Source organism: Acinetobacter sp. WC-743 (assembly GCF_000335555.1).
Lineage (GTDB): Bacteria > Pseudomonadota > Gammaproteobacteria > Pseudomonadales > Moraxellaceae > Acinetobacter > Acinetobacter bereziniae.
Genome location: NZ_AMFQ01000101.1, coordinates 1 through 115343, shown reverse-complemented (window position 1 = coordinate 115343; position 115343 = coordinate 1). Strand labels below are relative to the sequence as shown.

Here is a 115343-nt window from a genome sequence, read left to right as displayed (position 1 = left end):
TAACAAATATAGCCGATTCAATCATCATCAAATTTCACAAATTGATATGTATTGATATGGCTATATTGGTCTCTCATTTTGAGCTGTTGCTTATCCAGTGAAATGATTTCTAAATCTTCATTTTTTGACTTGCCTGAACCATCATCCCATAGAATGCTCATTTGTATGCCATCTTGAGTTGAGTTCAAAGCTTCGATAAATCCTGTTTGGTCTTGAGTGATGAGTAAATAATAAGACGAAGCTTGAGAAAAACTGATTTCGGTTAAATCTTTGCGTGAACAAGGTTGCTGGCAATGATAAATACGGCGATTGAGACGTTCCCAAATCTCGCTGGATTGTAAATCATTTAAATTCTGTTTGTTCTCTTGCCGTCGTTCAACCTCTTGAGACTTTTGAACCTCAACACTCGACTTTTCACAGCCTGTTAAAATTAAATTTAAGCAAAATAGTAGAATTATTTTTTTCATTTGATTGTGGATCATCATTCAAGTCAGCGTATTTAAAAAATTGAAAATCAATACATATAATTTTTAGGTTGAAGTCATCAACCTTTCCATATTCTAAAGCGAGCCATTGCCCAAATCACATAAGGCCAAAAAATCATATTAACGATGCTATGAATACTGCTCCAAATTCGCCAATATCCCTTACCAAAAATATCTGCTCGCGCATTAAAAATCTCAATACTAAAAGCCAAGACAACCGTGAGAATCATAGCAATATTGGATTTCAATTGGCGTTTATGAATTGCAGCGACAATAAAGTAGAAGATTAAACCTACATAGACAAACAAAGCATCACTACTTAAACCTGTAAAATGTTTAATGCTCAGTGCAAATTCTTGGATTTTTGATAGCAACATAAGGACTCAATTTTTATTTTCGATCTTGTCTATCACAAATTATATACTATAAATAAAGCATAACCCGAGTTCTGCGTCCTGCAAAACTCGGGTTTATGAGGTTGTGCTTTCAAATCTTATTGTTATTTTACTGTGGTTATCCATTCCAACATCAAATCCTTGATGATTGCTCCATCGACTTCGTCTTCCTTAGTGAGATTTTCCGTTCTCGTTCCATGTGTCGATGAGTAAAGATTAAAACGAATCGTGTTCAGATACTACCCGCTTAGAGACTAAATCAACGTAAGAAATTGCTTACAAAAAATCGCCTTTTTCAAGATTTCTTGTTAGACAATGGCATGTCCATTTTATAGTCTTGAGCCAATTCATCGGTCACGATCTTCTCTTCTTTTTCTGCTTTTTCAATACCTTCCTGAATAGCTTCTTGAGCTTCTTGCTCATCAGAGTCAGTTTGTTCCAACTCCTCTTGACTTTGTTCAAAAATACGACTTGATTGTAACACCACATAGATTGGGAAATGATCTGAACCAATATGAGGCAACCGCTCCATATGAACTAAAGCAAAATCTGTACTGTGAAATAAGTGATCCAATGACCACCTTAAAAACTTATAGTCGGCATGAAAAGTGTTGATATATCTACGCCCCACACGAGGATCAAGCAACCCACTGATACGTTGAAACAATCGTGTTGTTCGAGACCAAGCCACATCATTTAAATCTCCCATCACGATACAGCTTTCATCTAAATCCTTGATTTGATCACCCACAATCAATAATTCAGCATCACGTAAAGTTGAATCTTTGGCTTCTGTCGGGCTGGGTGGTTTTGGATGCAGGCAATACAATTGTACAGTCTGTCCAGAAGGCAAAATCACTGTGGTATGGATTGAAGGAATTTCATTGCTGAGAATAAATTTAACCTCGCTGTCGACCAGCTTTAACTTGCTATAGAGATGCATGCCATACAAATTATCTAAAGGAACAGGCACACGATAAGGATAGTCTTTTTCGATCTTCGCCAACTCATTTTGCCATGTTTGATCCGTCTCAAGTGTAAGCACGAGATCAGGCTGATGTTTTTCGATTTGCTCAATCAGTAAATCATATTGCTGATTTGGCGTTAGTACGTTCGATACAATGACTGAAATCTGTTGATCTGGATTCAATTGATCTTGTTGCACATGTTGAACTTGCTTTTTCCAGATAAAGGTATAAGGCAAAACCATTTTTAACTGAAAAGCCAAAGCAGCAATCAATAAAAATAAAATAATCTCACGCGCCAAGTCCCAAGGTGCATCCCAAAATAGCAATAACACCAAAGCGGTCAAACCCACACATAAAATCTGTAGTCGTGGAAAATCTGCCCCCCTAAACCACCATTCATCTCGTGGAATCAGTGACCAGAAGCTGAGCCAAATCACGATCACAGCAAGGATTTCTATCCAAATCATATTTTGTCACTCTTATATTCTTAATTTTTGCATGATTCATAAATTAATATCAATTTTGCATGTATCATAAACAAGATATATTGCACAATATAGTTGTGTTTTCATTGTGTACGCTATTGCAGTTACACGTCCTTTTGATACACTCAAACCCCTTTTAATTTTTTAACGCACCGAGGCAAAGTGACATGAAAGTAGGTCTGGTCGGTTGGCGCGGGATGGTTGGTTCCGTCCTTATGCAACGTATGGTTGAAGAGAATGATTTTGCTCATTTTGAGCCATTCTATTTCTCTACCAGTAATGCAGGTGGTGAAGCCCCTGCTTTTGGTGGTAAAACTGCTCCAGCACTTATGGAAGCGACGGACATTACCAGTCTGAAGCAAATGGATGTCATTATTACCTGTCAAGGTGGTGATTATACCTCTGAAGTTTTCCCAAAGCTTAAAGCAGAAGGTTGGTCAGGCTACTGGATTGATGCAGCGTCTACTCTACGTATGGATGACGAGGCAATCATTGTCCTTGATCCTGTAAACCTAAATGTCATCAAAGATGGTTTGGTCAATGGGATCAAAACCTTTGTCGGTGGTAACTGTACAGTTTCATTGATGTTAATGGGTATGGGTTCACTATTCCAACACAACTTGGTGGAATGGATGACTGCGATGACCTATCAAGCAGCTTCTGGAGCTGGCGCACAAAACATGCGTGAATTGATTACAGGCATGGGCTATTTATATAACAATACTCAAGACTTGTTAGATGATCCTCGCTCTGCGATTTTAGATATTGATAGTAAGATTGCCGAATTACAACGTGGTGAAGGTTTCCCGAAAGCAAACTTTGGCGTACCTTTAGCTGGCTCTTTAATTCCTTATATTGACAAGCAACTTGAAAGTGGTCAGTCAAAAGAAGAATGGAAAGGTCAAGTTGAAACCAACAAAATCTTAGGCAATGCTCAAATTGTTCCGATTGATGGTCACTGCGTACGTATTGGTGCAATGCGTTGCCACTCTCAAGCATTGACTTTGAAATTGAAGAAAGATGTGCCGCTTGATGAAATCGAAGATATGATTCGTCAGTCTAACCAATGGGCAAAAGTTGTACCCAATACACGTGAAGCATCAATGAATGATCTTACTCCTGTAGCGGTTACAGGAACGCTCTCTGTGCCTGTAGGTCGTCTGCGCAAATTAAATATGGGGAAAGAATATTTAGGCGCATTTACTGTGGGTGACCAATTACTTTGGGGTGCTGCTGAACCTTTACGTCGGATGTTACGTATCTTAATTGACTATAAAAATGCTTAAAGTCACAAAAAAGCCTTAAACATTGAAAAAGCCGATCTATCTTGATCGGCTTTTTTATGTAACTATATTTGTGTAACTCTAATGTTAATAATTTACATATAGACTACAGCGAAATATTGTATCATTGGGATGCCTTGAAATTTGTCAGAGCAATGGATAGAGATGACTGTATATAACAAATTAAAAATTGCCATTTTAGCCATCATGACGTCGCAAACAATCAGTGCGATTACGATAGATCCGATTCAAGTTCAATCAGGGTCTGGGGATCTTCTGTACGCAGAAATGAAATTTAGCAATGCCAATCCAAATGAAAAAATAGAAGTGGGTTTGGCAGATGCTGACGATATACAACATATTGGAATTACCGCGCAGGCACCTGGGCATTTAAATTTTTATACGCGTCGTTCTGGCGATGGGACTGGGGTTATCGTCATTACTTCTTCTCGCCCCATTGTTGAGTCTGAACTCAATATCTTACTCAAGGTTAAAGAAGGCAGTGCTACACATATTCAACAAGTAAGAACACCTTTAACACGTGGACGCAATAACATTCCTGCACCTATGGTAAATGCCAATGCTAAAGAACAGCCACTTAAACCTCAAATTATTGTGAGTGAAAAAGACATTGCATTGAATTTGCCAACCAGCACTCAATACCAAGTTACAACACCACAAACGGTAACATCACCAACAATCAAAAAATCTAATGTAGTGCCGGATACTCAACAATCATTGGCAATCAGTGTTATTGCGCCTCCCCCACTAAAAACTGAGCAAAAAACTGCGGTGACCAATAGCGTAAGTTCGCAAAACACCACCTCTGTAGCGGTCAATAAAGACGACACTCATTCTACTGTTGTTGCAAATCCGCAAGTGGTGATCCAACCCAAACCTATTGCACAACCTGAAAAATCATCCCAACAGACTCAAACAGCACACACCCCAGCACCAAAAACTGAACCACAAAAAATAGAAAAAACTGCTGTTGAACATAAATCTGAAAAAGCCAATACGATCAAGCCTAAAACTGACACTCAAAAAGCGTCCCAACAAAATAAACCGACCGCCAATAATAGTTTAGACAAAGCACCAAGACATGTTGTTCGTGCCAACGAATCACTTTGGAAAATTGCATCTCGTATCGCAGCAGAAACACATCAAAGTGTTCCTGAAGTCATGCGTCAAATCAAAGAGAATAATGCAGATGCCTTTATTCAAGGGGACATCAATCGTATCCGTCGAGGTGTTGCATTAAATTTAGCTGCAAGTTATCAACAAGTTCCACAACCGAAATCTAAAGTTCCACCTAAGGCACCTCAGATTGCCAAAAAGCAATCTGGTTCTGCCAAATACCGTTTAGATCAGGCAGAGATGAGTTTGGTTGCAGATAACGAGCAATCTTCTGCACAAGGTTCTGCAAAACAAAATACACAGGTGAATCAGACAACTGCTGAATTATCTACAAAAGTTATGACATCTCGTGAAAAAACAGTTAAATTACAGAAGAATGTGACCCAACTTGCATCGGCTTTACAAGAAAAGAATCAGCGAATTCAATTATTAAATGCTCGGCTTGCTCAATTGCAACAGCAATTACAACAGCAAAATGTAAAGAAGCCAAATAGTTAGGATATATTAAGGAAATTGATTCATTGTGCTCAATGAAGGGGAAATAAAATGTTGTTGTATGTGATTCCATTTGTTTTACTGTTGGTGGTTGCCATCGTTTTAAAGAAACGTGAAGATGCCAATAAAGAAAATACCAATACGACGAGTAAAAAGACCAACAATAAAAAATCGTCAAAAAAGAATGTAGCACGTACTGCACGTACCTCGCAAAAACAACAACGCACAGCTGTTGTTGAAAACGAAGTTGTGGTGCAACAAGCAACAAAACCATTAAGCCCTGAATTAAAAAGTAGTATCGAAAAACTGATTGCTGCAAAAAACTATTTTTCAGCTGAAGCAAAAATCAATCAAGCACTCAATCAAGATAATGCTCAACATGAGCTCTATCTTTACCTCTTGGATGTGCATTTAGCACAAAAAGATGAATTTGCAGTGAATCAATTGATTAACCATATTCGCTCATTGGGTCTTGATGATATTGTTGCTCAGGCTGAAGAAAAGAAAAAAGCCTCTCAAACTGAAAGCCCGATTGAGTCGATTGCTTTTGTTCCAACTACACCAGAGCCTGCTGTTCCAGAAGTCAAGAATACTGCTGCATTCGATGCTTTGATTGGCAATATAGAAGCAACCCCAACACCATCTACTGCAACTTTAGAAACACCTACTCGCAATGACGTTGAGACACTTGACTTCACCCCATCAGTTGCTCAAGAAAAATCAGAAGAAAAGCCACAAGCACTCGAATTTAATTTAGATTCATCCCCACAGACACAGACACAGACACAGACACAGACAGAGCCTACTGTAGAGTTTTCTTTCGAAACAGTTAAACCAACAACTGAGACTGCAAAAGAAACCATAACGCCTTTAGAATTTAGTTTTACACCTAATGAGCCTATCGTTGCGCCAGTTGAAAAGCCTGTCGAAATTGAAATTGCGCCTGAATTTAAACTGGATTTTGCTGAGCCTGTTGCAACTCCAGAAAAAGAACAGACGGCAGCGCCTCAAGCATTCGAATTTAAATTAACACCAACAGAAGCTGAAACACCTGTTGAAACACAGCCTACTTTTGTTTTTGATCAAGAAACAAAATCAGAAAGTGTTGAACCTGAATCGGTAGCTTCTCAGTTGAATTTAGAAGTACCTAGCCAAGTTGAAGCAGTTACGCCTGTTGAAACAACTGATCCATTGCTAACTTCATTTCCTGAGCTTGCTCAAGTCAATGAAATTCAGCTTAATTTAGATCTTGCCCAGCAATATATTCATCTAGGTGCTTATGCTTCAGCACGTGCATTATTGTCACAGGATGAGTCTGTATATACGGCTGAGCAACGCCAACAATCACAAAATTTACTGAACCAAATCGCTTGATGAGGTTATTGTCTGTTGCAATTTGATAATACGAATTGTCAGACATCACTAAGCGATTTAAGATAAAGCAGTCATTCATGGCTGCTTTTTATTATGAACAAAAAAATTGCTTTAATTTACATGGGTGGAACTTTTGGGTGTATTGGTGAGCCTTTAGCTCCCATGCCTGAAGATGAATTCATTCCACAGCTCAAACGGATTCTCCCACCTCAACTGAAAATTGAATGCTTTAAAGCGCCCAGTATTAAAGACAGTAGTGCATGTACTGCAATTGATTGGTTAATGCTGATTCAACAAATTCAAAGCTTACAACTACAAAATTTTGAACATTTTGTTGTGATTCATGGGACTGATACCCTCAGCTATGCTGCTGCAACTTTATCTCGTTTCCTCGCTGAATCATGCCATGTCATTCTTACAGGAAGCCAATATCCTTTACTCAATCTTCAAGGCGATGACACACGTGATTTTACCGATGCGATTGATAATTTAAATACAGCACTCGATGCCATCACCAAGTTACCTGTAGGTGTTTATCTCACATTCTTCCATCAAGTGATGCATGCTCGTACTGCGTTAAAAACCCATAGTACTGCTTTGGACGCATTCAGAGGCTTAAAAGCGGAAGAACCTATTGATCATGATTCAACTGTTATTCAAATCCAGCTATCCCATATTGAAAAAGCCAAATCATTAAATATCGTGAATTGGATGATGGTACCCACTGAATTATTACAGTTTGAAAATAATCTCAACAGCCTCATTCAACAGCCTCCAGAATTCTTAGTGATTCAGGCTTATGGTGTTGGAAATTTAGCGGTTAATGAAATGATTATCCAAAGTTTTAAAAACTTACAAGCCAAAGGTTGCCAAATTATTTTATCAACTCAAGTCCCTCTAGGCGGTATGGATCAACGTTATGCGATTAGCAAATGGATTCAGGACTCAAAAATTTTAGTCAGTGATGCACTCAGTCAAGCAGATCTTTATGCCAAAATTCTAAAAATTTATTTACAATACCCAACTTCGCAACAATGGCATGACCATTGGTATGATCATCCTGAATAGAGGTATTTATGCAACGCTTTGCAATTGGTATTGAGTTTTGTGGCATTCGATATAAAGGTTGGCAAACTCAACAGCCTGGCGTACGTAGTATTCAGGAGACAATGGAAAAAGTACTAAGCACCATCGCGGATGAACCCATTATCTTACACGGTGCGGGTCGTACCGATGCAGGTGTCCATGCCACCAATATGGTTGCTCACTTTGATACCAATGCGATTCGTCCCATGCGTGGCTGGTTAATGGGATCTAATAGCCAATTACCCAAAGATATTTCTATCCAGTGGATCAAAGAGATGGATCGTGATTTCCATGCTCGTTTTAAGGCACAAGCACGTCGTTATCGCTATGTTGTCTATCAATCAGCGAATCGCCCTGCTTTATTACACAAGCAAGTTACCCATGCTTATTATCCACTTGATGTCGATAAGATGATTGCAGCCGCGCAAAAATTTGAAGGAACACATAATTTCGAAAGTTTCCGTGCTGCGGCATGTCAATCCAATCAACCTGTACGCCATGTTAAACACTGTCGTTTAATTCGTCATGGCAATTATTTGGTTCTGGATATTCAGGCTGATGGCTTCTTGCATCACATGGTTCGCAACATTATGGGCTGTCTACTTGAAATTGGTCAGGGCTTGTATGAAATTGATCACATTGACGAAATTTTTGCCGCACAAGACCGTAAAGCCGCTGGGATTACAGCCCCTCCTGACGGTCTATATTTCATTCATGCAGATTATCCAGAACAGTTTGAATTACCGCGACCACCTCTAGGACCACATTGGCTAAATATGCCCGAATAACTCTTTTCCAAATGAGATAAAAAATCCTTCACAATTGAAGGATTTTTTATCCAGAAAGCAGTTTAAAATTTCTCAATAATTAAAACGTTGCACTTAACGCTGTTTACGTTTTCTATATTCAACAGGTGTTTCATTGGTCCAACGTTTAAAGGCACGATAGAACGTACTTGGCTCAGAAAAACCTGTGAGATATACAATACGCTCAACACTTTCATTGGTATTCGCCAATAATTTTTTGGCTAAACGGCAACGGTAATCTGAAAGGATTTGCTGAAAACTGGTATTGGCTTCTGACAATTGGGTGCGTAACCGACGAGGGGTGATGCTCAGTTGAGCCGCCACTGTTTCCAAGGTTGTTTCACCGCTCTCCAAAGTTGAACCAATTGCTCGGCGAACTTCGCCAACCAAATCATAACGTGCCAATTCTTGAAGTTTTTCAATTGCCAACTGCTCATGTAGCTGTAACAGCTCTGGTTCAGCTTGCCACAATGGATAGTCTAAAATTGAAGGATCAAAATACAACCGTGTTTCTTTTTGCCCCAAACTTACAGGACAGCCATACACACGATAATACTCACCATCTGAAGCACCTTGAGAAAAGTTAAAATCAATGTAGATCGGTTCAAAGCGTCCTTCAGTAATGAATTTAAAGAAGCGTAAAATCCCCGAAATGGCACACTCAGAAAAATGACGGTTGACAATATTTTCGCCCCAGGGTTGTTCACCATTGGTTAAATAACAACGTCCATTGTCATCAACCACCAACTTCGCATGGAAAGCGTCACTGATCAGACGTTGATACGCAAGTGCTCGTTTGAGCCCTTCACCAAAGTTTTCACTTGAAATGAATAAATGCTCAATCACCTGCCCACGATAAAGGGGTAAATGTTCTCCGAGATGTAAACCAATATCTGGATCGTTACTGACTTCCTCGGCAGCCACCCAAAATGCAAATTGTGCATTTAATGGCGTTCGTGCATTTTGATCAACCTGACCCAATGCCACGCCTGCCTTTGATAATATTTCTTCTGTCGGCAATCCTGCACGACGGATCGCTTGATAGCCTAATCGTAAAACAACCGAAGCATCAGTTAGCTGGCTCACGCAGTGCCCTTCCTTGTATGTTATTCATTTATACTTAAAACCTTTGATTTAGATTACCGTCGATTGACCGAACTGACAATATTTATCCGCTTTTTTTTGTAGAAATTGTTTAACAATATGTTCGCCTATTTTCAAGTCATCTGCCACCTTCCCATGCCGAATAATCTTGTTTTTCTATAAAAAATTGCCTATAATTTGCGCCTTTCCAATTTGATCATCAGGTAGGCTATGGCCAATAAAGAGGAACTTATCGAGTTCGAAGGCGTTGTCACCGAAACGCTTCCTAATACTATGTTCCGTGTACGTTTAGAAAACGGTCACGAAGTGATTGCTCACATTTCTGGTAAAATGCGTAAACACTATATTCGTATTTTAACTGGCGATAATGTAAAAGTAGAAATGACACCTTATGACTTAACTAAGGGTCGTATTACTTATCGTGCACGCTAAGTTTTAGTGTAAGCAAAAGCCACTATTAGGTGGCTTTTTCAATATCTATACAATATACCATCTGGCTTACGATACATTGTTATTGTCTAGTTATTACGTTCCTGACGCTAAAATCTATTGTTAAATCTGTTTATTGATTGCCATACGTCGCATGTCATCAATTTATAATTATCCGTAAAATTCTCATTTTTACACTGCCTCTAATTATTTGTGGTGTATTTTCAACATCTTCGTCACTTTTCCCTTAATCGCATTTCAAATTTAAGCTTAGGGGTTCAATCCAACTTCGCAATCTGTCTACAGACACTTGCTTGTAGATTGATTAAACTCATTGCATAGAGCGTTTCAAATCAAACTCTCACTTGATTGGGTGAAGCTGATGAAAAAATATTTATACACCTCTACATTTGTTTCGATCGCTTTCAGTATTGCAGGCTGTCAGAGTGTTGATACCCGACCTGCAAATTTAGATCAATATTTACAACAGTTTATTGGTAAATCCAGCGCTGAAATACAAGCCGGACTAAACTTTAAAGCTTTAGGTTATCAAGTCAGTGATCATATCCAAACCACCAATGACACATTAACATATACCATCCTTCGCCCTATCAATATCCCGATGACAGGAAGCAATGCAACGATCGGCTCAAATGCAATGGGAATGCCTGTCATTCGCTATGACACGGCAAGCACACCGAGTTACGATGTTAACTTTAATTGCAAAGTCAGCTTTAAATTAAACAATGATATTGCCGAGTCCGTTGAATATATGGGGAGAGCCTGTTAAATGTATTTGATCACAAAGCAATAAAAAACACAGCCTAGGCTGTGTTTTTGAAAGTGATCTAAAATCTAGACTTAAGCAATCGCTGTAACCACAGCTGTGCCCATCTCAGCAGTACCTACTTTGGTCATCCCTTCCGACATAATATCGCCTGTACGTAAACCTTGGTCCAACACTTGCCCTACAGCATCTTCAATTGCTTTTGCAGCCATTTCTTCACGGAAGGTATAGCGAAGCATCATTGCGACAGAAAGAATTGTTGCCAGCGGATTCGCCACGTTTTGACCAGCAATATCAGGTGCAGAACCATGACATGGTTCGTACATCCCTTTGCCATTTTCATCTAAAGATGCAGATGGAAGCATACCAATCGAACCTGTGAGCATCGCAGCTTCGTCTGAAAGAATATCACCAAACAAATTACCTGTAACAATCACATCAAATTGCTTTGGTGCACGTACCAATTGCATTGCTGCATTATCTACATACATGTGTGAAAGATTGATATTTGGATAGTGCTGTTCTTTCAATGCAGTGACGGTTTGTTTCCAAAGCTCAGTCACTTCAAGAACGTTGGCTTTATCCACCGAGCAGACTTTACCGCCGCGTAAATTCGCCATTTCAAAAGCAACTTTCGCAATACGCTTAATTTCAGACTCTGCATAGACGTCGGTGTTATAACCCTGCTTCTCACCATTTTCGAGCTCACGAATACCGCGCGGCTGACCAAAATAGATACCACCTGTGAGTTCACGAACGATCAGAATATCTAAGCCTGCGACAATTTCAGGCTTAAGGCTTGAAGCATCTGCCAACTGTGGATAAAGAATTGCCGGACGTAAGTTTGCGAATAGGTTTAATTCACTACGAATTTTTAATAAACCACGTTCAGGGCGGATCGAGCGCTCAATCGTGTCCCATTTTGGACCACCGACTGCACCGAGTAAAATTGCATCTGCTTTTTTTGCTTGTTCTGCTGTGACTGCTGGATAAGGTTCACCGTGAGCATCAATTGCAGCACCACCCAATAAACCATGTTCCCATGTTAAACCTAAATTAAATTTTTCATTGACACGTGTAAGTACTTTTTCAGCAGCGGCAACGATCTCTGGACCGATACCATCACCTGCCAAAATCAAAATTTGTTTAGACATTTGCAGTTCCATTTTTATTCAGCATCTATACTGATTTGAGATTAAATTTTTTGCTCAACAAATTCGCTCACCCCTGTCACTGCATTATGAGGACGACAGAAACGGCGAATTGTTCGAGTTTCTTGAAGCATATCGACACAGAGTGGTGTTGGTGAGGAAACATTCAATAAGCTTCCTGCACCCTGTGATCTTTGGCGATACATTTTAAATGTATATTTTTGATTTGCTTTAAAATCATGAATCACATGAAAAACTTCAGCATGATCTTTGGTAATTGGATAGAACCGAACCACCATTTCATATTGCTGCGGTGGAATCGTTAAATACACACCAATTTGATCTAAAGGCTTACCTGTGAGCTTTAGATAACCTTTATCAATGGCTTTACGATTCGCACGCTGTGTATTTTCCTGCATGATAATCAAATCATTTAATCGCGCAAATTCACAATGCTCTGCACCTGAGCAATAAACTGAAACTGTATTTTGGCTCATCTGATTTTTTTCAGCTTGTTTAATACGAACCAAATCAACCATTTGTGCTGATTGGCATGCACTCAAGATTAAACCTGTCAAACTGATTAAAACACCACGAACTAAAAACTTAGTCATCGCTCAACCCCAACCCTTGCATTACCGAGCCAACATTCATTTTGTTATGCTTTGCATGTTAGCAAGAGTTAGGCATTCACGCTACGAGTAAAATGTTCACTGAAAATCAACCTTGAATTTCAGCAAATACCCAAGGACGTGATTGCTTGGTTTTTTCTTCATAAGCACGAATTTCATCTGCTGCCTGTAAAGTCAAACCAATATCATCCAAACCATTCAATAAGCAGTGCTTGCGGAATGGATCTACTTCGAATTTGAATGCCTCACCACTTGGTGTACGGACTTCCTGTGCTTCTAAATCTATCGTGAGCTGATAGCCTTCAGTAGCAGCACATTCTTTAAATAATTGATCAACAATTTCTTCAGACAAAATTACTGGCAACATGCCATTTTTAAAACTGTTGTTGAAAAAGATATCTGCATAACTTGGTGCAATCACTGTACGGAAACCGAACTCTTCCAATGCCCAAGGCGCGTGCTCACGACTTGAACCACAGCCAAAGTTTGCACGAGATATTAAAACAGATGCACCTTGATAACGCGGCTGGTTTAAAACAAAATCTGGATTCTTAGGACGCTTAGCATTATCCTGCCCAGGATAACCCTCATCCAAATAACGCAATTCATCAAATAAATTGTCACCGAAACCCGTACGTTTAATCGATTTTAAAAACTGTTTTGGAATAATTAAATCTGTATCAACATTGGCACGGTCTAATGGTGCAACAATACCTTGTTCAACGGTATAAGTTTTCATAGTTTGCTCCTTAACCCAGCTTAGAATGAACGAACATCGACAAAATGACCTGCAATCGCCGCAGCTGCTGCCATTGCTGGACTCACCAGATGAGTACGACCACCATTCCCTTGACGACCTTCAAAGTTACGGTTTGAAGTTGATGCACAGTGTTCGCCAGGCTGTAACTTATCCGCATTCATCGCTAAACACATCGAGCAACCCGGCTCACGCCATTCAAATCCAGCTTCGATCAAGATTTTATCTAAACCTTCAGCTTCTGCTTGTTGTTTCACTAAACCAGAACCCGGTACAACCATCGCTTGCTTGATACTTGAAGCCACTTTTTTACCTTTGGCTACAGCAGCAGCTGCACGAATATCCTCTATACGAGAGTTGGTACAAGAACCAATGAAAACACGGTCCAATTGAATATCTGCCAACGCCTGACCAGCATTTAAACCCATATATTGATAAGCACGAGTCCAGTCATTACGTTGCACGTCATCTTTGGCTTGTTCTAAAGTTGGAACCGCTTGAGAGACTGGAATGACCATTTCTGGAGAGGTTCCCCAAGACACTTGTGGTTCAATTTCTTCACCATTTAAAACCACAACTGTATCAAAGTGTGCGTCATCATCAGAATGCAAAGTATTCCAATAAGCTACAGCAGCATCCCATTGCTCACCTTGTGGTGCATAAGGACGACCCTTTACATACTCAATCGTTTTTTCATCAACAGCTACCATACCGACACGCGCACCGCCTTCGATAGCCATATTGCACACCGTCATACGACCTTCAATCGACATATCACGGAAGACTTGACCACCAAATTCAATCGCATGACCTGTACCGCCAGCAGTCCCAATTTTACCAATAATGGCTAACACCACATCTTTAGGCGTCACACCTTGACCCAATGTACCATCGACACGAACCAGCATATTCTTCATTTTCTTTTGAACTAAGCATTGTGTTGCCAATACATGTTCTACTTCTGAAGTTCCGATTCCATGTGCCAAACAACCAAATGCACCATGTGTGGCTGTGTGTGAATCACCACATACCACCGTCATTCCTGGTAAAGTCAAACCTTGCTCTGGACCAACCACATGTGCAATCCCTTGACGAATATCATTAATGTCAAATTGCACCACATTAAATGTTTTACAGTTATCATCTAAAGTTTGAACTTGGATACGTGAAGTGTCATCTTCAATTCCAGCAATTCCTTCAGAACGTTCTTTGGTTGAAGTGGGTACGTTATGGTCAGGAGTCGCGACATTGGCACTCAAACGCCATGGTTTACGCCCAGCAAGCTGCAAACCTTCAAACGCCTGAGGAGAGGTTACTTCATGCAATAGATGACGATCGATATAAAGTAATGCAGAGCCATCATCTCGTTGTTTTACTAAATGGTCATCCCATAATTTATCATATAAGGTTTTTGCTTTTTGGTTTTCGCCTGCCATGTCGATGTGCTCCACTGGACTGGGTAATTCTTTCATTAATGTCGATTATAACCACGTTTTTACATAAATCTAATTTATCATTTTTATCAGTTTAAAAACTTTTTGGAATCCATTAAAACTATTTCCATATCATTCTTTGCCAGATAAATGACTTGAAATCATGCTCTATTTTTTAGCTCAAAAAATCATATTTTCAAATAATAGGCATGATCAAAATTCAAAGATTCATTGTAGATAAGCATAAATGAAGTTAAAAGTTTAATCCTCATCCCCCCTAGCTCTCCAATGAAATCAGTTTGCTAGATCACCGATTACACCATGATCTAACTTTCACTTTTCCCAGAACTTTTAAATAGAATGATAAAAGTGAGCATCGATTTATTTCACCTTAATCTAGGCGGTTAACAACCTCTTTTCAATTATTCTTTATTGTTTATTTAGAAATCCAATCAGCATGAGTCAAAAAAACCTTTTTACGTTACAATTGATAATGATTATTATTTAAATAATGAATCAATAAGTGGTGAACCTCGTGGCAAATATCCAAAACTTCTTACAAAACAATCAACGCGTTTTCAAGAAAACATTAAGCTACTACATCATGCACATTACTGTCGCAATGTTGGTTGCTTATGTGGTGACAGGTAACTTTTGGATGGCTGTGACATTAAGTCTACTCGAACCTACAGTTCAAGCTTTTGCATTCTTTTTCCATGAAAAAGTCTGGAATAAAAGAGATCAAAAAATTGCTCAAAGAACAGAAGTGAAAGTTTAGATAAATTGACTGTAGCGGGAGGTGTTAATCACCACCACCTCCACAGCTACTACAACTACTACAAGAAGATGAAGAGTCTGAACTATGAGAGTGTCCAGAATCATGTGAAGAACTCGAACCAGAACAGGAACTTGAAGAACATGACGAGGTTGAAGATGAACAAGAGGATGTCGTGGCTGTAGAAGAAGCGTCTGATGTGGAGCTCATCATTTGACTATACATTCCAAGCATGAACGGCAAACTAAAAATCAGTCCTTTTTCCCAACGAATATGACCATCGACTTGAAACAATCTCGGTAAAACTTGAGTATTTTCTGGATTTAAACCATGTAAATGGCATGTACTTTGCCATGTATTGAGCAATTGTTTTTTTTGAGAGGCTCTTTGTGCTTCTGTCGGTAGTGGATCATGGGGTTGATGAATTAATTCATAACCTAAGAAGTTTAGGCACATCGTTCGATAAAATGTATCAAACTCTTCAATTAATACATGCCATAAGGCATCTACAGAATGAGAAGGCATAGCATACGCATCTTTACGCAAAAGATGAATCGCTAAATAATCTTTAAAACCCTCTTCAATATAAGGATATGATGATGTCGCAATATTGGGATGTCGCTGTTTAAATACCCGCCAAACTTCAGCAGGAATTTTAAAATCATTCCATGCGCGGATTTTTCGTAGTCTGTGTATGCGTGCTCTCAACCAAAATATACCGATGATGCCGACAAGAATGGCAAGAAAATAAATTTGGAAGAAATATAACAATACTAAACTGATTCCCCCGAGAATCAGCATAATCACAAGAAATCTTCCCCAAGATATTGGCAATGTGTCACGAGCGCGTTGTTGAAAGTCATCAATGGTGCTTCGAGTAGGTTGAGTCAAATAATATTTCCTCGATTATTTTTATTGTCACACTATAAATCAGTCAACTTAGCTGTGTACAGTTTAAACCTGTATGAAAGTTTTATCATTGTAACCAAGCACAGATCACAATAGCCAAAATCGAAAAAAAAGTGAAAATTACTTTGATTAATTCTTAAAACTTCTCAATAATGAAATAAGCATAAAAATTCTTTATGGATGGAAAGATCATGAATCTCGCTGCTTTTGAAGCTTTTGTCAAAGTTATGGAAACTGGTTCTATTTCGATGGCAGCAGAACATCTATTTATTACCCAGCCTGCTGTGACCAAACGGATACACAGTCTAGAAGAATATTTTGGTGTCAAACTATTTGAATCCGCAGGACGTGGTGTTCAAGCAACACATGCAGCACATTCACTACTGCCCAAAGTAAAAAATTGGCTCAATGAATTAGGGGATATTCACCATACCCTCAGCCATGAGCAAGGTGAAGTAAGAGGAAAACTCAAAATTGGAACCAGTCATCATATTGGTTTACATCATTTACCACAGCACTTAAAAAAATATGTACAACTCTTTCCAGAAGTTAAACTGGATGTACATTTTGTCGACTCTGAACAAGCGCATGAACAAGTGCTGGCAGGCGACTTGGAACTTGCTTTTTTAACCCTGCCTCCTCAGGGAGATGAACGTTTAAGTTACATCACCATCTGGAATGATCCTTTGGTTTTTGTTGTGGCTCCTTTTCATCCTTTGGCGCAAAAAAGAAATCTTAAACTTGAAGATTTAATTGAGTATCCAAGTTTATTGCCAGCTGCACAGACGTATACCAGTCAGATCACCTTAGCTGAGTTTGAAAAGAAAGGCTTAAAACCTAAAACCACCATGAGTAACAACCCTTTAGAATCTATTCGCATGCTGGTTTCAATCGGTTTAGGTTGGTCTGTTTTACCCAAAACCTTGCTCAATCAAGATTTACAACAGTTGGATCTTCATTTCGAGATGAACCGTCAATTGGGAATGGTTTGGCATCCTGCACGTACTCAATCCAGAGCTGTTCAGGAATTAATTGAAATGATGAAATAAGAAAAAATAAAGCGCTGATTATTTGAATAATGAGCGCTTTATTTAGATTGAGAATATCCCCAGCCTTATTTGACTGAATCTTCATGCAAAGACTCATTTAATTGGTCAACAATGGTTGTCCACTCCCCATCAGAACTCAATTTTTCATCTAAAAACTGACGTTGTGCATCGGTCCAAAACTCAGCTTTAGTCAAAAATGTGTCGGCATCTAACTGATGATTTTCAATAAAATTTTGAATTGCTTCTTCGCTAGAGTCTAAACCAAGTTGTTCAAATAAATTGGTCATTCTTGGACGTGTCTGGCTCATTATATAATCTCCATCAGTTTTAAAAGTTCTCAGCTCAACATAGCATTTTTACACTGAAAATGAAGCACAAAATATTCATTTATAAAAATATTTACAATTGATGAACAGATCAAATTTAGCAACCCATTCAGCATTTTCTATTCAGTGATTTGAACAGGATTGGACCGAATACATTGCTTGAATAACGCTGCAAATCAATCATAAATCTAGCTCAAAAGTTACCTTTTTATTATAAATCATGCTGTATTTTTTTACTGTTGCTGGGTTTTAAATGACAGACTCTGCTGCTGTATTTTTACTAAATTTTTATAAAAAAACAGCACCGAAGTGCTGCTGATAACGAACAAGCTGGATTAGATCGACCAATCCTGAATATCCCAACCTTGTGCTTTGGCTAACACTTCTAAACGATCATCGGGGTTTACCGCAATCGCATGATCTGCATACTCCAATAAAAAGCGATCATTGATCGAATCTGAATATGCCCAGGATTCAGTCACATCACGTCCCTCAAGCCATTGATCCAAACGTGCTAATTTGCCCTTTTGATAACATGGGATATTGGTGACTTTGCCCGTGTATTGTCCATTTTTAACTTCTGCATTGGTTGCGATAATTTCAGTAATTCCAAATTCACGAAAAATAGGCGCAGTGATAAAATCAGAAGTTGCTGTAATCCCTACTAAAGCATGCCCTAAATCTTTGTGTTTTTGAATCGCAGCAAAGCCTTTCGGGCGCATTTGTGCGCGAATGACTTTTTTCATAAACAACTGATGTAATTCAGTTAAATAGTCATTATCATGTTGAGTCAAAAACTCAAAAACAAACTCATTATAAGCAATCGGGTCAAGTTGCCCTGCTTTATAATCTTCATAAAACTGATCATTCATCGCACGATGGCGAACTGGATCGACCAAGCCTTCATTGACCAAAAACTCTCCCCAAGAATGGTCCGAATCTGTATTTAATAAGGTGTGATCTAAGTCAAACAGCGCCAATTTCATGAAAATACTCGTTTAAACTGAAATTTAAGAAAAAAATTGTAAATCTATCACCGCTAGTCGATAGAAATTCGTTAAGATCATAGCAATTTTACAACATTATTACTTTGACTTTATCGAGTTGGACAAAAGAGTGTCAGTCCCCATATATAAAGTCAGATGAAATTAACAAATTTTAGGTAGCCAAATGATCGACTCAGAAGGTTTCCGACCCAACGTCGGGATCATTTTGGCAAATGATATTGGACAAGTTTTATGGGCAAAGCGCATTGGGCACAATGCATGGCAATTTCCTCAAGGAGGTATCCAATTTGGAGAAACTCCTGAGCAAGCTCTTTTTAGAGAACTACGTGAAGAAGTTGGGCTCTTACCCGAGCACGTCCAAATAATTGCCCAGACAGATGACTGGTTGCATTATCGTTTGCCACTTCGATACATTCGTTCGGACTCCGATCCGATTTGTATTGGACAAAAGCAAAAATGGTTTTTACTCAAACTCACAGCTTCAACGAAACATATTCAGTTGAATCTCTCTGATCCGCCCGAGTTTGATCAATGGCAATGGGTCAGTTATTGGTATCCACTCGGTCAAGTGGTTAATTTTAAACGAGATGTTTATCGTAAAGCGATGATGGAGTTATGTATGCAAATGCCACACTACACCCCTGAAATTTCTTCAAAAATATGAATGATTTTTCAAAGTAGTGCTGTTATAAATAATACTGATGAAAACGCTTTAAAACATAGCTTAGATTAGGAGCATACACCTATGTCGAACATGCAACTGGACACCTTAAGACGCATTGTACAAGAGATCAATGCATCGGTCAGTTTGCATGAATCTTTAGAAATCATGGTCAATCAAGTTTCTGAAGCAATGCATGTAGATGTATGCTCGATTTATCTGTTAGATGAACGTAATCAACGCTATGTACTCATGGCAACCAAAGGTTTAAATCAGGAGTCTGTTGGCAATGTTTCCCTACAATTAGGTGAAGGTCTCGTTGGCTTAGTCGGTCAACGTGAAGAAATTGTCAATTTAGACAATGCATTTAAGCATGAACGGTTCGCCTATTTCCCTGAAACGGGAGAAGAAATTTATAATTCGTTCCTTGGCGTACCTGTCATGTATCGCCGCAAAGTAATGGGCGTAATGGTGGTTCAAAATACTGAACCTCAAGACTTTAGTGAAGCAGCGGAATCTTTTTTAGTGACTTTGTGTGCACAGCTATCAGGCGTTATTGCACATGCTCATGCTGTTGGAAATATTGACGTATTCCGCAAGCCAAGTAACTCCTCTAATTATAAAACGTTCCAAGGTTCATCGGGTGCAGGAGGAATTGCTCTAGGTCGTGCCATTATTCTTTATCCTCCCGCGGACCTTGCGGCTGTTCCAGATCGTGATGCCGATGACATTAGTGAAGAACTCAAGCTTTTAGATCATGCGATTGCTTCTGTACGTGAAGAAATTCAATCACTTGATGACAAAATGCAAGACTCACTTATGGCTGAAGAACGAGCGTTGTTTAGTGTGTTTTTACGCATGCTGGATGAAAATGCTTTGCCTACTGAAATCAAAGAAATTATTCGAGATGGCAGTTGGGCACAAGGCGCTGTAAAGCATGTGATTGACCGCCACGTTGCTCTCTTTGCTCAAATGGAAGATGATTATTTACGAGAACGTGTCTCTGATCTCAAAGATTTAGGACGGCGAATTTTAGCAGCCTTACAAGAAGGTGATACCAGTCATAAGGAAATCACCTCTGAAAGCATTCTGATCGGAGATGAGATTAGCACTGCTGCATTAGTTGAGCTTCCTGTCGATAAGATTGCAGCAATCGTCACCTCTGAAGGTGCAGCTAACTCACATATGGTGATTGTCGCCCGTGCACTCGGTATTCCTACTGTAGTGGGTGTCACTGAATTGCCCGTCAATACCCTTGATGATGTTGAAATGATCGTGGATGCATATCAAGGACGTGTTTTTGTTAACCCACCACGCCGTCTACGTACACGATATAAAGAAATTCAAAAAGAAGAAGAGCAAATTGCCAAAGATTTAAAGCAATACGAAACCAAAGATGCCATCACGCCTGATGGCGTTGCTGTAAAGCTTTATGTCAACACAGGCTTGATGATTGATGTAGTTCGTGGTGTTCAACGTGGTGCCAAAGGTGTAGGGCTCTATCGTTCTGAAATTCCGTTTATGTTACGCGAGCGCTTTCCTGGCGAAGAAGAACAACGTGCTATTTATCGTCAACAGTTGAGCCATTTTGCCAATAAACCTGTGGTGATGCGCACCTTGGATATTGGCGCTGACAAAGACTTACCTTACTTCCAAATTGAAGAAGAAAACTCAGCTTTGGGTTGGCGAGGCATTCGTTTTACCCTTGACCACCCTGAAATTTTTTCTTCGCAAATTCGTGCCATGCTTAAAGCCAGCATTGGCTTGAATAATCTTCATATTTTACTGCCAATGGTAACCAGTGTCAGTGAGGTTGAAGAAGCGCTTTATTTACTTGAGCGTGATTGGATTGCCGTTCAAGAAGAAGAACAGGTTAAAATTACCAAGCCTAAAATTGGCATCATGGTTGAAGTGCCGAGTGTACTTTTACAAATTGGCGAGTTTGCTGAATTAGTCGATTTCTTCTCAGTGGGTTCAAATGACTTAATTCAATATCTGCTGGCTGTTGATCGTAATAATCCACGTGTTTCAAGTGTTTACTCACACTTTCACCCGTCCATCTTGCGTGCTTTAACACGTTTGGTTCAAGAGTGTCATAAATACGATAAACCAATCAGTATCTGTGGAGAAATGGCGGGAGATCCATTGTCTGCAATTCTGCTGATGGCAATGGGTTTCAATACTTTATCGATGAGTTCAAGCAATATCTTACGTGTACGTAAGGCGATTTGTCACGTTTCAATGAGTGATGCAGAAAAGCTACTTGAAGAAGTTGTGGCAATGAATAACCCATTGATGGTGAAAAGCTGGATGGAGTATTATTTTAAACATCATGGTCTAGCTGACATGGTAAAATCAAATCGTTTAGTGAATATTTAATTCTTATTTTTCTTAAGATTAAGCAAAAATCGTAGTCCACAAAAAAGGTCGATAATCATCAGAATATCGACCTTTTTTGTGTTTATCATAACCGCGTTTTGCATTCTTTTTACGATCTACAAACACTTGGCTCTTGTTGACTTCGTGCATGTGTTTTGCCACAAAGTTGTGAATCACAACCTCAGGCATGACTTTTTTCTTTGCCATTTTATTTACCTATTTTATGATTTACCACCTCATGAGTGGGACTGTGATATTACGCTTTTTTGTGCAGAATACAAGTATTTAAATTAATCAGCTTTGTCACTATTTAATGCCTAATCCTTGTATATATTATATTGAGACAATCTTTTAGATTGATCTTAAATTGATTATATTCACCAGCCGATATCTTTTGAATTCAATTAAAGTTTTACAAATCAAATTAAAAATCACGTATAAATTTTAAACACCGTTCTCTATAGTATGCACATAAATTTGAATATAAACATGCTCAATACAACATAGGTTCATAAGTTAAAATTGGAGAATAATGTGCTCAATCAAAAAAAATTATCAAGTGTTCTACTCTTGTTGGTGCTTCCAACCTTCGGCTTAATGGGATGTAGTAAACCTGAGAAAGCTGAAGTCATAACAACCGAATCAAGTGCAAGTTCTGTTGCCTCAGAAACAGTAAAAACCGAATCTATTCAGAACACTTTTGATCTTTCACAGATTCCAATTTCAAATATTACGCTCGGTCAATTCCCTTATATTTCCTTGCCGAATGGCTATCAGTTTCATGACGCAACCAAAGTAAATTTTGAGAAAATACCGTTTTGGACAGGTCAACATATTCAAAACATTGAAGGGCAATTGTATAGCGCAGCTATTCAACAAAATGAGGATTACAAAGAAGGTAGCTTCTTAGAGTTACAACGTAATTTGGAAAATGTAATTCAACAATTGGGGGGCAAGCAAATTACAATGAGTAAAATTCCTCAACAAGCGTTAGACAAGCTTCCACAAAAGTTCCAAGTAGATTATGTTGCTGGTTTAGGAGATGTTTTTAATAACCCAACCCAGACCTTTGTAGTTCGTCAAGCGAATAAGAATATCTGGTTTCAACTTACTCAAACAGGAAATGGAAATGCAGGCTTATTGGTTGCTGAAACAAAACCTGTTGAAATTACAGCAAAAGTATTAAATTCTGATCAATTAAAAACTGCTTTAGACAAACAAAATAAGGTCAATATCGAGGTCAACTTCGCCACAGATCAAGCCAATATTTTGCCTGAATCTCAGACTCAAATAGAACAAGTCATTCAATTGTTAAAAAATAATCCTGAACTCAAATTAACTATTAATGGTCATACCGATGGTTCAGGTGATGCAAAACACAATCAAGCCCTTTCAGAACAGCGTGCAAATGCTGTTGTTAAAGCACTCACCGATAATACTGGGATTCAACAAAATCGATTAACTGCAAAAGGTTTTGGTGATACTCAACCAGTTGCAGAAAACTCAACAGAAAATGGTAAAGCTTTAAATCGCCGAGTTGAGCTGATTAAGTCTCATTAATTTTTCTGATGAAATATTGAATTTCTCAAATTAACAAAACCCATTTTAAATCAATGGGTTTTGTTTAAGATCTATTTCTTGCATATGCAACACACTTAGCAAAACGCTACCTAAAATAACCAAGTAAATGGTCAAATGATGTTCTAAAACGATAAATCATCTACTTATAACCTGCGATTGATTTGCTATTTTACAAATCTTTTTTGATTCAAAAATAAAAGGTTTAGTAACAATCACTTATCAATACAAAAGAAAGATGAATTACAAAAAAAATCAATAAAACACAAAATGTTAAATATTTTCAATAATATAAATTTGCTGAATTTAAAAAATGCATATATATTGTATATACATTTTTGATTATCACCTTTGGGGATATACGTCATGGCTGAATTACCCAAAAAGACAAAGGTGAATAAAAAAGATGGGCAACTCTTAATTCGCATTAACAGTGCTGAGCGTGATCAGTTTTTACAACTCTGTGAAACGATGGACACCAGCGCAGCACGTGAGTTAAGAAAATTTATCCGTAGTTTTATCAAAAAATATCAGCCAACGGATACTCAAACTAAGGAGTAACATGATGTCTAAGCAAGTTAAATCTTTAAAGCAGAAAATCAAAGCACGTTTGGAAAAAATCTCCAAACACGAAGGTAAATTAAAAAAGCTCAAGAAAAAGCTTAAAAAACAGAAGTAATTCCGATAACCTATTTTAAGTTTGAACTTTGATAAAAGTCGCTTAAAAAGAAGGGCATTATGTAAATAATGCCCTTTTTACACGGCTAAAGAAATTAGGCAAAAGCTCTGCCTAATAATCTTTCTACATCTACCGATTTGGCATCCAGCATTCCAACCACCCTTCCATAAAACGCACTATAACGTGTTGCAATAAAAGCATCTGCAACAAAATCGGGTGCATGTTGTTTCAGCAAAATAGCCTGTGCCAAAATAACTAATCGGCTGACTAAGCTACGTGCCATAAATTGCAATTCATCTGCTTGTAAGCCATTAAATAATTTAAATAAAGCTTGTAATTCATTTTGTAGAATTGAATCTTGAGATGCGACTTGTGCCAATGATTTAAATAAGACTTCAATTGAATCGCGGTCACGTTGAATGGCACGTAATACATCCAAGCACATCACATTACCAGAGCCTTCCCAAATCGTGTTCACTGGCGCTTCTTTAAAAATACGCGCCATAATTCCTGTATCAACATAACCATTGCCACCAAAAACTTCCATCATTTCGCCAGTCAATTCAACAGTACGTTTACATATCCAGAACTTTGCGGCTGGGGTCATGATCCGTTTCCACGCCAGTGATACTTCATCTGTATTTTCATAGCAATGCGCTAAATGAAAGCTCAGTTGCATGGCTGCTTCCGTTTCCAAGGCTAAATCGGCTAACACCGCTTGCATCAAAGGTTGTTCTGCCAAATGTTTACCAAAAGCTTTCCGTTGGCGCGTATAGGCAATGCACTGCACCAATGCTTGTCTTAACATCGCACTTGAGCCTACAGAACAAGTCAAGCGCGTATAATTTGCCATTTCAATAATGGTTGGAATGCCCCGTCCCGCTTCTCCGATCATGATGCCCCAAGCATTTTTAAATTCGACTTCTGAACTTGAGTTACTACGATTACCCACTTTATCTTTTAAACGTTGCACATGGATATTGTTTTTCGTGCCATCTTCCAACCAACGAGGAACAAAGAAACACGCCAAACCATCTTGTTCAGTTTTCGCAACAACTAAATGTGCATCACACATGGGAGCTGAGAAAAACCATTTGTGTCCTGTCAGTAGATAAGCCTGTCCACGACCTGATTCAGCAACAGGTACTGCGATGGTTTGATTGGCTCGAACATCTGAACCACCTTGCTTCTCCGTCATCCCCATACCTAACCAAATTGACTTTTTTTGAGCAATTGGCAAATCTCGTTCATCATATTCAGTAGATAATAGTTTTTCACCCACTTTTGCCCATAATTCAGGTTCATTTTGAATGAGTGGAATACTGCCTAAAGTCATCGAATTTGGACATAAATTGCCACACTCAACTTGTCCACTCAGAAAGAAACGTGCTGCCCAATCCACCCATTTGGTACTCGATTGTGGATGATTAAATGGATAAGCATGGGTATTAAATTGACGATTGAGCTTCATCCATTGGTGCCATGCTGGATGAAATTCTAAGAAATCTTTACGACGACCACGAGCATCAAAAGCATGTAATTCAGGGGTATGGCGATTGGCTAAATCGGCATATTGATAATATTCTGTGGAACCCACAATCTGCGCGAGTTGACTGAGGTTTTGCTGATCTGTGCTGCCATAACGTTGCAATATTTCCTGCAACGCCTGATCTGTTTCAAATAGATTGTAAGCTTGTAACTCGTCAAACTGGTTACTGATTTCATGGGTTTGCCAATTTTGTAGAGTGTTCATCCTGAAAATCCTATCTTGTTGTTTTAACCAATTACATTCAGTATAGAAGAAAATACCTTCAAGGATGTTCGGATTATTTTTATGGCTTTACCTGCAATCAATGTACGTCGTAAACCTCGCCAATCAAGGGCTCGTATCACGCAAGAAGCGTTGATTGAAAGCTTTGTTCGGCTTTTACATGAACATCCTGCTCATAAAATTACCATTCGAGAAATTACCGATATTGCTGGTGTTGGTTTAGGTACCTTTTATGAGTATTTTTCTAAAAAGGAAGATTTGATAGCGTTAACCATCTATCAACATGTTAAAAACAATGCTGAAACTCTTAAAAGTTATGCACAAAGCAGATATGACTTATCCACAGATTTGAGTTTTACTGACTATTTAGCGCAAATTATTCATTTTCAGATTGAGCAAATCCAATCTCAACAGTTTTTATGGGCGCAGTCTTTTCTCTTAGAACGGCAGATTTCAAGTATAGAAACTTATCAAAAAAGTTATGCCATGATGGTACAGATGTGGCAAAACATACTTAAACCTTTTATTCAGGATAATGAACAACTCCAACAGATCAGTCTAAACGTACAACGGATTTGCTATGGTTTTGTCTCTCAGACATTGTTGATTGAACCTGAGTTTAAAGATTGGAAAGTTTTAGAAAATGAAATCCTTCAGCAACTCAGCGTAATTTCAGATAAGGGAGGATCGCTGAGTTAAAAAGAAGAGGATAGTCGCATGACTCTTCATTTTTACCATTCACTTTTCTTAGGCGAAATATCTTATGTTTTATAGGAAATTCTACAGGATTATCTTAACTTTCAGATTTAAAGAAGAGACCACTATCCCAACTGAAGCTGTATTTTGATTTCAATATTGCAAAAATTTATTGATTCATTCTTCCTAGCTTGTAAATGGGTATGCACAACCATTTAATCGCAAAAACAAATCAAATATAATATTTTTATCAATTTTACAAATATCAAAGTTCAACTTAAAGTGTAATTGTCTCTTTTAAAAAAGCACACAACGCTTCGTATAGAAGCTGTGTATTTAAAGCAGATATCTAGTACTGCCCTGTGTCTTAAATTAAAAGATTAATCATTTAATTTAAGGACAAATAGATTTAACAATTGTTCACTATATTGGTTTTTGAAATACAGTTAATGTCATGTAATAGCGAATATTCTTTATCTATTCCATCTATTCAAAAATGAATACATGATTAATTAAAAATGGAGAAATAGAATGAGCCAAGACTCAAAAAAATGCCCTGTCACCCACCTAACAACTGCTTTTGGCGCACCTGTTGTAGACAACCAAAATAGTTTAACGGCAGGCGCACGAGGTCCTCTGCTTGCACAAGATTTATGGTTAAATGAAAAGCTCGCTAACTTTGTACGTGAGGTAATTCCAGAGCGTCGCATGCATGCCAAGGGTTCTGGTGCTTTTGGTACATTTACTGTCACTCATGACATCACACAGTACACACGCGCTAAAATCTTTTCACACATTGGTAAGAAAACAGAAATGTTCGCTCGCTTCACAACAGTCGCAGGTGAACGTGGTGCAGCAGATGCAGAACGAGATATTCGTGGTTTCGCATTAAAATTCTATACGGAAGAAGGTAACTGGGACCTTGTCGGAAACAATACCCCTGTATTTTTCATGCGTGACCCACGTAAATTCCCTGACTTAAATAAAGCCGTAAAACGTGATCCTAAAACCAATCTACGTAGTGCAACCAATAACTGGGATTTCTGGACATTATTACCAGAAGCGTTGCATCAAGTTACGATTGTAATGTCTGATCGCGGTATCCCGAAAAGCTTCCGTCATATGCATGGTTTCGGTAGTCATACTTATAGCTTCATCAATGCAAACAACGAACGTTTTTGGGTGAAATTTCATTTCCGTACACAACAAGGTATTGAAAATTTAACTGATGCCGAAGCTGAAGCAGTCGTAGCAAAAGACCGCGAAAGTAACCAGCGTGATCTATTCGATTCAATTGAAAATGGCAACTTTCCAAAGTGGAAACTTCAAGTTCAAATCATGCCAGAAACTGATGCAGAAAAAGTTCCTTATCATCCATTTGACCTCACCAAAGTTTGGCCACATGCAGATTATCCATTGATTGATGTTGGGGAATTTGAGCTGAATAAAAATCCTGAAAACTTCTTTTTAGATGTTGAACAGTCAGCATTTGCACCAAGTAATTTAGTGCCAGGAATCAGCGTCTCACCTGACCGCATGTTACAAGCACGACTTTTTAACTATGCAGATGCGCAACGTTACCGTCTTGGTGTGAACTATCAACAGATCCCAGTCAATGCTGCACGTTGCCCTGTCCACTCCAATCATCGCGATGGTCAAGGTCGTGTAGATGCCAACTATGGTGGCTTACCGCACTATGAACCGAATAGTTTTGGTCAATGGCAAGAACAGGCTGAGTTTAAAGAACCTCCATTAAAAATCAGTGGTGATGCCGATTATTGGGATTTCCGTCAGGATGATGCAGACTATTTTAGCCAACCGCGTGCCTTGTTCAACTTAATGAATGATACACAGAAACAAGCTTTGTTTGACAATACGGCGGGTGCAATGGGCGATGCCTTAGACTTCATCAAGTATCGTCATATTCGTAACTGCTATGCATGTGATCCTGCATATGGCGAAGGTGTTGCAAAAGCATTAGGGCTCAGCGTTGCCGATGCGCAAGCTGCTCGAGACAGTGATCCTGCAAAAGGTCATCCTGGTTTTCTATAATTGATAGAAACATGAAAAACCACCTTCGGGTGGTTTTTTATTGTCCATAAATCAACTATATTGAAAAAAAGCTCCCATCTAGAGTGAAAACATGCAACAGAAAATTGAAGAGATCATTCAACAATATGACATTATCTTATTCGATGAAATTTGTGTGTTGTGCAATGCTTGGGCAAAGTTTTTAATCCAGCATGATACTCAAGCAAGATTTAAGTTGGCTTCCGTTCAATCTCCACTGGGTCAAGCCATTTTAAACTACTATCAAATGCCCACTGAACACTTTGACACCATGTTGGTGATTAAAAATGGACAAGCAAGCCTTGAATCTACAGCATTTTTAAAAGTCATTGAAGAACTAGGCTTTCCTTTTTCTGCTTTAAAAATTGGTTATTTAATTCCAAAGTTTATCCGAAACTTTGTGTATCGCCGAATCGCTTTAAATCGCTATCGCCTATTTGGTACCACAGATCAATGCCTATTCATTTCTTCACATCATCAACACCATTTTTTGGAACATGTTGTTTATGAATCCACTTCAAGCAATTAGCCATGCCTTATTGAGTATTCAAATCACTTTAGCTGTATTATGGATTTATCAAGGCTTGGTGCCTAAAGTGATATATAAGGTCATTGAAGAACAGCAGTTTTGGGAATTTACAGGGATTCAATTCCTGAGCATTCCAAGCTTAATCCAACTCTCTGGCGTTGGAGAAATCATATTTGGCATATTGTTTTTAATTTTTAGACAATCAAAGGTACTACATTATTTAAATATCATGGCAATGCTGTTCTTTATCGTCGTGGTTGCCGTTGTTTATCCACACTATTTTGTTCAGGGTTTTAATCCCTTTATCATGAATACAGCTATGGCTGCACTGTCGATTGTTGCATTACAGCTTTTGGACACTGCTAAACATTCGTAAATTTACATACGGGCATTGTTGCCAAACTGTTCTTTCCATCCCTGAGTTTCACGAGCAATTTGTTTCGCCAATCTGGTTTTTACTTCTTTAATTAGCAAAGCCCGTTCCTGTCCATGAACAAAACGCCCTTTATATTGGGTTTGCATAGTTTGAACATAATCATTCAATATACGTTGCTGTTGCTTGGTTTTTGGTGGGTGATGTAGAAATTGCAGATAGCCTTCGTCAGGATTTATCTTTAATGGATCATCCATGACATCTTCAATGTAAAGTAACGCACTTACTAATTTAACATTTCCCTTTGCATCTACAGTATAAGTTTGTTTACGGACGCCATAGGGATAACTCCATATCCCCTGTCGATCCGCGGCAGCCCAGTAACTATAAAAAATAATCTGATTATCTTTGACTGCATAATCACCTACTTCGATTTGAGTGATACTACAGTCGCCAGATGTTGCATATAAGGTATGCGTTAAAAGTTTTTTGCCATGCCGATAAAGTTCAATGTCATTACGGATAAGGTCAACATCATCTTGATTCGAGGCACTTTTTAACTCAAAAACAGTTTGATTAATCTTTATATTTTGATTCTCTGCAAAAGCAGTGCTAGATAATGCTAGTGATAGCAGGAAACATTGAATTGTATTCATTGTTCAGCTCCCTCTTTTTTTAATCAGGCATAAATATTATGTTCTAATTAAGTTCATCCATTTTAATTTATAAACATAACTTTTCTAAAACTGGAAGCAATTCACCTGCCTGATCAAAAGGTTGTGTTTGACGATAATGCTCTACTCTTTTGACCCGTTTATAATCCTGATCATCTCGACTCTTAAATTGTTCCAGTCGAGTAAATGTCCGATCTTTACATAATAGTTGATAATAATTAATTGTATATTGTTTTTTCGGATTCACACTTTTCACCCAAGCTTGGATAAGTTGATTACCATCAGATATGGTGGTGATACTTTCAAAAAATTGGGTATCTGCATGCTGATGAATTAATTTCCATTCATCCCCTGTGTCTAAATCGTATTTTTCATGAAGAGGCTTAATCCGTTCAGAATCATCAGATGATGAACTCTCAGATGTTGCCATCGTCAACTGTTCTGCAACAGCACACAGCTCATCTGAAACACAATCTGTTGCATCAGTTGCTGCAACTGTTACAGGTTTTGCCACAACCGAAGTGAATGTCAAACTCAACAACAGTGTACTTAAAGCTATTTTTATCATTTTTATCTCAACCATTGATATAAGTTAGACCACCAATTTACGTCCTTCACGAATGCAATAGAATGGATTCACCATTTTCGATGAATTCTTCATGGCCTTTTGTAAATCAAGTTCAGGCTGATCACGATTTTCATCAGTCAATTGGAAAGTACGGTAATGTATCGCCAAAGAGCGTTTAGCTTGTAAATCTAAATGTGCCTGAAATGCATCTTGTGGATTCATGTGCATATATTTCATCAACGCGCGCGGTTCATATGCACCAATAGGCAATAGTGCAATACGTGGTGCACCTAAACGCTTTTGAATTTCTTTAAAATGTGGTCCATAGCCTGTATCGCCTGAAAAAAAGAAATGACCATGCTCAGACACGACCGAGAATCCACCCCACAAGGCAATATTTTGATCACGTAAACCACGACCAGAACCATGTTGTGCTGGCGTATAAACGATTTTTAAGTTTTTAAAAAGTGCAGATTGCCACCAATCCATTTCAATCACATGAAATTCTTTAGGTAAATAACTGGCATTGCCTAAACCCGTGTAGATCGGCATCGCAAATTTGTTATGCAACCATCTCAATGTTGCTAAGTCCATATGGTCATAGTGATTATGACTCAATAAAACAGCATGAATTTCTGGAAGTTGTTCTAAAGCAATTCCTGCAGGAATAACGCGTTTTGGACCACGACCATGTTTTGGACTGACATAATCTGCCCAAACAGGATCAGTTAAGAAATTATAAGGACCTATTTGTACCAACACTGTGGCATGACTTACAAACCAGACTTGCCAATCGTGATCATCGACTTCTTGGCGATTTTGCGGAAGTAGCCGCTTAGTTGCATAAAACTCTGCTGCTTCTTTTTGAGTGTCTACATTCCAAGTATAGGATTTACGTGTTCCCAGCCACTTCATAAGATCCCAACGGCTACGACCTTGTGGTTTACGTACTTCATTAAAGAAACGTTCGCCATTGTGTTGCTTAGAACCAATTACACTAAATACAGGTTTATACCAGGTGTGTGACAAACAATTTTCAGTATCAATTCGATAATGCAATTGCTGTATATGCTCAGATTGAATTGTCTTTTCTTGCATTGTATGGTCTTGTACCGTTTTATCATCCAAACGGACGATTGGCTCTTGTTTCGACATGATTACTCTAAACGCCCTTTCATTCTTTCAAGCCAAACTTGCTGTGTTTGTGGCTTGACAAATAATGCCACGATTTCGGGATGAATACTTTTAATCTTTACTTCAATTCGGTTGACACAGGCTTCAATCTCATCAGAAGTTAAACCATCTTTAAACTCTAAGCTTAATGATGCAATCACCTGATGAGCACCCATTTGTTCAGTCAATACACCATTTGCTGAATATACGGCAGGATCTTCCTGAGCAACTTCTAATACATTATGACGCAGTTTTGGATCAGCAGTTTCACCCATCAGTAGTCCTTTCGTCTCTCTGGCTAAAAGTAAAGCAGAGATTGCAAGAACCACACCGATCAATATTGAAGCAATACCATCCAGTATAGGTAAATCAAACTGTTGTGCGCAGAATATACCAACAAAGGCAATGATCAAGCCGATCAATGCTGCAGAATCCTCAAAAAGCACTGTAAATGTCGTAGGATCTTTACTGCGGCGGAAACTTTCAAAATAGCCCATTTTCCCTTTCATTTTCTTAAAGCTTTTTAAGGCAATAAACCACGAAGTTCCTTCACACAGCATTGCAAATCCAAGTACAACATAATTCACCAAAGGTGATTCTATAACTTCTGGATGACGAATATGTTGAATACCCTGATAAATTGAAACCATTGCACCCAATGCAAAAACCAACAATGCAACAATAAATGCCCAAAAATACAACTCTCGACCATAGCCAAAAGGATGTTGATAATTTGCAGGTTGCTGAGATTTCTTTAAGCCATACAATAATAAAATTTCATTGAGTGTATCGACTACAGAATGAACAGCCTCACTCAACATAGCAGAACTATTGGTGATATAAGCGGCGATGAACTTTACCAAAGCAATTGCTAAATTGCCCAAAAGTGCTGCATATACAACAATTTTGTTGGAATCTGACATTTATTGTCCTGCTTTTTATCATCAAATACATCAATTTGATTTTTATACCTATCCTGCCTCATATTAACCAAACAACTTGTGATTTATTTTTATTTTTTGTTGCTTTTCACAATTGAGTGAATCTTTTTATGCAATCTGATTTAACCCCTATTCTAATGACTCATTCAAAGCACCACCCACAATTATTAGAAATTTGGGAGGCATCTGTACGTGCAACACATGATTTTTTAAATGAACAACATATTCTGCAAATTAAAGAATTAATCATTCAGCACCATTACTTTGACCATGTAAAATTGTTTCATGTGGAACGCGAACAGCAAATTGCAGGTTTTATGGGGCTAGCTTATAAAAAAATTGAAATGCTATTTGTAAACCCTATTTTTTTTGATCAAGGTATTGGCTCACTGTTGATTCAAAAAGCTTTTGAATTAGGTGCGGATGAAGTGGATGTCAATGAACAAAATACTCGCGCTTTAGAGTTTTATCTTAAACATAATTTTCAACAAATGGCGCGCTCTGAACTTGATGCGGAAGGTAATCCCTTTCCAATTTTGCATTTGAAACTGAAAAAGTAATCAAGACGATAAAGCCTGGATACCGTATGAGATAAATCTAGATCATCTCATACGGTATTAAGCTCAAAAAAGCTGTAGTTAAAAGAATAATAATTAAATATTGAATTGCTGTTCATTAATATATTTTAAGAATTATTTAAAAGAGGATTTTCTATATTGAAATATCTATGGGTTTTAATAATCCATTTATTTTCTAAATACTATAACCATCTTCACCTGATCATTGTTTATCGATTATACTCTTGCAAAATCTTAATAAGACTTTTTTTGGATTATTCTTTGGACGAGTTATATGGAATTACGACACCTAAGATACTTCATTACTGTGGCTGAAGAGCTGAACTTCAGTAAAGCAGCATTGAGGCTTTATACTGCACAGCCCTCACTCAGCCAACAAATCAAAGATCTTGAAGAAGATGTCGGTGTCAAACTATTGCATCGAACCAAACGGAAAGTCGAACTGACAGAAGAAGGTGCTGTTTTTCTTGAGCAAGCACGTCTCACCTTGGCACAAGCAGATAAGGCTGTTGCCATGGCCCGACAAGTTTCTAAGGCAAAACAACAATTACTACGCATAGGTTTTGTACCTGTTGCTGAAATGAAAGTCTTCCCTTATGTGTTGCCCAATCTCAGAGTTCAAAACCCTGATTTAAAGATTGAGCTACTCAGCTTAGACAATCACGAACAAATACGTGCCATCAAAAAAGGTGATTTGGATATCAGCTTTACTCGGCATAATTTTCATAATGATACAATCGAAAGTAAATTTGTATTGCGTGAACCACTCATTTTTATTTTGCCTAAAGACCATCCACTGGCACAATACGAGCGTATTCCAGTAAAAGCACTCAATGGCGTTGATTTTGTGATTCCTGCGGAAGAGCCATCAGGTACATTACACAATTCTATTTTAGACTTTGCGAAGCAGCATCATATTGAATTTAATGTTGTGCAAAAAGTAGACAATATTTTATCTCATATCAATTCTGTGGGTATGGGGCTCGGTTGTAGTATTGTGCCTGGCTATATCGCTCCATTGGCAATGAGTAATACCGTCATTCGTCCATTAGATGTTGAACTTCCTTATTTAGACTTATATGTCAGCTATAAGAAACTTACCCACGCTGTTGCAGTACAAAAATTTATGGCGTTACTGACAAAAACGTTCCATCTTGATATCAACCGTATAGACAATTAAATGTTGCTATGGAATAAATTCATGCTGTATTTACATGATTCATCACATAGAGTGCTTAAGACATTCTCTTGCTTACAAACAGCGAAACTTATTCATCGTTGAAAGCAACAAATACACTTGAATAAGTTACTTTCAATCGCATATATTTCTCATTTTAGAGAAAAATATCCTCCAAAGTGTTAGAAGCTTTTCACTTTCTTTAATCAAGAACGACAACATAAGTCTCATCATCTGATGCTATTTCAGTTAAGATATTTCTGAATAATCATAACAATGATAGTAAAGGCTGAATGATTGTGGCGATATCGACATTTCATCATATTCGTACAGGGATTCAATCTCGTCCCTATTTTTTTATTACTTTTCTTATCACTTTTGTGGTTTATGCTGTATTGGGGCTAAGTACAGATTGGGCATGGTCAACCAAATTGTTATTCGGTTGGAATATCGCAATCATGATCTATCTAGTACTGACCATGAAGACTTTATGGGCAACCCATCAAACCCACATTCTCAAGCGAGCCCAACAACAGGATGCCAGTAAGTGGATTATTTTACTTTTGGTCATCTTTGCTTTAGTGATGTGCTTCATTGCAATTGTGGTTGAACTCTCACATATGCCCAGTAATACAATGTTTAAATTTGGGCATTTGAGCTTGGCGATATTGACCATTATTTTCGCATGGTTATTTATGCATACTGTGTTTGCCATTCATTATGCACATGATTTTTATTTGGCTGTGGCAAAGCATCAAGATGGCGGATTGGATTTTCCCAAAACACCTGAACCAACCTATCCTGAATTTCTATATTTTAGTTATGTGATCGGTACTTCTGCACAAACCGCTGATGTATCCATTACTTCTCGCTCAATGCGTGTCTTAAATATTTTACATATCCTTTTAGCCTATGGCTTTAACACTACAATTTTGGCGATCTGTATTAACGTTGCCGCAGGTTTTATCTAAATACTGAATAGCGACATGAATTCGAATCAATGTTATCGTAAAACTATTGAAAACTCATACCCTAAAATATAATTTCTCATTTGTCGGCGACGCCTCAACTTTCCGAGACGATGATGCAAAACCAGTCTAATTCCTGATTTTGCATCATCTTGAAAGTTAATCTGCAAAAAGTGTTTGAGGATTTTTTAAGTTTTTGCGACTTTTGACTGCATCAAGATATTTTTCAATTGCTGGATGACTTTCAATCTCTGCCATCTTTAATTGCCAAAATAGCATCGAGCCCACAAAAACATCCGCTGCGGTAAATTGCTCACCACAAAGATAGGGTTGAGCTTGTTCCAAGCCCTGAATTAAAGCCGTATAGGTATCCTGAAAGTTACCATAGCCAATATGCTTTTTTTGTTCATCAGCAATTTCAACCTTTAAGGCGCGATCCGAATTGGCTGCATCCCACGGCCCAGCAGCAAAGAGTAACCAACGGTAATATAAACCACGTTTTGGATCATCTAGCGCAGGTGCAAGACCCTGATCAAAAAATTTATCTGCCAAATAAGCACAAATTGCCGCCATTTCATAAATCACAATATCGCCATCAACCAAAGTTGGCACTTTCCCAAATGGATTAATTTTTAGATAAGATTCTGATTTCATCTCAGTATAAAAAGCCAACTCAATTTTTTCAAATTCAGCACCAAGTTCAATCAATAGCCACTCAATCACAAGACCTCTAGATTGTGCGTTGGTATATAGTTTTAAGCCCATTTTTTCCATTCCTTTATTGTGGTCCTTTAACTATAGTCATGGGCTGTGTCAGTTTTTGTCAGGAGCGTTTGTGTTTGATTTCCTTTCTTGCTCTTTTTGCCACCATGCCTGAAAAAGATGACGTTTAAATTCAGGATAGACTGTTTCTGACACATGCATTTTTTGAATGCGATCTAAACGAAAATTTCGAAAGTCTTCGCGCAATTCACACCACGCAGCCAAAAGCATTTTGTCGTTAAAATAGCCCAACACAAATGGCCAAAGTACTCGTGTAGAAATATTCTGTTTTTCATCTAAATAATCGACTTCAATTTTGACTTGATAGCGGATTGCCAAACGCACCTGTTCTACAGTTTTTTCATCAACAGCCAGCCAGTGATTGATAGAACGAAGCATGGTTTCATTAATTAATTCCTGTTTATTTTTTGGAAGTACTGCATTGAGCTTCGTTAAGACGGAATGTGAGGCACTTTTCAATGCGGGATCTGGCACAGATTTTAACCAATGCAATGCCAAAAACACGGCTTCAACTTCTGTTTCATCCAGACTCATCGGGGGAAGCAAAAAGTTTTCTTTGAGCTGAAAACCTAAACCTGCACTGCCTTCGATATGAACACCTTGATCTCGTAAACTTTCAATATCCCGATAAACGCTCCTAACACTGATTTCTAAATGCTCAGCTAAATGGCGTGCAGTAATCGGATAACGTTGTTCCCGTAAATGTTGTAGTAAAGTGAGTAATCGTATTGAGCGGCTCATAAAAAATTTTCTTGTAATGTTTTTTGCTTTTGAGTAAAGAACGTTGTTTGCCATATACAAACAACGTAAAGAGACAGTTAGGCGACTTCAGAAGTATTGATTTGCGTCTTTAAAAATTGATGTAAAACAGTCACATTATTGGCAATCATCAAGGGATTAAATGTTTTCAGTACCTCAATACTATGTACACCATAACTCACACCCACACGCGGCATTGCAATTTTTTGCGCCATTTCCAAATCATATGAGGTATCCCCCACCATAATCGCCTGTGTAGCATCCATCCCCGTGTAATTTAAAATTTCAGTCAACATCAAAGGATCTGGCTTAGATTTAGTCTCATTGGCTGCGCGCGTGACTTCAAATAATTCAAGACTTTGTGTTTGAGCTAAAACTCGATCTAGACCACGACGGCTTTTCCCTGTTGCAACAGCCAATTTAATATTCTGATTTTTTAAATCGTACAACATCTCAGAAACGCCAGCGAACCACTGATCATCTTTAGAGTGTTCAACATAATGATCGCCATAACACTTCAAAATATCCGCATGCAATGCAGGAACTTGAGGAAATAGCACTTGTGCCACTTCAGGCAACCCTAAACCAATAATGCTTTTAGCTGCTTCAGGTGTTAAGGGTTGATCATAGACTTTTGCAGCAAATAATAAACTTTCAACAATTTGCCCAACTGAATCAAATAATGTTCCATCCCAGTCAAAGACAATCAGTTCTACAGACTTTTGCATGAATTACTTCCAATATGTGTTCCGTTGATTGGGTCTTTACATTCCCGATAAAGGTTACCGTATCACAGACCAAGAGAGGTGATATTGATTTATTTTCATCCTTGACAGGTTAAAGGCATCACTTATTTTAAACATGTGGAAATTTTGATCATCAAATTTCCACATGTTATAAAGCAAAAGAATAGGATCGTTTGATCCAATTAATCTTTCTTTTGTGCTCTTAGCTGTGCAACCAAACTCTGCATATCTTCGGGTAAAGGCGCTTCAATCACAGGATAACCCGGAATTTCCAAGCGCATCGCATGCAAACATAAGCGACGTGGATTTGGTCCGCGATATTCTGTCTCATGACCATATTTTTCATCACCAACCAGAGGATGACCAATACTTAATCCATGCACACGAATTTGATGGGTACGCCCTGAAAGAGGTGACGCATAGACCAAAGTGGCATGCATAAAACGTTCAGCAACATTCCACTGCGTCTTAGATTCTTTACCATCTTTTGACACACGTACACGACGTTCGCCATTAGATAACTCATAACGCAATAATGGTTGGTCAATAAGTTGACGATCCAGACTGACCTGTCCTTTCACGATTGCGGCATAAGTTTTTTGAATCTTATGCTCCCGGAGCAAGTCTTGTAGTGTTTTTAATGTACTGCGTTTTTTACTGACCATGACCAAACCAGAAGTATCACGGTCGATACGGTGAATCAGCTCTAAATATTTTTTGCCTGTTGCCGCACGCAAGCCTTCAATCAAACCATACGCTACGCCACTCCCCCCATGTACAGCAATTCCAGAAGGTTTATTGACCACCATCAACCCTTCATCTTCATAAATTACACGGCTGAGTAAACTCTGTGCGACTTTATCAGACACAGGAGCATCCATTTCATCTTTCTGTTCAAATCGAATGGGAGCAACACGGATTTGATCACCAATTGCCAATTTAGTTTCAGCCTTGATACGCTTTTTATTGACGCGTACTTGCCCTTCACGAATTAAGCGATAGATCCGACTTTTTGGCACACCTTTAAGACGCGTAAACAAGAAATTATCTATGCGTTGACCTTCTTGATGCTCGTCCACTTCAAACCAAGTGACACTTTGCCATTGTTGCGTAGAATTCATACAGTTACGTGATCCAATAAAAAACTAAAATTTGATTAAAAACTGATCATTTAGACTATACTTTTCATACAAAATAAGTGTATAGCCCATAGGCAGATGATTCAAGGTTTGCTATAGTCAGCGCACGGATACCACCGTAAGTGAAGTTTATTATGTTCCTTTCACCCATTGAAAATGGAATATAAAAGGTAAACCTCACGACAGATGCGGAAAGGTCCCAAAAGAATATGCCGACGCCGAAGGCTTTATTATATCGGCAAAAAGACAAACTGTTGCGTTTAATTGTACTTAAAGTACAGAAATCGGTTTGTTTAAAAATATATGTCGCCAACCCAGACGTTGGTTTTTAAACATAAACTGATACACATCAGACAAGTCGCTTTAGAGTGTTTTTCAGGACATAAGTGTTTGAGGCATTGGAACTGCACAATTGTAAAGATACGATGATCATTCCGTATCAAGACGCTCTCACCAAAGTTGAGAGACTCTTCGAGCAATGTGATAGTGAAAGACGAACAAATTAGTCATCCAATGCACCACTTTGAGTACCAGTGAAAGCCTCAAAACTTTAATTGTGCAAAGATTAAAGAAGTATTGCAGCATCAATACAGGTATCAAAAGCCCAAGCTTGCTCAAAACAAGTGGGTTCATTACTGAAATCATATAGATGTACTGATGGTTTGAGTTTTGATCCAATATTCAGATGTTCGCTTCACTTAAACAGATAGCGAGTTGTTGGTGTGAATCACTATTAGGTGTTACACCCATGAAACGTATGTTGATTAATGCAACACATGCAGAAGAAGTTCGCGTTGCACTCATCACTGGTCACCGTCTTTATGATTTCGACTTAGAAAATCGTACCCGTGAGCAAAAGAAAGCCAATATTTATAAAGGGCATGTCACTCGCGTAGAACCCTCTTTAGAAGCTGTATTTGTAGAATATGGTGCAGGTCGTCAAGGTTTCTTGTCGATGCGCGAAATAGCCAATACATACTACAAAGCAGACCCTCGTCAAACTTCAAATATTCGTGAGTTGATCACAGAAGGTACTGAACTTTTAGTTCAAGTTGAAAAAGAAGAACGTGGCAATAAAGGTGCTGCGCTTTCGACGTATATTTCACTTGCTGGTCGCTATTTGGTGCTTATGCCAAATAATCCAAAAGGTGGCGGTATCAGTCGTCAAATTTCTGGATCAGTTCGTGAAGAATTGAAAGAAATGTTGGCATCATTGAACACTCCACGTGGTATGAGTGTCATTGTACGTACTGCGGGGATTGGTCGTTCACAAGAAGAACTACAACTCGACTTACAACATTTATTGGACCTTTGGGCGCAAATTCAAAACTCAGCGAACTCTGGTCCATCACCAATGTTGGTTCACCAAGAAGCAGGTGTGGTAACACGTGCAATTCGTGATTACTTACGTGATGACGTAGCAGAAATTTTAATTGATTCAGAGCAAGCATATAACGAAGCCTATAACTTTGTTAAAGCAGTAATGCCAAATCAATTGGATAAACTCAAAACCTATACCTTGAATGAACCATTGTTTGCTCACTTTGGTATTGAAAGCCAAATTCAAACGGCTTATGAACGTGAAGTCAAACTTCCTTCAGGTGGTTCGATTGTCATTGACCAAACTGAAGCATTGGTTTCAATTGATATCAACTCAGCAAAATCAACACGTGGTCACGACGTAGAAGAAACTGCGTTAAGCACCAACTTAGAAGCTGCGGAAGAAATTGCGCGCCAATTACGTTTACGTGATATCGGTGGTTTGGTTGTAATCGACTTTATTGATATGACCAAAGAACGTAACCAACGTATGGTTGAAGCCAAACTTCGTGAAGCAACACAAAGTGATCGTGCACGTATCCAGTTCGGTCAATTGTCACGTTTTGGTTTGATGGAAATGAGCCGTCAACGTTTACGTCCTTCATTGGAAGAAGCAACAGGTTATGTCTGCCCACGCTGTCACGGTACAGGTATGGTACGTGACTTACGCTCACTGTCTCTTTCAATCATGCGTAAGGTTGAAGAAATCGCGCTTCGTGAACGTCATGGTGAAGTTCAAGTTGAAGTGCCTGTTGAAATTGCGGCATTCTTATTAAATGAGAAACGTCACAGCCTAGTTTACTTAGAGCAAACCTCAAATGTACGCGTGACTGTACTCCCTCACCCGCATTTAGAAACACCGCATTACGAAATTTCGTATAACCCAGAAGGCTTTGCGCCGACAAGCTATGAGCGTACAGAAGCAACACGTTCAAGTGAAAAAGAATTGGGTTACCAATCTTCTGAATGGCATTTGGAAGAAGAACAGACTCAGCAAAATACAGCACCTGTTCAAGCTCAAAACAATAAGCAAAATAGAAAGCAACAACCTGCTCAAGCTCAAAAAGCAGTACCAGCACAAATTGCTCAAACATCATCAAGCCCATGCGCTTGGTTAGAAAACTTGTTTGTACAAAAACAAGCTGCAACCATTGATCAATCACGCACTGCAAATAATGCAGCAGCAGCAATTGAGCAAATGATTAATGGTGGAGCTGTCAGCCGTGGTCAGTTTGGTCAAATCAATCAGCATGCTTCAACAGCGATTGAAGCTCAGATTGTTCCTGAAACAAATGCTTATCTTTCACATACACCTGTTCAAAAGTCAGAACCGCGTGAATATGAAAAGCATGTTGAGAAAGAAGAAAAATCTCAACGCAACAATAAAAACAAAAATCGCAATAAGCATAAAGAGTCTCGTGAACAAGCGAATGATCAGCATCAAGTGATCGAAGAAGTTGTTCAAGTGACTCGTCAAGAGCAACGCCAAGAACAGCGTCAAGAGCAACGTGATCAACGTCGCCAACAAAAGCAACAGCGTTCACAACACGATCAACAGGCTGATAGCAACAATGAGCAAGCTGTTCCACGTCGTGATCGCAATCATCAACAACGCCCAAATCGCCCAAATCGCCATCGCGACAGCAGCGTATTTAATGATGAGCAACAATCAGCGCCTCACAACGCGCCTGTAGAGTTAGCTCAAACTCAAGAGAAACAACCAAAAGTTGAAATTATTGATGCACCACAACATGCGTCAATGACAACTGCATTGGTGGTCAATCTTGATCAGGCGCAAAGTGAAATTGTTGCATTGACACCACAACAAGCCACAGCACCTGCAAAAGCGAAGAAACATGATCGTCATGAAAAAGGCGAAACTGTCGCAAAAGCACCTCGCCCTGCTGAAACTCAACCTGTGGCTAAGCCTGTTGAAGAAAATCAGCATGCACAGGCTGAACCAGAACTCAGTATTGAAAAAGCTGAAGTACAGCAACCTGTTCAACGTGCGAGCAATGATCCTCGTCAAAAACGTCGTCAACAGCGTGAAGCAGCACAAGCAAAAGCAGCAACACCAAAGATCAGACCTTCACAAGTACCAACATTAAACCAGTACTCAGTTGGTTCTTTGATTCGCCATGTCTATGGTGATGATTGTGCGGTATTGATTGAACAATTTGGTCTAATTCCAACATTCAATCGTGCATTGCTTAAGTTCACAGAAGAGTATTCTGCAACCTTAACGGTTCAAGAAACTGCTGAACCTGCGAAGCAACCTGTGACACGTGATGTTGCTGTTACAAAAGCAGCACCAGAAGCACAACCTGCTGAAGTGTTAGACTTAACTCCACCAAAACCTGAAAATGACCGTCGTGTAGCCAATGACCCTCGCGAACGTCGTCGTTTAGCAAAACAGGCTGCGGTACAAGCAAAGCAAGAGCATCAGGCTGAACTTGAGCAAAATCAAGAACAAGCACAACCTGTAACGCCAGCTGAAGCTAAAGCAGAAGACACAGCAACTGTAGATGTTTCTGCACCGAAAGCTGTTGAAGAAAAAGCACCAACAGAAAATACTGTAGAAATTCCAGTAGCGCCTGTTGCAGCTAAAACAGCTACAGCAACTGAAACAGTAGCAGCAAAACCGTCTAAAAGCGCAACAGCTGCGACAGAGAAAGCACAAAAAGCACAGCAAGCTTTGGCTTTAGATACAACAGCAACTTCTGATGAGGCAGAAACATCTAAGACAGATGTTGCGGCAACAGAAGAAAAGCCTGCTCGCCCTCGTCGCCCTCGTGGACGTCCACCGAAAAAAGCGACACCCCCTGCTGCGGAGTAATTCAGCAAATTTGCTTAAAATATAGCGATTAAAGAAAACCTAGTCATTTCGATGGCTAGGTTTTTTTGCTATTTTGAATAGATTTTAAAGACATTTGTCAGATTAGGTTGATTGCACTAGTCTTAAACGATTAAAAAGACAAATGTCTAAACGATAAGGTGGTTTTTATTTCCAATTTGATTCTCGAATCTGGAACTAAGAATAATATCTACAGATCATGTATACATGTTTACTCAAATGCAGACATGACATGAAAGTTGATGTGTACCTTATGCAGATCAATGACACACTAAGAAATTGTATCGGATTACGAAAAAAAAATAGGATTGATATGAGTCAAACAACACAGACCGATCTCATCGGATTTGCTGATGTAGCCGAGCGCTTACCACAGCTCATCAATAAGCTTCCAAATATCCTGACTGGACTTAAACAAGCTTATATTAGAACGCCCAACACACCTGCTGGGCTAGGTCTAGCTTTTGAGCGTGCGGTCAAACGTAATCCATATGGAGATGCGTTATTATTTGAAAACCAACGCTACAGTTATAAAGAACTGAATGCTTGGGCAAATCAAATTGCACATTTCTATCTTTCTCTTGGTATAAAAAAAGGCGATGTGATCACTGTGATGATCGAGAATCGTCCAGAGTTGATTGCAACAGTGATCGCTTTAGCAAAAATTGGCGTAACCTCTGCACTTGTGAACACTTCACAAACAGGCAAAGTACTCACACACAGTGTCAACCTCGTTAATCCTGTGGCAATTGTTGTGGGAGAGGAATGTCGTGCTGCTGTGGATGAAGTTCGTCAAGATTTAAACATCGCTTCAGATCGCCTACACTGGTTTGCAGATCAAGACACCCTAAAAGAACCAGGTAGTGCACCACAAGGCTATGTCAATCTTGCACAGCAAATTGATGCATTCCCTAAATTTAATCCTGCAACAACTCACAATGTTAAAGGTAAAGATGGATTATTTTATATCTATACCTCTGGAACAACCGGATTACCTAAAGCGGTTATATTCACCAACAGTCGTTGGACACTTGCTTATGGAACCTATGGTCACATCCTAAATTTAGGTGAAGATGACGTAATGTACTGTACTTTACCGCTCTACCATGCAACAGGCATGGTGGTATGTTGGTGCGGTGTCATTGCAGGTGGTTCGGCTTTGGCAATTCGACGTAAATTTTCAACCTCTGCATTTTGGTCAGATGTGAAAAAATTTAACGCATCTGCAATTGGGTATGTAGGAGAACTTTGTCGCTATCTTATGGATGCAGTCCCATCCGAACTTGATCATTCACACCGCGTTACCAAAATGATCGGTAATGGCATGCGTCCAAATATCTGGAACAAGTTTAAACAGCGTTTTGGCGTAGAAGAAATTCTTGAACTGTACGCTTCAAGTGAAGGCAATGTGGGGTTCAGCAATATCTTCAATTTTGATAATACTGTTGGGTTTTCACCTACTCCTTATGCCATTGTACAGTTTGATAAAGAAAGTAACGAAGCAGTACGTGATGCAGATGGCTACTGTCAAAAAGTCAAAAAAGGTGAAGTGGGCTTACTGATTGGTAAAATTACCAAACGTTCTCCTTTTGATGGCTATACAGACCCCGAAAAAAACAAATCCGTGATCATGAAAGATGTCTTTAAAAAGGGCGATGCTTATTTCATTACAGGTGATTTGGTTCGTGATATCGGTTTCCGTCATGCTCAATTTGTTGATCGTCTGGGAGATACCTTCCGTTGGAAAGGCGAAAATGTATCTACCACTGAAGTTGAAAATATCTGTAGCGACTATCCCAAGATTACAGAAGCAGTGGTTTACGGCGTTGAGATTCCAAATACCAATGGTCGTGCAGGTATGGCAGCAATTACCTTACATGAAGGCGAACAGCTGACAGAACAAGATTTAAGCCAGATGGTTACAGATTTTAAAAAGAACTTACCTGCTTATGCAGTTCCAGTTTTTTTACGTATTCAACAGATTGTAGAAACGACTGGAACATTTAAATATCAGAAGAATAAATTGAAGGAACAGGCTTTTAATCCTGAAAAAACTTCTGATCGTTTACTGGTTTTATTGCCAAGTGCGACAGCATATTGTGATGTCACAGCAGAGGTTTATGCCAATATCGAAGCTTATAAATACCGTTTCTAGAAATAAAAGCCCTGTTTTCAGGGCTTTTTTAATTGATTTTGTGTTATTTATAACCGAACGTTGCAAAGTTTCTTAATTTTTACTTGCGCTCTATCAATATCTTGCTAAAATACGCTCCATCAAAACAAAAGGGTCGTTAGCTCAGCTGGTAGAGCAGCGGACTTTTAATCCGTTGGTCCCGCGTTCGAATCGCGGACGACCCACCACTTATTGTTTTGACCTGTATGGATATCGAATGAAAATTACTGATTTTCATGTCGCTTTAAGTAAAGTTTTACTTTACATCCTAACTCAGGGTCGTTAGCTCAGCTGGTAGAGCAGCGGACTTTTAATCCGTTGGTCCCGCGTTCGAATCGCGGACGACCCACCATCTATATGTTTCAATCTGAACATGGATACCGAGTGAAAATCTAGATTTTCATTGATTCGGATAAAGTGATACTTTATACATCCTGACTCAGGGTCGTTAGCTCAGCTGGTAGAGCAGCGGACTTTTAATCCGTTGGTCCCGCGTTCGAATCGCGGACGACCCACCATTCTTTCTTCGGGCTTCTTTCTGTACTGTTTAAGTACTATACTAGAAACGAAACCTGCAAATATTCCGACCTAGACAAAACATCATCTTTTTTGATGCTTCGCCGTTCTCGAAATTTTGCTTGATCTTTTACTTTTGTTTAAACACTTTTAGACAAGTATTGGGTTGTTAGCTCAGTTGGTAGAGCAGTAGACTCTTAATCTATTGGTCGTGGGTTCGACCCCCACACAACCCACCAAATTTAAAAACGATCTATCTGTTTTAATTCTCAAATCGCTTTAAGACATACGCTTTCATTGGCGCTGTATGGTGTTGAGCAAAATACAAACGGTTCTCTTCAGTTCCATTAAGAATTTTATCAATGTCCATCACCAAATTATTTTTCTCATCCACTTTATAAAAAAATTGAATTCCTTCAATTCGATTTACAATGATTTCATGCTGCACGTCATCATATATCCATGTATTTTTTTGATAGCTTCGATTTGATTTTACATCACTATTTTCATTGCTTATTTTGCCCATATATACAAATGTACGGTGCGCTGTTCCATCTGCGAGTAAGTTGATAATAAACTCTGCACTACCCTGTTCACACTTGGCAAATGGATCATCACAGCTGATTTGCACATGATAGCGTCCAACAAACTCTTCAGCTTTGGATGGTAAGATTTCACGCTGCGGTGCAAAATCTTTAATCTCTGCCATTGCAGGTAAGGTCGCCTGCCCCGCAACTTCACTCAACTTCTTGCCATCGCTGGCAGGTACAGCTTGTGTTGCTTCTTGCAAAGCAATCTCACTAGATGAATTCTGTGAATCAGAAGCCCCCTGCTGCTTATTGTTCGATTTTGAAGAATCACAAGCACTCAATAGGCTACAGATGCCTATACCTAAAATTCCAAGGAAGCTTGTTTTATGAACCATCAAATGCATAAATCCCAATAACCCAAATATACTGAGTAAAAAACATGTCAAACATTCATCTACATGCGCATATAGTATTGCGTTGTACCACTTCTCGAAATCTTCACGGTATTTTTTTTACAAAAGTATAAAAAACACTTTTTTTTCAACTCGTCAGCACTTGCTTTACGTCCGCTTTTTTACAGTATTTTGAATAATTTAAGAAACATTGTTACACAGTATTAACAATTTTTATCGGCACTTTACTTGAAGAATTGTGTCAGGACTCCATTATTAAAAGTACAGAGATTGTTCTTATAGTGCTAAAGCATGATCTGTGACAGATAACTTTCTAAGGAGATTTAAATGACCAATTCTGGTTTATATCGTTCAAGCCGACATAATATGATCGCCGGTGTTATGGGCGGTATTGCTGAACGTTTTGGTTGGAATGTGACTTTGTTGCGCATCATTTTCGTGATTGTTTCATGTATGAGTGCTGCATTCCCAGGTATTCTGGTCTATCTGATTCTTTGGTTACTGATGCCTAAACAGAATTTACGTTTGAATGATCATCAAGGTTATCAGCGTCCCGTACGTACCATTTATGAAGAGAAAACCCATTAATTAACATTCTTTTAAACACTTTTCCCTTTTCTGCTACAACAGTTCCCCCAAACTGTTGTAGCTTTTTTTATTCAACATCACTTTATTTTTGATGATTTAACTGTTGTTGCAATGCGGCGATCATATCTGCGCGACTGATAATTCCAACCAATTTCTGATTTTCAATCACAGGAATGTAGTTAAAAGACCGTTCCACAAAATATGGCACAAGATCTTGAATCGGCTGTGTTGGTTGTACAGTTACGACCTGTCGATTCATAATTTGTTTGACAAAGTGCTCCCATGAGGCTCGTGGATCAGCCGCTCGTTTAAACCATTCCACAATTTCATACAGCGCCAATGTACCCACCAATTCATGTGCGGCATTGACCACAGGTAAACTCATTAAATTTACCCGTTTGAATTTGTCTAAAGCTAGGTGAATATCATCCTGTTCATATAAACAAATCACATCTTTACTCATAATATCCTGACAAAGAAACTCATGAACTGCGCGTGCATTGGCTTTCTCTTGTGCTTCTAAAATGATTTTTTGTAAATCATATTCACTAATATCTAAAAGCTGAGTTTGATGCTCTAAGACCTCTTGAATATCTTGGGGTTGGATGGTGACCTTCTGTGTTGGAGTTGGATCTTTAGATCGAACATTGAGCTGTGCACTTTGGGGATATTGTTTGCCTAGCATTCTGTTAAAAATAATTGCGATAGCCAACAAAAATACAGAGTTGATCAACACGGGATAGAAAATAAAATGATAGCCCAGTTGGTGTACCGAATCACCACCCAATACAGCAGTAATTGCCACAGCTCCACTTGGCGGATGCAATGAATCGGTGCTCATCATTAAGAAGATCGACAATGCAACGGCTATACTAAATGCTTCCGTTGGATTGGAAATCAATAGTGCACATGTCACACCAATCAGACCAGCAATGGTATTTCCAACCACCATATTCCATGGTTGTGCCAGAGGACTTGCAGGCACTGCAAATAGCAATACAGAAGATGCCCCCATCGGTGCGATATACCATGCATTAAAACCACCTAATACATACCAACAAATCAGTGAAGATATCGCCAAGCCCAAAAGTGCGCCTAAGCCACAAATTAAACGATCTTTTAGGGGTAACACTTTAAAATTGGGTTTTAAGGTATTTAACCATTCAAGTTGCGTATGAAACACGACGATCCTGCACTTTTGCACTGTTGAAGTGCGAATTATACGTTGTTGTGATTATAAGATGTATTTATTATCCATCTTAATCGTATAAATATTTCTACTATATTTCTCACAAAATGATTTTTTATCGTGCATATTCAGTTAACTGCTCTAATCTTTTACCATATTCTTGCATAGGGCAAAATTCATACATCGGTGAACCAATATAACGCCCTGCGTTTTGACACTCCTGATCAACATAGGCTTTCCATAAGCGTTGAGATTTCATCAGGTCCGTATAACGTTCTTGTTGATTGTCTTTTTGACTTTGTTTTTTAATCGGATCCAACACTTTAACAATTTCTTTTTCATAGAATGCTTTGCCTTGATGACTACATATTTCTACAACAGTATTATTAATATTGCCCAATCCAAGTTCTTCTATGGTTTGATCAACACATTTATTGTATACATCTATCTGTACATCTTGATTTTCCGCATACAGTAAAGTGGAAAAAATCACAGTAGAAAAAATAATCAATTTTAGGCATGCTTTCATTATTTAATCTCTTTTGTTGTTTTGATCATGGTTCAATATAGCAATAAATCTATTTTAAAAGCTTTATTTTTAGCACCGAGTATTAGCTTAATCCTATTAATCACTTTTTTTCTTTTCATGAATCATCAATATGATGTGCAATCAATACTCACAGTATTTGGCATCAGCTTAATGATTTATTTGATTTACTGTGTGATCGTCATTCCAATTGCATATGTACTTTCATTATGGCTTGCACACAAATATTGGCTCAATTTTTTCAGTATTTTTGCGGGTTCATTATTGATGTGGCTAATTGTTACCATGATTGGCTATTTGGTTTTTACAGGTGCTTTCCCAAACCCCATCTGGAAATTATTCAGTGATTGGTTTTTCTATGCAATTGCGATATTTTCAGGTTGCTGTTATTGGGCATTTTTACAAGTATTTTCCTCTCAACCACACTCTGTTAGCGATAATGTAGATAGAACTGATTACTAAAAAGCTCATCAGGATCATATTTTTTCTTCAAACTGAAAAATGCATCTGCCTGTGGATATGCCCGTCGCATCTGGTCAGGACGAATATGTAAACGATAAGGTAAATAATATGTGCCATGATTTTTCAGAACAATATCGACCAATTGCTGTGTCAGTTGTTGCATATCCTGTTCCTGCTGTGGTGTTTTCTTCTGGTTGAATAAAAAAACCAAACCAAAAACGTCCTCTCTTGCATAATTCATAAAAGCATCAGGATCATATTCGACTTCTCGAATAGTAATATTGAGTAGGTCGACTTTTTTATGTTTTAAAACAGGCTTTAAATCTTGAATAAACTGTGCCAAGTAACGCTTTGGAATAAAGTATTCATGCAATAAATCTGTTGAGTTCAGATCTTTATTTTCAATCAATGAAGCATCTTCACTTAGAATTTCATTGCGGCTGAATGTTGTATAAGGCGATATTGAATTAAGACTACTTTCAAGATCCCAACGGAGACGCTTACCATACTCGCTATCTACAGAACCACGAAAAACAATACGTTTAGTTTCGGCATTTTTACTTTGTTGTTGAGATAAGGCTAATGGCTTTTTATCTATTTTTTCAAAATAATTTAAAGTGGCTTGTTCTAAAAAGTGTTTATCTGAGATACGTAACCGTCCATATGCAAACTGCACGTTTGTCTCTTCACTCACAATCCGTTGATATTGTTCTAAATAATCCTTTGGTGAAACAGCAATAGAGTGAAATACCAAAGCAACATTATCTACCACTTTTAATTTTACATCGAGAATTATGCCAAATAATCCATAACCACCGATCACCAATTTGAACAGTTCAGGGTTTTCTCTACGACTACATTCTAATATCTCCCCCTGCGCATTCATCAGTGTAAATGACTCAATGCTAGACGAAATTGGAGGCGAATTTTTTTGCCAACCATGACCATTTACACTTATTGAACCACCAATAGAAAAATTACTAAAAGATTGCATGACCGCAATTGATTTACCATAACTGTCTAAATAACGGAGTGCCTCTTCCCAAGTTGCGCCAGAGCCGATGGTTAAAATATTATTCTTTTCATCAAGACTCATATGGCGATAAGGCAACATATTCAATGCAATACCATCAGGATAGATGGTATGTCCTCCCATACTGTGTTTTGCACCGGCAATTGAGATTTTTAAATGTCTTTCATTGGCATACTGAAGCAATGTTTTTAATTGACTCTGAATTGCCTGTGGTGAGGTTTCAACGTCCACTACACCATGTACTTTGGTCAGATTCAGATGACTAGCATCATCTCGATAGCCTGTTGGAATGTGTTCCATTGCTTGATCTTCATTCATTTTAGTCTTAATTAGATGAATGGATGGGATTGAAATGACAGCAATTAAAATAAGTAAAAGGCTTATCCAAAGTTTGTTTCGATATTGTTTTTGCATCTTGATCAATTCTATTAAAAATTATTGTGATTGAAGTTCTGAATTAAAATTTTAGCCTTAAATATAAAACGAAGGTTCAAAAATGTCATGGTAAATATCTTAAAATAATTCATTTATTTAACATGAAATAAAGCCTCATCGTATCCCCCTGATCCATGCTTAATATCTAATACTCAAAAGAAAGTTAACAATCCACAAGTTAATAAATTGATTTTTTTTGTGTTAATATCAAATATATAATTTAACTTTTTAATTATGAATGATGAACAAAACACCCCTTATAACCACTTTAACTTCTTGTCTTTTTCTTAGCGCCTGCCTTTCATCGAATGAACCTATTATTTTAGAAACTCAGCAGATTGAAATTGCAAACAACCCTTTAAGCGTACTTGAACTGACACTGATCAAAAAGGGTAAAATCTGTCTATTAAAAACAAAAACAAGTGTAAAGAATACCCCGCCCATTGAAAAAGACTGGGCTTTTTTTAGAGATGGTCTCATTTTAATTTCTGAGAATTCTACCTCAGAACCCAGCATCGATACAGACTCCCCAGATGCAGAAATCGAGGCACATATTCAGGAAATGAAAATAAGAAAAGAGGCCAATCAAATGAAAAATTTAATCTCAAAAGAAAATCTTAAAAAATGTACCTGAACTGATCTGCGATGAGCGTCAATATTTGTAGACTAACCTTTGCCACACCTCCGCAAAATCCTTATACTTAGAACCAATTTTTTCTAATACTTATAGTGGATGCTGCATGAGTCGCGCCATATCGCATATTGATACATTCCAAGGCTTAATTCTTGCCTTACAAAACTACTGGGCTGAACAAGGTTGTGTGGTGTTACAGCCTTACGATATGGAAATGGGTGCAGGGACATTCCACACTGCAACATTCTTACGCGCGCTTGGTCCTGAAACATGGAACGCAGCCTATGTTCAACCATCACGTCGTCCAAAAGACGGGCGTTACGGCGAAAACCCAAACCGTTTACAGCACTATTATCAGTTCCAAGTTGTACTTAAACCGAACCCTGACAATATCCAACAGCTTTACTTAGACTCGTTAAAAGCAATCGGTATTGATACTTTAACCCATGACATTCGTTTTGTAGAAGACAACTGGGAATCTCCAACACTGGGTGCTTGGGGCTTAGGTTGGGAAGTGTGGTTAAACGGGATGGAAGTCACTCAATTTACCTACTTCCAACAAGTAGGTGGTGTTGAATGTTATCCAGTGACTGGTGAAATTACCTATGGACTTGAACGTTTGGCTATGTACCTACAAGGCGTAGATTCTGTTTACGATTTGGTATGGACCAAAGGTCAGTTCGGTACAGTGACGTATGGTGATGTTTTCCATCAAAACGAAGTTGAACAATCGACCTATAACTTTGAATATGCCAACGTTGAAAAAATGTTTGAGCTGTTCGACTTTTATGAAGCTGAAGCAACGCGTTTAATGGAAGCTGAGCTTCCGCTTCCTGCATATGAACAAGTCATCAAAGCATCACACAGTTTTAACTTGCTTGATGCTCGTGGTGCTATTTCAGTCACTGAGCGTCAACGTTATATCTTACGTGTCCGTACTTTGGCTCGCTCTATTGCACAAAGCTATGTGGCTGCCCGTGCAAAATTAGGATTCCCAATGGCGGAACCACATTTACGTGATGAAGTATTGGCACAGTTAAAAGCGCAAGTTGAAGCAGAAGCAAAAGCTGAGGAGAATAAATAATGTCTAAACATACTGTTTTATTCGAACTTGGCTGTGAAGAGTTACCACCTAAAAGCTTAAAAACGTTACGTGATGCCTTAAAAGCAGAAACAGAAAAAGGGCTAAATGAAGCGGGTTTGGCATTTGAAGCTATTGAAGCTTATGCTGCACCACGTCGTTTGGCCTTGAAGATCGTCAATGTGGATGCTGCTCAAGCAGACACCCAAAAGCGTTTTGATGGTCCTGCTGTTCAAGCGGCTTATGATGCTGAAGGCAAACCAACCAAAGCTTTGGAAGGCTTTATGCGTGGTCAAGGCATTACAGCGGATCAAGTATCAACTTTCCAAGCTGGTAAAGTTGAAAAAGTTTGCTTCCTTAAAGATGTAAAAGGTCAAAGCCTTGACGTTTTACTTCCACAAATTTTACAAACAGCATTGGATAACCTGCCAATTGCTAAACGCATGCGTTCTGCTGCAAGCCGTACCGAATTTGTCCGCCCTGTGAAATGGGTAGTATTGCTGAAAGACGATGCTGTGATTGATGCATCGATTCAAGATCACAAAACCGGCAATGTGACTTATGGTCATCGTTTTCATGCGCCAGAAGCTATTGTATTGGCAAACCCAGATGCGTACTTAGATGTTCTGCGTCAGGCTTATGTTGTTGCTGACTTTGCTGAGCGCCAAGCGATCATTGATCAACAAGTCAAGGCTTTGGCAGATGAAGTGAATGCGACTGCGATTGTACCGGCAGATCTTCGTGATGAAGTGACAGCATTGGTGGAATGGCCTGTTGCGCTTCGTGCAAGTTTTGAAGAACGTTTCCTTGCTGTTCCTCAAGAAGCTTTGATCACGACCATGCAAGACAACCAAAAATATTTCTGTTTGGTCAACGCTGACAATAAATTACAACCTTATTTCATTACTGTTTCAAATATTGAGTCTAAAGATCCAACTCAAATTATTGAAGGGAATGAAAAAGTTGTACGTCCACGTTTGTCAGATGCTGAATTCTTCTTCTTACAAGATCAAAAGCAGCCACTTGCATCACGTAAAGATAAATTAGCCAATATGGTGTTCCAAGCACAGTTAGGAACACTTTGGAATAAGTCTGAGCGTATTGCTAAATTGGCTGTCGCATTATCTGCAATCACAGGTGCAAACCCTGCGGATGCTGAAAAAGCCGCACTACTTGCTAAATGTGACTTAACGTCTGAATTAGTCGGTGAATTCCCTGAACTGCAAGGGATTGCAGGTACTTACTATGCACGCATTGAAGGCGAGAATGATGAAGTTGCTGAAGCTTTAGGCGAGCAATATCTGCCTAAATTTGCAGGCGATGTTCTACCAAAAACCAAAACAGGTACAACGCTTGCGCTTGCTGACCGTTTAGATACCCTCACAGGTATTTTTGGTATTGGTCAAGCACCAACAGGCTCGAAAGATCCATTTGCTTTACGTCGTTCTGCGATTGGTATCTTGCGTTTAGTGACTGAAAATAATCTTGATGTTTCGATTGAAGAACTCATCAAGTTAGCTTTGGCTGCTTATGGCGATGTATTGAAAGATCATGCGAAGACTTTAGCCGATGCTGTGGCATTCCTTGAAGGTCGTTATCGTGCTAAATACGAAGACCAAGGTGTTGCCGTTGATGTGATTCAGGCTGTTCAAGCACTTTCACCAAAATCACCTTTAGATTTTGATAAGCGTGTTACCGCAGTGAATCATTTCCGTGATTTGCCAGAAGCTGCTGCTCTTGCTGCTGCAAATAAACGTGTTGCAAATATCTTGGCTAAAGAAGCTGCACCTACTGGTGAGATTATTGAAGCTAAACTGGTAGAAGATGCAGAGAAAACGCTTTATAGCGAGATTCAAAATATTCTTCCTGTTGTTCAGCCGCTTTTAGATGCAAAAGACTACACCACTGCGCTTTCCAAGCTGGCAGCATTGCGCGCACCAATTGATGCTTTCTTTGAAGGTGTTATGGTCATGGCGGATGATGCAGAGTTAAAAGCAAACCGCTTACGTTTACTTGCACAATTACGTGATTTATTTACAAGCGTTGCGGATATTTCAGTGTTACAGCATTAAGAAATTAAATAACTGAAAAAATAAGACCTGCCTTTTTGGACTGAACCCCAAATCTTGGACAGTTTAGTTAACGCTGGATTGAGTTCTGAATTGAACAGGGCTCAATCCTTTTAGTTTAATTTGTATTCTCTCATGATTATAGTAATGGATGTAGTCATGAATTTGTTGCTCTAAGACTTCAATGCTTTCTGGTTTCTCTAGATAAATCGTCTCTGATTTTAATGTACTAAAGAAACTCTCCATCAAAGCATTGTCCCAACAATTCCCTTTTCTACTCATACTTTGCTTAATCTTATTCGCTTTAAGCGTACTCCTAAATTGGCTCATTTGATAATGCCAGCCTTGATCTGAATGAAGCATAAGCTTGTGTTTTCGTGAGTTTGGTAAATGACTTATGGCTTGATCAAGCATATCTTTAACAAGTTGAAATACTGGGCGTCTTGAAAGTGTATAGCTCACAATCTCATTGTTATAGCAGTCTAAAATCGGAGATAAATATAACTTCGTATCAGCAACTTTAAATTCGGTTATATCTGTCAGCCAACGCTTATTGGGTCGCTTCGCTTCAAAGTTACGTTTGAGTTTATTTTTGACTATTTTATTGGATGTACCTTTGTAGGCATTGTACTTTTTACGCCGAATCAATGAAATTAAACCAAAGCCTCTCATCAACCTAGCAATCAATTTATGGTTATAATGAAGACCTTGTTGCTTCAAGGCTAAAGTGATTCGTCTATAACCATATCTACCTTTATGCTGATCATAAATTTGGCAAATTCGTTGCTTGAGCTCTGCATATTTATCTACGGCATTTAGCTTGGCTTTATGATAGTAGAAACTACTCCTCGATAACTCAGCAATATCTAAAAGCAATGGCAAAGCAAACTCAGTACTCATCTGATCAATCAACCTTGCTTGTTGTCCTTTTTGGGTGGATTCAGCAAGGCATCGAGCTTTTTTAAGTAAGCATTCTCAGCACGTAAATAGAGTAGTTCACGCTGAAGCTCAGCAGTTGTTTTTTCATGATCAGGTTTATCAACAATATATTTATGTTTATTTTTAGACATGGGTACTCTTCCTTTAGACTTTGGTTCTAGTCCAAGCATTTGGCAGGTTTTATTTTTCGAGCACAAAACAAAATTAATAAAGAGAAAAGTGTCTTCCTCTTTTCCCATCGAAATGATGCTTTTTAAATGAATAAAATAAAAACAAAATATGTAAATTTTCAAAATAGTCTTTAACAATCAAAAACTAAATAAAGCTTAATCTATCCAATGATTTGTATACACTGAATATCAACCTTTCAATCTGAGCGCAACAGTAATGACTAAAAAAATCATATTCCCCGCAATACTCATGACACTCGCCCTCAGCGCCTGCTCAACAACACCCAGCAATCCAAACGCACCGACTGTTTTAGAACAACACAAAAATATCTCAGCAGCGCCCAACACCAAACACAATCTTGCTCGACTCATTCGCCAAACAGATAACTGTGTGATTGAATTTACAGGGAACTTTGAAACAGGAAAAGCAACTGAACATTGGATTTTTAAAGGAGAGCAATTGATTTCAGCATTTTCAAATGTCGATGCGGATATTGAACAGAAGCAGACAGTTTTTGATCCTAAAGATGCTGAAAAGCTAAAAAACTTCAATTCACTCAAAAACAACTTTAAAGTATCAAATCTGGAAAAATGTAATTAATCTCAGCACTTGACTTACGCTGTCCGTAGAGCTAAATACACAACCATTTAGCTCTTTTTAACAACATAAATCACGGGATAGAGCCAAAAAATCACACCACTGAGTCCAATCGCAATAAAAATTAAGCTATTCGGAAGGTAATCCGCAAACCAATAATAAATTGGATTTAAACCCAATTTAAAAGAATTCAACAAAGCGTAAAGCATGCCTAACATCAATATATGAGGCAAAACGAGGTGTAGGATAGATAGCTGATATTTCTTAAAATATTTTACAAAATAAAAACTAGGAATCAAATAAATGAGAAATATGATTGCCGTTGTAACCCAGCCAATCATTTGATGACTGAAAGGGACTTCTTCCCCACAAGCACAGGCAAAACTCGGTCTAAAACTGAAAAATATACCCAACAACACTAAGATCTTTATATTGTTCATTATAGGAATAAGATATAGATTGATTCCAAAGCTTATGTGTTTTTTGTTTCAATGACAAGATGACGATGCGAATAACACAACGTTTAGAGTCGTGAGTTTTCATTTATAAGTATCAGAATTTTAAAATAAAAAATAAAAATTTTTTCATAGAAACTCGATCTTAATCTTTATTCACAATTTTTACATTATTGTTAAAACTGTGTAGATAAGCTGTTGCTATTTTATCTCTAAGACTATTTTCACTCAAATTTCACATTATGATAGGCAACACTCAAACTTGAACTCATTCAGGTATAGGATAAAACTAATTATGAAAATGCTTAAAACAACAGTGATCGCTACAGCCCTTTTAGCTAGCTCTCCTCTTATTTTCGCCAATACAAATGTCAGCGCCAATGCATCTGCTGAAGTCAATGCAAATGGTGGAGGTCTACTTAGCAATATTGGTCAAGGAATCCATAATACAGCAGACAAAGTTGGTAATGGTATTGAAAAAGGTGTCGATAAGACTCGCGAAGTCTCTAAAGATGCTTGGGATGGTACAAAAAATACTGCCGTAAAAGTCGGTGATGGTATCGAAAAAGGTGTCGATAAGACCCGTGATGTGTCAAAAGATGCTTGGGATGGTACCAAGAATGTAGCAGGTAAAGTCGGTACTGGTGTAGAAAAAGGTGTCGACAAAACTCGTGAAGTCTCTAAAGATGCTTGGGATGGCACTAAAAATACTGCTGATAAAGTCGGTACAAGTGTTGAAACTGGAATCGATAAAGGTAAAGTAGCCAGCAAAGGTGCTTGGGAAAATACCAAAAAGCTAAGTTCAGAAGCAGGTCATAACACCAAAGAAGCTGCGATAAAAGCGAAAGATAAAACCAAATCTGCAACCAGTAAAACTTGGCAAAAAACCAAAGACTTGGTTAAGCCGAAATCAACCAACACAGGTGCTAAAGTAAATTCACAAACACATGTGAAAACACCAGTAGGTAGTGCAAACGTCGGCGTATCAACAGAAGCCAAAGTTGCAGCTAAATAATTGCAATTGATGTTCTCTAAACCACAATATTAAGATGAAAAGCTCACATCCGTGGGCTTTTCTTTCAAATACTCAGTAATATTACGAACCATATATTGTTATATTTTGCTGTCGTTGATTTATTACTGTTTAAGCGGGTGATTGAATAAAACAGTACCATTGCTCAATATGATTCACAGCGTTAATGACATCATCATAAAGGAATGAAAACATGGTGAAGATGAAAAGTTTATGTATGATCACTGCAATATGTGCAACATCATCACTTTATGCTCAAACAGACACTCACACACAACCTTATGGTGATAACCCCAATATATTTAGAGTCCTAGCCCATAAGACAGGTGAAGCAGTACAAAATACGGCTGAAAAAGTAGGAGATGCAACCGAAAAAGGCATTCAAAAAATCAAACCTTCATTTGATGAAACCATTGAAAATACGAAAAAATATACCAGTGAACAAGCAACGATTGCCCGAGACAATACACGACAAGGCATAGATACCGCTGTCAAAAAGGTTGAACAGACCAAAGACCGTGTGCTGGGTAAAAACAGCTATAACGTGCCAATAGAACAAGGCAGCTTGAGTCAATCATCAACTACTGCAAACTCAGCGAATCCCTCAGTTACAGCCACTGTCCCAAACATTTCTAATCAAAACATCTCAGATCAGTCGACGGTATCTGCACAACCACCACTTCAAACACAAGCTTCGCAAAATGTTCAGTCCGAACAACCTGAGCTTGAAATCAAAAAACAAAGTTTGCCTATAGAGAACCAGACCAACACACCGAGTCCATCATCAACAGACTCCAAGCCAAATCAAAATACCAATACCAGCATTTCAACAGATGATGATGCAGGTGTACCAAGATAAATGATCTTAAAATCAGTTCATTAAGGCTTAGTTGATTAAAGCTAAAATCGGAGAAAATCGTAATTTAAAGCGAGAGGTTGTAGTGGTAAGTTTGTCCATAGCATTATAACGACATTCTAAAGCCTCAGTGATTCACCCGACGGATCACCTTGCCCTGTTGAAATGCCTCAAAATTTTCCAACATTTGATTTACGATGCGCTGTCGAGCATCAACACTTCCCCAAGCACTGTGCGGGGTAATGATCAAATTTGGAATGTCCTCTGCAAGCAACACATTTCCTTGTTGCGGAGGTTCAACAGAGAGTACATCTATCGCAGCTCCTGCAATCTTGCCTTGTCTTAATGCATCTGCCAAAGCCTGCTCATTCACAATGCCTCCACGGGCACAATTGATTAAGAATGCTGATTTCTTCATCGAGTCCAATGCTTGTGCATCAATCAAGTCACGTGTTTCATCAGTTAAAGGACAATGTAAAGAAAGAAAATCGACTTGTGGAAGTAGCTCAGCAAAAGCAATTCTTTCTTCATGCTGTGGACGGCTTGGTAATGCCCCGACAACAACCTTCATCGCAAAAGCTTCAGCTAATTTGGCAACCGCTTGCCCCAACTCTCCATAACCAATGATCCCTAAAGTTTTTCCTGACAACTCTACAATAGGAAAATCCAATAAACAGAAAATTGGAGATTTATTCCATTCCCCATTCTTTACAGCACCATCATATTTGAGCAAAGAGGTTGCTAAAGCCAACATCAATGTCAGCGTATGCTGTGCAACTGCTGATGTGCCGTAGCCCTGACAGTTGCACACCACGATGCCTTTAGACTTGGCTGCATCTAAATCGACATTATTGGTTCCTGTTGCCGAAATTAAAATGAGCTTTAGATGCTTCGATTGCGCAATTGTTTCAGCATTGATCAATACTTTATTGCTGATGACCACATCGGCATGCGCTACACGTGCTAATACCTGCTCAGTCGTGGTCGAGGGATAAAGCACAAGTTCATCAAAAGCTGCGTTTAACTGACTAAAATCCAAATCATTTTTGTCTAGAGATTCATAATCTAAAAATACAGCCTTCATTGCCTTTACCTTGTGGTTTCAATCATTTGCACAATCTTGTTTATAACATGAAAATTTCACTGATTTTCATACAGCTCTTTAGAATATTTTGAAATGTAAACCGTCATTATTCAGCTTTAGAAACAACCCTTTCCAATCCAATAATTTTAAGATTGTGTTGATACTTGAGGAAAACCAAAGGTGTTATTTTTGAGTGCCAATAAATACGCATTGGTCATACGGTAGGCTTCTTGAATAATGGCTTCAGAAATATAACTTTCATTGTAATAACCATGCTTCATACAGGTAAAAACCAATTCCATCAAAATGGTTAAAGTATCGGGTTGTTGAGGGACATAATTATCCACCTGAATCATTTCCAATGCTTTACGTACGCCATCACTGACTTTTTTCAACTCGATTTGATACTCAAGATAAGCTTGCCGTGTAAAAGGACCACTGAGAATCAGTAAGCTGGCAATTTCTGATTCATTGAAAAATTTAGCCGTGGTCCGAATCATACTTTCTGAAAGCAGTTGTCCGTACACTTCGATGCTTGCTTTGGGATTATCCGTCAAAACGCGAACAGCAGCCTTCCCCAGTTGTTTCACCAAATCATTTAAGTGTGCGAGTGCAATATGACGCAGAATATCGTATTTCGTCGGAAAAAATTGATAAATGCTGGTACGGGGAACGCCAGAAGCATTGGCAATTTCAGGAATAGAAATCTTTTCAATTCCAATGGATAACAACAATTCTTGCGTAGTCGCCAACATCTTTTCCATTCTTTTTTGTGAGCGTTCTTGTTTTGGTTGACTCACTTTTTTGGTCATTTTCTTTAAAACTGACGTTGACGTTATTTTGATCATCAGATAATCTCTCAAAAAATCCAACAAATGTTGGTTTTTAAAACTTCCTTGTTCTCAAACAAAAATATAGAGGAAAACGGAAATGAATTTACCCCTTTCCGATGCACATATATCCAAGCTAAACAAAGCCAAAAACTTTGCTGACCCTGAAGATGAGCAACGCAGTCATCGAATTCGTAAAGCGATTTTGGAAGCTGGGAATCAGTTACGAAAACGCCATCCTTGGCTGGTTCAATATCAAGATCAAATCGGTTTAAGTATTCTGGGCACTGCTATTACAGGGATTATTTTCAATATAACACAATACGCTCGCGGGAAAATGGCTTGGTATGTGGCAATTCCACTTTCTGCATTTTGGATGTCAATTTTGCATGAACTGGAACACGATTTGATTCATCAAATGTATTATCGTAAGAATAAAAAAATAAATGATGCCATGCTTGCAGCCGTGTATGCCTTTCGTCCAAGTACAGTCAATCCGTGGATACGTCGTGAAGTCCACCTACATCACCATAAATCCTCAGGTACAAAAACAGATTTAGAAGAACGAGGTATTAACAATGGTGACAAATGGGGTTTAAAACGCTTGATCATGACAGGTGACAATATGTTGGCTGTCTATTTACGCCCCATCACCATGATGAAAACCACCAACCGCTATATTCATGCGCAGAAGAATTTATCGAAAACTGAAAAGCTCAAATTAAAGGCAAAGCTATCTGCAAGTTATGCACCATTTGGGCATATTCATTATGCACTTTGGCATAGCTTTCTATTGATCAGTGCTGCCAAATTAGCAATGAAAGCTTTTGGCATCGCACAACCTAAAAATAGCTTATGGAAGTTTGTTGACCGCAGCACAAAATTTTATGCGGTAAGTATTGCTGCGCCTAACTTTCTCCGTACCTTGAGTTTACACTTCACCAGTTCCAATATGCATTATTACGGCGATGTTGAGGATGGAAATGTTGTACAGCAATGTCAGATTTGGACGGATTGGCGCATGAAACCTTTGCAGGCATTTTGTTTTAACTTTGCAGGTACTCATGCAATACATCACTTTGTTGTTCGTGATCCATTTTATATCCGCCAAGCGATTGCTGAAGACTGCTATCCAATCATGAAAGAAAATGGTGTGCGATTTAATGACTTTGGAACCTTTAAACGCGCAAATCGTAGATTCTAAACTTTATGTTTTTCAGGTTGAATTTCAGTTTATGGGGATCTCCGGCATGGGGTCCTCTTTTTTTTATATTCAAACATGCACTTAGACGATATAGTCAATCAAATGAAATTTAAAAAGCTATTAGAATGAAACAATCAAAATCCAGCTCAATGATACTATTGATGAGTTATTTTATCTTATCTGCATATTCAGCACATGCAAAAGATCTCGTTTTACAGTCGATTCAAAATTTAGATGAGGCAGAATTTAGAAGTTCAGAAGGAAATTATTTTAGATTAATTCAATTGAATCGAGGTTGTCGTATAGAGGCTCGGTATTATTTAGAAATGGAAAATCTATTATTTAGTTATCAATTTATTGATCAAAAACTTCTACATGCCTCACGAAAAACCTTTCGTTATCATTACAAAGAAGGTCAAGAAGGCTCACTCATGGCGGTAACAGGTGTTTATCAACATTCTAGCGAAACTTATAAACTCGATGACTTAAAAGTTCAAAGTGAATTTAAGAAATATCAAGCATTGTTCCCAACACGCTATTTAAAGCAATGTATTTAAATGAAGGTGCTTTTAAAGCACTTCCATACATTCGAAAGCATGATAAGTAATCAATCATATTGCTCTTGATCACGCCTTCTCTTTTTGAGAGACGGCGAGAAAAAAGGCTATATTATTGAATGATGCTGTTAAAAAAGGCTTTAGCCAAAGCCGATTTAATCATACGATGAATTGCCTGAGCTTAAGCGATCTTAAAATGACAAAACTCATTTAAACTTTCATCGTCAAAACTGACTTGACCTTGAATATCACAGCTCATATAGAAGTTTTTATAACTCAACACATAAAAGTCAGGGGTTTTCTTGATCACAATTGGATTCATATCCAATGACAACGCTTCATCATGTTTAAAGAGTTTTGTCACACGACGATCATTCATGCAAATCAAATAGGTCTGTTTCTTAATCTCGACTTGCGCTAGACCATTGCTTTCAACATTTAATGGAATAATATATTTACCATTAACATCAATCACCTGTTGATCATAGCTTTCCAGTTTCTGGGTAATGACATTAAATACCAAGATATTACCAAAGTTGTCTTGTAGCTGGGTTTTGTCCTCAAATGCAAAATTGACCTGAATCCCCAGCTTTTGCAGATCTTGCTCATCCACACGTTTATTGGTTAATAAAATACGGGTAATGGTCTGCTTTAAACTGGCATCAAAGAAAGTACTGTCCAGTTGAATATCAGTTCCTTTGAGAATTTTACCCAATGCTTCATTGTGTGTTCCCAACAAACGAGCAATCACACTGCGATAGTAAAACTTACTGTTCTTCTTGACCTCACGAATCTGCTTATAGAAATAAGTTTGATCATAGGGGCGTTCAATAAAATCATGTAATAAGGCAGAGTTCGCCAAAACAGCAATTGCATCATGCCCTGTATAGGGTAAATGAAGAGTATGTAGTTGAGGAATTAACGGCTTAATTTTTAAATAATGTTCTTTATCATTTTCAAAATACGGATCATAAACAATGATGTATTCACAATCTTCAACAATATCCTGTGCCTGAATACGCATATTTGCGTTTAAATCAGCGTCATAGAAATCCGTATAACGTTTATCTTCAACTTCTGAAGGATCTATTGAATATTGCGGAACCATAGCAACTACACGATTCATGTTTAAATCTTTGGCATATTTGATCGCTGCATAGCCCCCCATCGATCCACCATAACCGACAATATTCTTGAATTGACTTAAGATGGGTTGCAGATGCTGTAAAAGAGCAGCCATACTTGATGCAGGAAACCAAGACTTTTGCTTAGGCATAATACCGACAACAGCATAGTTATATTTCATCAAAGACTTTTCAGCATTAATTGAAAGCCCTTTGGCGCGAGTGATCAAGTCCCCAAATGACAGGACTAAAGTGTCAGATTCACCTGTTAAATAGATTGCTCTGATATGATCATCTTCAAAAATTATTTGTTTATCCATTCGCACACCGAGCATCCGCTCTTTCATTGGCTGAAATTAAATCAATCGGCTCTTGCCTATTGATTGCTTCAAGTGTCATATTTTATAGAGTCTAGTCAGATAAAAAAGCGCAAAATATGACACATTCCTTACATCCTGCTGCTCAAAAAGGTTTCAGTACGGCTGCTGAACTCTATCAACAAGCCAGACCCAATTATCCACAGGCTGTGGTTCAATGGCTCATCGAAGATTTAGCACTCAGCCCAGATTCAAAGGTGGTTGACTTGGGTGCAGGTACTGGAAAATTTCTACCTTATCTGAAACAAGCGACGCCCAATATCATTGCAATTGAACCTGTTTCTGAAATGCTGGAGCAGTTGAAAATAGTACATCCTGATGTACAAACGCTTCAAGCGAAGAGTGATCAAATTCCGTTAGAATCTGAAAGTATTGATGCTGTTTTGTGCGCTCAGTCCTTTCATTGGTTTGCCAATATCGAAACATTGAACGAAATCCACCATGTTTTAAAGCCCGAAGGTCATTTAGGTTTGGTTTGGAATCAACGAGACGAGAATATAGACTGGGTGAAAGCATTGGCAGATTTGCTCGCAACCCTTGAAGGAGATACCCCACGTTATCACAGCGGGCAATGGAAGCAGGTATTTGAAAATCAATTTTTGTTCCAACTTGAAACCGCTAAAGTATTTTCACAGCTACACACAGGTACGGTAGAAAATGTGGTGAGTAAACGGTTGCTCTCAACCAGCTTTATTGCAGCGATGCCAGAACAAGAACAACTCAAATTGAAACACAAATTCGAACAGATTGTATCGGAATATACGGGCAAACAAGCTCAAGATGAAATAGACTTCCCTTATGTCACCTATGTTTATAACTTTAGGAAACTGCGCTAATTGATACGCTTTAATGAGGAATGTTTATCATGAATTTAATACTTCGCCCTTTGCTTCTTTCAAGTTTACTCACATCTATCGTTTTCATGGCTGCATGTTCCCCTAAAGATGGTCAACAAAACAATTCATCTGAGCCGAAAGATGCATCTCAAGAAGTTATGGACCAACTGAAAACCAAACCGATTAAAGCCTTTCCGAGTACGCCAAATGATGCACACGATATTGCCTTGCTCGACGAATATGATCAAAAATTTACTGAAAATAATAATGCTTTAGAAGCTGATCTTAAAAAACGTGCTGCTGATGGCAGTCTAACCGAAGACATTGATCGCCAACTCAAGCGAGATAATATTGAATCGGCACTCAATATGTTGAAAGACTTGGATCTTAAAACAGAACAAGGGCGCTATATTCAAGGTTTACGTTATCAATATTGGGAAAACCAAGCCAAAGTCTATGATGAGAAAAAGCAATCTGCTGATGGTGAGCTTAAAAATCCAAGTGATGCAGTCAAAGGCATGGGAGAAATGTTCACTGCCGATGAACAGCTTGATCACTGGAAGCAAACCACTGAAAGTAAATAATGCTTTAATCAGACTAGGGTCTGTGGACAATTCGTCTATGTTTGCGACTAGGTGTGTTTTTTAGGCGATTCTAGGCGCGAAATACGAAATTTAGTCATTCTAAATGATGAGAAACACTGTTTCGCAAGGGAACGAAGAAGCGACAAAAAACACGCTAGTCCCGAAGGGTTGTAGTTAAAATTATCTCAGGCTACGTTATGAAATTTAAAAATAGTCTCGCTATTCTCTTCATTTCCTTGCGGAGTATACTCCTCATACCTGCTCAATTTTAACCTACAACGCAAGCCATTTATGAAATGTCCACAGCCCCTATTATGTTCATCAAAATGAGCATTCAATTTTTGGATGCTCTTAAAGTTGAGCACTCTCAAAGATTGATAAAACACCCATAGGATTTCTACCGTAAAGCGACATGGAAGTCGCTACTCCATTGTAAGCCTGTATAGGAAGGCTTCTCTGCAATAAAAAGTCTTAAAGGTCTAGAAAAAGCTAATATAACAATTAGCGTGATTTGAGCTTAAGAAACCCGAATGCGGCAACGCCATTGTTGATCTGGTTGTTTAGAAGACTCCCAAGCTCTGATATGCACCAATTCAATATAATCTTGTCCCGGTTTCTCTGCTGTAAAACGGAAAGTTTTGGTTCCACCCACACCTACAGCACCTTCTTCACTGTCATTTTGTAAATAGGTTTCTTCAGTTTTAAATATTTTAAGTGGCTGTAATAATTGCCATTGATAACCCGTGCTTGGATTTTCAGGAGCATTGAACAACAACACCTCTCCCACTTTCATATCCATGAGCGTTGGGCACTTTTGTTTGAGGGTGTATTCATGTGTTTTACCTACGCTAGGATTTGGACTTTGACAAGCAACCAGACCCAAACTGCAAACCAACAAAGTAAAACACGCCAAACCTTTCATTTATCACACTCTTTATTATTCAATTGACCTAAAATTATACATCTCACCTTAGCATCTTCTCGGATTTGGCTCAATTGAATTTAGATATTTTGCTTTTCTAACCATTGAATCGAATTGACTCGAATCAGTTTACAAGCACCATCTCCCACCCCATTCCAATCTAAAGCCGACTTCCAAACCAAATCTTTATCATTCACCTGAACCAAATCGCCCGTTAAACGAACCAAGTCTCCACGTTTGACTTGTTTGATTTTTTTGGCAATTTCAGGATTGGCAGGAATGATGTGCATATTACTAACCAATTGAGTTGCCAGTTGTGCAGGAATAGGAGGGCGAGCCATTTTCCAATTGAGGAATCGGTCATATTGATTGATTGAAATTTGACGGGCAATTTCAGGTTCAGTAAATAATCCCCGTGTCACAGCATAGTCAATCGGTGAGAATTTTGCCTGTGCATCGTCATGATATTCTTTTGACCCTAAAATACGAAACTCACCACGGAATGGCTCCAGAACAGAGACTTTCTGATTTTGATCAATCGGCGCTAAACCATTGGCGATATTAAAGGCTGGATTGGATAATTTTGCCTTTGGCACAGCGGTAGATTGAAAAGCATTGACCTGAAAAGCACTCAGTGCCATCAATGCTGCACAGACTAACTTTTTATTCATAACATGCTCCTCAAACTCAGTACTCAACCAACAAAATATCTAGACTTAGTATTAACCGATAAACTTAAAATAAAATCGAGTTTCGGTAACAAAATACAGAAATTTCGTCCTATTTTTGTCTTATATTCAAAATTCACATTGGTTAGAATCATGATCATACTCTTAAAATGATCAAATTATGATTTATAAATATTATCAACAACGCATTTTTCCTCACCTGCTTAATCAAGTCATGCAAACACCCAGCATGATGGAAGGTCGCGCAGAACTGATTAAAAAAATTCGTGGCGAAGTATTAGAAATTGGTTTTGGGACAGGCTTGAATTTACCTTTTTATCAAGCAGTTGATCAACTCTATGCACTTGAGCCAAATCCTGATGTATATCGTCTTGCACAAAAGCGAATCTTTGATACTCCCTTTCATATCCAGCATATCCAAGCCAGTGCCGAAAAATTACCTTTTGCAGATCATTCAGTTGAAAATATTGTCAGTACATGGACCATGTGTAGTATTGCCGACTTAACGCAAGCACTCCAAGAAATTCATCGAGTATTAAAACCTGAAGGCAACTTACACCTGATTGAACATGTTCAGTATCATGACAATTCGACCTTGAAAAAATTACAAGACCTTTTGACCCCAATTCAAAAAGTCCTCGCTGATGGATGTCATCTAAATCGCAATATTGAACTTGAGTTATTAAACGCTGGCTTCAAGTTTTCTGAAAAATATTATTTCGATGCGGAAGATCTACCTAAAGTGGGAAGACGTATGTTTATGGCAAGAGCACAAAAAATTTAATCGGCAAAATCAATATGGATTGTTTCAAAACGTACCCGCCCTTCACGGATGGCTTGAGCAATTGCTTGTTGTCCTTTGGTCAAACGTGCGCCACCACTCTTGATATCAATCAATACCACTTCAATATCTTCAGCCAAGCCTTCACCATCTCGAAAGTCGGTATAGCCATCAAAAATCACATAGTCGATAGGATCACCTAAAAACTTGGCATCACTCGGCAAATATTGGAACTCAGGCATGATTGGCGCGAGTTGTTCCGCCATCTTTCCTTTTAGAACAGCACGACTGGTATTCACACTGCGCTTTTGCGCATGTGCAAGTGCCTGTTGATGTTCCAGTTCAAGCTCAGTGATATATTGTTCATACTCTGCTTTAATCTTGCCATTTCGCGTACTCGATAACACGATTGTCGTTAAAACGATGCCAATACATGCTCCTATCAACATCGCCATCCAGATGGACATGCGCTTTCCTTTCTGTAAATCCTTGGCACAATGTAAACAACTACTAAAGTTTTGTCATGTGTAACCTATATGCTTAAAATTAATGCTAAAGTAGACAAGGGCTAGCGGACAGATATTATTGATATACGATGAAAACAATACTTGTTGCAAATTTAAAAGGCGGTTGTGGAAAAACAATTACAGCAATTACTTTAGCCACAGCATTGGCACAAAAAGGTTATAAAGTTGCATTAGCCGATGCTGATGGGCAAAAGTCAGCACTACAATGGTTAAAACAGCGCCCTGAACAAGCAGCGAAAATTCAAAGTCTCGATTGGCGTCATGAAAAATCAATAGGAGATGCACCTAAAAATCTCGATTATTTAGTCATTGATGCACCTGGCGCTTTAACCGGTGAACACGCTGAACAGTTAATCAGTGAAAGTCATGCTGTGGTTACACCACTACAACCCTCATTTTTTGACATCGACAGTACTCGACGTTTTCTCAAACATATCCAAGACATTAAAAAAATTCGTAAGGGAAAAGTTGCGGTACACTTGATTGCCAATCGGATGAAAGCCAACAGTGCGAGTTCAAAAGATATTCAACAATTTTTTGAAAAGATTGATCAGCAACCCGTTGCTTGGATTTCAGAACGTACCGCATATGGTCAATTGGCAATGCAGGGCTTAAATATTTTTGATAAGACCCAAAAGAATTTTTTAACCATTCAAGAACAATGGCAACCACTGCTTGATGCTTTAATAGATGATCCAAGTGATTGGTTCTAAACCCAATCTAAAGCAGGTCGGATAAAGCAAGCTTAAAATTTGCCACATTTGATTTTTCAGTTAATATTGAGTGAATCACTCAGCAATTTTTAGAGTAGTTAGTGCAAGACTTCACTTCAAACTTACAACGTATCTTATTGTTTGGGTTATTGTTTATCCTGATTTTCTTGGGCTACGATATTCTCAAATATTTTATTGTCCCTGTATTATGGGCATGTATCATCGCCTATATGACATGGCCAATGTATAAGCGCATATTAAGAATGTTTGGTCCGAACCGACCTACATTAAGTGCCTCAGTGATGATTACGCTGGTTGTTTTAGTGGTTGGCATTCCACTCACCTTTGCGATTTTTATTTTGCAGCATGAAGGTCGAAATTTGTATTTTGACCTACAACGCCAATTATCATCGGGTCATTTAACTGTTCCTGATTTTATTCGTGAACTCCCTATTATCGGAAAGGAAGTCAGCCGAACTGTTCGTGAAATAAATGCAGATCCGACATCGCTTTCTCAAACCATTGGTCTTTGGATTCAAGGACATTTGAACTATGGGAAGTTTGTACTGAATGAGATCACCAAAAATTTAGTCAAACTGGGCTTTGCCATCATGTCGTTGTTCTTTTTCTATCGAGATGGTCAAACCATTTTGGAACAAGTCAGCAAGGCATTACAAATGTTAATTGGACCTCGTATCCATCATTATTTGGATACGATCTCTGAAACCACACGTGCTGTGGTCTATGGCGTCGGTTTAACTGCGGTTGCACAATCTATTCTTGCAGGCATCAGCTACTTTGTTGCAGGCGTACCAAATCCGATGGTACTAACGATTGCCACTTTTCTGATGGCACTCATCCCATTTGGACCACCTGTCGCTTATGGTGCAGTATCGTTATGGCTATTTTCCCAAGGTCAAACAGTTGAAGCAATCGGCGTGATGGCTTGGGGTGTCTGTATTGTCAGTACCGCAGATAATGTGATTCGTCCATTGGTCATTTCAGGTGCAACAAAAATTCCATTCTTATTGATTATGTTTGGTGTGCTGGGCGGATTGGCGAGTTTTGGGCTGGTTGGACTCTTTATTGGTCCTGTTATTTTGGCAATATTATTGGCAATTTGGCGTGAATGGCTACATGAAACCACGGAGCCTGGTATTTTAATGCCTGATGCGACAATGGCATATGAAATTGAAGAAAACGACCTGAAAAAGCCTGATTAACACCCTCTCCTGATACAGGATTCGCCAAATATTTTATTTGGCGGATTTTTTTCATTCCCTACAAGGCACAGCATAATCAATGCCAATTTACCAGTTATTAAATAAACTTATACAATCAGATATTTAATTCACATTGTTTATCCATACATGCTTTGTTTGAATAGTATTTAAATCATGATTAAAGCTATTGGATGCGAATAATGACATCTACTTTTTTTAAAACATCAATACTTTGTATGTGTGTAGCGCTTTTTACAGCTGCATGTAGCACAACACCGCACACAACTAAACTTAAAACACCTCAAAAAACGATTGATGTTCATGCTGTTTCAGCGCAAGGTATTGGTGCCAAGATTGGTACAATTAGTTTTCAAGACTCTCCAAACGGTTTAAATATTTCGACTCAACTCAGCCAACTGCCTTCTGGTTTTCACGGTTTTCATATTCATGAAAAAGGCTCTTGCGCGCCTGCTGAAAAGGATGGAAAAATGGGGGCTGCCCTCGCTGCTGGCGGGCATTACAATCCTCTCCAAACTGGACATGGTACACCAAATGATGGGCATATGGGTGATTTACCTGTATTGAATGTTGATTCAAATGGGAATGCTAAAACCACATTGATTGCCCCACGATTGAAACTTGCTGATATACAAGGTTTAGCCATTATGATCCATGCAGGTGGTGATAACTATTCTGATCATCCAAAACCTTTAGGTGGCGGTGGAGATCGTATTGCTTGTGGTGTAATCCAGTAATCTAATCGTTATTCTATAAAAACCAGAGATGTGGATAAACATATACTTATCCACATCTTTCCTTGTTTTTCTATCAGCGTGTATCACAAAGACACTCATCCAAATCATTCTGTTGATCAGTAATTTGTACTTTTAAAACATTTAATTCGTATCTACATCATAAAAAATGATGCATCATCAATCATATTGAAATTAAAATTTTCTTCTCTTCATCATCAAAAGGAGAAATAGAATCAAGGCGCTTGATTGTTTAAACACCTCATTTGATTTCAATCATCCATATGCAATGCGCTTTATCGTTTTATACAAATTATTGAAAGACTTGGCGACTTCTTTATTCTGTACTGTTGAATCATCGTGAATATGTCTAGCATAAGGTGATAGGAATGTCGCCATGCGGAGCGAAGGGATATAGGCAAAAAAGCAATACTTTATTGGCAGTGCAAAAATGCAGTTAAACAAAAAATTTTGATTAGAGTGACGTTCGGATTGATTCTCTTATTTAAGTGAAACTATATTTTACTCTATGCGTTTTTCAACAGCTTGACTATAGCAGATTCTACTCAAGATCTTCCCCAAAAAGTATATAAAAATTTAATCTAAACGGTTTTTATTAATATGAGATAATTTAAATAATAATAGATAAAAATGTTAATATTATCACGGTTTAACAATAATAAATAAAACACATTTTTACTTCATTAATAAAGTATTATCCAACCATACACTTAGAAAAACCAATGCGATAAAATAAAATACCAAACACTTCAACCAAAAAATTTTTAACCCAATTTGAATTTAAAATGAATTTTTTTAAAATAAATACAACTTAAAAATCAATCAAACAACTCACTGATATTTAAAAAATAAATATATTTAACAATTAAATTAAAAAGACACTATCTGCAATTAAAATAATATTTTTAATTTTACAATCTAGTAAAAATCAAATAGATTGAATCCGCACTTTAGCAAATTAAATAATTAACTCATTTAAAAAGGCTTTTATTTTAATGAAAAAGATCGTAATACCAATACTTATGCTGTGTATAAACTCCACGTTTGCAAGTGAAAATAATGGGTCGAGTCGATTTACACCAAGCGATCTTTCTATATCTTTATCTTCTGGGCTTTTACTGAACTCCAAAGCCAAAGAACTGGTTTATATGGATGATCAAAGCAAAGCATCCGAACTCACTTGGGACACCAACAGCGCGAATATCATCAATGCTGAAATAAATTGGCAAATCCATCCTAAGTTTTCTTTTAATGCGAGAGGCTGGAGTACATTATCTAAAAACTCATCGGTGATGAATAACTATGACTGGATGTCGGAAACAGATAGAGATTTACTGACGGATTGGTCTCATCATGATCGTACACCACTCAACTTTGCGAATGAGTTTGATTTCAATGTCAATATCAATCTACTGGATACACCACATTATAAGTTAGGTACTTTATTGGGTTATCAGCAAAATAGATACTCATGGTCAGCGATGGGTGGTTCATATTATTATTCTGAACAAGATGATGATGGGGATTATGTTGAAGGATCAGCACTTAGTAATGTCGGAGAATTTGACCCTAACGAGAAGCTTATTGGCTATAAGCAAAAATTTAAAATGCCTTATATCGGCATCTATAATAAATTTGAATACAATAATTTTGAACTGAATACTACGCTAAAATATAGTCGTTGGGTCAATGCATCAGATCGTGATAATCATTACTTACGTGATACTACATTTGATACTAAAGCCAGCAATGGTAGGTATTATGGAGCCATTGTAAACGCAGGCTATAATATTCGACCAGATACAAAATTATTTACTGAATATGCATGGAATCAATATAAACATGTGACAACTGATTTGGTCATGATGGAAAATCAAACCAATGAAATCTCAAGCTCCAAAGATGGTGGTGGCATTTCAAATAAATCTCAAAGCGTGAGCTTGGGTATTGCTTATACGTTCTAATATCTTTTTATCGTGAATAACAGTCTTCATCTATTCGGTTAAAGCCAATTTGATGTTGTGCTTTAAAAATTTTACCACCCAAGACCTATGAAGATGAAAATTCAGCTTTACAATATGTGGATAACCATGCAGTTATCCACATATTACTTTATTTTTGATGAGCAAGTGCATAACGGCGGCAGTGATCCAAATAACCCGCTTCATGTACACTGATTAATTCCACAATACTGCGCCATAACCAAAATGGAGCATCTATGGTTTTAGACTGATTTCGTTGCAGTTCTTTGAGCCAACTATTTCGAGTTGAATCATCCATTTGCCGAACATGTGCTCGTCCTACCACAAAAGCCAAATAAAACGCCAAATCTCTCGCCCCAGTTTGATTCATGCCCTCGATTTCTAATTTTAAATCCTGCGGTAATAACTCACGAATAAAGATCGATCGCTCTAAAAATTTGGTTGCTCGCATTCGCTCACCCAGATAAGGTGATAAATGTCGTGCACCTTCCACAATTCGCATTGCATTGTCTTTCGGCATCGGCGCATTTGAATAGCGAGGCGCTAAAGCTGTGGTGGCTTCTTTTAAATCCATTAAACACAAGCCTTTACCATCTCTGACAATATGATTGGATGAATCCATTAAAACGATATAGCGCAATAAGCCTAAAGAACTGCAGCCTTTCACCCAGTATGCCGAATCAATCACTTTGAGCTGTGCTGATGCATCACGCTGACCAATCATTTTGACCAAATCTTCTATATCTGGTTGAGCAAAAACATTGTGTATTTCCAACTGCTCTTTTTTTAATAACGGCCAAAATCGTTTACCCAAGGTAATTTGTGGTTTTACATCTTCCAGACGTTCTTTTGCTAATCTTTTCCATGATCGTTTCACTGCTTTTTCCATCACACTGTGTACTAAAGCAGGACGCTGTAACTGATCACTTGTTCGACCACTACGTTCCAGCGCATAAATATAGCCAGCATACAGCGCTTCAATCATTTGTGCAGTCACCACACCCGGCAAATCTGAACTGCGTACTGCTGTTGCTAAAGATAAACCTAAACGAATCAAATCATTGGCTGGATTACCAATCACAGTCTGATCCAAGTCCCTAATTTCAATGTCAATCTTTCCTTCAGCATTGGCAACAGGACCTAAGTTCCCAGTATGGCAATCGCCACAAATCCAAATTGCAGGACCTTGAGGAATGGAGCTAATTTCAGCTTGTTTGAGCCAATCATAATATTTAGCAGTATTGCCCCGTACATAAGCATGGATTGAACGTGCCATTTTTAAATTACGGCGTTCGGTTAACTCAGCATTACGATAACGCGGTTGTGTAATTGCGGTGTTTTGTTTTTTTGACATTGTCGATATTTTTAAGCATTCAATGATTTATTCTGGATGTTTTTAATCTGCTGCGTAATAGGCAATCTGTATATAAAATGTTGAATTTTCCTATTAATTTTTACATTTCCACAGCGAATAAAGCATCTGAAAGTATCTTAAATGAGTAAAATATAAAGACTCCCTATCTGCGAAACGATATTGTGAATAGCGTTCATCAAATCTTTCAAAATATAAAGTCAAACTCAACATTCATTTATTGCTTACAGATTTTGATTGTTTTCACAGGAACAACACTGGGGCTTTATTTTCTTGGCTATCAACAATTGATTGTTCCTTTGACACTTGGAGCAATTGCAACAGCATTGACTGACTTTGATGATCGTCTCAGTATTCGCTTAAGAAATCTTGGACTGGTGTGTGTTCTATTTTTTAGCGTCAGCAGTATCTTAGATTTTTTACATCCCTATAAACTTTTATTCTTAATTTATTTATCCCTTTCCAGTGCCGCTTTTATATTAATGGGTGCATTGGGGCAACGCTATGCCACCATTTCTTTTGGTACTGTGTTACTTTCAATTTATACCATGTTTGGCTTAGGTGAATATTCTGAGTGGTATCAACAGCCGAGTTACTTTGTCATGGGAGCGCTATGGTATGGTCTGACTTCGATTATTTTTTATCTACTTAAACCAACGCAAGCTGTACAGGACAATTTATCAAACAGTTTCAATAATCTTTGCGATTTACTCATGGCAAAAGCCAAACTGTTCGACCCTGATAATAAAGACAATGTTGAACAACTTTTATATGATCTTTCATTAAAAAATAGTGTTGTGGTACACAGCTTAAATACCACCAAAGCATCATTACTGACTCGTTTGAAAGCCTCACGCGCCAATAAAAATACCATTTATTGGCTGAATTTATATTTTCTCGCCCAAGATATCCATGAACAAGCCACATCCAATTATCTACATTATGAAAGGATCCAACAAAACTTTAGCCGTACCGATTTAATTTATCGAATTCAAAAAAATGTACGTTTACAAGCACAGCATTGTCAAAAGCTCGCTGAGTCTATTTTAAAACGTCATACTTTTACAGTTGATGCAGACCATAGTACGGTCTTAGCACATTTAGAAAGTTCCATGCATGATTGGATTCAACAAAATCCACATAATCTAGAAGTAAAAAACTTAGTTTTGGTGTTAAGAAATTTAAAAAATGTTCAAGACCAGTTCACCAACCTCAGTATTGAACAGGTCAATTATCAACAAAGCTACAGTCAACACCGGGATAATTTAAATTTATTAGATGACGATATCCACGGCATACAAGATCTTTGGCTCAAGATCAAACAACATTTAACCCCAAAGTCAGCCCTGTTTCGTCATGCTGTCCGGATTGGTTTTGTGTTCGCTGTGGGCTATGCCATGTCTTTATTGCCTTTTGCCAAAAATGGTTACTGGATTTTATTGACCAGCTTATTTGTCTGCCAAATCAGCTACTTTGCCACGAAAAGCCGTTTAAAAATGCGAACTTTGGGCACTGTTTTAGGTGTCATTTTAGGAATTCCAATCTTATATTTTGTACCCAGTATTGAAGGTCAATTGATACTTACCATTATTTTTGGGGTGTATTTTTTCTATTTGCGTTCCAAAAAATATGCCATGGCGACATTAATGGCAACCCTGATGGTCTTGTTGATTTTTAATCTTAAAGGTGCAGGCTATGCCATCATTTTACCGCGCATCATAGATACACTTTTAGGCTGTTTAATCGCATGGTTTGCTGTCAGCTTTATTTGGCCGGATTGGAATTTCCGAAATATTTCCAACAATATTCTAAAGAGCAGTAAAGCAACCCTAGATTATTTCGATGCTGTGGTAGAACAATATCAACAAGGACGCACAAACAGTATTGATTATCGTAAAGCCCGTCGTGCAGCCCACAATGCGCAAATTGAATTATCCACCATGATTTCCAGCCTTAGTGCCGAACCCAATCCCAATCAAGATTTAATTCATCATGCATTTAGGTACTTGGTCTATAGTCATAGTCAACTCAGTTATGTATCTGCTCTCGGCAGCCATCGTGAACAGGTACATGATCAACAAATTTTAGATTTAATGCTTTGGTGTAAACACACCTTGAATGAGGCTTTACTCAATCAAGCCCCTTTAAATGAGGCTGCGATTGACCAGAAATTGGCAGAAATACAAAGTTTAAGTGATCAAGACAATTTATCAGATGGTTTACTATTAGCCTTAAAACAAATCAGTTTATTATTGGAAACCTTACCTGAGTTGTTAAGACTTAAAACAACTTTACTTGGATTAGAAATTAAATAGAAATGACGACATGATTTGAGAGGGTTCAAATGAAACTTAAACAGCATTTACAATTAGTAGCCGCTTTATTCACGCTAGGTGCCATGACATCTAGTTATGCAGATACTCAATTTAATCAAAACTTAGAGCAATTTTTAGAATGTAAGAAAACGCTCAGTGATTATTATGGTCTAGGTTTTGAGTTTGAAGACAATCTAAAAAAGAATGGTTGGATCAAACAAGGGGAAGATTATTCATATGTGAGTAAAGAACCCATCAAAGTCTTTGGTCAAACAAGCCATGAAATTAGTTTGGTTGCTGGTGGCATGTTGGCTGTATTTAAAAATGCCAATACCAAAGAACTTGCTGAAAAATTTAAAATTTCTCAAAATCGATTTTTTAAAGATATGCCGTATTTTTCAGGCGAAAAAATTGTAAAAACTGATCCTGCGACCAAAGACGCTGAAAAGTCTGTTCGAAAACTGACCCTTGCTGAATCCAATCCTGTTATCAATGAAGGAGAAAATAAAACTTATCTGGGTTGCGTTTATATTTCCGAGTTTGAACAACAGCAACAAGAAGCTGCACTTGAAGCCGCACAGTAATCAACAAACATCGAAATCGAGAATGCTTAAAGATTTAATGCAATCCCAATTCTGCATACTTTTCAATAAATCATAAAAAACTGATGTGTAATAATGACTTTCGATTGTGATATTTTAACAACATGATCGAGGTCATTTTTACACTGAATAACATCACTTAATGGAACTGATGAGAGTGATAAATATATTCAACTTTTGAACACAATTCGGTTAGACTCAAGATTCATTCTCATTTGACTAAGTGACCATGAATATCAAAACTTTACGTCTTGTTGGTTTTCTTGAAGGGATTTCCTTTCTTCTCCTGCTGTTTATTGCAATGCCGCTCAAATATATTTGGGATAACCCAATCTATGTGAAATACGTTGGTATGGGACACGGCTTACTCTTTATCGCCTTTCTTGCCATTCTATTTATTGTTTGTCAAAAGCAAAAATGGTCACTCAAAATGTTTATTTTAGGCTTAATCGCTTCAATTTTACCTTTTGGACCCTTTGTCTTTGATCATAAATTAAAGCAAGCGCAATCTTCTTAATCTCCATTGGATACACAGTTTTAAAACTCCCTTTCCTTTAGAAAAGGGAGTTTTTTAATTTTAAAAAATATCGTCTGCCTGACGTTGTTTCATAATTGCTTTTAATAACCCACGTGGAATTGTGAACCATAACGCAATCAATGCAAAACATGACAAAGCATACGCCCAGAGATGGAAGTGCTCATACAACACTCGTATCAGTTCAATGACAAAGAAAAAGGTAAACATCATCAAGACTGAAACAGCAGCGGCAACTGTACCTTTAGAAACCTCTGAAGACATCAAGGCAAAACGATACAGCACGGAGAAACTGATCCCTTCACCAAAACTGACTAAAGTCATGCCCAAAATGACGCAATATAAAAAATATTCGCGCCAGATCACACCTGCGAACACAATCACAGTGCCCAAAAGCATCAATGGCAAGCCAATTAACACTGTTTTTCCAAGCGCCAAACGATCAATCACTCGAATCAGCACAATATTACCTAAGATCAGCCCGCCCAATACAGGAAACTGCGCTAATCCATATTGCAGACTCGTCAGCCCTAGTTCTTCAACCAACATCACTGGGGACAGAGCAATCCACAGCATTAAAGGCATCGCTACCATAGGCAGACCTAAAGTCATTCCCATAAAGGTCTTATTCTTAAAGACTTTCTTATAGTCATCCCAAATATAACTCAAGGGTTGTTTTGGAATACTGATGCGACGCGCTGGCATTTTAGCCTTTAAGCCAAACCAACTCAGAAAGGCTAAAAATGCAATGCCAATAAAGCCCCAATGCCACGATACATGATCAATCAGAAAAGCACCTACGACAGGTCCAATTAACGGCGCCAGTAGAGAAATGTTAGCCATGAGTGCCATGACTTTAATTGCATCACGTTCTTCAAAAGTTTCCTGAATTGCAGCATAACCGACCGCTGCAATCACGGATAAACCAAAGCCTTGTAAAAATCTCAAAGCGAGAAAACTTTCAATATGATGAGTCAGTAAGATCAATAAGCAGGTGATAACAAAGAATGCCACACCAGCCAATAAGACTTTTTTTCGTCCTAATCGGTCAGATAATGGCCCCAATAAGCCTGCGACACACGCACCACCAAGCAGATAAAAGGACATCGACGACGGTGCCCATGCACTACTTACGCCAAATTCCTTGGTAATCGCGAGCATAGCCGGCTGAACCAAATCATTTCCGATATACACTGAAAACTCAAAAAGCACCAACGCCAATGGAAACATGAGCGTAGCGCGACTCAAACTTGCAGTGTGTTCTTGTTGCACTGAATTTTGCATTGTTTTCTACATATCATTATAGGCTTGCTGGAGTGACACTATTTTTCTAAAGATAAGCGTCATCCCAATGACAAGCACTGAAATTTAAATATTAAGTTGTGGAATTTACGTTGAATAAGGGGTCAACACCGCATTCACAAGGTGTCTAATTCAATAGGTAAAAAAGTAATGCTTGCAGCAAATTTGTGAGATTTATAACTAAACCCTACTATAAAAAAGTTTATAGAATGTACACACAGGGTTGAGTTTTTGTAGTGTAACACAGACATTTTTCGAGAGGAAGTTGAACATTTAATATTCTTAGGCTACTCTAAATGTCACATAAATCTATATGAATAAATTAAATGAAAAATAAAAATCCAGTTTCATTGATCATCATCGGCATGATTTTACTTCTGGTCGGTGGTGGGCTTTATTTTATGAGTTCCGGATCCCATATCAGTGCTTCTGATCAAGCCAGATGTGAAGAATTAGTGCAAAAAAAATATGGTGAAAACTCTGGCTCAATTATCTCAAGCTGTAAAACGGATACAGGTTTTGTTGCCATGATGGACGCTCAAGCCAATGCGACAGGCTCAGCAGAAGATACAGCGAAAGCAATTAGCTCAGCCAATCAAAAAGAACTTGGTTTAGGTATATTCGGCAAATTCCTGATGGGTCTATGTGTGGGAATTGGAATTGCATTGCTGATCAAAGGTCTGATTGGTTTAAAAAATAAACCACAAACTGGCATTTAACACTTTACAGTAAATTATACGTTGAGCTTGCTGTCATTGATCATCTAACACTTTAAACTTGATGAATGTACCATTTTTAATATCATCATATGCTTCAAGAATTTGATCATAGCTGTTCATTACAAATGGACCATGACCATTGATCGGCTCTTGAAGTGGTTTGCCTGTCAGCAACAATAACTTGCAATGCTGTAAAGCGGTGATCTCAATATCCTGCCCTAAACTCGACATCACAGCCAAGCCTTGTTCTTCGAGAATTTCATCTTCAGGCTGAAATTGAACTTTACCAGTTCTTAAATAAATCATAGTGGTGTCGCCAATATTCGCAGGTAGAACCACACGATGCCCTGGCTGGACTTCGATGTCTAACACTTGGAGTGGCGAATGCGTTTTGGCTGGTCCTTGGGCATTTCCATAATGCCCAGCAATGACCCTGACTGTTCCTGCGGAATGGCTAAGTTCAATCACTGGAATATCCGCTTTGCGCAGACTTTGATAACGGGGTGGATTCATTTTATCTTTGGCAGGCAAATTCACCCACAACTGTACCATTTCAAAATACCCCCCTGTTTTTGAGAATGCCTCACTAAACACTTCTTTATGTTGGACTCCTGAAGCAGCCGTCATCCATTGCACATCGCCTGCAGAAACGATCCCTCCGCCACCCGATGAATCTCGATGTTCGAGTTCTCCAGCAAAAATCAGCGTGACGGTTTCAAAACCTCGATGTGGATGTTCACTCACGCCTTTGCGTAAATTGGTCGGTTTTAAAACTCCAGGTCCCAAGTGATCAAGTAACAGAAAGGGAGAGACGGTATTGCCTAATTCATAGTGTGAAAATACAGAAAGTACAGGATAAAAATCCCCTATCGCAAAACGCGTATCATTACGATGGATAAAGGCGAGGGTTTTCATACTGTCGATCTTCTCTAATAGTTAAACGCATTAACCGTAAAAATGCTGTTTTAAATTAAAGCTATATGCTGTGAGATATTGCTTTAATTTTTCAATATCATTGGTCGGTTCAATTGCCCTTAAATTTAAAGCTTCAATCTTATCTTCCAATAATTTTAAGATCTGCGCTTGTTCAATCACCGGTAATTGCGCTTTTTCTTTTTGCTGTTTTTTGATTTCTAAATAATCCTCTGCCCAATGACGGAGTGGGTCATTGGCATCAATTTGATCGAACAACTGTGTGATCTGGAGTTCAGGCATAATCTGTTGTGTTGCAAGTTCTGCGGACATCAAACCACGAATCGAATAAAACACTTTTTTATAAGTAAAATTATCTGCCGTTTGCATGACTTGCATACCGCCTTTAGCTAGCGATAAGTAATGATAATACAGCGCTTTATAGTCTATTCGTTCCAGCAAACCTGCTCTAAAGCTTTCCCACTCAGGAAATTGATTAAAATAGACAATATGCGCTCGTACCCATTCAAGTACTGTAGGATTACTCTTTGCCAAAAGTCCAAACATCTTATTTAAATCAAATGAAACAAAGTCAAAATCACCATCCATGATTTCGATTAAATCCCGATGTTGGCGATAATCATAATATTGTGCTTTAGAAGGTAAATGGAAACCACGCACATCGTAATCGCTGTCTGGACTTGCCATGCCCCATAATCGACTACCACTTTCGATATAAAATAGTGGATGTTCATCTCGATTTTGGAATAAGTTTTGAATTTCTTGTTGGATGTTCATTGTGTTCACATTTTTGGTAATCTATAAGTTTTATATCATTAATTTCAATGAATTTTGAATTTTCTTTAGTTTTTGAATACCTATTTTTATCGAATTGATTAAGCATGCTGAAGCCTGATTAAACTCAAACTATCACTCAGACAAGGGAGCAAAAATTCACTCTCGTTAATTGATTCTATTGATAGTCTAAGAACGCATCATATCTGGTGCGTTCTCAAGCAAATGTCTTATCCATTCTTCAATAAAACATATGAATAGCGAAAAACAGCTATCCTTTGGACACCAATTTTGGATTTCTTAATAAATTTTCATGACGCTCTAAAGCCAATTCTATGAGTTGAGTAATTAATTCAGAATAAGTGATCCCACTTGCTTCCCAAAGCTTTGGATACATACTGTTATTGGTAAACCCTGGCAAAGTATTTACTTCATTCAGAAAAATATCACCATTTTCAGTCAAGAAAAAATCGACACGTGCAAGTCCAAAACAACCCAGAACTTTAAAAGCTTTAATCGAAATCTCACGGATCTTATTACTTTGCTCATTTGAAATTGGAGCAGGAATCACGACTGCAGAAGATTGATTATCTATATATTTTGCTTCATAAGAATAAAAACTAGACTTTACAACTACCTCACCGCAAACACTGGCTCTTGGATAATAATTTCCCAAAACCCCGCACTCAATTTCACGACCTTTGATAAATTTTTCGATCAATACTTTGCTGTCATATTGAAATGCATTTTCTAAAGCAGCAATAAATTCCTGTTCATTTTCAACTTTACTCACCCCGACGGAAGAACCTTGATTTGCAGGTTTTACGAATACAGGAAGACCTAAAGTAGTTTGAACCTCATCGAAACTTACCTCATTTAGGTCATAAGCATGAATCGTTAGAAATGGTGCAACAGCAATACCAGAACCTTGTAATAAACGCTTGGTAACATCTTTATCCATACAAATTGCAGAACTTAAAACATCTGAGCCCACAAATGGTAGATCTAAAATTTTAAGCATGCCTTGTAATGCACCATCTTCACCTAAGGTCCCATGAATAATTGGAAAAATAACATCAAGGGGCGCTAATCCTTGTGCATTTTCAATTTCAAAAATTTGAGGTGGCTTAGACTGTAAATGATCTTGCTGTTCACGTGCGGCAAGAGAAATTAATTTAGGATCGTGACCATATTCTAAATAATGTGTAGCATCTAAAATACGCCAAGTGCCATCTTGATCTATCCCAATCAAACTAAGATCAAACTTTTGCCGATCTATTGCATCCACGATGTTTTGTGCTGACTGTAGTGACACGCGATGCTCTGATGATTTTCCACCAAAAATTATTCCAACTCTCGTTTTTGCCATTTTGTTGTTCTCTATTTTTAATTTTTCAAATCTATAATTCCCGGTAAATCATTGATTAAGGACATTTTGCCTTTTGGAATGTCTTGGTATTTTTACCACGTAAACACTGATATTCCTTTTGTACGTCTATGCGTTTCCACTGACCATCTACATTTTTAAAGCTATATACCGTACGAATTGAACGAACTGAATCATCCATCAAACCCGTTTCAGTCAATTTCACCTCAGCGACTGTTGGCGATTCAACACGGTTAAAATATTGACGTAATTCAACAGTCGCTAAATCTTTGCGCAGATCAGGACGCTCATTTAAAACTTGGCTCAATGGCGTTTCAGAACCACCCACTTTATTGATTAAATTTTGTGTTGTTGCACAACCCGACAGAGTCACTAAACAAAATACTGAAATTAAACTCAAACGGTTCATTCTGGTTATCCTTAAAACTCAAAGCATCGCTTTATAATGCTATGCACATTCAACTTACACTATTTAAAAACTGTGACTTTATGACTCATCTGCAATATGAGCAATATCGAGAGCAATGACTTGTTGATCTTGATCATCAAACATCAATGCTTGATCACCTAAATCCAGCATATAGAAATGCCCTTGTTCCGTTAGAAAATGCCAAGCGACAATCTCTTGTCCATTATATTGATGCGATGGATCACCGATAGTAATACGATCCAGCTCTTGACCAAGCTGCTGACATAATTCTTCAATAATTTTAAAATAACGGGGTTGATTTTCAGCTGCCTGTTGTTTCCGCTGTTCCAGATTTGGAATCTTCGCTGAAACTTGTTCAATAACCGTCAATATTTCATCTTCATCCACTGCTCGTAACTTTGGATGCTGTCTTAACCATTGGCTATTGATTTCAATCAGATCTTCACTTTCATTCAATGCAAAGAATTTATCATCAAAGCTATTGAGTACATCACGTTGCTGGTTCTCACCAAAATATTCACCCTCTAAAAACTGTTCAAATTGCTCATCAGAAAATTGTTCAATCAAATTAGCGCTTTGTTCAAATAAAGCTAAATGTTGAGTGGCATTCATGGCTTTTAAACCATCACGAACATGCTTCACCATAAATGCATCCCACCCCGTGTTATACACAAATTGAGAGAATCCACCGTTATTGACTTGGGCGAGATAATAATCCACAAAATAGCTATATAGCGCTTCAGCTGACACTTCATCGTATTCGATATAGTGTTCAAATAATCCATTTAATGTATCGATATTGGACATAATCACATCATAATGATCATCACTTTCTAAACTTTGTTTAGAAATTAAAATATTATCAATCAGCATCATTTTCAGTTTCTTATCAATGTTTAAGCGCTACAAACATAACAAATTTTTAACGACAAATAACCACAACACTGTAAATTTATTTTTATTTTTGTGTGTCCATAAAAAACGCTCCCTGAGGAGCGTTTTTGGTTCAAACTTTTAAAGATCAAAGAGTTTACCCGGGTTCATAATCCCATTTGGATCAAATACTTTCTTTAAAGCCTTCATGTATTCAATTTCTTCAGCAGTACGGGTGTAATCAAGATAAGGCTTTTTGGTCATGCCCACACCATGCTCAGCAGAAATCGAACCATCATATTTCTTCACTGTTTCAAACACATATTTATTGACTACCTGACACTTTGCAAAGAATTCATCTTTCGACAAATTTGCAGGTTTTAAAATATTTAAATGCAGGTTGCCGTCACCAATGTGCCCGAACCAGCAAATTTCAAAGTCTGGATAATTCTCCGCAACAATCGTATCTATTTCCTTAATAAACGCAGGAACATGCGTAATCAGTACAGAAATATCATTTTTATAAGGGGTAAATGGTGCAATCGTTTCTGAAATGTCTTCACGTAAGCGCCATAAGCTTTGCACTTGTTCGAGACTTTGGCTCATCACGCCATCAAGTACCCAACCTTGTTCCATACAGTGTTCAAAAATTTCCATCGCCGCATCCATAATCGGTTCATACGGCGCTTCAAACTCAAGCAAAACATAGAATGGACATTCAGTTTCAAATGGACGTTGAACATGACCACGGTCTAATACCTTTTGCATCGCAAGTTCACCAAAGAACTCAAATGCTGTGAGGTCAATTTTATTTTGAAAAGCATGTAATACTGGCATGATCGCATCAAAATCAGGTACACCCAGTACCATCACTTGTAAGTCATGTGGTTGACGTTCAAGTTTAATTTCAGCTTCAGTCACTAGACCTAAAGTACCTTCACCACCAATGAATAAGTGCTGCATTGCATAACCTGTAGCATTTTTGATCATGCCTTTGTTTAAACGCAATACATCGCCTTTTCCTGTCACGACTGTCAGACCAAGCACCCAGTTACGTGTCATACCATACTTGATGACTTTAATCCCACCTGCATTGGTTCCAATATTTCCACCCAGTTGAGACGAACCTGCAGAAGCAAAATCAACGGGATAATACATACCCTGTTCTTCAGCATAATTCTGCAATTGCTCAGTCACGACACCAGCTTGGATACGCACCATACGATCAGCAGGATAAAACTCTAAAATCTGGTTCATTTTGTCGAAGCTCACGACAATTTCACCATTCGCTGCAACAGCACCAGCCGATAATCCAGTACGCCCACCAGATGGTGTGATCGCAACATTAAATTGATTGGCCAATTGAACAATGGCTTGCACCTGCTCCGTACTAGAAGGAAAAACGATAATCGAAGGTTTTGGATCGAAATGCTTAGTATGATCTTTACCCCAATTTTCTAAACTGTCCGCATCGGTTTTAATTCGGTTTTCACCGACAATTTGCGTCAATTGGGTCAATAATTCTGGTGCTATCGTTACTGGAGCATTCATCGTTTTGCGGACCTAGCAAGAAGTAAATAAAAGGCGTCGTATACAACATTTGAGATTTTAAATCAGTCAGTGAAAATTTTTCAGCATATTTTTTAGCCTAAATCTTCAATCTCACCGATTTCAGCACTATTTTACCCAGATGACTGCTCAGGATAAAGTACAGATTTGATTCACATTATCCACACTTTGTATATAAAGCCATCAGCAAGCATGATAAAAATCAATGCATTAGCATTTCATTTGATTTTTGAATAATGCTTATCAGAAATCGTAGATAAAATATCCACTGTAGTGTCACAATCAAAATATCTATAGAACAAGGTCTATGGTATCATATTGCGACTAAATTTGGCCTTTGTAGCGGAGCCGTAATGAGCCAACATCTTTCACTACCTAAAGATAAAATTCGTTTCTTGTTGTTAGAAGGCGTTCACCAAAACGCGATCGACACATTAAATGCTGCTGGATATACCAATATCGATTACCGTAAAACTGCGCTTGAGGGTGAAGCGTTGAAAGAAGCGGTGAAAGATGCTCACTTCATTGGTATTCGTTCCCGTACACAATTAACTGAAGAAATCTTTGAAGCTGCGAATAAATTGATCGCAGTGGGTTGTTTCTGTATCGGAACAAACCAAGTGAATTTAAATGCAGCCATGATTCGTGGTATTCCTGTATTTAATGCACCATATTCAAATACTCGTTCAGTTGCAGAACTTGTTCTTGCAGAATCGATTCTTTTACTTCGCGGTGTACCTGCTAAATCTGCATCTACACACCGTGGTGGTTGGAACAAGTCAGCTGTAGGCTCGTTTGAAACACGTGGAAAAACTTTAGGTATCGTGGGTTACGGCTCAATTGGTTCACAACTTTCAGTTTTGGCTGAAAGCATGGGTATGCATGTGATTTATTATGATGCTGTGACCAAGCTTCCTATGGGTAATGCACGCCAAGTTGGTTCTTTAGATGAATTACTTGCCAATGCTGATGTGGTTACTTTACATGTTCCAGATGTTCCTTCAACACGTAATTTCTTTGCAAAAGATCAATTTGCAAAAATGAAAGAAGGTTCAATCTTCCTCAATGCAGCACGTGGTACATGTGTTGTTATCGAAGATTTAGCGGATGCGATCAAATCTGGTCATATTGCTGGTGCAGCAGTAGATGTATTCCCGAAAGAGCCGAAAGCCAATGGTGAAGAATTTGTTTCTCCTCTTCGTGGTTTAGACAATGTGATCCTTACACCACACGTTGGTGGATCAACGATGGAAGCTCAAGCCAATATCGGTTTAGAAGTTGCAGAGAAATTTGTTGCTTACTCAGATAAAGGTATGACTTTATCTGCTGTAAACTTCCCTGAAATTGCACTTCCATTGACTGAAGGGAAACACCGTTTACTGCATATCCATAAAAACGTACCGGGTGTTCTTTCTAAGATCAACAACCTGTTCGCTGAACATGGAATCAACATTTCTGGTCAGTCTTTAATGACTAAAGGTGACGTTGGTTACTTGGTAATGGATGTAGAAGCAACTGCATCTCAAGAAGCGCTTGATACTCTTCATGAAGTTGAAGGTACAATCCGCGTTCGCGTATTGTTCTAAGGCTATTAAGCTTGAAAAACCACAGGAACATTCCTGTGGTTTTTTTATTGGTCATTACTTCAGATCAAATGTACAATCATCTCTAAGACTGCACTTCGTTAAAAATTCAAATTCTTAATACATATCATCCTTATTCTAAGTATTTCATAGCATGCTCAATTTAAAAAATGCACCACATCTACAAGCGATCGCTTTACTGTTTTTTGCCATGATCAGTGTGCAAAGCAGCGGTGCTCTTGCCAAAACGCTGTTTGAACAATTCCCAGTATTGGCGATTTCTGCAATGCGTCTGCTTTTAGGCGGTCTGATTCTAGCTGTCATTTTTAAAATCTGGCAGGTCAATTTAAAGCAAGTCAAATGGTCATCTATTATCAGTTACGGTTTGGCACTTGCTGGAATGAATGCTTTATTTTATCTGTCTATTCACCGTATTCCGCTAGGCATTGCTGTCGCTTTTGAATTTATCGGTCCACTGAGTGTTGCACTTTTCCATGCGCGTCGAAAATTTGATTTTATTTGGGTCGGGCTTGCAATTCTCGGCTTAGTTTTATTGTTTCCTTTTGACCAAGCACAACATCACCTTGATCCTGTTGGAATTGCTTTTGCCTTAGCTGCTGGCGCATGTTGGGCTGTTTATATTGTTGCAGGGCAACGTCCCTCTGGTGTTTCGGGAAATCACACCGTATGTTTGGGCATGTTTGTGGGAACGCTCTGTTTACTACCGATTGCCTTGTTCTCCGGGATGCCGATTGAAATTTTTCAGCCATCGAATTTAGTCTATTTTATTGCATTGGCTATTTTGGCAAGTGCTTTGCCGTTCTCTTTGGAAATGATTGCTTTAAGAAATTTATCCGCTTTAAGTTTTGGGACACTGATGAGTCTTGAGCCTGCAATTGCAGCATTCTCTGGGTTTATTTTCTTAGGTGAACAATTGTTATGGACACAATGGTTAGCTTTAGCCACCATTATCAGTGCTTCAATTGGCTGTACAGTGACTGCCCAAAAAAGAAAGCAAATCTAAAAAACCACCTCGAAAGGTGGTTTTAATGAGTTTTATTTAAAAACTACCAGTCAGGTGCACCCATCAATAGTTTGATCATGGCATTCTGATCAGGCTCAGATTCAAAACCTATTCGCTCAACCCATTCTTGCCCATTGTCTTGTATCAATGCATAAATACTTAAATAGCCAATAGGACCTTTTCCACTTGCAAGAAAACCTGAATATTGATTTGGTAGTTGAATTTGTAATGGTTTTCCATAAATAGCATTAAAAGTTAAGGTTTCCTCCTCTACACCATCTAAGCCATATACCGTAATTTCTATATTGCAAGACTTTCCAATTAATTCAGGCATAACTTCCCAATTGCCATTAGGTTCAATGGGTCCATTTGAAGAATCAATCAAACTGGTACAAACGGCAGGGAAAGTTAAACCTTTACTACTGCTGTAAACAACTTCACGATCAGTCAAAACAATATTCACATTACCATTCAAACCTGAAACTTGTTTACCTTTGTAACGTACCCATTGATTGGTTTCAAAAATTAAAGCGCTTTGTGCTGACCAGTCCAACTGTCCATCTGAATCGTTTATACCTGTGATCAAGCGTCCGCCATCTTGCGCTACAGAAAAGTCAAACTTCTCATTTATTTTTCCAGAGCAGGACAGTGCTGTGCCATTAGGAAGCTCACATTTTATAAAATGATCCGTCGTCGGTTTTCCGAGATCAATGATCACATTACCTGCGGTTGTTGAAGTTTTTTCTCCCAACAACGTACCTGTGAGGTCTTTGGCTGACCAATAAATTGTACCGCTTGAAGGCATATTCACTACTGTTAAGCCTTCTTTAGCAACACTATTTGATTTGGTTAAAGCAGAACCATCATTTAGGGTGATTTTTGCCGTGACATAACATGGAATCGCCTCTCCACTAGATTGACACTGGACAAAGACTGAACCCGCATTTTCAAATTTTAAATCCCAGTTCCATGTCGAAAAATGACGCACTGTCGCATGTACAGCAAGACCTGTAGCAGATTGATTTGATGTAATGACTTGACCTTTACCTTCCTCAATCCACAATCCACTGCTTTCGTCGAAATACCACATAGGAATTTCAGTTCCAGCTTTCATTTCTTGGTTATTGAGACTTTTTACAGGTAAATTCATTTGAATATCTGCTGTTTTCCCATTGGCAAGTTGTAGTTCCTGACCATTGGCATCTTTAAATGTTGCGGTAATCATCCCTGCGCTAATCAGGTCAACAATTTTACCTTGAGCATCTTTTGCCACGCCATTGGCAGGCATCGCATTTAGATCAGCATTGGTGATATCCCAAGGTGTAAATTCGACATTTACTGCACCCGTTGCCAACTCACCATTATTTTTTACAAAAGCGTTTGCAGGAATCGTAATGGTTGCACCCAAATTTTGAGATTGAATCACTTGAGCCATAGAAATTTCAGATACAGGGACAACCTGTTTGATCGCCAATAAATTTACAGATAGTGCTTTTAAATTTGCCACCTCATACACGATGGACTGACCAATAAAACCGGCTTTTTCAAACTGAGCGACCACTGTTTTTGTCGCTTGAGGAAGTATAAGGTTCAAACTTGCACGACCATTTTGATCCGTTTTTATACGCTGCCCTAGTATGGTAACATCTGCATCAGGAATGGATGTGCCATTAACAGTTTGAACCAGAATTGCAACTTGTTTATTGGTTGTGATTGCACCCTGTTTTACTTTTATTTTTTGTGTGGTGGAGCTGGTTTGTCCCGCAAGATCGGTGACATTCAATGTCACTGTATATTGCCCCACTTGCGTATAAGTATGTTCAACTGTGGCACCCGTTCCCTGAGTACCATCACCAAAATTCCAAGCATACGTGCGGATTGCATTGCCTTCTTTTGCTTTATATACCGTACTTTTCGTCGCATCAAATTTGACAATTTCGCCTGTACTTGGTGCAACAGGACTATATTCAAATTTTGCGGTCGGCTTACATGCAACCAAAAATAAGCCAATGAATGCCAAAAGTACCCATTTTATATAGTTTTTCATTTTAATCGCCTTTTTTACTAATTTTGTGACACGCTTAACAAAATTAAGTTTAGTATGTATTTATTTTTCGATATAGGCATTTTATTTCAAAAATTTGATGCTATTTTTCTTATGATGTACCTAGCTTATTCAACTAAATAACAATAAATTTCAATCAATAGAGTCATAAAGTGTAATGAGATGATTACTATTAGGAGTGATTCTAAAATGAAGTTGATTTAAAGCAACATAAAATTTTATTGGATTAAGATTTGATTACACGTTGCTGTTTTTCTATAGGAAGCTGGCAATCTATTTCAACAAGTGTTAATTCACGCCCAAAACAAGCACCCGTATCGAGAAAATAGCAGTTGTGCTTCTTTGTCACATAATCAACCACGGTATGCCCCAGAAAAACCTGCTCAACCCCTTTAACATTCGAATAACGCATAAAGCGTTTATTTTTAATTCGTCCTCTCCCCCAAAGTGCCAACTCTCTACTTTTCGCTTTTGTTGATAATTTAAAAGCTTCCCAATCATTAAGATCAATATCTGCATGCACAAAACCATATTTTTTGTTTTGATGTATGACTTCTAAAAGTACAGGTAATGTTTCCAGCTTCTCAATCACTTGTTTTTGTTGTTGCAAACTTAAAGCATAAAACCATTCACCCCCATGTTGGGCGTGCAGATTTTTCATCAGGGGATCGACATGGGATAAAATGCACATTTCCTCATGATTGCCGAGGATGCTTTTAAACCACGGCTCATCAATTAAATTCAAACATTTCAGACTCTCAGGACCTCGATCAACAAGATCCCCTACAGCAATTAGCACATCAGTTTGAAAATCAAAGCGTACATCTGCCAATTTTTGCATCAATGCATCATAGTGACCATGAATATCCCCCACCACAAATAAGCGACCTGTGTGGTGAATATATGTCTCTACATGTGCAAAAGTGCGTTGTGATAAATTATTCATCTGCTGAACTTTGATTTAGAACTCAATCGATGCCGCTTCAATATGCTGATTTTCTTTTGCTAAATCTAGATATTTACTGGCTGTTTTCTTATTTTTTCGTACACCGATTCCATCTTTATAAATTTTAAACAGTTCGAAATAAGAATCTATATCACCATGATCCGCTGCCTGTTTAAATAAATCTGCACTTAGACTCAAATCAACATCAACACATTTACCCTCTCGATACATTTGTCCGAGTAGAAAAAATGCACGTGGTACTTTGAGTTCTTTCGCCTTATTTAACCAATCTAGTGCTCCTTGAGCATTGTCTTGGCGCTGTTCAAAAATTGACATACACAGCATCGCCTGAGTATGCCCTTTATCTGCCGCAGCATTTAATAAGGGTAAGTGATGTTCATGTTCCAAAGGCAATAACATAGACAGTTCAAATTGTGCATCCGGATGATTTTGCATTGCTGCCCTTTCTAACCAAGAGACACCTTGATCCAGATTTTTTTCAGTGCCTAAACCATAACGTAAACATTGGGCTAGCGAATATTGTGCGGGTACATGCCCAGCAACTGCTGCATGTGATAATAATTCAACAGCCAGTGTGGCATATTCTTGGTGTTTTTGTTCAGTCTTGGCATTTTCAGCGTTTTTGAGCAAGTTTACTGCGGCTAAGTAAGCCGACTCAATATGTCCATTTTTCGCAGCTTTGAGTAAAAACTCTTGAGCAAGCGTGGCATCACCTTGATCACGTTGTTGCTCAACTAAAGCACGAACATAACAACCAAAAGGATCATTGCGTTGTTGAGCAATTTCAGCATATTTGAAAGCAGCATCTAAATTGTGCTGCGTGAAATAACTAAATGCCAATAAGGCACAGGCAAAATGATCTTTTTCAGCAATTTTGAGTAATTCATTTTGTACTTTGATCGGGTCAAATCCAGAAAACTCGACACAAAACTTCAAACTATTTTGATGCTGGTTTTTTAAATAATTGTCTAAAAGTAATTGGTAAGCAGTTTGCGGATCTTGTGCAAGTTGTTGTTGTGCATAGACAAAAATTGCCTCTGGATGGTTCAATTGGACAGCTTGTTGCAAGTGCATCAATGCTTGCGCCTGAGTCAACTGATCGCTTGCATGGTTCAATCCAAGATAAGCGAGCTCTAAATGTGCCAAACCATGATTAAGCTTTGCGGCATGTTGAAAAAAAAGAATGGCGGAAGGAATACTTTGGTTTAAATAACGTCCCAAGACATGCCACTGACCTAACAAGGTACTTGCGGGCGCAAAGTCTTGATTCGATGCATTGACCAACAAATCCACACGTGCCTGAGCATCTTGTTCAGTTTGGGCAAAGCCTTGTTGTTCTAATTTGAGGACTTCGATATACCAAGCTTCTGCTTGTGAATGTTGCGCCCCATTTAAGGCTATATTTTCAGTATTGTTCGTATGTCCTGACATCTTTTATTCCTAACACATGTGCCATTGCAAGTATAATCTTTCACATCTTACAGAGGAGTACCCATAATCTCAAAGCAAAATATTAAATGAATATTCATATATTTACGAAATACCAAAATAAATTTAAGAAAGTGTTAAAATCTATCCAATTCTTTTTTACACCATAAACATGCCAAACTCTCAACTCACTGCTGTGCTTTTCATGGTTTTATCTATGGTGGCTTATCAGATCAGTGCTTCATTTGCCAAACAGTTGTTTGAAGTTTTAGATCCCATTACGGTCGTGACTTTAAGGTTATGTTTTGCTTCCATTTTAATTATTTTGATGTTCCGTTCATGGAAAATTATCAAACGTTTACCTTATCTAAGATGGAAAGAACTTTTATATTATAGTGGTTCCGTATGTCTGATGAATGTATTGTTCTATGCATCTTTAGGCAAATTACCGCAAGGGATTGCTGTTGGACTCGAGTTTTTAGGTCCACTGACATTAGCACTACTCTCGATTAAACAAAAAAGTGATTATATTTGGGTATTCCTCGCCATCATAGGTATCGCCTTAATGGTGCCTTGGCATGATGCCAATGCGCATAACTTTTCTTATCTTGGTGCAGCGTTTGCGCTTGGTGCGGGTATTTGCTGGGCAAGTTATATTTACTTTGGTCAGAAAGTGGTACGCCAAAATATAGGTATGCATGCGCTCAGTATTGCGATTGTTCTCTCGGCACTGGTGATGTTACCAATCAGCGCAGTACATGATTCACAGGCTTTATTACAAACTCAATATTGGGGTAAAGCCTTACTGATTGCGCTTTTGGCAACAGCAATCCCTTATGCTTTAGATCTACTGGCACTCAAACAACTCAGTAAAATGAGCTATGGTACCTTGTCCAGCTTATCCCCTGCTCTGGCAGCAATTGCAGGAATGGTTTTACTCAATGAACATATTACTACATGGCAAATTATTGCTTTAATTTGTATCATGATCGCTTCTGTAGGAGTAACCTTCCGTTCTGCACGAAATCCAGCTGCACTCAACAATGACTGATCTTTTTCAGTCATTGTTTTAAGCGTGCCCTATCCGATGTATGAAGATCTAGCATCAAGCTAAGCCGAATTGATTTTAATCAAATCTTAGTGGTTACGATCAAGTGAATTGAGTAGGATTACCCAATCAAACGCATTATTTCTTTTGCTTTATATTTTTTATATTCTGACAAATATTTTTTCGCTAAGGTTATTTTCTGATTTTCATCTAAAATTTTACCTGCTTTCATAAAAAAATTTTGCTCTTTCTGGTAGATGTGCCCTGCAACAGTATCTGATAACCTTTTTGCCAACACCAACCAACGTGAATGACTAAAATCAGTTTGTTCTAAAGAATCTAAGATCGCCTCCATTTCTTGATATTCAGCAAGCGCCAAACGTGTAATATTTAAACCTGAATCCGTCATCATTAACGGACTATAGAAATAACGATCCTCGGCAACTGCATGTGCAAACAGTTCATTTTTAAGTAAATTAAAAATTTTCCGTCGTTCAGGCGTATCACCTGATGTATGAATGAGCTGTTCAGACAAATCCTTCTGAATCCTGTGGCTTTCTCGTAAAGCCTCGAATATGTTCATCAAAATCCCTCTTTTTTTGATTCTACGTGAGCGCTGATTTCTTTTTTATTGAGTCGATAAATTTCGCTGAATAAGTCATCAATCATAAATAAACCATCAAAAAAAAGCCCCACAAAATTTAAGAGTTTTTTGTATCAAAAAAACTTAAATTTTGTGGGGTGTTTTGAATATAAAACTTAAGCCATGAACATTTGGTATCCCAAACGACAAATCAAGATACTGACTAAAATTAAAAATAAAATTCGAATAAAACCACTTCCATATTTCAACGCCATTTTTACGCCCACCAGTGAGCCACAAATATTGGCGACTGCCATCATTAAGCCCAATTGAAATAGCACATGCCCTGTGGGAATAAAGAAACTCAATGCTGCAAAATTGGTCATGAAATTGCCGATTTTCGAAAGTGCCGAAGCATGGAGAAAGTCAACTTTCAAATAACGAATAAAATAGAAAATAAAAAAGCTACCTGTGCCTGGTCCAAAAATTCCATCATAAAAACCAATCAATAAACCACCGATACCTGCGATCAACAGCATTTTATGGGTGACTTCCTGTTGAAAATGTACTTGCCCAAACTGTTTTTTAAAAAACGTATAGATTGCGATGACAATCAACATAAACAAGACAAAGGGACGTAAAATTTCCTGTGGAATTAAAGAGACACAAGCAGCACCACCAAATGAACTGATGAAAGCTGTGATCCCGATAACCGCAAGCAATTTCCATTCAATTTTGACTTGTTTTAAATAAGAAAATGCTGCGGATGCAGTTCCACAAATGGATGCAAGCTTGTTAGTACCAAAAACCGTAGCCGTCGGATAATGGGGCAACGCCCCCATCAAAGCAGGAATTTGAATCAGTCCCCCACCTCCGACAGCAGCATCAATCGCGCCTGCACAAAAGGCAAAAAACACTAAACTGAGAATAATATCAAATTCCATAACATTCACTTATCTTTTAACGGTGCTATATTTGAACAGTGCTCGTTCTTCAATCCACTGAATTTTGAGGCAATATTTCTAATCAAAGATTTAAAACACGTTTCGGTACCAAGCGCTTCTTATCCGTAATTTCAGCCAGCCCTAAACATTTTTCACCATCGAATACAAGCACTTCTGCGACTGCAACATGATCTATATTACTTTCCATACCGCGGCAGAAATATTCTGCACGACCTTGAGGTACCTGAATCTTTAAAAAATGATCAATTGGTGCATATACAGGAAGCAACAACTTTTCTCGCTCTTGTTCAGTTAAGCTTTCCAAATATTCAATGGTATATTCGGGGATTAAATCAAAGTGACCTGTCTGAATCCGATGTAAATAAGTCAAATGCCCATAGGTTCCTAATGCTTTGGCAATATCTTCACCTAGCACTCGAATATAAGTCCCTTTCGAACAAGTGATATCTAAAGTCAGGCTCTGCGATGTAAACTCAATAAGTTCAACAGCAAAAATATAGATAGGTCGAGCCTCACGCTCAATTTCAATGCCTTGACGAGCCAACTCATACAATGGACGTCCTTGTTTCTTTAAAGCTGAATACATTGGAGGAATTTGCTGTATGTCACCAGTGAATTGTTTCAAAACCTGCTCAATATTCGCTTGGCTTAATTCAGGTACATCTTTTTCTAACAAGACCTCGCCTTCCACATCACCTGTAGTTGTACTGTGCCCCAACTGAATGGTTGTACGATAACGTTTGTTCGAATCTAATAAATAATGCGAAAACTTGGTCGCTTCGCCTAAACAAATCGGTAGTAAACCCGAAGCCAAAGGATCAAGTGCACCTGTATGCCCGGCTTTTTGTGCTCGATACAACCAACGAACTTTTTGCAATGCTGCATTTGAACTAATGCCCAATGGTTTATTCAATAAAAATACACCACTGATATGACGACGTGGAATCTTCTGGGCTTTTGAGGACATCTTGATCTTTATACATAAGTTGATGAGTTATTTTAACAAAAACCACTCATCTATTTTTACAAATTTTATATTTGAAACTTGCGGTTTTATGGCAAATTATTTTTGAATAAAAATACAAAAAATATAGGACATTAGATGGATTCATCTAGAAAAAAAGCGCTTGGGATAGTGTTGTTTATTATTTTAGTGTTGATTTTGGCAGTCATTTTCTGGCTTAAACCCAATCATCAAACAGCTGAAGTACATCAGACTTCGGACGATACAACTCAGTCTGAAGGACAAATTGCCGCTTCTCAGCTTTCAACATCAGAAGCGCTAAGTTTTGCCAGCAAGAGCCAACAAGACACGCAAATTAATTGTCAAATTCGAGTAGATGCTTCCAACCGCTTAATTGTCAATGAACAAACCAAAGACTGTTTTGAATATTTCATTACCCAGTATGGTGAAAAAACAATTGAACAAATCAAGACAGATTTCCAGCGTTATCTTCAAACAAGCTATAAAGAGCCTGTTCTATCTCAGTTGAGTGATTTATGGACACGCTACATGGATTACCGAAGTAAATTAGCAGATTTACAAGCACCCAATGCGGACAAGGAAAGTGCAAAATACTATCAACAGATTGTGGACAATACCAAAAATTTAAGAAAGAAATTCTTCTCAGATTATGAAAGCCAAGGTCTATTTGGTACGCAAGATACCTATGACCAATATACCGTCGATCGAATGGCTGTGATGGATGATGCATCCTTATCTGCAAGCGAAAAAGCCAAAAAACTCAAAGCCTTGTTTGATCAACTTCCTGAAGATTGGAAAGAAAATCTGCAACAACTGAATCAACTTGAAGACCTCAGAAAACTCACAGCAGACATTAAAGCACGCGGTGGCTCAGCACAAGAACTGCATCAAATGCGTACTAATCTTGTTGGTCCAGAAGCAACTCAACGTTTAGAAACATTAGATGTCCAAAGAGGTGACTGGAAAAATAAAGTGAACCAGTATTTATCTGAGCGAGACGCCATTCTCAACAGCAATATGAGTGATTCCGCTAAACAAAGTGCAATACAACAACTCAAATCACAACAATTTTCCAATCAACAAGAACAACTTAGATTACAAACATTTGAAACGGTACATGACCAAGGAGGTCAATTACCGTTTGCAAATTAGTCAATAAAATTGTGACATAACAGGAAAAAAAATGAAAAACAGGACAATAAAAAATCGTTTGGGGCTCAGTATATGCTGTGTGTTGGGACTTGGTTTAGCCAGCTTGACACAGGCATCTCCAGGCATTTTGCAAATCAAAGATACAATCAAATCAGATTATGCAAAAACTGCATATCCTATAGTCATGACACATGGTTGGCTCGGATGGTCTCGAATCGGAAATGAGCGTTTTAATATTGACTATTGGTATCAGATCTTACCCGACATGGCGCGTAATGGTGCAACAGTATTTGCAGCACAATTGTCTCCTGCCAATACCACTGAAGTGCGTGGAGAACAACTGATCACTCAAGTAGAAGAGGTTTTAGCACTCACAGGAAAGGACAAAGTCAACTTGATTGGACACAGTCATGGCGGTCCAACTATCCGCTATGTTGCAGCGGTTAAACCTCAATATGTCGCATCTATCACGGGTGTAGGTGGAACTTTTCGAGGTTCTAGTGTTGCCGACAGCATTCAAAATAATCAAGCAAGTAAAATTTTGATGAATATTTTGGGACAATATATTGTTGGTCCACTGATCGCATGGGCTCAGGAAAATCCAGATTTAGCGATTAACTTTGATGCCTCGATGAAATCGCTCTCCGAAACAGGCTCTTCTACATTTAACAGCAAATTTCCAACAACTGCTCTCGCCACAGATTGTAATAAAACGGGTGCAAAAGTAGAAAATGGAATTCATTATTACTCTTGGGGAGGAACTGCGCAAACCACAAATTTATTAGATATCGATACCCTATTAATGCAACTCGCCCCCTTAGTGTACGGCAACACTGATAATGATGGCATGGTACCGCGCTGTAGTACGCATATTGGGCAAGTGATTAGAGATAATTACGATTTAAATCATACCGATTTAGCCAATATGATGTTTGGTTTACGAGGTTGGTTCTCACAAGATCCCGTTGCCTTATACCGACAGCATGCCAACCGTTTGAAGTTACAAGGACTGTAATCTACTCCAACTTACAATTCTAGAAATTGTGAGTTATTTATCCAGTTAAAACAAAAAGAGTATTTAAAATGAAATTAAAGATCGGTTCACTCGGGCTGGGTCTCGTCCTCGGACTCAGTGGAATGACAGTCTCAGCATCAGGGCTACAAAGTGTCACTCCAACCTATGTCAGTTCTGACTATGCAAAAACCAAATATCCAATCGTATTTAACCATGGCATGTTTGGTTTCACTCGGCTTGGTACATCATCATTTGGCTTAGATTATTTTTATCAGGTGCTCCCCGATCTTGCTCGAAATGGTGCGAAGGTCTATGCAACACAGGTTTCTCCTTTAGAAAGCACTGAGGTTCGTGGTGAGCAACTTTTACAACAAGTTGATGAGGTTTTGGCATTAACAGGATCAGCCAAAGTGAATCTCATTGGACATAGTCATGGTGGTCCAACCATTCGTTATATTGAAATCGTTGCACCTTCCAAAGTAGCATCTTTAACTGCTGTTGCAGGAACGATAAAAGGCTCTAAAGTTGCAGATGATATATTGAGTAATCAAGGCGCGAGTGCGCTGTTAACCGTTGTAAGTCAATATATTTTAGCGCCGGTGATTACGTTACTGGAAAATAATCCATCATTACCCAACAGCTTAAATCGTTCTTTACAAAGTATTAGTGAAAAAGGTTCAGCTGAATTTAATGCAAAATATCCAAGTGCAGCGATTCCCAAAGATTGTGGTCAGGGGCAAAAAGTGACTTCAAATGGTGTCTACCATTATTCATGGACGGGTAAAGCACAATTGACCAATGTTCTTGATCTGACTGATGCTGCAATTTCTACCCTTGCACCTTTGTCATATAAAAATCTAGATAATGATGGCTTAGTCACTCGTTGCAATACCCATTTAGGACAAGTGATTCGAGATAATTATGATCAAACCCACTTGGATGAGGTCAATCAAATTTTAGGGTTACGCGGATTATTTTCACCGAATTCAGTTGATCAATTTCGCCAACAAGCCAATCGCTTGAAATTAGAAGGCTTATAATATTTCTAATCTAAAATATTTACTGTGAGGTCAACAACAGTAGATTTTATTTATGTTTGATTTAAAAATAAAGCGCTCAAATCCTGTTGCCATACGACCGTTATGGCAACATATCAATTCATTTTTTACCAAGAAATAAAATATTAAGTTACAGTTTAGGTTGTTTTTCATCCAAATCTCATCGATAACCTCGCTTCAGCTTTGCTAGGTTAAAAATCGATACATACCAAAAACCCCTCAATAATAAAACCAACGGAGATTTATGATGAAATATGGACATCTGATCACAGGTCTATTTCTCGCATGTACTTTATCCACGACACATGCATCCAATGCACAACAAGTCACTGCAACAAAAGTAAGTTCTGATTATGCAAAAACCAAATACCCAATTGTATTTGCTCATGGTATGGCAGGATTTATTCGGGTTGGTGATGTTTTAGGACTCGATTACTGGTATCAAATTTTACCTAATTTGGCACGAAACGGCGCAAGCACATGGGCGACACGTGTATCACCGTTTAATTCAACCGAAGTGCGCGGCGAACAACTGGCTCAACAAGTAGAAGAAATTTTAGCCATCACAGGTAGCCAAAAAGTCAATTTAGTCGGTCATTCTCATGGTGGTCCAACCAGTCGCTATGTCGCGGGTGTCATGCCTACTCGCGTTGCATCCGTGACTGCGATTGGTTCACCACAAAGAGGCAGCCCAGTTGCAGATATCATTTTGAGTACAGAAGGTACAGTTCTTGAAGGACCCGTCGTCAGTCTTGTCAATTTATTCTCAAAAGCCATTGTTTGGGCGCAAGGCTTAGATCCAAAAAGTTTTCCTCATGATGCACTTGCTGGCGGAAAAAGTGTTACGACCGAAGGCTCAGTTTTATTTAATCGTAAATTTCCAATGGGCGTCGGTGCTACAGCATGTAGCGAAGGTGCTTATCAAGAAAAAGGCATTCAGTTTTTTTCATTTACAGGCAATACAGCCGTCACCAATCTTCTAGACTTGGATTCAGCACTGCTTGGTACAAGCTTATTGATCAACCTCGGTCATGATAATGATGGTTTAGTGTCACGTTGTAGTGCGAAATTCGGCAGAACCATTCGAGATAATTACCGCTGGAATCATTTGGACGAAATCAATCAATTTTTAGGTTTACGCGCACTCTTTGCGCCAGACCCAGTACAAGTCTATCGTGAACATGCCAACCGTTTGAAAATACAAGGTTTATAAGTTCTCAACTTAAATTAGCCATATTGTATCTCTTTTTACAATATGGCTTTTGGTTTTGCTCATATCCCTTCGCTCAACATAACAACATCCATGTCGCCTCACAATAAAATGACCATCTATGAGTCAAAAGTGCAAAATAAACCAATCACCAAAGCTTCTAACAATTTTTATAAAACATAAAGCGCATTGGATATGAATGATTGAGATCAAATCACTTGTATGAATATTCTTTGACCTAGTTTTAAGCTTTCCATAAATTTCAATGGCTTTTATGAATTTAACACTGAATAAACATTTTTCCGAAATAAAATATTACATTTAAGGTTGTTTTTCATACTTTTCCGCTCGTAATTCATGACAATTTTGATATTTTTAAATTTCACTTAGAAGTGAATCAATAATAAATAACAATTTTAAATGGAGCTTCCCCATGAAATATGGATCATTGATGGCAAGTCTAATCTTGGCTTGTTTAGTACCCAGTGCGTATGCGTCTAATGCCCAGCAAATCACCACAAGTCAAACAACATCAACTTATGCTAAAACTAAATATCCTATTGTATTGGTACATGGCATGGCTGGATTTATTCGTTCAGACAATGCTTCAGGACAAGACTACTGGTACCAAATTGCACCTGACTTAGCACGTAATGGTGCAAATACATGGGTCACACGTGTTTCACCATTTAACTCAACAGAAGTTAGAGGTGAACAATTGGTACAACAAGTTGAAGATATCCTCGCCATTACAGGACAAACAAAAATCAACCTCATTGGTCACTCACATGGTGGTCCTACTGCACGTTATGTTGCCGGAGTGATGCCAAACAACGTTGCTTCGGTAACAGCTGTTGGCTCCCCAAACAAAGGGAGTCCACTTTCGGATGTGATTTTACGAGCAGAAGGCACTCCAGCTGAAGGTCCATTGGTCAACATGGTTAATTTTATTTCCAATATGATTGTTTGGTCTAAGGGCTTTGATCCCAAAGAGTTTCCGCATGATGCATTGGCAGGTTCAAAAAGTTTAAGCACCGAAGGCTCTGCACTTTTCAATAATCAATTTCCAATGGGCGTTCCGACAACAACATGTGGAGAAGGTGCATATCAGGAAAAAGGCATTTATTTTTATTCGTTCACAGGAAGTGCTGTTTTAACAAATCTTGCAGATTTAACGGATGCATTCTTGCTCAGCACCAGTCGCAATATTCCTGAAATCAATGATGGACTTGTCTCTCGCTGTAGTGCCAAATTTGGTAAAACGATTCGTGATGATTATCGTTGGAACCATTTAGATGAAGTCAATCAGGTTTTAGGCTTGCGTGCAATCTTTGCACCTGATCCAGTACAAGTCTATCGTGAACAAGCCAACCGTTTAAAATTACAAGGATTATAATAGCAATCAATCTTATTGACTTAATATAATTGAAATGGTCTTTGCTTTTTTCATCAGCGGTTTTTACCTGACATCGCTATCGTGGTTGGCGGCATGGATGCCGCCGTCGGTCAAGGGCGATATGAGCAAAAACAAAGCACTGCTTTGTTTGCAACGCAAGATCCCTGTTAAACGAAAGATTTTTGTTACCTTTCATCTCTGAAAAGTAAGGTTTCGCCAACGCAAATCAATTAAAACTTCAGAGGTAAAGCGTGACAGTGCAAGCTTTAGATCCTCAAGCAATCTATTGATCACTTTGATTTTATTGATCAAGAAAAATGATATTTTACTGTATGCATTTTTCAGCAGGTTGACTATATACTATTTTCATTCATCAATTAGTCATAAAAAATGCGCCTAATAAGGCGCATTTTTAGCTGTAAAGCAAAGTTAAAATTAACCTTGTTTACGCGCTGGTAATTTCTCACGAATACGTGCAGCTTTACCAGACAATTCGCGTAGGTAATAAAGCTTAGCACGACGAACGTCACCACGACGTTTCACTTCGATTTTAGCAACGATTGGAGAGTGAGTTTGGAATACACGCTCAACACCAACACCGCTAGAAATTTTACGTACTGTGAACGCTGAGTTCAATCCACGGTTTTTCTTCGCAATCACCACACCTTCAAACGCCTGAAGACGCTCACGGTCACCTTCTTTTACTTTTACTTGGACAACAACTGTGTCACCAGGAGCAAAAGTAGGGATGTCAGTTTTTAACTGTTGGTTTTCAATTGCTTGAACTAAAGGATGTTTACCACTCATTGTGGGAATCTCCGATTTTGCGGAACAGAAGAGGTCTGTACAACCGCTGGGGACAGAGGCTAAATCGCATATCAACCCGTTTATCTTTCCCCTTAGCCTCATTCAAATATGAGAGAGTTTAAGGAGCCTATAAAAGACATTTAACCAAGGCTAAATATCAATTTGTTGAAGCATTGCTTCTCAATCTTGTGCTTGAACCAAGCATCATTTTGCTGAGTCTTGCTGATCTTTTAGCCATTTCTTTTGCTGCTTGGTCAACTCAACTTTTTCCACCAACTCAGGTCGGCGTTCCAAAGTGCGTTGATAGCGTTGCAAAAACCGCCATTTTTCAATATTTGCGTGATGACCTGACTTTAAAATATCAGGAACATCCAAACCTTCAAAATGGTCTGGCTTGGTATATTGTGGGCAATCGAGTAGACCATCCACAAATGAATCTTGCACTGCTGACTGTTCATCTGACATGGTATTCGGCAAACGTCGAATCACACTGTCTAATAGAACCATCGCAGGTAGTTCACCACCCGACAATACGTAATCTCCAATCGACCATTCCTGATCTACATATTTTTGGATCAAACGTTCATCGACCCCCTCATAACGTCCACACAGTACAATCAATCCGTCATAATCAATAAATTGCTGTACCGCAGGTTCATTTAGGGTTTTACCTTGTGGAGACATATACACCACAGGGACATGAACTGCTCCTGCTTGCTTTGCAAGCTGTTTGGCATGGTGTATTGCTTTTGCCAAAGGCTCAGCCATCATCACCATACCTGGACCACCACCAAATGGACGTTCATCCACTCTTTTGTAGTTGCCCTCGGCAAATTCTCGTGGATTGATACAATGAACTTGTACAATGTCACGTTTCACCGCGCGTCCGCTAATGCCGTACGCTGTAATCGCTTCAAACATTTCAGGAAAAAGCGTAATGACTGCAAAAAACACCGCAGACTCCTCTATTTTCCTGCTGTGCCAATCCTAAGGATTAATAATCCACGCCCCAATTCACGTAGATACGACCAGCTTCGAGATCAACGCGTTGTACCACATCTTTATGCCATGGAATCATTCGCTCTTCACCATCGATGCTATCTGTTGTTGCACGAACAACCATTACATCATTGGCGCCTGTTTCAAACAGTTCATGGATTTTACCGAGATTTACTTCTTGCTCTTCATCATTCAAACCTAACACTGTTAGACCTTTTAAATCAGACCAATAGTACTCATCCACACCCGGTTGAGGCAGTTGCGACTTTGAAATCCAGATATTAGCGCCAACCAAATTGTCTGCTGCGGTACGATCAATCACACCTTTTAGCGCAACAACAAGACCTTTGCCATGTGGTTTCCAACGTTTTACATCGATAATTTGCCAACCTGCTTTGGTTTCTATGTACCAAGGCAGGTAGTCAAAAATGTTGCTCATGGGTTCAGTATTGGAATAGACCCAGAGCCACCCATTTAATCCATATGCTGAACGTAGCTGTCCAATCTGAATACGATCTTCGGGCACATTCTGTGTTGGTGTCATGGGCTACCTACTGCTGAATAAATTATGCAGCAGCTGCAGCTTTCTTCGCTTGAGCAGCTAAAGAAGCAACACGTTCAGAAGGTTGAGCACCTTGTGAAACCCAGTGAGCAAAACGGTCAGCATCTAAACGAAGTTTTTCTGCTTTACCTTGAGCTGTAGGGTTAAAGAAACCAATACGTTCGATGAAACGACCGTCACGTGCATTACGGCTATCAGTTACAATGATTTGATAGAACGGACGTTTTTTAGCACCACCGCGCGCTAGACGAATTACAACCATGATAGAACCTTATAGTTTTTACGGATTATCCTTGCACCGACCATCGATACATTTCAAACCCCTTTCATAGAGGGCAGTATTTTACGTTATCTTGAGTGTGAAAGAAAGATCAATTTTTATTTATCCACAATTTTGAATTTAAATTTTATCTACCGTCCCAGTTTGTGGTTGCAGACGGGGTGCATGTGCTGCCTTTGGTCCAACATTTTTGACCTTGATTGTTCAGCACTATAGAACCATTTCCAGCTTGATTTGTATTTTCAATTGGCGTTGCTGTTAATGTCCATGTCCCTGCTGATACATTAGATAAAGTAAGCTTATATAATGGTTTACCGCCAGAAGGATATTGCTCAGCAACACCTAGTGTAGTTAGATCAATTGGAGTCGCATCCTGTTTTTTTAAAAATGTAGAGTTCAATGTCCTATATTTTTGTAATAAGCCGCCAATCCTAACCATTTCAGACTGCATATCAACACGGTTTGCTTTGATTAAATAGTCTGTATACATTGGATAAGCAATTCTTGCCAATATCCCTAAAATTGCAACAACAATAAGTAGTTCAATTAAGCTAAAACCCTGTTCTTTTACCATGGTTGGCTTCCTGTTTTTGTTCCATCGTTCCAAGGTTCACATTTAAAATTTACATCACTTGCTAAACGTGATTTACATTGCAATCCATTACTACTCATCAAAAAATAATTATTTTTAGGATTATAGTTACGATTGTTTACATCAGTAGGTGGGGCGACTGAAATATACCAGCCTATCCCCTGTACATCATCTGTCAGATTTTTTGAACTGTCTTCCAAATCTGAAATTTTCAATATATAGCCTTCTGGTAACTCTGTAGCTGTTTCAGAAAAATTTCTATAATTAAAATTTCTAGTTTTATATCTTTCCAATTGCTCAGCAAGTTTTAAGATTTCTTGTTGAACTTTTTTCTCTCTATTTGACTGAATTATATCCTTATAGGTAGGTATGGCTATAGCTGCCATTATTGCAATAATAATGACAACGATAACTAACTCAATAAGGGTAAATCCTTGTATTTTTTTCATGGATTCGTCCTTAACGTTCATACCAACGCTGGGAAATAAACTTAGTTTTACTGGTATAGTTTGTTAAAGATTCAGTTGTAGGAAAGTTTAGAACTAAACCACGATTTTTGTCCTTACCACCGAAACTGATACCGATATTCCCTTTTCCTAATGAAATTTCATTTGGACGATTCTTGACAACTATAGTATTCCCACTCAATACAGTGCATTGACCATAAGGTAGACAGAATTGATTAGCCTTACTTTCACCTCGCACACCACCGTAACAATCAACGTCATCAATATCTATGTTTGCATTAAATATGCTGACATATAAATCACTGTCAATCGCGATATTATCATTGAGAACACGTTTTTTAGAACCTAACGGATAATACCACCCACCAAAACTGAAACTTGTCGCAGTATTACCATCAGTATTTTTAACCAGCTGTTTACTGCCTGTGGTCATTGAATTGATATCAACCGAATTTAATTCACTGTCCTTTAATACCGATAAATTTCGACGTGTAACATCTTTATCGTAAATAGCATACAAAGCATCATTTTTATTGGTTTCTGACATAGGTGAACTCAAGTTACCTGAACCAATTGTCAGTACTGCAAACAAACTTCCGCCATTGTTATGAATGGTAAATGTAGGTGTAGAATAGAATCTAGGCACATCTGATGCATTAGACTGATTTAGAATACGAGTGACGCGTTTAGCTAAATTAGCCGTGTTACCCGCTTGAGCTGAACTGTCTAAGTCTACACGCCACAATTGACCACCTAAATCACCAAAGTATAGGTGATCTACAAGCCCATCACTATTACGGTCAATTGCTTTTATCTGACTCACCACGCTACGTTTCATGTTACTGACATTCGTCTCGGTGACTTTATCAGCTGCCGCATTTGCGCTTGCCCACCATAAAACCGAGCCAGTTTCAGCATCAAAAATATATACGCCCGCACCTTTATCAATACTACTGGATGTTGGCGTACCTATATTTTCATAAATTGGGTCATAGCCACCACCAACAATCATTACCAGTTTGCGTGAACCTTGCCAGTTTATCCAAGCTAAAGTAGGTTTAGACCAACTTTGCCCCATATAGCTAATTGGTGAATATGCAGCTGCATCGTCTGGACTGATTCTAAATTTTATTTTTGGCTTTCCGCTGGTAGAGGTAACGTCAGATAAATCTAGAGCATAATAACTGCGCCCACCCATGCGTAAACCACCATATAACCATTGTTTACCACCGCTCACCGTTACAACAGGCTCTGTTGCATTTGTACCAGACTTGGTCACATATTCAGTATAGGCTGTCCAAGGACCGTCAACTCCATACTCTAGGTTTCTTCCCTGGTTTTCTTGATTTAAAAAACCCTGACTCTGTTTCTCAATCATCTCATTCGGAACAAATGTAAATACTTCTTTACCCGCATTACTATCTGTTGCACTGTCACCTGCTCGGATGACATGTAATAACCCTTGAGTTGTTCCAAACACTATTAAATCATCACGATCTTTGTAACTTAAATCACCCGTTTTAGCATCAAATTGGGTTGTCCCTTTTTGTGTAATTAATAAAGGTTTAGAATGCATTACTGCACCCATTTGTCTAAGTGTTGCATTAGATTGTGTGAGAAAATTTACAAAGGACGTATTGGCAGCATCACTATTGCTCGTCGTTAGGTTTGATGCCATGGCAGAAGTTACATTGTAACCAAACAAAGCTGCAAGATAACCACGTTTGGTATCTATACTAAAATTATTCGTTGGATTATTGGCTTTTAAATCAGCACTACTCACCTGTAATAAAGCCTTATCATTCCCAATACTCGATACAGTACCATCATTACCAACTTTTCTGTCCGTATAAATAGTTCTCTCAATATTATTGACATTCCCTAACTTAAATTGACTTAAGGCACCACCAACTCTTACTTCAAATTCTTTTTCAACATCTACATTATTTTCTTTAACAATTTTAGAAATTGTCTTTGTGATAGCAGTATCTGCCCAATAATCATTTGGATCATCTACACTAACTCCCTTAGTAGCATCAAATACAATCTTGTTATCACGATCTTTAATTATATTATCAACCACTTGATACTTTTTAAGATTACCTATCCATGTTGTGACTTGAGCATCTGGAGCCGGGTCAAATTGTGGGAAGTATCCCCAAGGCTGAATATTTTGAGTATCCAAGTTATCTACAGGTATGGTAATCGAGCCTGTAGTAACTGGCGGAATATACTTTTGAAGTTTTTTAAGAAATGCATTAACACTAGCAACAACATCGGCATCATTACTACCAGAATACCACCCGCCTTCTCCAAGAGTTCCCCATTTTTGAGCGTCTTGTACATCACTGCCAGTACCACGGTTAAAATCTGAACCAAAACCAACGACGGCTGTTTTAATTTTTACTCCAGCAGGGTTTAAATTAGGATCCAATAGTGCTTTTGTATACGCGCCTATGCAATCCCAACCATTGGGATCAACCATATTCGAACCACTACTATAACCACTCAATTTCCCTAAAGTGCTGGTATTATTACAGCTAAAACCTGGTCCTTTGATTGTACCTAATGATTTTTTCATAAAGCTTTCTAAAGTAGCTCTCTTGTATTGATCAGGAACATTGCTACTACTATTACCATACCTATCATAACGATTATAATATGTTGGCTCGCCATCTGTTAAAAAATAGATACCCTGTGTATTACACTTCTTAGTAGAATCAATAGTAAACTCTCTTTGATTCGTTGTTGAATTCAATATTGATGGCTTAATGTAGTTAGCACCATCACTTATATTTGTTACATTTGCTGTAAATCCTGACGCAGCCCCCGTATTACTAGCCCCAAATGTGGTTTGCCCCATTAGATATGCAGCTACTTCCGCAAACGCATAACCCGTTGGTGTTCCACCAACAGCCGTAAGGGCATTTACTGCTCGCAACATCTTTTTACGATGTGTCTCTGTAGCAGTACCAAAGTAAGTCGTTGTTACAGTATAACTTCCATCAGCGGATTGATCATATTGTCTTGTGCTTGTAGCAGTACCCACTCTTCTTTGTGGATTATAACAAGTACTTCCTGAACAGGTAACACTACCATTTTGTTGAGGACCACCATAACTAGGTTGACTAGGTGTTGTCGTATTATAATATGGACCAGATGTTATATTTGTAAAAGTTGGTGTTGAAGGAACAGCGGAAGGTATTAATCCAGAGAAATCATTAGCTGTTTTTGTAGTGTTTACCCATTGCGTACAATCGTATGGGGATGAATTATTCCAAGTGATACACTCTCTAGCATTTATTACTGAACTCGTAGCAGTTGGCGTTCCCGTTAACCCAAAATCGGGTAATGGTGTATTATTACTCCACCCTCCCCCACTAGTAGATGCTAAACTCCAATCTGCATTTGGATCACTAGGTCTCCAACTGTTTACATTACCCCAAGAAAGACAGCTACCTAACACCGACCATGTACAATTACGTGTCCCTGTTTGTGTTCTTGTTTGAATACTTGTTATGACAGATGACTGTGTAATAGTTCTTGATGCAGGTTGAGTAAAAGTTTGGGTTGTCTGAAATATCGGTCTGCTTCCAGGAAGAGTACTTGTCTCACCTAAAGCTCTTGCTTCAAGTCGAATACGACCAAATGGTCCATTTGTATTTGGAGAGCTAAAATCTGATAATCCGACAACAAGTTTATCTGGTAATGGTTCTATCCCTTGCGAAGCATCTCCTTGTAATAACTTAGTCATCCCGCTTTTTAAGTTTGTAAGGCGATTCTCACCATCCATACTCCCTGAAACATCCATCATAAACATAATGGTTGTAACTGAACTCTGAGGTGCTTTATAGAGTTCCGTATCACTTGCATAGCTCGGTAAAGCAGAACAAACTAAGGATGTGATAAAAGCCGTTTGTATCGCAACAGCTATTTTTTTATATTTAGTTTTCATAAAATATCCCCTTTACCTTAGCTCTTAGTCGCATAACTAATCACAGCATAATCCATGACTTGTTGACTATATGGCACACCCAAATCAGCAAAACATTCTGCAACTGTCTTTTGTGCTGCATACTTTGCAGACTTATCATTCAAATGGTTTTTAAAACAATCATTAATTTGGCTTGAAAAACTTGACCATCCAGAGCCACTACCATTCGCTGCGCCTGGGATAATCGTGGTCACAATAATTTGCACAGGTTGCACCTGATCAAGTTGAACCGTGGATGTATCTGTACCAGTGGGAAAATATTTAAAGGGTACGTCAGTATTACTGCTACTTTTTTTCACAGCAATTTGCGAAATCATAATATCCCGTCCACTGCTATAATCATTTTTTGTATATTGACAGTAACCAGCAACACCTAACTCACTATTATTTACATCTGCATCACTTGTAGGATAAATAACACTTGCTTGTTGAATAGAAAATAATTTGGCTTGGGTTTTCGGTCGATAACAGAAAACCAGCTCTTTGTTTAAAAAACTATCTGACTTTACAATCCCAAATAGGCCTAAGGAGCTTAAATTTTTCTGTAAAGTTGCTGAATCCTTGTTATCTTTTTCAAGTGCAAAGAATACAGCATCAGCTGTCTGCTGATTCAAACTTTGAATTTGACTATTCGTCGCAATACTTAACCCTGTTAGACTCTGTTTCACTGCCAGAGTACCAATTAAAACCATTAAAATAAGAACAAATAGCACCGCGATAATTGTGATACCTCGTTGATGGACTCGCATTTATAAATCCTCCATGAGGCCATAGCCATTTCGTAATGCAACTGTCTGACTGATTACATCGCGAATATATTTAGGATCTGAATCTGATGTACTTAAAGTCACCGCTTGATCTAAAACAGTAAAACCACTTGGTAATTTATCTTTTTCTGAAATAGAATCATAACCACGTACTAAAGCACCTAACTGAATCGACATTATTCGAGGTCTAGGAGTTCCTGCTTTAGTCAGTGAGTTGGTTGCTCCCATATATTGGTCAATCGTCATATAGCTAAATTCATCTGTATTATTTTGCTTAACGCCAAGCAAAACATGAAAATAGTCCACACGACGCATAATGATTTGACTACCTTCACCTAAACCAGAAATATTTGTAGGTAAAGCAGCCGTTTCTACCAATGTTTTATAACGTCCAGCATCACAAGCCAAAGCTAGATTCCCTGCTGAGCCATCCTGACGTAAAAAATATCGCTGCACAATGAATGTGCCCTTATCTATATCATCTTGTGAAATTGGATTGCCTTCGCAATCAAAACCATTTGGATCAAAAGCTTTATATTGAATGACCAATTGATCACTTTTTACATTTACATTTGACAATCCGACTTTAGCTTGAGTGAAATTCGCTAAATCTGCTGAATCACCAGAAATAAAATAAGGAATATTTGCCGTTGCAACTTTTTTCTCATCCGCAGTTAAACCAGAGTAACTTTTTATCGTTGTAAATACGACACCACTGTATTGATTACGATCATTCACAACTGCTAAATCTGCATCTAAATTTGCGAGTTTTATGTCTTTTAAAATAAAATTTAAACCAAAATTTCCGTTATCTTGTAATTCTGCTAAGTTTTTCTGAAGCCCATAATTGATACTACCTGTCAAAAATAACTGCATAGCTGCTGCCATGATTAATAAACCAATAACCAGTGCTAACATCAACTCTACAAGCGTCATACCTTTTGAATAATTCATTAGTAAGTCTCCAAAATAATACACTTAGAGTCTTTGTTATAAGAACCACCTTTAGTGCAGCTATTTGTAGAATCACTATTAGTTGGCTCAGTTTCATCCCAAGCGACATAAACACAATAACGGCTTCTGGTCATATTTCCAGGGCAATCACTTATTGCTGTTTTCATTCCATTCAGGAAAGCTTTATATAAAATTTGATTTACATCTTCTTCGGCGAATTTCTGACTAGAACATTTTGTTGTATTGTTGCACTTTCCTGAATAAGTCGTCGCATATGTCCGTCCTGCAAAAGCATTTGCATATGCATCAACGACTTGATCAACATCATTTATTTTAATTGTTATATTTTTAGCTAAACCTTGATTATTTGCCCGCATTCGCTCAGACAGATCACGAGCCAAACTCATTGCTTGAATACGTTTAGACGCATCAAGAGAAGCTTCCATGGCTCTCATTTGTAGCATCGCAAAACCTAACACCCCAATTGATAATAATATGAGTGCAACAAGGACTTCCATCATACCTATTCCCTTTTGGGAAGATAATGCTTTCATCATGAGGTACAATCCCCGTCAAAATTAGATTTATTCGTTGTTGTAACTTTGCCAAAATTTGTTAAATATACATATTTAGTATATGAATCACTTGAAATTTGTATTTCTAAATTTTGAGGGAAATTTTCTACATTTCCTTGTGGTAAAAATACAATTTTAGAGAGTGTGGGAATCGTAGAACTATAGCCCCATGACTTTTTTCCCTTATCATCAGTAATACATTCACCTGTTTTAAAAATTAAAGTTTGTCCTGAAGGTATATTCCAATATTTACTTTGAGCAGAATCTTTTCCAGCTGTATTAAGATTAACAGTGACTTTTTTCCGAAATACAACGGCATCTGACCTTGCTTGAGTCAATATTTTTTCTAAATCAACTGAAGTTCTCTCAAGCTTTCTTTTTAACGTTAAATCTTGAATTTTTGGCGCGGCAATTATGGCAACAATCGAGATAATGATTAATGTGACTATTAATTCAATTAAAGTGAATCCCCGATTATTTTGCATCACAATCCCTCTACAACAAAACTTTACCTAACTTAAAATCATAACCAAAACACTTACAAAACCAATACAAGTTAGATGAAAGGCATAAAAAAACAGACAATTGTCACATTTAATTATCTGCTGAAATATAATATAAATTTATCTTAAATATATTATGAATTAAAATTAAATATCATCAAAACACTTGATGATTCATATCCAATCAACTTTATGGTTTTTATACAAATTATTAAAAAGCTTTTGGTGATTCATTTATCTTGTACGTTTGAATCGTCGCTGGATCTTTTGGATATCGCCATGTTGAGGAGAGGCAAATGAGCAAAACCAAGCACGGCTTTGTTTGTAGCTAGCGAAAAAATGTGACTAAGCAAAAAATGAGTTGGGCAAAGCGAAACATCACCTACGCAAATTTATTTAGATTTTAAAAGGTAAAGCGTGTCAATCAAAGCTTTATATCATTCAACAATAAAGTCATTGCATAAATTTTATTGCTCACTTCAACAAACACACGTTTTGATACAGAAATCAAATTTTATTGACCATCCCAGTTTGTCGTTGCGGAAGGAATACATGTAGCGCCTTTCATCCAACATTTTTGACCCTGGTTATTTAGAACAAGATTCCCGTCTGATGACTGAATAGAATTTGATTTTGGTTCTGCTGTCAATGTCCATGTTTGATCACTGATTGTTAATCTAATTGTATAAAGCTCAGCAAAGGCGGGATAATCTTTAGTCATGGTATTGGTATCCAACTTTGCATTGGTATAATTATGATGAATGGCATAATAACTTTGTAAACGCTGAGAAATTTGCATCATTTCACTTTGTGTATCCACTCGATTTGTACGAATTTTATAACTCGAGTATGACGGATAAGCAACCGCAGCAAGAATGGCGATGATTGCAATAACAATCATCAGTTCTATTAAAGTAAAACCACTATTTTTAATGATATTTTTCACCATGATTCACCTGCACTGCCACAATCTGAAAATAGGCTCACTACATCTTTGACCTTCGTCATACATCGAAGCCCTGTACTTAACGACAATAAATCGTTGTTACGTGGTTGTTTCGGTGATATGTGCTGAATTAGCAGGAGACTTTCACTTGGGATATGCTAGGCAGCTAACCGATAAAAGTTCTCTGCTATTTGATTTGGCGTTTTAAAATCCAAACTCTTTTGAATTCTTCGCTGATTATAAAATAACACAATGTATTCTGTAATATCTGCTTTAGCTTCATCTCTGGTTTTATAGTTGCAATGATGCACTAATTCATTCTTGAGTATGCCCCAGAAACTTTCAATCGGTGCATTATCGTAACAGTCCCCACGTTTGCTCATTGAACCTTGAAAATCACATTTTTCCAGTATCTTTCGATATTCATGGCTGCAATATTGGCTGCCTCTGTCCGAATGAATAATTAAGCCTTTCGTTGGTTTTTGATTACGAATCGCCATAGTCAGTGCATTGCAAACAAGTTGTGCGGTCATACGCTCATTTAAGCTATAGCCAACCACTTGTTTCGTGTACAGGTCTTTTACTGCTGCCAAGTATAACCAACCTTCAGCAGTCCAAATGTATGTAATATCGCTTGACCATGCAAGATTGGGCTTAGTCATTGAAAACTGTTGCTCTAGTAAATTTGCGTAGATCGCTCGATTATGATCACTCTTCGTAGTTCTTTTGAAACGCTTATGACGCTTACAATACAGCTGGTTGAGCTTTTTTATTTGACGTACAGCATACGTACTGATTTTGATACCTTGCGCTTGTAAATGCTTAGTTAATCGAATATAGCCATAGCTTTGTTTAGTTTCCTCATGAGCTATTTTGACCAAAATTGTCTGTTGATTTCGCTGAACCAATCTTTTATTCATGCCTCGTTTTAGCCAATCATAAAATCGTGACACTGAAACGTGAAGTAATCTAGCCATAAAGCTAATCGGGAATAAATATCTTTGCTGTTTCATATAGGCGTACCTTACTGACTTTCTTTCGCAAAGTACGCTGCTGCCTTTTTTAGAAATTCACGTTCCATTTCAGCTGTTTTGAGCTGTTGTTTGAGCTTTTTATTTTCTTCGAGTAAGGCATTTAGATCAGGTGAATATTGTTTAGTGCCTGCTAAGGTGCCAGTCTTTGCTTTATTATTCCAATTTGAAAGAGTTTGCATTGAAATGCCAAGTTGTCTGGCTGTTTCCGATACATTGCCTTGATTGGCTTCAATCAATTTTATTGCTTCAACTTTAAATTCTGCGGTGTAAGTCTTCTGTTTCTTGCTCATGGTAAACTCCTGATGAGTGTCTATAGTTTACCAAGTTAAAACCTCCTGTTTTCTCAGCACACATCAG

112 protein-coding genes and 4 tRNA genes are annotated in these 115343 nt (G+C 38.2%); 55 read left to right on the top strand and 61 right to left on the bottom strand.

Annotated features, from left to right (window positions below; all coding sequences use genetic code 11):
• Nucleotides 1–17: 17 nt before the first annotated feature.
• The 3 genes from ACINWC743_RS15875 to ACINWC743_RS15865 all read right to left on the bottom strand — a co-directional run bounded on the left by ACINWC743_RS15875 (nt 18) and on the right by ACINWC743_RS15865 (nt 2315).
• Nucleotides 18–467, bottom strand: coding sequence for a membrane lipoprotein lipid attachment site-containing protein (locus tag ACINWC743_RS15875; RefSeq protein ID WP_227510898.1), 450 nt, complete (start codon nt 465–467; stop codon nt 18–20).
• 77 nt (nt 468–544) lie between these two features.
• Entirely contained in the window at nt 545–862 is a 318-nt protein-coding gene (locus tag ACINWC743_RS15870) for a hypothetical protein (protein ID WP_009586174.1), read from the bottom strand.
• Between the two features lie 313 nt (nt 863–1175).
• Complete coding sequence (locus tag ACINWC743_RS15865; protein ID WP_009586135.1) at nt 1176–2315, bottom strand: endonuclease/exonuclease/phosphatase family protein; 1140 nt, start codon at nt 2313–2315, stop codon at nt 1176–1178.
• Nucleotides 2316–2500: 185 nt separating this feature from the next.
• On the opposite strand from ACINWC743_RS15865, the gene asd reads away from it, so the two are divergent.
• The 5 genes from asd to truA all read left to right on the top strand — a co-directional run bounded on the left by asd (nt 2501) and on the right by truA (nt 8496).
• Entirely contained in the window at nt 2501–3619 is a 1119-nt protein-coding gene (gene asd, locus ACINWC743_RS15860; protein WP_005035594.1) for an aspartate-semialdehyde dehydrogenase, read from the top strand.
• Between the two features lie 162 nt (nt 3620–3781).
• Nucleotides 3782–5251: a FimV family protein gene (locus tag ACINWC743_RS15855; RefSeq protein WP_009586134.1), complete on the top strand. Its 1470-nt coding sequence runs from the start codon at nt 3782–3784 to the stop codon at nt 5249–5251.
• Nucleotides 5252–5299: 48 nt separating this feature from the next.
• Entirely contained in the window at nt 5300–6622 is a 1323-nt protein-coding gene (locus ACINWC743_RS15850; RefSeq protein WP_009586101.1) for a hypothetical protein, read from the top strand.
• A 93-nt stretch (nt 6623–6715) separates the two neighbouring features.
• On the top strand, nt 6716–7690 hold the full coding sequence (locus ACINWC743_RS15845; protein ID WP_009586181.1) for an asparaginase domain-containing protein: 975 nt from the start codon (nt 6716–6718) through the stop codon (nt 7688–7690).
• 8 nt (nt 7691–7698) lie between these two features.
• Nucleotides 7699–8496, top strand: a complete 798-nt coding sequence (gene truA, locus ACINWC743_RS15840; protein WP_004826595.1) for a tRNA pseudouridine(38-40) synthase TruA — start codon at nt 7699–7701, stop codon at nt 8494–8496.
• A 93-nt stretch (nt 8497–8589) separates the two neighbouring features.
• Here truA and ACINWC743_RS15835 read toward each other — a convergent pair whose 3' ends face one another.
• Nucleotides 8590–9600 carry an AraC family transcriptional regulator gene (locus ACINWC743_RS15835; protein ID WP_004826594.1) on the bottom strand — a complete coding sequence of 337 codons (1011 nt, stop codon included), beginning with the start codon at nt 9598–9600 and terminating at the stop codon, nt 8590–8592.
• Between the two features lie 228 nt (nt 9601–9828).
• On the opposite strand from ACINWC743_RS15835, the gene infA reads away from it, so the two are divergent.
• Together infA and ACINWC743_RS15825 are read left to right on the top strand one after the other, a co-directional pair.
• The gene (gene infA, locus ACINWC743_RS15830) at nt 9829–10050 is read left to right on the top strand and encodes a translation initiation factor IF-1 (RefSeq protein WP_004718087.1); all 222 of its coding nucleotides are present in this window, start codon (nt 9829–9831) and stop codon (nt 10048–10050) included.
• A 379-nt stretch (nt 10051–10429) separates the two neighbouring features.
• The gene (locus ACINWC743_RS15825) at nt 10430–10837 is read left to right on the top strand and encodes a hypothetical protein (RefSeq protein WP_009586152.1); all 408 of its coding nucleotides are present in this window, start codon (nt 10430–10432) and stop codon (nt 10835–10837) included.
• Nucleotides 10838–10908: 71 nt separating this feature from the next.
• Here the strand turns inward: ACINWC743_RS15825 and leuB are convergent, their stop codons facing one another.
• The 4 genes from leuB to leuC all read right to left on the bottom strand — a co-directional run bounded on the left by leuB (nt 10909) and on the right by leuC (nt 14810).
• A complete protein-coding gene (leuB, locus tag ACINWC743_RS15820) occupies nt 10909–11988 on the bottom strand; it encodes a 3-isopropylmalate dehydrogenase (protein WP_009586108.1) in 1080 nt (359 codons plus the stop codon).
• 41 nt (nt 11989–12029) lie between these two features.
• Nucleotides 12030–12599 (bottom strand): hypothetical protein, encoded by a 570-nt coding sequence (locus tag ACINWC743_RS15815; RefSeq protein ID WP_004826588.1) that lies wholly within the window; start codon nt 12597–12599, stop codon nt 12030–12032.
• A 106-nt stretch (nt 12600–12705) separates the two neighbouring features.
• Entirely contained in the window at nt 12706–13356 is a 651-nt protein-coding gene (gene leuD / locus ACINWC743_RS15810) for a 3-isopropylmalate dehydratase small subunit (protein ID WP_005035580.1), read from the bottom strand.
• A gap of 20 nt (nt 13357–13376) precedes the next feature.
• Nucleotides 13377–14810 carry a 3-isopropylmalate dehydratase large subunit gene (gene leuC, locus ACINWC743_RS15805; RefSeq protein ID WP_004826584.1) on the bottom strand — a complete coding sequence of 478 codons (1434 nt, stop codon included), beginning with the start codon at nt 14808–14810 and terminating at the stop codon, nt 13377–13379.
• Between the two features lie 532 nt (nt 14811–15342).
• Between leuC and ACINWC743_RS15800 the strand changes: the two genes are divergently transcribed.
• Nucleotides 15343–15585, top strand: coding sequence for a DUF2061 domain-containing protein (locus tag ACINWC743_RS15800; protein ID WP_009586117.1), 243 nt, complete (start codon nt 15343–15345; stop codon nt 15583–15585).
• A gap of 24 nt (nt 15586–15609) precedes the next feature.
• On the opposite strand, the gene ACINWC743_RS15795 is transcribed toward ACINWC743_RS15800, so the two are convergent.
• A complete protein-coding gene (locus ACINWC743_RS15795; protein ID WP_009586163.1) occupies nt 15610–16473 on the bottom strand; it encodes a hypothetical protein in 864 nt (287 codons plus the stop codon).
• A gap of 209 nt (nt 16474–16682) precedes the next feature.
• Between ACINWC743_RS15795 and ACINWC743_RS15790 the strand changes: the two genes are divergently transcribed.
• Nucleotides 16683–17540, top strand: a complete 858-nt coding sequence (locus ACINWC743_RS15790) for a LysR family transcriptional regulator (protein ID WP_005035575.1) — start codon at nt 16683–16685, stop codon at nt 17538–17540.
• A 65-nt stretch (nt 17541–17605) separates the two neighbouring features.
• Here ACINWC743_RS15790 and ACINWC743_RS15785 read toward each other — a convergent pair whose 3' ends face one another.
• Both ACINWC743_RS15785 and ACINWC743_RS15780 read right to left on the bottom strand, forming a co-directional pair.
• Nucleotides 17606–17848, bottom strand: a complete 243-nt coding sequence (locus tag ACINWC743_RS15785) for a DUF2789 family protein (protein WP_009586150.1) — start codon at nt 17846–17848, stop codon at nt 17606–17608.
• A gap of 353 nt (nt 17849–18201) precedes the next feature.
• A complete protein-coding gene (locus ACINWC743_RS15780; RefSeq protein ID WP_009586099.1) occupies nt 18202–18852 on the bottom strand; it encodes an HAD family hydrolase in 651 nt (216 codons plus the stop codon).
• Between the two features lie 184 nt (nt 18853–19036).
• On the opposite strand from ACINWC743_RS15780, the gene ACINWC743_RS15775 reads away from it, so the two are divergent.
• Complete coding sequence (locus ACINWC743_RS15775; protein WP_005035569.1) at nt 19037–19537, top strand: RNA pyrophosphohydrolase; 501 nt, start codon at nt 19037–19039, stop codon at nt 19535–19537.
• Nucleotides 19538–19618: 81 nt separating this feature from the next.
• Nucleotides 19619–21913 (top strand): phosphoenolpyruvate--protein phosphotransferase, encoded by a 2295-nt coding sequence (ptsP, locus tag ACINWC743_RS15770; protein ID WP_004826571.1) that lies wholly within the window; start codon nt 19619–19621, stop codon nt 21911–21913.
• Between the two features lie 18 nt (nt 21914–21931).
• On the opposite strand, the gene ACINWC743_RS15765 is transcribed toward ptsP, so the two are convergent.
• On the bottom strand, nt 21932–22120 hold the full coding sequence (locus ACINWC743_RS15765) for a hypothetical protein (RefSeq protein WP_004826569.1): 189 nt from the start codon (nt 22118–22120) through the stop codon (nt 21932–21934).
• A 327-nt stretch (nt 22121–22447) separates the two neighbouring features.
• Between ACINWC743_RS15765 and ACINWC743_RS15760 the strand changes: the two genes are divergently transcribed.
• Nucleotides 22448–23473 carry an OmpA family protein gene (locus ACINWC743_RS15760; protein WP_009586091.1) on the top strand — a complete coding sequence of 342 codons (1026 nt, stop codon included), beginning with the start codon at nt 22448–22450 and terminating at the stop codon, nt 23471–23473.
• A gap of 384 nt (nt 23474–23857) precedes the next feature.
• Complete coding sequence (locus ACINWC743_RS15755) at nt 23858–24052, top strand: hypothetical protein (protein ID WP_009586156.1); 195 nt, start codon at nt 23858–23860, stop codon at nt 24050–24052.
• A 212-nt stretch (nt 24053–24264) separates the two neighbouring features.
• Here ACINWC743_RS15755 and ACINWC743_RS15750 read toward each other — a convergent pair whose 3' ends face one another.
• The gene (locus tag ACINWC743_RS15750) at nt 24265–25923 is read right to left on the bottom strand and encodes an acyl-CoA dehydrogenase family protein (protein WP_009586144.1); all 1659 of its coding nucleotides are present in this window, start codon (nt 25921–25923) and stop codon (nt 24265–24267) included.
• 81 nt (nt 25924–26004) lie between these two features.
• Here ACINWC743_RS15750 and ACINWC743_RS15745 point away from each other — a divergent pair, with 81 nt between their 5' ends.
• From ACINWC743_RS15745 to ACINWC743_RS15730, 4 genes are all read left to right on the top strand, one after another.
• Entirely contained in the window at nt 26005–26640 is a 636-nt protein-coding gene (locus ACINWC743_RS15745; RefSeq protein WP_009586082.1) for a TetR/AcrR family transcriptional regulator, read from the top strand.
• 528 nt (nt 26641–27168) lie between these two features.
• Nucleotides 27169–28689, top strand: coding sequence for a catalase (locus tag ACINWC743_RS15740; RefSeq protein WP_004826559.1), 1521 nt, complete (start codon nt 27169–27171; stop codon nt 28687–28689).
• 91 nt (nt 28690–28780) lie between these two features.
• Nucleotides 28781–29236, top strand: a complete 456-nt coding sequence (locus ACINWC743_RS15735) for a thiol-disulfide oxidoreductase DCC family protein (RefSeq protein ID WP_009586114.1) — start codon at nt 28781–28783, stop codon at nt 29234–29236.
• Entirely contained in the window at nt 29214–29612 is a 399-nt protein-coding gene (locus tag ACINWC743_RS15730; RefSeq protein ID WP_004826555.1) for a DoxX-like family protein, read from the top strand. The genes ACINWC743_RS15735 and ACINWC743_RS15730 overlap by 23 nt, the downstream gene beginning before the upstream one ends.
• Before the next feature lie 2 nt (nt 29613–29614).
• Here the strand turns inward: ACINWC743_RS15730 and ACINWC743_RS15725 are convergent, their stop codons facing one another.
• The 4 genes from ACINWC743_RS15725 to ACINWC743_RS15710 form a co-directional block, all read right to left on the bottom strand.
• The gene (locus ACINWC743_RS15725; RefSeq protein ID WP_009586074.1) at nt 29615–30265 is read right to left on the bottom strand and encodes a hypothetical protein; all 651 of its coding nucleotides are present in this window, start codon (nt 30263–30265) and stop codon (nt 29615–29617) included.
• A gap of 67 nt (nt 30266–30332) precedes the next feature.
• On the bottom strand, nt 30333–30851 hold the full coding sequence (locus tag ACINWC743_RS15720; RefSeq protein WP_009586173.1) for a hypothetical protein: 519 nt from the start codon (nt 30849–30851) through the stop codon (nt 30333–30335).
• Between the two features lie 24 nt (nt 30852–30875).
• Entirely contained in the window at nt 30876–32006 is a 1131-nt protein-coding gene (locus ACINWC743_RS15715) for an MBL fold metallo-hydrolase (RefSeq protein ID WP_009586136.1), read from the bottom strand.
• Nucleotides 32007–32008: 2 nt separating this feature from the next.
• Nucleotides 32009–32947: a cation diffusion facilitator family transporter gene (locus ACINWC743_RS15710; RefSeq protein ID WP_004826547.1), complete on the bottom strand. Its 939-nt coding sequence runs from the start codon at nt 32945–32947 to the stop codon at nt 32009–32011.
• 128 nt (nt 32948–33075) lie between these two features.
• On the opposite strand from ACINWC743_RS15710, the gene ACINWC743_RS15705 reads away from it, so the two are divergent.
• The 3 genes from ACINWC743_RS15705 (at nt 33076) to ACINWC743_RS15695 (ending at nt 35691) form a co-directional block, all read left to right on the top strand.
• Nucleotides 33076–33525 carry a GNAT family N-acetyltransferase gene (locus tag ACINWC743_RS15705; protein ID WP_005035550.1) on the top strand — a complete coding sequence of 150 codons (450 nt, stop codon included), beginning with the start codon at nt 33076–33078 and terminating at the stop codon, nt 33523–33525.
• 292 nt (nt 33526–33817) lie between these two features.
• Nucleotides 33818–34723, top strand: coding sequence for a DNA-binding transcriptional regulator HcaR (gene hcaR, locus ACINWC743_RS15700; protein WP_009586123.1), 906 nt, complete (start codon nt 33818–33820; stop codon nt 34721–34723).
• Nucleotides 34724–35013: 290 nt separating this feature from the next.
• Entirely contained in the window at nt 35014–35691 is a 678-nt protein-coding gene (locus tag ACINWC743_RS15695) for a DUF1345 domain-containing protein (RefSeq protein WP_009586086.1), read from the top strand.
• 156 nt (nt 35692–35847) lie between these two features.
• Here ACINWC743_RS15695 and ACINWC743_RS15690 read toward each other — a convergent pair whose 3' ends face one another.
• The 4 genes from ACINWC743_RS15690 to ACINWC743_RS15675 all read right to left on the bottom strand — a co-directional run bounded on the left by ACINWC743_RS15690 (nt 35848) and on the right by ACINWC743_RS15675 (nt 39097).
• A complete protein-coding gene (locus ACINWC743_RS15690; RefSeq protein ID WP_035301282.1) occupies nt 35848–36453 on the bottom strand; it encodes a glutathione S-transferase family protein in 606 nt (201 codons plus the stop codon).
• A gap of 48 nt (nt 36454–36501) precedes the next feature.
• A complete protein-coding gene (locus tag ACINWC743_RS15685; protein WP_009586092.1) occupies nt 36502–37212 on the bottom strand; it encodes a helix-turn-helix transcriptional regulator in 711 nt (236 codons plus the stop codon).
• A 77-nt stretch (nt 37213–37289) separates the two neighbouring features.
• Nucleotides 37290–37958 (bottom strand): HAD-IA family hydrolase, encoded by a 669-nt coding sequence (locus tag ACINWC743_RS15680; RefSeq protein ID WP_009586121.1) that lies wholly within the window; start codon nt 37956–37958, stop codon nt 37290–37292.
• A 200-nt stretch (nt 37959–38158) separates the two neighbouring features.
• Nucleotides 38159–39097 (bottom strand): RluA family pseudouridine synthase, encoded by a 939-nt coding sequence (locus ACINWC743_RS15675; RefSeq protein ID WP_009586089.1) that lies wholly within the window; start codon nt 39095–39097, stop codon nt 38159–38161.
• A 766-nt stretch (nt 39098–39863) separates the two neighbouring features.
• On the opposite strand from ACINWC743_RS15675, the gene ACINWC743_RS15670 reads away from it, so the two are divergent.
• The 6 genes from ACINWC743_RS15670 to ACINWC743_RS15645 all read left to right on the top strand — a co-directional run bounded on the left by ACINWC743_RS15670 (nt 39864) and on the right by ACINWC743_RS15645 (nt 46217).
• The gene (locus ACINWC743_RS15670) at nt 39864–43271 is read left to right on the top strand and encodes an Rne/Rng family ribonuclease (RefSeq protein ID WP_009586153.1); all 3408 of its coding nucleotides are present in this window, start codon (nt 39864–39866) and stop codon (nt 43269–43271) included.
• A gap of 331 nt (nt 43272–43602) precedes the next feature.
• Nucleotides 43603–45444, top strand: a complete 1842-nt coding sequence (locus tag ACINWC743_RS15665; RefSeq protein WP_009586168.1) for a long-chain-acyl-CoA synthetase — start codon at nt 43603–43605, stop codon at nt 45442–45444.
• Nucleotides 45445–45574: 130 nt separating this feature from the next.
• A tRNA-Lys gene (locus ACINWC743_RS15660) sits at nt 45575–45650 on the top strand.
• Nucleotides 45651–45738: 88 nt separating this feature from the next.
• Nucleotides 45739–45814: transfer RNA gene (locus ACINWC743_RS15655), tRNA-Lys, on the top strand.
• 90 nt (nt 45815–45904) lie between these two features.
• Nucleotides 45905–45980 (top strand) — tRNA-Lys (locus ACINWC743_RS15650).
• A gap of 161 nt (nt 45981–46141) precedes the next feature.
• Nucleotides 46142–46217, top strand: a tRNA-Lys gene (locus tag ACINWC743_RS15645).
• A 23-nt stretch (nt 46218–46240) separates the two neighbouring features.
• Here ACINWC743_RS15645 and ACINWC743_RS15640 read toward each other — a convergent pair.
• Complete coding sequence (locus ACINWC743_RS15640) at nt 46241–46903, bottom strand: hypothetical protein (RefSeq protein ID WP_009586122.1); 663 nt, start codon at nt 46901–46903, stop codon at nt 46241–46243.
• A gap of 345 nt (nt 46904–47248) precedes the next feature.
• Here ACINWC743_RS15640 and ACINWC743_RS15635 point away from each other — a divergent pair, with 345 nt between their 5' ends.
• Entirely contained in the window at nt 47249–47509 is a 261-nt protein-coding gene (locus tag ACINWC743_RS15635) for a PspC domain-containing protein (RefSeq protein ID WP_005035529.1), read from the top strand.
• An 82-nt stretch (nt 47510–47591) separates the two neighbouring features.
• On the opposite strand, the gene ACINWC743_RS15630 is transcribed toward ACINWC743_RS15635, so the two are convergent.
• Nucleotides 47592–48692, bottom strand: a complete 1101-nt coding sequence (locus ACINWC743_RS15630; protein WP_009586177.1) for an HPP family protein — start codon at nt 48690–48692, stop codon at nt 47592–47594.
• Nucleotides 48693–48813: 121 nt separating this feature from the next.
• On the bottom strand, nt 48814–49230 hold the full coding sequence (locus tag ACINWC743_RS15625; protein ID WP_373867877.1) for a lysozyme inhibitor LprI family protein: 417 nt from the start codon (nt 49228–49230) through the stop codon (nt 48814–48816).
• Nucleotides 49231–49362: 132 nt separating this feature from the next.
• Between ACINWC743_RS15625 and ACINWC743_RS15620 the strand changes: the two genes are divergently transcribed.
• Nucleotides 49363–49707, top strand: a complete 345-nt coding sequence (locus ACINWC743_RS15620; protein WP_227560999.1) for a hypothetical protein — start codon at nt 49363–49365, stop codon at nt 49705–49707.
• Here ACINWC743_RS15620 and ACINWC743_RS15615 read toward each other — a convergent pair.
• Complete coding sequence (locus tag ACINWC743_RS15615) at nt 49676–51154, bottom strand: FAD-binding oxidoreductase (RefSeq protein WP_009586170.1); 1479 nt, start codon at nt 51152–51154, stop codon at nt 49676–49678. The genes ACINWC743_RS15620 and ACINWC743_RS15615 overlap by 32 nt on opposite strands.
• A gap of 262 nt (nt 51155–51416) precedes the next feature.
• Here ACINWC743_RS15615 and ACINWC743_RS15610 point away from each other — a divergent pair, with 262 nt between their 5' ends.
• The 3 genes from ACINWC743_RS15610 to glyS all read left to right on the top strand — a co-directional run bounded on the left by ACINWC743_RS15610 (nt 51417) and on the right by glyS (nt 54962).
• Complete coding sequence (locus tag ACINWC743_RS15610; protein WP_009586167.1) at nt 51417–51809, top strand: hypothetical protein; 393 nt, start codon at nt 51417–51419, stop codon at nt 51807–51809.
• 106 nt (nt 51810–51915) lie between these two features.
• Complete coding sequence (gene glyQ / locus ACINWC743_RS15605; protein WP_004826512.1) at nt 51916–52893, top strand: glycine--tRNA ligase subunit alpha; 978 nt, start codon at nt 51916–51918, stop codon at nt 52891–52893.
• A complete protein-coding gene (gene glyS, locus ACINWC743_RS15600) occupies nt 52893–54962 on the top strand; it encodes a glycine--tRNA ligase subunit beta (protein ID WP_009586080.1) in 2070 nt (689 codons plus the stop codon). The genes glyQ and glyS overlap by 1 nt, the downstream gene beginning before the upstream one ends.
• A 63-nt stretch (nt 54963–55025) precedes the next feature.
• Here the strand turns inward: glyS and ACINWC743_RS15595 are convergent, their stop codons facing one another.
• Both ACINWC743_RS15595 and ACINWC743_RS15590 read right to left on the bottom strand, forming a co-directional pair.
• The gene (locus tag ACINWC743_RS15595) at nt 55026–55871 is read right to left on the bottom strand and encodes an IS3 family transposase (protein ID WP_080971996.1); all 846 of its coding nucleotides are present in this window, start codon (nt 55869–55871) and stop codon (nt 55026–55028) included.
• Nucleotides 55868–56029, bottom strand: coding sequence for a hypothetical protein (locus tag ACINWC743_RS15590; protein ID WP_009586095.1), 162 nt, complete (start codon nt 56027–56029; stop codon nt 55868–55870). Before ACINWC743_RS15590 ends, ACINWC743_RS15595 begins: the two co-directional genes overlap by 4 nt.
• Nucleotides 56030–56285: 256 nt before the next feature.
• Here ACINWC743_RS15590 and ACINWC743_RS15585 point away from each other — a divergent pair, with 256 nt between their 5' ends.
• Nucleotides 56286–56669 (top strand): hypothetical protein, encoded by a 384-nt coding sequence (locus ACINWC743_RS15585; protein WP_004826509.1) that lies wholly within the window; start codon nt 56286–56288, stop codon nt 56667–56669.
• A 47-nt stretch (nt 56670–56716) separates the two neighbouring features.
• On the opposite strand, the gene ACINWC743_RS15580 is transcribed toward ACINWC743_RS15585, so the two are convergent.
• Entirely contained in the window at nt 56717–57106 is a 390-nt protein-coding gene (locus ACINWC743_RS15580; RefSeq protein ID WP_035301279.1) for a hypothetical protein, read from the bottom strand.
• Nucleotides 57107–57416: 310 nt separating this feature from the next.
• Between ACINWC743_RS15580 and ACINWC743_RS15575 the strand changes: the two genes are divergently transcribed.
• Together ACINWC743_RS15575 and ACINWC743_RS15570 are read left to right on the top strand one after the other, a co-directional pair.
• On the top strand, nt 57417–58136 hold the full coding sequence (locus tag ACINWC743_RS15575) for a hypothetical protein (RefSeq protein WP_004826503.1): 720 nt from the start codon (nt 57417–57419) through the stop codon (nt 58134–58136).
• A gap of 211 nt (nt 58137–58347) precedes the next feature.
• The gene (locus tag ACINWC743_RS15570; RefSeq protein ID WP_009586110.1) at nt 58348–59013 is read left to right on the top strand and encodes a hypothetical protein; all 666 of its coding nucleotides are present in this window, start codon (nt 58348–58350) and stop codon (nt 59011–59013) included.
• A 124-nt stretch (nt 59014–59137) separates the two neighbouring features.
• Here the strand turns inward: ACINWC743_RS15570 and ACINWC743_RS15565 are convergent, their stop codons facing one another.
• Both ACINWC743_RS15565 and ACINWC743_RS15560 read right to left on the bottom strand, forming a co-directional pair.
• Entirely contained in the window at nt 59138–60094 is a 957-nt protein-coding gene (locus tag ACINWC743_RS15565; RefSeq protein WP_009586184.1) for a 2-hydroxyacid dehydrogenase, read from the bottom strand.
• A gap of 146 nt (nt 60095–60240) precedes the next feature.
• A complete protein-coding gene (locus ACINWC743_RS15560; RefSeq protein ID WP_004826499.1) occupies nt 60241–60942 on the bottom strand; it encodes a TetR/AcrR family transcriptional regulator in 702 nt (233 codons plus the stop codon).
• An 82-nt stretch (nt 60943–61024) separates the two neighbouring features.
• Between ACINWC743_RS15560 and ACINWC743_RS15555 the strand changes: the two genes are divergently transcribed.
• Both ACINWC743_RS15555 and ACINWC743_RS15550 read left to right on the top strand, forming a co-directional pair.
• On the top strand, nt 61025–62128 hold the full coding sequence (locus ACINWC743_RS15555; protein ID WP_009586137.1) for a fatty acid desaturase: 1104 nt from the start codon (nt 61025–61027) through the stop codon (nt 62126–62128).
• Nucleotides 62129–62289: 161 nt separating this feature from the next.
• On the top strand, nt 62290–62685 hold the full coding sequence (locus tag ACINWC743_RS15550) for a hypothetical protein (RefSeq protein WP_009586093.1): 396 nt from the start codon (nt 62290–62292) through the stop codon (nt 62683–62685).
• 181 nt (nt 62686–62866) lie between these two features.
• Here ACINWC743_RS15550 and ACINWC743_RS15545 read toward each other — a convergent pair whose 3' ends face one another.
• Nucleotides 62867–64129, bottom strand: a complete 1263-nt coding sequence (locus ACINWC743_RS15545) for a hypothetical protein (RefSeq protein WP_035301289.1) — start codon at nt 64127–64129, stop codon at nt 62867–62869.
• Nucleotides 64130–64245: 116 nt separating this feature from the next.
• Here ACINWC743_RS15545 and ACINWC743_RS15540 point away from each other — a divergent pair, with 116 nt between their 5' ends.
• Entirely contained in the window at nt 64246–65022 is a 777-nt protein-coding gene (locus ACINWC743_RS15540; protein WP_009586166.1) for a class I SAM-dependent methyltransferase, read from the top strand.
• 29 nt (nt 65023–65051) lie between these two features.
• Nucleotides 65052–65606 carry a hypothetical protein gene (locus ACINWC743_RS15535; RefSeq protein ID WP_004826494.1) on the top strand — a complete coding sequence of 185 codons (555 nt, stop codon included), beginning with the start codon at nt 65052–65054 and terminating at the stop codon, nt 65604–65606.
• A gap of 517 nt (nt 65607–66123) precedes the next feature.
• Here ACINWC743_RS15535 and ACINWC743_RS15530 read toward each other — a convergent pair.
• Nucleotides 66124–66528, bottom strand: coding sequence for a protease inhibitor I42 family protein (locus ACINWC743_RS15530; protein ID WP_004826493.1), 405 nt, complete (start codon nt 66526–66528; stop codon nt 66124–66126).
• Nucleotides 66529–66608: 80 nt separating this feature from the next.
• Nucleotides 66609–67199, bottom strand: a complete 591-nt coding sequence (locus ACINWC743_RS15525; protein WP_009586072.1) for a hypothetical protein — start codon at nt 67197–67199, stop codon at nt 66609–66611.
• Between the two features lie 178 nt (nt 67200–67377).
• On the opposite strand from ACINWC743_RS15525, the gene ACINWC743_RS15520 reads away from it, so the two are divergent.
• On the top strand, nt 67378–68001 hold the full coding sequence (locus tag ACINWC743_RS15520) for a class I SAM-dependent methyltransferase (protein ID WP_005035492.1): 624 nt from the start codon (nt 67378–67380) through the stop codon (nt 67999–68001).
• Here the strand turns inward: ACINWC743_RS15520 and ACINWC743_RS15515 are convergent.
• Entirely contained in the window at nt 67998–68465 is a 468-nt protein-coding gene (locus tag ACINWC743_RS15515) for a Holliday junction resolvase-like protein (protein WP_009586148.1), read from the bottom strand. The genes ACINWC743_RS15520 and ACINWC743_RS15515 overlap by 4 nt on opposite strands.
• Nucleotides 68466–68593: 128 nt before the next feature.
• Here ACINWC743_RS15515 and ACINWC743_RS15510 point away from each other — a divergent pair, with 128 nt between their 5' ends.
• From ACINWC743_RS15510 to ACINWC743_RS15495, 4 genes are all read left to right on the top strand, one after another.
• A complete protein-coding gene (locus ACINWC743_RS15510; RefSeq protein WP_004826486.1) occupies nt 68594–69238 on the top strand; it encodes a ParA family protein in 645 nt (214 codons plus the stop codon).
• A gap of 101 nt (nt 69239–69339) precedes the next feature.
• Nucleotides 69340–70461, top strand: coding sequence for an AI-2E family transporter (locus ACINWC743_RS15505; RefSeq protein WP_009586180.1), 1122 nt, complete (start codon nt 69340–69342; stop codon nt 70459–70461).
• Nucleotides 70462–70661: 200 nt separating this feature from the next.
• Nucleotides 70662–71216, top strand: a complete 555-nt coding sequence (sodC, locus tag ACINWC743_RS15500) for a superoxide dismutase family protein (protein ID WP_009586124.1) — start codon at nt 70662–70664, stop codon at nt 71214–71216.
• Between the two features lie 1013 nt (nt 71217–72229).
• Nucleotides 72230–73198, top strand: a complete 969-nt coding sequence (locus ACINWC743_RS15495) for an omptin family outer membrane protease (protein ID WP_035301275.1) — start codon at nt 72230–72232, stop codon at nt 73196–73198.
• Nucleotides 73199–73346: 148 nt separating this feature from the next.
• Here ACINWC743_RS15495 and ACINWC743_RS15490 read toward each other — a convergent pair whose 3' ends face one another.
• Complete coding sequence (locus tag ACINWC743_RS15490) at nt 73347–74570, bottom strand: DUF2252 family protein (protein ID WP_009586120.1); 1224 nt, start codon at nt 74568–74570, stop codon at nt 73347–73349.
• A 182-nt stretch (nt 74571–74752) separates the two neighbouring features.
• Here ACINWC743_RS15490 and yccS point away from each other — a divergent pair, with 182 nt between their 5' ends.
• The 3 genes from yccS to ACINWC743_RS15475 all read left to right on the top strand — a co-directional run bounded on the left by yccS (nt 74753) and on the right by ACINWC743_RS15475 (nt 78022).
• Nucleotides 74753–76903 carry a YccS family putative transporter gene (yccS, locus tag ACINWC743_RS15485; RefSeq protein ID WP_009586160.1) on the top strand — a complete coding sequence of 717 codons (2151 nt, stop codon included), beginning with the start codon at nt 74753–74755 and terminating at the stop codon, nt 76901–76903.
• Nucleotides 76904–76932: 29 nt separating this feature from the next.
• The gene (locus tag ACINWC743_RS15480; protein ID WP_009586115.1) at nt 76933–77487 is read left to right on the top strand and encodes a hypothetical protein; all 555 of its coding nucleotides are present in this window, start codon (nt 76933–76935) and stop codon (nt 77485–77487) included.
• A gap of 247 nt (nt 77488–77734) precedes the next feature.
• The gene (locus ACINWC743_RS15475; protein ID WP_009586175.1) at nt 77735–78022 is read left to right on the top strand and encodes a DUF3817 domain-containing protein; all 288 of its coding nucleotides are present in this window, start codon (nt 77735–77737) and stop codon (nt 78020–78022) included.
• Between the two features lie 60 nt (nt 78023–78082).
• Here ACINWC743_RS15475 and ACINWC743_RS15470 read toward each other — a convergent pair whose 3' ends face one another.
• Nucleotides 78083–79324, bottom strand: a complete 1242-nt coding sequence (locus tag ACINWC743_RS15470) for an MFS transporter (RefSeq protein WP_009586158.1) — start codon at nt 79322–79324, stop codon at nt 78083–78085.
• Nucleotides 79325–79668: 344 nt separating this feature from the next.
• Here ACINWC743_RS15470 and ACINWC743_RS15465 point away from each other — a divergent pair, with 344 nt between their 5' ends.
• A complete protein-coding gene (locus tag ACINWC743_RS15465; RefSeq protein WP_009586147.1) occupies nt 79669–80061 on the top strand; it encodes a hypothetical protein in 393 nt (130 codons plus the stop codon).
• A gap of 33 nt (nt 80062–80094) precedes the next feature.
• Here the strand turns inward: ACINWC743_RS15465 and ACINWC743_RS15460 are convergent, their stop codons facing one another.
• The 6 genes from ACINWC743_RS15460 to ACINWC743_RS15435 all read right to left on the bottom strand — a co-directional run bounded on the left by ACINWC743_RS15460 (nt 80095) and on the right by ACINWC743_RS15435 (nt 86009).
• Complete coding sequence (locus ACINWC743_RS15460) at nt 80095–80976, bottom strand: pirin family protein (RefSeq protein ID WP_009586078.1); 882 nt, start codon at nt 80974–80976, stop codon at nt 80095–80097.
• 30 nt (nt 80977–81006) lie between these two features.
• Entirely contained in the window at nt 81007–81771 is a 765-nt protein-coding gene (locus tag ACINWC743_RS15455; RefSeq protein ID WP_009586084.1) for a DNA polymerase beta superfamily protein, read from the bottom strand.
• A gap of 268 nt (nt 81772–82039) precedes the next feature.
• Complete coding sequence (ddlA, locus tag ACINWC743_RS15450; protein ID WP_005035467.1) at nt 82040–83137, bottom strand: D-alanine--D-alanine ligase; 1098 nt, start codon at nt 83135–83137, stop codon at nt 82040–82042.
• 55 nt (nt 83138–83192) lie between these two features.
• Complete coding sequence (locus ACINWC743_RS15445) at nt 83193–83564, bottom strand: hypothetical protein (protein ID WP_004826467.1); 372 nt, start codon at nt 83562–83564, stop codon at nt 83193–83195.
• Between the two features lie 78 nt (nt 83565–83642).
• Nucleotides 83643–84461, bottom strand: coding sequence for a DMP19 family protein (locus ACINWC743_RS15440; protein ID WP_005035464.1), 819 nt, complete (start codon nt 84459–84461; stop codon nt 83643–83645).
• Between the two features lie 138 nt (nt 84462–84599).
• The gene (locus ACINWC743_RS15435; protein WP_005035462.1) at nt 84600–86009 is read right to left on the bottom strand and encodes an FAD-binding oxidoreductase; all 1410 of its coding nucleotides are present in this window, start codon (nt 86007–86009) and stop codon (nt 84600–84602) included.
• A 371-nt stretch (nt 86010–86380) separates the two neighbouring features.
• Between ACINWC743_RS15435 and serA the strand changes: the two genes are divergently transcribed.
• Nucleotides 86381–87613: a phosphoglycerate dehydrogenase gene (gene serA, locus ACINWC743_RS15430; protein ID WP_009586077.1), complete on the top strand. Its 1233-nt coding sequence runs from the start codon at nt 86381–86383 to the stop codon at nt 87611–87613.
• Nucleotides 87614–87764: 151 nt separating this feature from the next.
• Nucleotides 87765–88634 (top strand): EamA family transporter, encoded by an 870-nt coding sequence (locus tag ACINWC743_RS15425; protein ID WP_009586133.1) that lies wholly within the window; start codon nt 87765–87767, stop codon nt 88632–88634.
• A 43-nt stretch (nt 88635–88677) separates the two neighbouring features.
• Here the strand turns inward: ACINWC743_RS15425 and ACINWC743_RS15420 are convergent, their stop codons facing one another.
• The 3 genes from ACINWC743_RS15420 to ACINWC743_RS15410 form a co-directional block, all read right to left on the bottom strand.
• The gene (locus ACINWC743_RS15420) at nt 88678–90681 is read right to left on the bottom strand and encodes a PKD domain-containing protein (RefSeq protein WP_009586088.1); all 2004 of its coding nucleotides are present in this window, start codon (nt 90679–90681) and stop codon (nt 88678–88680) included.
• Between the two features lie 244 nt (nt 90682–90925).
• The gene (locus tag ACINWC743_RS15415; RefSeq protein ID WP_009586172.1) at nt 90926–91645 is read right to left on the bottom strand and encodes a metallophosphoesterase; all 720 of its coding nucleotides are present in this window, start codon (nt 91643–91645) and stop codon (nt 90926–90928) included.
• Between the two features lie 15 nt (nt 91646–91660).
• Complete coding sequence (locus ACINWC743_RS15410) at nt 91661–93097, bottom strand: tetratricopeptide repeat protein (RefSeq protein ID WP_009586171.1); 1437 nt, start codon at nt 93095–93097, stop codon at nt 91661–91663.
• Between the two features lie 169 nt (nt 93098–93266).
• On the opposite strand from ACINWC743_RS15410, the gene ACINWC743_RS15405 reads away from it, so the two are divergent.
• On the top strand, nt 93267–94145 hold the full coding sequence (locus ACINWC743_RS15405; RefSeq protein ID WP_009586083.1) for an EamA family transporter: 879 nt from the start codon (nt 93267–93269) through the stop codon (nt 94143–94145).
• A gap of 118 nt (nt 94146–94263) precedes the next feature.
• Here ACINWC743_RS15405 and ACINWC743_RS15400 read toward each other — a convergent pair whose 3' ends face one another.
• The 3 genes from ACINWC743_RS15400 to truB form a co-directional block, all read right to left on the bottom strand.
• Nucleotides 94264–94725, bottom strand: a complete 462-nt coding sequence (locus ACINWC743_RS15400; RefSeq protein ID WP_004826456.1) for a hemerythrin domain-containing protein — start codon at nt 94723–94725, stop codon at nt 94264–94266.
• Between the two features lie 176 nt (nt 94726–94901).
• Nucleotides 94902–95669, bottom strand: a complete 768-nt coding sequence (locus tag ACINWC743_RS15395; RefSeq protein ID WP_005035448.1) for a sulfite exporter TauE/SafE family protein — start codon at nt 95667–95669, stop codon at nt 94902–94904.
• Between the two features lie 82 nt (nt 95670–95751).
• Nucleotides 95752–96657 carry a tRNA pseudouridine(55) synthase TruB gene (gene truB, locus ACINWC743_RS15390; RefSeq protein WP_009586141.1) on the bottom strand — a complete coding sequence of 302 codons (906 nt, stop codon included), beginning with the start codon at nt 96655–96657 and terminating at the stop codon, nt 95752–95754.
• Nucleotides 96658–96792: 135 nt separating this feature from the next.
• On the opposite strand from truB, the gene ACINWC743_RS15385 reads away from it, so the two are divergent.
• The 5 genes from ACINWC743_RS15385 to ACINWC743_RS15365 all read left to right on the top strand — a co-directional run bounded on the left by ACINWC743_RS15385 (nt 96793) and on the right by ACINWC743_RS15365 (nt 102506).
• Nucleotides 96793–97827, top strand: a complete 1035-nt coding sequence (locus ACINWC743_RS15385; protein ID WP_009586097.1) for a lipase secretion chaperone — start codon at nt 96793–96795, stop codon at nt 97825–97827.
• Nucleotides 97828–97858: 31 nt separating this feature from the next.
• Nucleotides 97859–98842, top strand: coding sequence for an esterase/lipase family protein (locus tag ACINWC743_RS15380; RefSeq protein WP_009586169.1), 984 nt, complete (start codon nt 97859–97861; stop codon nt 98840–98842).
• Between the two features lie 68 nt (nt 98843–98910).
• On the top strand, nt 98911–99882 hold the full coding sequence (locus ACINWC743_RS15375; protein ID WP_009586128.1) for an esterase/lipase family protein: 972 nt from the start codon (nt 98911–98913) through the stop codon (nt 99880–99882).
• 265 nt (nt 99883–100147) lie between these two features.
• A complete protein-coding gene (locus ACINWC743_RS15370; RefSeq protein ID WP_035301272.1) occupies nt 100148–101113 on the top strand; it encodes a lipase family alpha/beta hydrolase in 966 nt (321 codons plus the stop codon).
• Nucleotides 101114–101543: 430 nt separating this feature from the next.
• The gene (locus ACINWC743_RS15365) at nt 101544–102506 is read left to right on the top strand and encodes a lipase family alpha/beta hydrolase (RefSeq protein ID WP_009586129.1); all 963 of its coding nucleotides are present in this window, start codon (nt 101544–101546) and stop codon (nt 102504–102506) included.
• 435 nt (nt 102507–102941) lie between these two features.
• On the opposite strand, the gene rplS is transcribed toward ACINWC743_RS15365, so the two are convergent.
• The 13 genes from rplS to ACINWC743_RS15300 form a co-directional block, all read right to left on the bottom strand.
• Nucleotides 102942–103313: a 50S ribosomal protein L19 gene (rplS, locus tag ACINWC743_RS15360; protein ID WP_009586157.1), complete on the bottom strand. Its 372-nt coding sequence runs from the start codon at nt 103311–103313 to the stop codon at nt 102942–102944.
• Between the two features lie 204 nt (nt 103314–103517).
• Nucleotides 103518–104267 (bottom strand): tRNA (guanosine(37)-N1)-methyltransferase TrmD, encoded by a 750-nt coding sequence (gene trmD, locus ACINWC743_RS15355; protein ID WP_009586138.1) that lies wholly within the window; start codon nt 104265–104267, stop codon nt 103518–103520.
• Between the two features lie 40 nt (nt 104268–104307).
• The gene (gene rimM, locus ACINWC743_RS15350) at nt 104308–104856 is read right to left on the bottom strand and encodes a ribosome maturation factor RimM (protein ID WP_004826439.1); all 549 of its coding nucleotides are present in this window, start codon (nt 104854–104856) and stop codon (nt 104308–104310) included.
• A gap of 22 nt (nt 104857–104878) precedes the next feature.
• On the bottom strand, nt 104879–105136 hold the full coding sequence (gene rpsP / locus ACINWC743_RS15345; RefSeq protein WP_004826436.1) for a 30S ribosomal protein S16: 258 nt from the start codon (nt 105134–105136) through the stop codon (nt 104879–104881).
• Between the two features lie 145 nt (nt 105137–105281).
• Nucleotides 105282–105728 (bottom strand): type IV pilin protein, encoded by a 447-nt coding sequence (locus tag ACINWC743_RS15340; RefSeq protein ID WP_009586182.1) that lies wholly within the window; start codon nt 105726–105728, stop codon nt 105282–105284.
• Nucleotides 105722–106195, bottom strand: a complete 474-nt coding sequence (locus ACINWC743_RS15335; RefSeq protein ID WP_009586107.1) for a prepilin-type N-terminal cleavage/methylation domain-containing protein — start codon at nt 106193–106195, stop codon at nt 105722–105724. The genes ACINWC743_RS15340 and ACINWC743_RS15335 overlap by 7 nt, the downstream gene beginning before the upstream one ends.
• A gap of 10 nt (nt 106196–106205) precedes the next feature.
• The gene (locus ACINWC743_RS15330; RefSeq protein ID WP_009586109.1) at nt 106206–110168 is read right to left on the bottom strand and encodes a pilus assembly protein; all 3963 of its coding nucleotides are present in this window, start codon (nt 110166–110168) and stop codon (nt 106206–106208) included.
• A 17-nt stretch (nt 110169–110185) separates the two neighbouring features.
• On the bottom strand, nt 110186–110956 hold the full coding sequence (locus ACINWC743_RS15325; RefSeq protein WP_009586178.1) for a pilus assembly PilX family protein: 771 nt from the start codon (nt 110954–110956) through the stop codon (nt 110186–110188).
• Nucleotides 110957–111928 (bottom strand): PilW family protein, encoded by a 972-nt coding sequence (locus ACINWC743_RS15320; RefSeq protein WP_009586146.1) that lies wholly within the window; start codon nt 111926–111928, stop codon nt 110957–110959.
• Nucleotides 111928–112485: a type IV pilus modification protein PilV gene (pilV, locus tag ACINWC743_RS15315; RefSeq protein ID WP_035301271.1), complete on the bottom strand. Its 558-nt coding sequence runs from the start codon at nt 112483–112485 to the stop codon at nt 111928–111930. The genes ACINWC743_RS15320 and pilV overlap by 1 nt, the downstream gene beginning before the upstream one ends.
• Nucleotides 112482–112988 carry a pilus assembly FimT family protein gene (locus ACINWC743_RS15310; RefSeq protein WP_004826422.1) on the bottom strand — a complete coding sequence of 169 codons (507 nt, stop codon included), beginning with the start codon at nt 112986–112988 and terminating at the stop codon, nt 112482–112484. The genes pilV and ACINWC743_RS15310 overlap by 4 nt, the downstream gene beginning before the upstream one ends.
• Before the next feature lie 532 nt (nt 112989–113520).
• A complete protein-coding gene (locus ACINWC743_RS15305; protein WP_009586116.1) occupies nt 113521–113955 on the bottom strand; it encodes a type IV pilin protein in 435 nt (144 codons plus the stop codon).
• A 155-nt stretch (nt 113956–114110) separates the two neighbouring features.
• Nucleotides 114111–115276 (bottom strand): IS3-like element ISAba21 family transposase gene (locus ACINWC743_RS15300; protein WP_085947548.1). Its coding sequence is split into 2 segments (ribosomal slippage): nt 114111–115018 and nt 115018–115276, totalling 1167 coding nucleotides; the frame shifts between segments, so codons are not numbered across the junction.
• Nucleotides 115277–115343 lie beyond the last annotated feature (67 nt).

Coding starts and splice junctions, on each gene's coding strand:
- ACINWC743_RS15875 (WP_227510898.1), bottom strand. CDS start 467: ATGAAAAAAATAATTCTACTATTTTGCTTAAATTTAATTTTAACAGGC.
- ACINWC743_RS15870 (WP_009586174.1), bottom strand. CDS start 862: ATGTTGCTATCAAAAATCCAAGAATTTGCACTGAGCATTAAACATTTT.
- ACINWC743_RS15865 (WP_009586135.1), bottom strand. CDS start 2,315: ATGATTTGGATAGAAATCCTTGCTGTGATCGTGATTTGGCTCAGCTTC.
- asd (WP_005035594.1), top strand. CDS start 2,501: ATGAAAGTAGGTCTGGTCGGTTGGCGCGGGATGGTTGGTTCCGTCCTT.
- ACINWC743_RS15855 (WP_009586134.1), top strand. CDS start 3,782: ATGACTGTATATAACAAATTAAAAATTGCCATTTTAGCCATCATGACG.
- ACINWC743_RS15850 (WP_009586101.1), top strand. CDS start 5,300: ATGTTGTTGTATGTGATTCCATTTGTTTTACTGTTGGTGGTTGCCATC.
- ACINWC743_RS15845 (WP_009586181.1), top strand. CDS start 6,716: ATGAACAAAAAAATTGCTTTAATTTACATGGGTGGAACTTTTGGGTGT.
- truA (WP_004826595.1), top strand. CDS start 7,699: ATGCAACGCTTTGCAATTGGTATTGAGTTTTGTGGCATTCGATATAAA.
- infA (WP_004718087.1), top strand. CDS start 9,829: ATGGCCAATAAAGAGGAACTTATCGAGTTCGAAGGCGTTGTCACCGAA.
- ACINWC743_RS15825 (WP_009586152.1), top strand. CDS start 10,430: ATGAAAAAATATTTATACACCTCTACATTTGTTTCGATCGCTTTCAGT.
- leuB (WP_009586108.1), bottom strand. CDS start 11,988: ATGTCTAAACAAATTTTGATTTTGGCAGGTGATGGTATCGGTCCAGAG.
- ACINWC743_RS15815 (WP_004826588.1), bottom strand. CDS start 12,599: ATGACTAAGTTTTTAGTTCGTGGTGTTTTAATCAGTTTGACAGGTTTA.
- leuD (WP_005035580.1), bottom strand. CDS start 13,356: ATGAAAACTTATACCGTTGAACAAGGTATTGTTGCACCATTAGACCGT.
- leuC (WP_004826584.1), bottom strand. CDS start 14,810: ATGGCAGGCGAAAACCAAAAAGCAAAAACCTTATATGATAAATTATGG.
- ACINWC743_RS15790 (WP_005035575.1), top strand. CDS start 16,683: ATGAATCTCGCTGCTTTTGAAGCTTTTGTCAAAGTTATGGAAACTGGT.
- ACINWC743_RS15785 (WP_009586150.1), bottom strand. CDS start 17,848: ATGAGCCAGACACGTCCAAGAATGACCAATTTATTTGAACAACTTGGT.
- ACINWC743_RS15780 (WP_009586099.1), bottom strand. CDS start 18,852: ATGAAATTGGCGCTGTTTGACTTAGATCACACCTTATTAAATACAGAT.
- ACINWC743_RS15775 (WP_005035569.1), top strand. CDS start 19,037: ATGATCGACTCAGAAGGTTTCCGACCCAACGTCGGGATCATTTTGGCA.
- ptsP (WP_004826571.1), top strand. CDS start 19,619: ATGTCGAACATGCAACTGGACACCTTAAGACGCATTGTACAAGAGATC.
- ACINWC743_RS15765 (WP_004826569.1), bottom strand. CDS start 22,120: ATGGCAAAGAAAAAAGTCATGCCTGAGGTTGTGATTCACAACTTTGTG.
- ACINWC743_RS15755 (WP_009586156.1), top strand. CDS start 23,858: ATGGCTGAATTACCCAAAAAGACAAAGGTGAATAAAAAAGATGGGCAA.
- ACINWC743_RS15750 (WP_009586144.1), bottom strand. CDS start 25,923: ATGAACACTCTACAAAATTGGCAAACCCATGAAATCAGTAACCAGTTT.
- ACINWC743_RS15745 (WP_009586082.1), top strand. CDS start 26,005: ATGGCTTTACCTGCAATCAATGTACGTCGTAAACCTCGCCAATCAAGG.
- ACINWC743_RS15740 (WP_004826559.1), top strand. CDS start 27,169: ATGAGCCAAGACTCAAAAAAATGCCCTGTCACCCACCTAACAACTGCT.
- ACINWC743_RS15735 (WP_009586114.1), top strand. CDS start 28,781: ATGCAACAGAAAATTGAAGAGATCATTCAACAATATGACATTATCTTA.
- ACINWC743_RS15730 (WP_004826555.1), top strand. CDS start 29,214: ATGAATCCACTTCAAGCAATTAGCCATGCCTTATTGAGTATTCAAATC.
- ACINWC743_RS15725 (WP_009586074.1), bottom strand. CDS start 30,265: ATGAATACAATTCAATGTTTCCTGCTATCACTAGCATTATCTAGCACT.
- ACINWC743_RS15720 (WP_009586173.1), bottom strand. CDS start 30,851: ATGATAAAAATAGCTTTAAGTACACTGTTGTTGAGTTTGACATTCACT.
- ACINWC743_RS15715 (WP_009586136.1), bottom strand. CDS start 32,006: ATGTCGAAACAAGAGCCAATCGTCCGTTTGGATGATAAAACGGTACAA.
- ACINWC743_RS15710 (WP_004826547.1), bottom strand. CDS start 32,947: ATGTCAGATTCCAACAAAATTGTTGTATATGCAGCACTTTTGGGCAAT.
- ACINWC743_RS15705 (WP_005035550.1), top strand. CDS start 33,076: ATGCAATCTGATTTAACCCCTATTCTAATGACTCATTCAAAGCACCAC.
- hcaR (WP_009586123.1), top strand. CDS start 33,818: ATGGAATTACGACACCTAAGATACTTCATTACTGTGGCTGAAGAGCTG.
- ACINWC743_RS15695 (WP_009586086.1), top strand. CDS start 35,014: ATGATTGTGGCGATATCGACATTTCATCATATTCGTACAGGGATTCAA.
- ACINWC743_RS15690 (WP_035301282.1), bottom strand. CDS start 36,453: ATGGGCTTAAAACTATATACCAACGCACAATCTAGAGGTCTTGTGATT.
- ACINWC743_RS15685 (WP_009586092.1), bottom strand. CDS start 37,212: ATGAGCCGCTCAATACGATTACTCACTTTACTACAACATTTACGGGAA.
- ACINWC743_RS15680 (WP_009586121.1), bottom strand. CDS start 37,958: ATGCAAAAGTCTGTAGAACTGATTGTCTTTGACTGGGATGGAACATTA.
- ACINWC743_RS15675 (WP_009586089.1), bottom strand. CDS start 39,097: ATGAATTCTACGCAACAATGGCAAAGTGTCACTTGGTTTGAAGTGGAC.
- ACINWC743_RS15670 (WP_009586153.1), top strand. CDS start 39,864: ATGAAACGTATGTTGATTAATGCAACACATGCAGAAGAAGTTCGCGTT.
- ACINWC743_RS15665 (WP_009586168.1), top strand. CDS start 43,603: ATGAGTCAAACAACACAGACCGATCTCATCGGATTTGCTGATGTAGCC.
- ACINWC743_RS15640 (WP_009586122.1), bottom strand. CDS start 46,903: ATGGTTCATAAAACAAGCTTCCTTGGAATTTTAGGTATAGGCATCTGT.
- ACINWC743_RS15635 (WP_005035529.1), top strand. CDS start 47,249: ATGACCAATTCTGGTTTATATCGTTCAAGCCGACATAATATGATCGCC.
- ACINWC743_RS15615 (WP_009586170.1), bottom strand. CDS start 51,154: ATGCAAAAACAATATCGAAACAAACTTTGGATAAGCCTTTTACTTATT.
- ACINWC743_RS15610 (WP_009586167.1), top strand. CDS start 51,417: ATGAACAAAACACCCCTTATAACCACTTTAACTTCTTGTCTTTTTCTT.
- glyQ (WP_004826512.1), top strand. CDS start 51,916: ATGAGTCGCGCCATATCGCATATTGATACATTCCAAGGCTTAATTCTT.
- glyS (WP_009586080.1), top strand. CDS start 52,893: ATGTCTAAACATACTGTTTTATTCGAACTTGGCTGTGAAGAGTTACCA.
- ACINWC743_RS15590 (WP_009586095.1), bottom strand. CDS start 56,029: ATGTCTAAAAATAAACATAAATATATTGTTGATAAACCTGATCATGAA.
- ACINWC743_RS15585 (WP_004826509.1), top strand. CDS start 56,286: ATGACTAAAAAAATCATATTCCCCGCAATACTCATGACACTCGCCCTC.
- ACINWC743_RS15580 (WP_035301279.1), bottom strand. CDS start 57,106: ATGAACAATATAAAGATCTTAGTGTTGTTGGGTATATTTTTCAGTTTT.
- ACINWC743_RS15575 (WP_004826503.1), top strand. CDS start 57,417: ATGAAAATGCTTAAAACAACAGTGATCGCTACAGCCCTTTTAGCTAGC.
- ACINWC743_RS15570 (WP_009586110.1), top strand. CDS start 58,348: ATGGTGAAGATGAAAAGTTTATGTATGATCACTGCAATATGTGCAACA.
- ACINWC743_RS15565 (WP_009586184.1), bottom strand. CDS start 60,094: ATGAAGGCTGTATTTTTAGATTATGAATCTCTAGACAAAAATGATTTG.
- ACINWC743_RS15560 (WP_004826499.1), bottom strand. CDS start 60,942: ATGATCAAAATAACGTCAACGTCAGTTTTAAAGAAAATGACCAAAAAA.
- ACINWC743_RS15555 (WP_009586137.1), top strand. CDS start 61,025: ATGAATTTACCCCTTTCCGATGCACATATATCCAAGCTAAACAAAGCC.
- ACINWC743_RS15550 (WP_009586093.1), top strand. CDS start 62,290: ATGAGTTATTTTATCTTATCTGCATATTCAGCACATGCAAAAGATCTC.
- ACINWC743_RS15545 (WP_035301289.1), bottom strand. CDS start 64,129: ATGGATAAACAAATAATTTTTGAAGATGATCATATCAGAGCAATCTAT.
- ACINWC743_RS15540 (WP_009586166.1), top strand. CDS start 64,246: ATGACACATTCCTTACATCCTGCTGCTCAAAAAGGTTTCAGTACGGCT.
- ACINWC743_RS15535 (WP_004826494.1), top strand. CDS start 65,052: ATGAATTTAATACTTCGCCCTTTGCTTCTTTCAAGTTTACTCACATCT.
- ACINWC743_RS15530 (WP_004826493.1), bottom strand. CDS start 66,528: ATGAAAGGTTTGGCGTGTTTTACTTTGTTGGTTTGCAGTTTGGGTCTG.
- ACINWC743_RS15525 (WP_009586072.1), bottom strand. CDS start 67,199: ATGAATAAAAAGTTAGTCTGTGCAGCATTGATGGCACTGAGTGCTTTT.
- ACINWC743_RS15520 (WP_005035492.1), top strand. CDS start 67,378: ATGATTTATAAATATTATCAACAACGCATTTTTCCTCACCTGCTTAAT.
- ACINWC743_RS15515 (WP_009586148.1), bottom strand. CDS start 68,465: ATGTCCATCTGGATGGCGATGTTGATAGGAGCATGTATTGGCATCGTT.
- ACINWC743_RS15510 (WP_004826486.1), top strand. CDS start 68,594: ATGAAAACAATACTTGTTGCAAATTTAAAAGGCGGTTGTGGAAAAACA.
- sodC (WP_009586124.1), top strand. CDS start 70,662: ATGACATCTACTTTTTTTAAAACATCAATACTTTGTATGTGTGTAGCG.
- ACINWC743_RS15495 (WP_035301275.1), top strand. CDS start 72,230: ATGAAAAAGATCGTAATACCAATACTTATGCTGTGTATAAACTCCACG.
- ACINWC743_RS15490 (WP_009586120.1), bottom strand. CDS start 74,570: ATGTCAAAAAAACAAAACACCGCAATTACACAACCGCGTTATCGTAAT.
- ACINWC743_RS15480 (WP_009586115.1), top strand. CDS start 76,933: ATGAAACTTAAACAGCATTTACAATTAGTAGCCGCTTTATTCACGCTA.
- ACINWC743_RS15475 (WP_009586175.1), top strand. CDS start 77,735: ATGAATATCAAAACTTTACGTCTTGTTGGTTTTCTTGAAGGGATTTCC.
- ACINWC743_RS15470 (WP_009586158.1), bottom strand. CDS start 79,324: ATGCAAAATTCAGTGCAACAAGAACACACTGCAAGTTTGAGTCGCGCT.
- ACINWC743_RS15465 (WP_009586147.1), top strand. CDS start 79,669: ATGAAAAATAAAAATCCAGTTTCATTGATCATCATCGGCATGATTTTA.
- ACINWC743_RS15460 (WP_009586078.1), bottom strand. CDS start 80,976: ATGAAAACCCTCGCCTTTATCCATCGTAATGATACGCGTTTTGCGATA.
- ACINWC743_RS15455 (WP_009586084.1), bottom strand. CDS start 81,771: ATGAACATCCAACAAGAAATTCAAAACTTATTCCAAAATCGAGATGAA.
- ddlA (WP_005035467.1), bottom strand. CDS start 83,137: ATGGCAAAAACGAGAGTTGGAATAATTTTTGGTGGAAAATCATCAGAG.
- ACINWC743_RS15445 (WP_004826467.1), bottom strand. CDS start 83,564: ATGAACCGTTTGAGTTTAATTTCAGTATTTTGTTTAGTGACTCTGTCG.
- ACINWC743_RS15440 (WP_005035464.1), bottom strand. CDS start 84,461: ATGATGCTGATTGATAATATTTTAATTTCTAAACAAAGTTTAGAAAGT.
- ACINWC743_RS15435 (WP_005035462.1), bottom strand. CDS start 86,009: ATGAATGCTCCAGTAACGATAGCACCAGAATTATTGACCCAATTGACG.
- serA (WP_009586077.1), top strand. CDS start 86,381: ATGAGCCAACATCTTTCACTACCTAAAGATAAAATTCGTTTCTTGTTG.
- ACINWC743_RS15425 (WP_009586133.1), top strand. CDS start 87,765: ATGCTCAATTTAAAAAATGCACCACATCTACAAGCGATCGCTTTACTG.
- ACINWC743_RS15420 (WP_009586088.1), bottom strand. CDS start 90,681: ATGAAAAACTATATAAAATGGGTACTTTTGGCATTCATTGGCTTATTT.
- ACINWC743_RS15415 (WP_009586172.1), bottom strand. CDS start 91,645: ATGAATAATTTATCACAACGCACTTTTGCACATGTAGAGACATATATT.
- ACINWC743_RS15410 (WP_009586171.1), bottom strand. CDS start 93,097: ATGTCAGGACATACGAACAATACTGAAAATATAGCCTTAAATGGGGCG.
- ACINWC743_RS15405 (WP_009586083.1), top strand. CDS start 93,267: ATGCCAAACTCTCAACTCACTGCTGTGCTTTTCATGGTTTTATCTATG.
- ACINWC743_RS15400 (WP_004826456.1), bottom strand. CDS start 94,725: ATGAACATATTCGAGGCTTTACGAGAAAGCCACAGGATTCAGAAGGAT.
- ACINWC743_RS15395 (WP_005035448.1), bottom strand. CDS start 95,669: ATGGAATTTGATATTATTCTCAGTTTAGTGTTTTTTGCCTTTTGTGCA.
- truB (WP_009586141.1), bottom strand. CDS start 96,657: ATGTCCTCAAAAGCCCAGAAGATTCCACGTCGTCATATCAGTGGTGTA.
- ACINWC743_RS15385 (WP_009586097.1), top strand. CDS start 96,793: ATGGATTCATCTAGAAAAAAAGCGCTTGGGATAGTGTTGTTTATTATT.
- ACINWC743_RS15380 (WP_009586169.1), top strand. CDS start 97,859: ATGAAAAACAGGACAATAAAAAATCGTTTGGGGCTCAGTATATGCTGT.
- ACINWC743_RS15375 (WP_009586128.1), top strand. CDS start 98,911: ATGAAATTAAAGATCGGTTCACTCGGGCTGGGTCTCGTCCTCGGACTC.
- ACINWC743_RS15370 (WP_035301272.1), top strand. CDS start 100,148: ATGAAATATGGACATCTGATCACAGGTCTATTTCTCGCATGTACTTTA.
- ACINWC743_RS15365 (WP_009586129.1), top strand. CDS start 101,544: ATGAAATATGGATCATTGATGGCAAGTCTAATCTTGGCTTGTTTAGTA.
- rplS (WP_009586157.1), bottom strand. CDS start 103,313: ATGAGTGGTAAACATCCTTTAGTTCAAGCAATTGAAAACCAACAGTTA.
- rimM (WP_004826439.1), bottom strand. CDS start 104,856: ATGACACCAACACAGAATGTGCCCGAAGATCGTATTCAGATTGGACAG.
- rpsP (WP_004826436.1), bottom strand. CDS start 105,136: ATGGTTGTAATTCGTCTAGCGCGCGGTGGTGCTAAAAAACGTCCGTTC.
- ACINWC743_RS15340 (WP_009586182.1), bottom strand. CDS start 105,728: ATGGTAAAAGAACAGGGTTTTAGCTTAATTGAACTACTTATTGTTGTT.
- ACINWC743_RS15335 (WP_009586107.1), bottom strand. CDS start 106,195: ATGAAAAAAATACAAGGATTTACCCTTATTGAGTTAGTTATCGTTGTC.
- ACINWC743_RS15330 (WP_009586109.1), bottom strand. CDS start 110,168: ATGAAAACTAAATATAAAAAAATAGCTGTTGCGATACAAACGGCTTTT.
- ACINWC743_RS15325 (WP_009586178.1), bottom strand. CDS start 110,956: ATGCGAGTCCATCAACGAGGTATCACAATTATCGCGGTGCTATTTGTT.
- ACINWC743_RS15320 (WP_009586146.1), bottom strand. CDS start 111,928: ATGAATTATTCAAAAGGTATGACGCTTGTAGAGTTGATGTTAGCACTG.
- pilV (WP_035301271.1), bottom strand. CDS start 112,485: ATGATGAAAGCATTATCTTCCCAAAAGGGAATAGGTATGATGGAAGTC.
- ACINWC743_RS15310 (WP_004826422.1), bottom strand. CDS start 112,988: ATGCAAAATAATCGGGGATTCACTTTAATTGAATTAATAGTCACATTA.
- ACINWC743_RS15305 (WP_009586116.1), bottom strand. CDS start 113,955: ATGGTGAAAAATATCATTAAAAATAGTGGTTTTACTTTAATAGAACTG.